Consider the following 112,677-nt stretch of genomic DNA (forward strand, 5'->3'; position numbering starts at 1 on the left):
ATGATCCGCGACCTCGGCCACGACTACTGGACCGGCACCGTCTACACCACCAACCGCCGGGTCTGGGAGCACGACGAGGCCTTCAAGGAGCGGCTGCGGGCGATGCGCTGCATGGCCATCGACATGGAAACCGCCACCGTGTTCGCAGCCGGTTTCGCCAACCACATTCCCAGTGGCGCGCTGCTGCTGGTCTCGGACCAGCCGATGATCCCCGACGGGGTCAAGACCGAGGCCTCCGATGCCAAGGTCAGCTCCCAGTTCGTGGAAAACCATATCCAGATCGGTATCGAGGCGCTTAAGCTTATCCGGCGCAACGGCAAGTCGGTCCGCCACCTGCGCTTCGACGAATGATGATGATGGCCTGGCGCGGCGCGCCGGCCCTGGGGAGTAGGTGATGGACGTTGCCGCGCAAGTGGTGGATTTCTGGAAAGAAGCGGGCCCTGCGAAGTGGTTCGCCCGCGACGATGCGTTCGACGCGCAGTTCCGCCAGTTGTTCCTGGATGAGCATTTCGCCGCCGCTTCGCGTGGGCGTGAACACTGGCTGGGCAGTGCCGAGGGCGCACTGGCGCTGATGCTGCTGCTGGACCAGTTCCCGCGCAACTGCTTCCGCGGTACTGCCCATTCCTATGCTACCGATGGCCTGGCCCGGCACTACGCCATGCGCGCCATCGAGGAAGGCCTGGACCTGCAGCTGGTGCCGAAGCTGCGCGCCTTCATCTACCTGCCGTTCGAGCACTCCGAGGACCCGTTGGACCAGGACCGTTCGGTGGCGATGTTCGATGTGCTGGGCGACAAGGAATACCTGCAGTACGCCGAGCTGCACCGCGACATCATCCGCCGCTTCGGCCGTTTCCCGCACCGCAACGCCGTGCTGGGGCGCATTCCCTCGCCGGAGGAACTGGACTACCTGGCCGAAGGCGGATTCGCCGGCTGAAAAAAGGGGACGGAGGGGATTAAGTCGTTTATGCCACAAACGACTTAATCCCCTCCGTCCCCTTTTTTCCCGGGGGCCAGATCCGCTTCCCGCAGGAAAGGGCGCTGACCCCGCGCCGTCAATCAGTACTTCGGCACGCCGTTGTCGACGTCTTCCGACCAGGCGTTGATGCCGCCGGTCACGTTGAACACCTTGGTGAAGCCCAGGGCGCGGAACTGCTCGGCAGCCTGCGCGCTGCGGCCACCGTGGTGGCACATGAAGGCCAGTGCGGTGTCCTTCGGCAGGGCTTCCAGCGCGGCGCGGCCGTTGCCGTCGAAGGTCTTGAACGGCACGCCCACGGCGGCGATCTCACGTTCGTCGGCCGGGCGCACGTCCACCAGGGTGATGTTGCCGGCACGCACCAGGTCGTCGGCATCGCGCACGCTGATTTCCTGCACCGGCTTGGGCGCGTTCGGATTGTCGATGGCCAGGCCCTTGCCGCGGATGTCGTCCACCCAGTCGATGGTGATGCCGTTGGCGCGACGGGCGCTGGCCAGGTCGAACTGCACGCGCAGGCCATTGGACTCGGCAGCGATGGCGCCTTCGTCGTGCGGGGCCAGCTGGAAGTTCGGCTGGAAGCCGGCGTCGATGGTCAGCTGCAGGGCCGCGCCCGGGGCGTCGGCCAGCGCGCCCTTGAGCATTTCCACGGCCGCCGGGGTGACGGTGATGCTCGGTGGGGTACGGTCCGGTGCCGGCAGCCCCAGCACGCTGCTCAGCTCGCCGCTGGCGGCCATCTGCAGCACGATGTCGCTGCCGCCGACCAGTTCGCCGTCGATGTACAGCTGCGGGATGGTCGGCCAGTCGCCATAGGCCTTGATGCCTTCACGGATTTCCTGGTCGGCCAGCACGTTGACGTGGGCGAACTCGACGCCCAGGTCCTGCAGGGCGCCCACGGCCTTGGCCGAGAAACCGCACTGCGGCATCGACGGCTGGCCCTTCATGAACAGCACGACGCGGTTGGCGTTGAGGATGGATTCGATGCGCGAACGCAGGGCAGGATCGAGGGACATGGACGTCGGGGTTCCGGGAATTCGAACCATCAATTCTACCCCTCATGGCATCATGGGGGATGAGCAACGCAGGAACATTGCATCGCATCCCGACCCGGCCCTGGCGCTGGCTGCCCTGGCTGGTGGCGTCGCAGCTGCTGGTGATCCTGGTCTGGGCCCTGGCGGGCTGGCACTTGGGGCTGCCGCTGATGGTGGCCAGCCACGCACTGTTCATGGTGCCGGTGTTCCTGCCCAACAGTCGCTTCTATGCGCCGGTGCTGAGCCGGTTGCCGGATGTCGGCAACAGCGTCTGGTTGACCATTGATGACGGTCCTGGCCCGGAAACCCGTGCCGTGCTCGACCTGCTGGACCGCCACCAGGCCCATGCCACCTTTTTCCTGGTGGGCGAGCGCGCGCTGGCGCAGCCGGAGCTGGTGCAGGAGATCCTGCACCGCGGCCACGACCTGGGCAACCACAGCCACAGCCACCCGCAGGCGCGCTTCTGGCGGCTGGGCCCGGCGGCGATGCGCGCCGAGATCGAGGGTTGCCAGCACGCGCTGCAGGCGGTAAGCGGTCGCCCGGTGCGCTGGTACCGCTCGGTGGTGGGCATGACCAATCCGTTCGTGGCGCCGGTACTGCAGCGGCTGGGCCTGGTCCGGGTCGGCTGGAGCGCGCGCGGCTTCGACGGCATCGGTTGCACGACGCAGGGGGTGCTCGACCGCCTGCTGCCGGATCTGCGCCCGGGGGCCATCGTGCTGCTGCATGAGGGGGCCGCCCACGGCCACAACCTGGCGATCATCGAGGGCGTGCTGCAGGCACTGGACGAGCGCGGGCTGAAAGCGCGGCTGCCCGTCCCGTAACGCCGGCCCTGGTGATGTAGAGCAGCCGGGCATGGGCTCGGCTCTACAAGGGGGCGCTGCTGTAGCGCCCGAGCCGATGCTCGGGCGGCGGTGTGAAGCACCGGAAAAACGTCGCAGCGCAGCTCTACAGCGCGGGGCGTTCGGCCACCAGCAACCAGCTGTTGAATGGCGTGCGCCCATGCAGGGGACGCGGCGCCGTCACCTGCAATCCGGCCTCGGCCAGTGTCGCTTGCAGCACGTGCGGGTCGGGGTAGTGGCGCGGCCGCGTGCCCATCCAGCCGACCAGCCAGGCCAACCGGTCCGCCACCCGCGTGGTGCGGTCGCGACCATCGCCGGTGGCCAGCGGCGTGCGCAGCAGCAGACGGCCGCCGGCGGCCACCCGCGCGCTGGCCGCACGCAGCAATGCCAGTTGTGGGCCCGCGTCCAGGTACTGCAGCACATCCAGCAACAGGACGTGTCCAGGCTGCGCCGGCAGTGGCGCCTGCACGTCCAGGCAGTCGAAGCGCACAGCGTGCAGCCCGGCGGCGGCACGCTGGGCACGGATGATCTTGCCGGCATCCACGTCCACGCCGAGGTAGGGGTGGGTGCCGCTGCGCTGGCGCAGCACGTGGGCGAACAGGCCCAGCCCGCACCCCAGGTCCAGCAGGGGTTGCCCGTCGTCGGGCAGATGCTGCAGCACGCCGTCATACAGCGGGTCGCTGCCGAGCTTGCCGCGGGTGTAGTAGTAGTCGCGGCGGCTGCCCCAGGCCCGAGCCGGGCGGAACGCTTCGGCGATCGCGCGGGCCTGCGGGGCGGTCAGCGGTGTGCAGGGCAGGGGCGGGCCGTTCCGTGGCGTACCATCCATCGTGTCAGTCCGTGCCACCGAGCAGGTGTGCGGCGACCGGCAGCGCGCGCGCGCTCCACAGTGCGTACATCCGCGCCGACGGGTGCAGGCCGTCTTCGGCGATCATTGCCGGGTTGTCACCCTGGTCACGGCTGATGTCGGTGATGTCGACGAAGGCCACGTCCTGCTGGGTGCTGATCACCTCGGCCGCTGCGTTGAACTCGTCGGTCTCGATCTCGATGGTGGCCAGGTCGCGGCCGCTGCCTGCACCGAACGGCGTCGCGCCCCAGTCGGGGAAGGACAGCACCAGCACACGCCCGGGGCGGCCCCCGGCAAAGCCGATCGCCCGCTGAAGCAGGGCCTGGAACTGTACGCGGTACTCGTCCAGCGGACGGCCGCGGTACTGGTTGTTGACGCCGATCAGCAGGCTGACGAAATCGAACGGACCCTGGGGTGCGGCCGCATCGATGCCGGCGTCCAGCTCGTCGGTGGTCCAGCCGGTGGTGGCGATGGTCTGAGGGTCGGCCAGCGCCACATCCTGCGCACGCAGGGCGGCGGCCAGCTGGTGCGGCCAGCGGCCTTCGACGGCAACGGCTTCTCCGACGGTGTACGAGTCGCCCAGCGCCAGGTAGGAAAGCACCACCGCTCAGGCCACCGAACGGCGCGGCTTCAGCGGCACGACCTTGGTCGCGTCCTCGGCACGCCGGGCCAGCACGCGGTCGATGCGGGCGAACACATCGCGCATCACCGAGGCTTCCGGCAACAGGGTCACGCGGAAATGATGGCGGTAGGGCACGTTGAAGCTGGAACCCGGTACCACCAGCACGCCTTCGGTGTTCATCAGGTCCAGCGCGAAGTTGTGGTCGTCAAAGCCCTTGGCAGCGGCACCGACCACGGCCGGGAACGCATACAGCGCACCGGCCGGCGCGACCAGCGACAGGTGCTCGCTGGCTTCGCAGGCGTCGATCACCGCACGGCGGGTTTCATACAGGCGGCCACCCGGGGTGCACAGTTCGGAGATGGTGTCCGGGCCGTTCACTGCGGCCTCGATGGCGTACTGGCCCGGTACATTGGCGCACAGGCGCAGCGCGCCCAGCAGGTCCAGCGCGGCGCGGAAGTCGCCCAAGCGCGCGTCGTCGCCGCTGAGGTGGGCCCAGCCCACGCGCCAGCCGCAGGCACGGTGCACCTTGCTCAGGCCGCTGAAGGTCAGGCACGGATGGTCGCCGGCCAGCGGCGCGACCGGCTGGAACACCGCATCGTCGTACAGGATCTGGTCGTAGATCTCATCGACCAGCAACAGCAGGTTGTGGCGTCGTGCGATCTCGACCACGCGCTCCAGCAGTTCACGCGGGTAGCTGGCGCCGCTGGGGTTGTTCGGGTTGATCAGCACGATGGCGCGGGTGCGTGACGACACCAGTGTCTCGATCTCGCTCGGGTCCGGCTGGAAGCCGTTTTCGGCGGCGCAGCGGTAGTACACCGGTCGGCCATCGTTGAGGATGGTGGAGGCCGACCACAGCGGGTAGTCCGGCGACGGCACCAGCACCTCATCGCCCGGATTGAGCAGTGCGCGCAGCGACAGGTCGATCAGCTCGCTGACACCGTTGCCGACGAACACGCGGTCCGGGTGTGCATCCGGTGCGCCGCGGCGGGCGTAGTAATCGGCGATGGCTTCACGCGCCACCGGCAGGCCCTGCTGGTGGGTGTACGGGTCGGTGCGGCCCATGTCGTCGGCGATCGCGCGCTGCAGGTGCTCGGGTGCGCGGAAACCGAAGTTGCCCGGGTTGCCGATGTTGAGCTTGATCAGCTTGCGGCCCTGCGCCTCCAGCTCCCGCGCTCGCCGGGCCAGTTCTCCGCGGATCTCGTAGCGCACTTCGGAAAGGCGCTCGCGGATGGCCAGGGGCTTGGGCGAAAGGGTGGACATGGGGGCTGGGCCGTCAAAAGGCATGGGGATTCCATCCTACCGGAATTGCTGCAGTGCATGGCAACGGCTCCGCGCCTGCCATTGCTGGGCTGGCCGGGGGCCGTCACAGGTAGAATGGCGGCGATGACCCAGACCCCCGATTTCATCGCCCTGCAGACCATCGGCTGGCCCTGGCCGGGCCCGGCGCAGCAGGCCGACTGGCAGGCCATGATGGCCGCGCACCCGCAGGCCCGCCCGGCGCGGGTGATCGAGCAGCACCGGACCCATTACGTGGTGGCCGATGGCCCGGATGCGGCGATCAAAGCGGAGTCACTGCCGGAATGGCAGCGCCCGCGCTTCCCCAGCCACGAGCGGCCTGCAGTGGGCGACTGGGTGCTGCTGGACGGCATCCGCATCGTTGCGCTGCTGCCGCGTCGCACCGCGATCAAGCGTGGCGCGGCGGGCGAGCACTACCACCAGCAGGTGATCGCAGCGAACATCGATACGGTGTTCATCGTTTGTGGCCTGGATGCCGACTTCAATCCGCGCCGCATCGAGCGCTACCTGCTGCTGGTCGGCGGTGGCGGCGCCGAACCGGTGGTGGTGCTGACCAAGGCCGACCAGACCGAGTACAGCGAGGATGCGCTGGCGGTGCTGGAAGAACTGGAGATGCAGGGCATCGCGTTGCATGCGATCAACGGCCTGGATGCCGACAGTGTGGCGGTGCTGCAACCGTGGCTGGGCCCGGGCCGCACGGTGGTGCTGGTGGGCTCCTCCGGTGCCGGCAAATCCACGCTGACCAACACCCTGCTCGGCGAGCAGCGGATGAAGACCAACGCGGTGCGTGCCAACGATTCGCGCGGTCGCCACACCACCACCCATCGCGCGTTGATGCCGCTTCCGACCGGCGCCTGCCTGATCGACACCCCCGGCATGCGCGAGCTGAAACCGACCGGCGAAGAAACGCTGTCCGAAGGTGGCTTCGCCGACATCGAAGCGCTGGCCACGCAGTGCCGTTTCAACGACTGCAAGCACCAGCAGGAACCGGGCTGTGCTGTCCGCGCAGCGATCGACGCTGGCGAGATCGAAGAGAGCCGGCTGCTGAACTACTTCAAGCTGAAGGAAGAAGTGGCTGCCGCTGCCGCCAAGCTGGCGGTGCGCCAGGCCGAGACCGCGCAGGAACGTGGCGGCAGGAAGGGCAAGGGCCAGCAGTTCCGCCCGGCCGGAAAGCCGCGTAGGCGCTGACAGTGCGGCCGAGCGTGGGCTCGGCTCTACAAGAGATGCATCCCGGGACACCCTGTAGCGCCCGAGCCAACGCTCGGGCGGCGGCGCGCAGCGCCGGACATGGCAGGGCGCTATAGTCCGCGCATGGAACCGACCGCGACGCTGGACCGTGAGGTGGCCCACCATGCAGCGCTCGATGCGCGCCTGGTCGAGGCCGTGGGAGGCATCCGCCTGCTGGGGCTGACCAGCTGGCCTGCCACGCTGCAGGCCCCGTTCCTGGACAGCGTGGCACGTGGCCAGCCGGTGCTGCCGAAGGTGGATTACCCACGGCTGGACTTCAGCGAAGAACGTCGCGCGCTGGCTGCGATCGCCGCTGACTGCGACGACAGCCATCCGCTGGGCCACTACGTGCGCCAGTCGGCACAGAGCTGGGACCTGGCCGCGCAGCTGCTTGAGGGGCTGGGCACTGCCGCCGTCGATACCTGTTCGGTGCAGTTGTTCGGCGCGCCCGAGCAGCCGTTGCCAGGCAATGGCCCGAGCACGCGCGAAGCGGCGCGTCACTTCATCCAGATTGCTGCCGAACTCGATCACGAACTGCTGGCGCCGGAAGAGCAGGTGCCGGTCTCGGCCATTGCCCTGCAGCTGCAGCTGCAGAATGACCTGGATGCATTCTTCGAATCGCGCATCATCCAGGTGCAGCTCGATCCAGAGCTGGTGTCCAAGGCCGCTGCCGGACCGACCCGCATCCGCCTGCGCACCAGTGCGCGCTTCAGTGCCTACGACCGCGCGCAGCTGTTCCACCACGAAGCGCTGGTGCATTCGCTGACCGCCTTGAATGGCCGCGAACAACCGGTGCTGCCCAGCCTGGCGTTGTCCTCGCCGCGGGTGACGGCCACCCAGGAAGGGCTGGCGACGTTTGCCGAGCAGATCACCGGCAGTATCGACATCGAGCGCCTCAAGCGCATCAGCCTGCGCACTGAAGCGATTGCGATGGCACGCGAAGGCGCCGACTTCATCGAGGTATTCCGCTACTTCTGCGACGCGGGGCAGAACGCCGAAGAGAGTTTCGCCTCGGCGCAGCGCGTATTCCGCGGCGTACCGCCCCGTGGTGGCCTGGCCTTCACCAAGGACACGGTGTACCTGCGCGGCCTGGTGTCGGTGCATACCTTCTTCCGCCACATGCTGGCCGAGGACCGCCTGCAGGTCTGCCGCTGGTTGTTCGCGGGCAAGATGAGCCTGGCCGATGCGATCGCGTTCGCGCCGCTGTTCGAGGCGGGGGTGCTGAAGCCACCGCGCTGGCTGCCGCACTGGGTGAGCCGGGCGAACGGCCTGGCCGGCATGCTGGCGTTCTCGCTGTTCGCCAACCGGATACGGATGGACCAGCTGGCGCCGGAATGAAAGGCGTTGGCGGGATGAAGCGCTGGCGCCTTGATTGATATCGCTGGGCGGCGGTGGGACACCCTGTCCAGGACACGCCGTAAACCCCGCTTCGCGGTCCGGCCCAGCCGCTGGCGGCTGGGCGTTCGGGCGCTTGCGAAGCAGTGCTTCGCAAGCAAAGCGCCCTCACCCATGGGGGCTCGATCGGCGCATCCATGCGCCTCACGGTCCTGGCCAGGGGGTCCCACCGCCGCCAGACAGATTCCCGCGCGGGCGGCAGCACATCACCGCACCGAAGGGATTGCGCTTGAAAATCTTGAAAAGCAAAGAGCCGGGCAATGCCCGGCCCTTTGCTTTTGCTCTTCTTTGTCCTCCGCACCGTGGCGCGGGAAACCGTCGAGCAGGGTCGGATGGGCCGGCGCAGGACCGTTGGCGCCATGGATGGCGCCATCGAGCCCCCATGGATGGGTTTACGGCGTGTCCTGCGCCGGCCCATCCGGCCCTGCCCCGCAGCGGTAATCAAGACGCCGCGGGGCAACGCTTTCGATTTAGAACTCCGCCGCCACCGTCATGAACAGCTGCCGCGGTGCGCTCGCATGGATCGCATAGCGCGTGCCCTTCGGATCGGTCGGTGCGAACGAGCTCAGCTGGCCGGCGTAGCGCTTGTTGGTCAGGTTGGTCGCATTCAACGACACCCGAACGTTGCGCAGGCCCAGGCCCGGGCCGAAGTCGTAGCCTGCACCGGCGTCGAAGGTGGTCACGCCCGGCACCGACTGGTCGTTGGTGTAGGTGTAGTAGCGCTTGCCGGTGTACTTGGCACGCAGGCTGGCGAAGAAGCCATCGCGGTTCCAGCTGATCTCGCTGGAGGCCATGCGCTGCGGCGTATCCACCGTGATCTTGCCGGCCACCGGCACGATCGCGCCGCCCGAGGTGTAGTCATCCTCGTAGGTGGTCTTGTTCCAGGACAGCGCGTTGTACCACTGCAGGCCGTCGATCGGCTTGAGGATGAAGGTCAGTTCCGCGCCGTGGCTCTTCACCGAACCGACATTGATGAAGCGCGTTACGCACTCCGGACGCGTGCCGACTTCGATGCTGGAACACGGGTTCAGCGACAGCAGGCGGTTGTCGAACTTCACGTTGTAGGCCGCGATCGAGGCCTGGTACTTCTCGCCGAAGGTACGGAAGCCGGCTTCCAGGCTCTTGGACTTCTCCGGCTCCAGGCCGGCGCTGGCCGCGAACGATTCCGGCGACACCTGCAACGGGCCACCGCTGCCGCCACCGACGAAGGCGGCGATGTTCTCGGCGTACGAGGCGAACAGTTCATTGTTGGCGTTGAGCTTGAAGCCCAGGCCCACCTGCGGCAGCACCGACTTCTTGGCGGTCAGCGTGCCCGAAGCGATGCTGGTTTCCACGCCCGGCTGGGCGGTGGCGCGCATGCGGGTGTTCGGGCTCTTGATGCCCACGTCCACGGTCAGGCGCTGGTCGAGGAAGCGCATGCGGTCCTGCACGTAGAACTGGCGCGTGCGGATGTCGAAATCCTGGTTGAACAGCAGGCGGTCCGGGTTCTTCAGGTACAGGTCGTCCAGGAACGGGCCGCTGATGTAGTAGAAGTTGCGCGACACGTTATGGTCGTTCTGCTCGTACCACAGGCCGGCCTCCAGTTCGTGGATGCCCACCGTCCACGACAGCGCGGCGGTCACACCATCGCGGTTGATCGTGTAGTTGGTGCTGCGGATCGAAATCGGCAGCATCCTGTCGGTGCCCGGGTAGGACGGCTGGCCCGGTGCCCACCAGTGGCCCTGGCCACGGTTGTCGTGGTGGTAGGCCAGCAGCTTCAGGCGACCCTGCTCGCCCAGGCGCAGGTCGGCATCGACCGAATAGAGGTTGTCGTCGCGAAGTGCACGGCTCTGGTAGTACGCATCGTCGATGCTGTTGACGCCGCCGCTGAACCTGCAGCGCGCCTTGTTGTAGGTGCCCGGCGCGCAGTACGCAGCAGCGACGGCGCGGTCCCAGTCCGGTGCGTAGATGTTCCAGTCATAGCCCAGGCCGCGGGCCAGCATGTCCTTGGACAGGTAGGCGTAGTTGGCCTGGCTGGCGCGCGAGGTCGCCACGAACGCACCGAAACGGTGGTCGCCGATATTCCACACGGCCTTGGCGTTGAACTGGCGGGTGGTCTGGTTCTGGTACGGCGCGGCCCACATGTCCTGGTCCTGGTGCACGCCGGACACATAGGCCGAGAAGCCGTTGAGGTCGCCGGTGTCCACGCGCAGGTAGCCACGGCGCTGGTTGTTGTCGCCGACGGTGACGCTGGCGCGGCCACCGAATTCAGTGGACGGGTCCATCGAGAAATACTGGATGGTGCCGCCCAGGTTGCTGGTCGAAGCCACGCCCAGCGAACCGATGCCCTGCGACAGCTCGGCACCGGCCAGGTTCTCGGCAATGATCGCGCGGGCAATGCTCAGGCCGTTGTAGTTGCCGTAGCTGTTGTCACCCAGCGGGATGCCGTCCAGCGTATAGCCGAGGCGGCTCTTGTCGAAGCCGCGCAGGCTGATGGTCTGCGATTCTTCGTTCGCGCCGAAGGCATCGTTGGACTGCACCGACACGCCCGGGAGGCGGTCGAGGATTTTCTGGCCACTGGTGCCCGGCGGCAGCACCTGCTTGTCGACGGTGGTGATGCGCTGCACCTGGCGGGTCTCGCCCTGGCCGATCACGGAGACGGTATCCAGCGTCTGCGCGCTCAGCGCGGCATCGGTGCTGGCGCCGGTATCGGCGGTGGTGGCAGCATGGGCGCTGGCGGCGGCGGAGAGCGCGATCGCCACGGCGATCGTCAGGTGTCGGGTCTGCATGGTGGTCCGTTGCATGGGGGGTGGTCACCGGCACGCGTGCGCGGTGCATGGCCACTATGCGAACGGAACATGAAACCTTCTTTACGAAAAACCAACGAACGACGCAGGGCACCCGCACATGTCCCGCAGCCGAATGAAAAAGGGGCCGGATTCCCCTCGCGAACGAAGGTTCACCGGCCCCGCGCACTCCGTGGGGGAGGGCTCAACCCATGTACAGGCCACCGTTGACCGGATAGTCGGCGCCGGTCACGTACGAGGCTTCATCCGAGGCCAGCCACGCGCACAGGCCGGCCACTTCCTCGGGGCGGCCGAGGCGGCGCACCGGCACCGATGCGGCCAGCCGATCCAGGACGTCCGGCGGGAAGCTGCTGATCGCCTGGCTGGCGATGTAACCCGGCGACAGCGTGTTGACGGTAACGCCGCGCGAGGCCACTTCGGCGGCCAGTGCACGGCTGAAACCGTGCATCGCGGCCTTGGCGGTGGCGTAGTTCACCTGGCCGATCTGGCCCTTGTGGGCGCTGACCGAACCGATGTTGATGATGCGGCCCCAGCCACGCGTGGCCATCCCATCGACCACCTGCTTGGTCAGGTTGAACAGCGCATTGAGGTTGGAGGCGATCACCGCATTCCAGTCTTCCACCGTCATCTGCCGGAACAGCAGGTCGCGGCTGCCGCCGGAGTTGTTGACCAGCACGTCCACTTCACCGACTTCTGCGCGGACCTTGGCGAACGCGGCGCTGGTCGAGGCCCAGTCGGTGGCGTTGCCTTCGGAGGCGATGAAGTCGAAGCCCTGTTCGCGCTGCTCGCGCAGCCAGTTGGCCTTGCGCGGCGAGTTCGGCGCGCAGCCGGCAACCACGGTGTGGCCGCTGCGGGCCAGGCTCTGGCAGATGGCAGTGCCGACACTGCCCATTCCACTGGTGACGTAAGCGATTCGAAGCGTCATTGCAGAAGGCTCCTTGGCAAAGGGTCAGGCGGCGAGGGGGTAAAGGCCGAACAGCAGGCTGCCGATCATCAGCAGCATCGAGATGGCGATGGCCCACTTCAGGGTGAACTTCTGGTGGTCGGCGAATTCGACCTTGGCCAGGCCCACCAGCAGGTAGGTGGAGGGCACCAGCGGGCTGAGCAGGTGCACCGGCTGGCCGGCCAGCGAGGCGCGCGCCATTTCCACCGGGGTGATGCCGTAGTTGCCGGCGGCCTCGGACAGGATCGGCAGCACGCCGAAGTAGAACGCGTCGTTGGACATGAAGAAGGTGAACGGCATCGACGCCACGGCGGTGATCACCGCCAGGTACGGGCCCCACGACTCCGGAATCACCGCCAGGAAGCTGTGTGACATCGCCTCGACCATGCCGGTGTTGTTGAGGATGCCGGTGAAGATGCCCGCAGCGAAGATCAGCGACACCACCGACAGCACGTTGCCGGCATGGTTGACCACGCGGCGGCGCTGCTCGGCCAGGTTCGGGTAGTTGATCACCAGGGCGATGGCGAAGCCGACCATGAACAGCACCGGCATCGGCAGCACGCCGATGATCAGCGCGGTCATCAGCGCCACGGTCAGGGCCAGGTTGACCCACAGCAGCTTCGGACGCTTGATGTCCTCGGCGTCTTCCACGGTCGGCAGCGGATTGCTGTCATCGGACACGCTGTTGTCCATCCAGCTGCCGCCCTTGGGCAGGGTCACCACGCCAAGGCGACGGCGTTCCTTCAGGCCCAGGTACCAGGCCAGCAGCAGCACGCCGGCACAGGCGATCACCATCGACGGGATCAGCGGCACGAACACATCGGCCGGGTCCACGTGCAGCGCGGTGGCCGCGCGTGCGGTCGGGCCGCCCCACGGGGTCAGGTTCATCACGCCGCCGGCCAGGATGGTCACGCAGGTCATGTTCAGCGCGTTCATGCCGAGGCGCTGGTACAGCGGCAGCATCGCCGAGACGGTGATCATGTAGGTGGTCGAACCGTCGCCATCGAGCGAGATCAGCATCGCCAGCACCGCAGTGCCAAGCACGATCTTCATCGGGTCGCCCTTGACGAAGCGCAGGATCACCCTTACCAGCGGATCGAACAGGCCGGCGTCGATCATCACCCCGAAGTAGAGGATGGCGAACATCAGCATCACGCCGGTCGGCGCGATCTTCTTGATGCCCTCCAGCATCATCTCGTCGATGCCGGCACCGAAGCCGCCGATCAGCGCGAACAGGATGGGAATGGTGATCAGGGCCACCAGCGGCGACAACCGCTTGCTCATGATCAAGTACATGAATGTAATGACCATGCCAAAGCCGAGGATGCTCAGCATCATCTGCGGACTCCTTGCGAAAACAGGATGTGGGGGAGTGGAAGGGGGCCGGGTGGTTTGCCCGGCACAGCTGGCTTAGAAGTCGTACTGCAGGCGGCCAGTGACCGCGCGCGTGCGGTCCACCGTGACCCCGGCCAGGCGGTCGCGGTTGCGGCTTTCGATCACGTTGAGCATGAAGCGCAGGTTGTCGCGCAGGTACCAGTTGCCACCCAGCGTCCAGGCTTCGGTGCTGCCACGGCGCAGGTCCGGCGCGCCATCGAGGTGCTGCGCGCCCCACATCTGGTCGTAACGCAGCGCTACTTCGAAGGCCCCAGCCTTGTGGCGGATGTCCTTGACCCGTGCGAAGCGGCCGGTCTTGCGGTCGTAGGCACGGCTTTCGCCGGTGACGAACCAGCTGAGCATGCCGTAGGCCGCCATCACGTCGCCGCGCTGGGCGCCGTCATCGAAGGTGGCGCCACTGAACTCGCCCTGCCACGACAGCGGGCCGCGCACCTGCGCGTATTCCAGCGACCACTTGTTGACGTCGGTATCGCGGCCGGCGGAGAAGTCGACCAGGGTCAGGCGGCTGTTGTCGGACAGGTGGCCGGCCGGGCGCGGACGGATGCGCAGGCCGGGCACGCCGTTGGCACCCGGGTTGTCGTAGGCCTCGCGGGCCAGCGACAGGCCCAGGTGCAGCACGTCACCGTCGCTGGGCGTGGGCGCCCAGGTGACGCGACCACCCGCCGCGCGGCCCTTCACCTGCCAGGCGTCGATGCTCTCCAGGCTGTAGAGGCTGGCCGCCCAGGTGAAATCCCCCGGATTGGCCTGCCAGGACGCACCCAGGCGGTACAGCGGCGCCAGCGTGGTGCCGGCGTTGCCGCGCTCCAGGAAGCTGCCGTAGTTGGAGCTGGTACGGTCATCCAGCGAGAAGTACTGCTTGAACTGGCCGACGGTCAGCTTGCCGGCCTCGCCGAAGCTGCGTGCCAGGTAGACATCCTTGGCCTCGACGCGGTCGCCGGAGAAGTCGGCTTCCAGCTTGTAGTCGACCACGAAGAACTTGCCGGACACGTCCAGCCAGGCGCGACGGATCTCGGTGTCGTCCTTGTTCGGGGTGCCGCGGTTGTCGTTGTCGAAGGTGGCGAAGTCCAGGTGCAGGCGGCCACCGAGGGTGGCGGTGACCGGGCGGTCGTCTTCGGCAGCGAAGGCCGGCGCCGACAGGGCAGCCAGCGCCATCATGGCGGCAGGACGCCGCCAGGCAAACGTGAATTCCACAAACCCTCCCAGGTGCGCGCCAGGCGCGCGGCAATCGTGGGCACCGGACGGTGCGCGGCCGCAGTCTGGGTCGGGCAAGCTGTCATCGTCCTGTCAGTGGTTTGTGCGGTGCAGCGTAAACGACCGCCGGGCACCGCCCTGTGCTACCCATGCGATGTATCCCGGTAGCGCCGGTCCATGACCGGCGGGCGGACCCGGCGGCATGCGGTAGCATTCGGTTCCCCTCCCACCCGTGTGCCCATGCGCCTGCTGCTGGTCGAAGACAACCCGGATCTGGCCGATGCGATCATCCGCCGGATGCGCCGCAGCGGGCACGCCGTGGACTGGCAGGCCGATGGCCTGGCCGCCGCCAGCGTGCTGCGTTACCAGAGCTTCGACCTGGTGGTGCTGGACATCGGCCTGCCCAAGCTCGATGGCCTGCGCGTGCTGGCCGGCATGCGCGAGCGCGGTGACAGCACGCCGGTGCTGATGCTGACCGCGCGCGATGGCATCGAGGATCGCGTGCAGGCGCTGGATGTCGGTGCCGACGATTACCTGGGCAAGCCGTTCGATTTCCGCGAGTTCGAAGCGCGCTGCCGCGTGCTGCTGCGGCGTGCGCGTGGCCAGGCCAGCGAAGTGGTGCAGATCGGCGGCTTCCAGTTCGACAACGCTGCGCACCGGGTCAGCCTCGACGGCGAACCGATCGAACTGCCCAACCGCGAGTACCGCCTGCTGGAGATCCTGGTCGGGCGCCTCGGCCAAGTGGTCGGCAAGGATGAGATCGGCAACGGCCTGTTCGGTTTCGATGACGAAGCGGGCCCGAATGCCATCGAGTTGTATGTTGGTCGCCTGAGAAAGAAGCTGGCGGGCGCACCGCTGCGCATCACCACGGTGCGCGGTGTCGGCTATCTGCTGGAGGCCAGCGATACCCATGCCGACGCCGATGGCTGACGCGCGCGCTGCGACTGCGGCGCCGGGTTCGCTGCGGCGCACGCTGCTGCTCTATCTCGGCGTGCTGCTGGCGGTGTTCGCGGTGGCCCTGCTGTTCGCCGCACGCGATTACGGCCAGCGTGCCGCCAACCGTTCCTACGATCACCTGCTGGTGGCCTCGGCACTGTCCATCGCCGATTCGGTGGCGCTGGTCGATGGGCAGTGGCAGGTCGATCTGCCGTATGCGGCGCTGGACCTGCTGGCGATGGCGCCGGAGGACCGCGTGTTCTATCGCGTGGCTGACAGCCGCGGCACGCTGATCACCGGCTACGGTGACCTGCCGGCACCGCCGCGCCGGCCCGGTACCCAGCCGCAGCTGTTCGATGCCACCTACAGCGGCGAGACCGTGCGCTTCGTGGTGGTCGGCCGCAGCTTCGCCGCTGCCTCGGCGCAGGGCGAGGTGCAGGTCCAGGTCGGCCAGACCCGGCGTGCGCGTGAAGCGGTCGCGCAGGACATGGTCAATCGCGCGTTGCTGGCGATCGGCGTGCTGTCCGGGCTGCTGCTGGCACTGGTGGCGTTCGGCGTGCATCGCGCATTCCGGCCGCTGGTGCGGGTAGAGCGCGAGCTGTCGCGACGGGAGCCGTCCGACCTGAAGCCGCTGGATGCCCGCGTTCCGCGCGAGATGGACCAGATGGTGGCGGCGCTGAACCGCTTCATGGAACGCCTGTCCAGCAGCAACGAGACACTGCGCGCGTTCATGGCCGAGGCTGCGCACCAGATGCGCACGCCGCTGGCGGCATTGCGCGCACAGGCACAGCTGGCGCTGGATGATGACGATCCGGAGGACATGCGGCGCAGCCTGCAGGCGATCGAGCGCAACGCCACCCATATGAGCCGGCTGCTGAACCAGCTGCTCAGCGATGCCAGCGTGATCCATCGTTCGCATCTGCAGCGCTTTGCAGCGGTGGACCTGGCCGAGACCGTGCACCAGGCCCTGCATGAAGCGCTGCCGCAGGCCGGTCCGGCGCCGCGCGTGCAGTTGGCGATGACCGCCGAACCGGCATTGGTGCACGGCGATGCGCTGCTGCTGCGCGAGGCGATCAAGAACCTGGTCGACAACGCACTGAAGTACGGCGGTGACGGCGACTTGCAGATTGCCCTTACCGTGGAAGGCGAGCAGGCCGTGCTGACCATCGCCGACCACGGCGCGGGCATCGCCCCGGCCGATGCCGAGCGCGTATTCGAGCGTTTCGCCCGTGGCGAAGGCGCGCCCTCAGGTGGTGCCGGGCTGGGCCTGGCCATCGTCAAGCGCGTGGTCGACAGCCATGGCGGCCGCATTGACCTGAGCAACCGCCCGCAGGGCGGGCTGGTCGCCACCATCCGCCTGCCCCGGAGCAGTCCATGATCCGCTTGTTCGCCACGACTGTTGCGCTGCTGCTGGCCCTGCCGGTGTTGGCCGCGCCCGGCGATGTGCGCCGTTTTCCCGCACAGGGAGCGGCCACCGCTCAGCTGCGCATCCACGGCACCACCGACATCGAAGTGTTCGCGGTGGTCATCGCCGACTACCAGCGCCTGCACCCCGGCACCGAGGTGGTGTACGAGGACATCATCACCCAGGACCTGTACGCGCGCTACCTGCACGACCGTGCCGGGCCGGCATCGCCGGACCTGCTGATCTCCAGCGGCATGGACCTGCAGACCAAGCTGGTCAACGATGGCCATGCGCTGCCGCATCGCTCGGCGCAGACCGCGGCGCTGCCGGCGTGGGCGCAATGGCGCAGCGAGGCGTTCGGCATCAGCTACGAGCCGGTGGTGATGGTCTACAACACCCGCGCACTGCCGGCGGCTAATGTGCCGCACACGCGCCGCCAGCTGCTGGACCGGCTGCGTGCTGAAGGTGCACCCCTGCGCGGCAGGGTCGGCACCTATGACATCGAGCGCAGCAGCGTCGGCTACCTGTTGGCGACCCAGGACGCGCAGCGCGGCAGCATTGCCGGCGCGCTGCTGGGCGCGCTCGGCGACAACGACGTGGTGCGCGAGGAGCGCACCGGCGTGCTGCTGGACCAGGTGGCCAGTGGCCAGCTGTCGCTGGTCTACAACGTGCTTGGCTCCTACGCGCAGGCGCGCGTTGATGCCGGCGCGCCGCTGGGCATTGTGGAGCCCGAGGACTACACGCTGGTGGTGCTGCGTACCGCAGTGATCCCGCGTACCGGCCCACACCCGGAAGAAGCCCGGCGCTTCCTTGACTACCTGCTGTCGCCACGCGGCCAGCAGGTGCTGTCGCGCGAGGCACGGCTGATGCCGATCGTGACCGGCAACGCGCGCGGCGATGATGCGCCGGGCCGCAGCCGCCGCCCGATCCAGCTGGGTCCGGGCCTGCTGGTGTATCTGGACGCGCTCAAGCGTCGCCAGTTTCTCGATGCCTGGCGCAGCAGCGTCGAGCCGGCCGGGCGCTGAGGCGGCGACCTGCCCGTACAATGGCGGTATGAGCGAATACACCATCCTGATCGCCGATGACCACCCGCTGCTGCGTTCGGCGGTGGTGCAGTCCTTGCGGCAGAGCCTGCCGTTGGCACAGGTGCGCGAGGTTGCGAGCGCCGAGGCATTGGCCGAGACGCTCGACGCGCAGCCGGACGTGGACCTGGTGCTGCTCGACCTGACCATGCCTGGCGCGCACGGCTTTTCCGCGCTGCTGCACGTGCGTGGCTCGCATCCCGACATTCCGGTGGTGATCCTATCGTCCAACGACCATCCGCGGGTGATCCGCCGTGCCCAGCAGTTCGGCGCGGCCGGCTTCATCCCGAAGTCGGCCCCGGCCGAGACCATCGGCGAGGCCGTGCAGGCGGTGCTCGATGGTGGCCTGTGGTTCCCGGCGATGGCCGCCGAGCGTTCTGAGGCCGATGCACTGCTGGCCAGCCGCCTGGCGCAGCTGACCCCGCAGCAGTTCCGCGTGCTGCTGTGCCTGGCCGATGGCCTGCTCAACAAGCAGATCGCCTACGAGCTGGGCCTGGCCGAGAACACGGTGAAGGTGCACGTCACTGCCATCCTGAAGAAGCTCGAATGCCATAGCCGCACGCAGGCGGCGGTGCTGGTGAAGGCGCTGGAACCGGAAGGCGACCCGCGGGCAGGGATGGATGGATGACCAACGCAGGGCGTTCAGACGGGGATCTTCTGTCTGGCGCTGTCGTCAGACAAGGACCTCTTCAACGAAGATCGAAAGCTGATCGTCCGTCAGCGCATCGCCGCTGCGCACGTGTACCGAATAGCGGACCGGCAGTTGGTCCAGCGGTACCCTGAGTGTGTCGACATACTGGACGTGGCCTTCTCTTGAAAGAAATTTCAGTTCGGACTTGGACAACTCGCGGGTTGACTGCCTCGCGCCATCCGACGAGTAGGAAGAGACAAGCACCGAGGCCGGAAATGAAGTGCAGCGAGTGGTGCAGGAAATGTGGACTCGCATTGAGCGGAAGTAGACGAAACTCCGCTTCCATTCATTCTCTTCAAAGGTTTCTGACAAGAGGACTGGTTCTTGCACAGTAAGTGACTGCTTGTGAACTGCTCGGAGTCGAAAGTTGATCCCGGTGTGTCGCTCGTATTGACGCAGTGTGCGCTGTGAGCCCAGTCCATAAACTCCAAAATTTTCCATCTCAGATCCCGTAGGAAGGCCGACCAGAGCGAGTGTCTTTCGTAGCGCCGCGCTGGAACGATCTTCGAGTGGTTGAAGGATTAATTGCCGCTGATCGAATTCATCGCTGGGTCTGTGGAGAATATGAATCTGTTCTCGTACCCTGCGCCGAGATTCTCAGATGTTTCGGCATAGCTGTAGGTGGGAGAGGATGTGTCTGATGCAAGTCTTTGACCCCAGGCCTCATGGTCTGCATTGCTTCTGGCTTGAGCGATGCCGATGCAGATGCTAAGGCCGCATGACAGGCGCTCAAGTAGAGCGTCATCACCCATTGCGCGGGTTATTGAGGATCGATAGTGCTTGGCTAGATCCTGTGCTTCGGTGCTGGAAGCAGCGTCCGCGGTCAAGCGGTCGATCGCGTCTGAAGTGCTTCTGCCGGAGCGTAGGAGCTCCTCGGACACTTGGCTTGAGATTCCGCCCTCGAATATGAGTGCGGATTCTGACTGAAGATGCTCGATTGATGATGCTGCGCGATGTAAGGTCGTTGCCGAGTTGTCTGTTTCTGGTCGCGTAGCCAGTGGCTGTGTGTTGAGATTGCTCGATCTCGCTTGATCGATTTTTGCGTCTGCCTCGGTTCTGTCAAGGTTGGTGTTGGTATTTGACGCTCTGTGCTCGGTACATCCTGTGCAGCACATACATAGCAGTATTGCGGTGATCAGACATGAGAGTTGCATGATGGAGCTGGGTGCATGATTGGAGCTCACGGTGAATCCTCGGTCTCGGGCGGTCGCTGTCAATCAATAGGACAATCAAAAGGACCATTGCAGTCCGGTGGTCGGGTTGTCTGGAACACTGTCCTTACGCGTCCGCCACAGCAGTCGGTGACTTTCCAGGCTCCAGCAGTGTCAACATTGACGACACAGCTGTTTGTGCAGCGATATCTGACACCATTGAAGGTCGTTTCACTCTCCGCATTTGCTTCGCCGGTTGCCAGTGTCAGGCCAGCTGCAAGAAAAACGCTACCAAGAGAACGCTTGTCCATTCTTCGCCTACGATGTGGTCGGCCGATCGGCCGGGAACTAGATATTCCCCACTTCGGCAGCGCCGGTCTGTCAGGGGACTGCTTGTCTTTACTCGGAGTTTGTCCCTGCCTTACGCATCTACGCCGGCATCTCGCTCTTTTCACTCTGCGGATCTCACGTGAAGGAACGAGGGGGGCGGTATGGGATCAGCCGGGCGCGAACCCGCCCGTGCACTAACACGGCGACGCCCGCGTGGCCGAGCCGTCCTAGCCCCGATGCCGCAACAGCATCTGCGTCATCAATGCCCGCAACGCGGGCGGTCGCACCGGCTTGAGCAGGAAGCCCCAGCCGTTCTCGGCAGCATGCGCTTTCAGTGCCTCATCACGCTCGGCGGTCACCAGGATCACCGGCGGCCGCGCCTTCCACAGCGTGCACAGCGCTTCATACAGGTCCGGTCCGTGCCATTGCCCCATGCGCACGTCCAGCAGCAGCAACTGCGGCACGTTCAATGCACTGGCGATTTCCAGAGCACCCTGCGGACCGTCGGCAAGTTCCACCTGGCAACCCCAGCGCTCCAGCAGCGCACGGGTCGCCGCACAGACGTGGGGATCATCGTCGATGCTCCACACCCGGCACTTTCGCAGTGGGCTGTCGTCGGAGGGTTCGCTCGCGATGACCGGCGCTGCGGCAGGTGCGATCACATCGTCGGCGCGCCCGAGTGCTACGCTCACGGCGAAGACGCTGCCCTTGCCCAGTGTAGAGCGCAGGCTGATGCGGTGGCCGAGCAGGCGGCCGATGCGTTCGACGATGGCCAGGCCCAGGCCGGCGCCACGTTCCTGTTCCACGCCGTCGTTCAGCCGGCGGAACTCCTCGAAAATCTCACCCTGCAGGCTTTCCGGAATGCCCGGGCCCTGGTCATGCACTTCAATGCGCAGTTGATCGCCTGCACGCCGGCAGCCGATCAGCACACGCCCACGTGGGGTGTAGCGCAACGCGTTGGACAGAAAATTCTGCAGGATCCGCCGCAGCAGGGCTTCGTCGCTGACCACCACTGCGCGGGTATCCACCCAGTCAAGCTGCAGACCACGGCTCTGGGCGGCGATGCCGAACTCGCGCGCCAGGGTCTCCAGCAGCGGAGAAAGTGCAAACGTGCGCACGCGGACCTGCAGCGATCCTGATTCCAGGCGCGAGATATCCAGCAGGCTGTTGAGGATCGCGTCCTGCGCCGCCAGCGCGGCATCGATATGATCGGCAGTCTGCTGCTGCGCCGGGTCGCCCAGCTTGCCGCGCAGCACCGAGACGAACATGCGCGCAGCGTTGAGCGGCTGCAGCAGGTCGTGCACCGCCGAGGCGACGAAGCGGGTCTTGTAGCGGTTGGCCTGCTCGGCCTCGCGCCGCGCCTCGTCCAGGTCACGGGTGCGCTCGGCGATGCGGTGTTCCAGCGCATCGGCCAGCGAGCGCAGTTCGCGCGCCGCATTCTTGTAGCTGGTGATGTCCGCATAGCTGGTGACGAAGCCGCCATCAGGCAGGGGATTGCCGCGGATCTCCAGCACCGTGCCGTCGTCCTTTTCGCTCTCGCGCATGTGCGGGCGGCCACTGCGCAGGTGGTTCAGGCGGCGCTCGATGGCCTCGTCCACCGGGCCGGGACCGAGCAGGCCACGACGGGCATTGAAACGGAATAGTTCCTCGATCGGCCGGCCCACGCGCACCAGGTCTGCCGGGAACCGGAACAGTTCCAGATAGCGCGAATTCCACGCGACCAGGCGCAGGTCGCGGTCGATCACCACCACACCCTGCGGCAGGTGTTCGAGGCTGCGGCTGAGACCACTGTCGGCGTCGGTGGCGGCCTGCAGCAGGCCATCCTGTGCGGTGCGCAGCTCCTGTGCGTGCTGCTTGAGCAGGGTTTCCAGTTCGCGGCGGCTGCGCAGGCGATGCTTGGCCAGGCGCCTGCGCTGCTGCACGAACAGCACCAGGAAGCCCAAGGCCAGCCACGCGGCACCGCCGGTCAGGGCGGCCGCGCGACCGGCAGCAGTAGCGGCGCCGGCGTCGTGCAGCAGGTGCAGGTTCCAGCCCTCGGCGGGCAGCGCCAGGCTTTGCCACAGCATCGGCTGCGGCAGCGCAGGATCCAGCAGCCGCACCATGCGGCCGCCATCGGACAGCACGTCTTCGGTACGTGCACGCAAGGGCTGCAGGGCACGGTCGGCGTACTGACGTGCATCGAGCATTTCGCGGCGCTCACCGGCACGCAGCGGACGCAGCAGCCGGTAGCGCCAGCTGTCCCGGTTGGACAGGAACACGACGTCATGGTCGTCGCTGGCCAGCACCACGTCCGGGCTGCTCAACCATTCCTGTTCCAGCGCGGACAGCTCGACCTTGATCACCACCACGCCGAGCCGCTTGCCGTCATCCTCGATGGCCTGCGAAAGGTAATAGCCGGGCACGCCGGTAGTCATGCCGATGCCGTAGAAGCGGCCACGGCCCTGCGCCAGCGCCTGGCGGTAGTAGGGGCGGTAGCTGTAGTTCTCGCCGACGTTGCTGGTCGGTTGGTCCCAGTTGCTGGCCGCCACCGCCACACCATCGTGGCCGACCAGGGTCAGGGTCGAGGCCCGGGTGACTTCATTGGCACGTTGCAGCTTCAGGTTCAGTCGCTGCCGTTCGCCGGGCGAGGGCGGCACACGCAGTGCGTGCAGCAGATCCGGATCCAGCGCCATGACCTGCGGCAAGGTGCCGAAGCGGTCGATGCGCTGTTGCAGGCCCTGGCCATACAGCTGCAGCTGGCGTTGCACCTGGCTGCTTTCGTCGCCGAGCGCGCGCCGCCAGGCGTAATGGCCAGCGGCGACCGCGCACAGCACGGTGCCACCGACCATCACCAGGATCGTCAGCAACAGCATCCGGTGGCGGCTGAGCCAGTACATGGCGGCAGTCTACGCAGGGCCGGCGGGCGTGGCGTGCACGCCCGCCGGGGTCTGACGTGGAAGGGGTCAGAAGTGCATCTGCGCGCGCAGTTCGAAGATCTCCGGCGTGCTGTGCACGCCACGACGGCTGGCGTCGACCTTCACGTAGTTGGCCTGGAACTTGAAGTGGCTGGTCAGGTACCAGTTCGCACCCAACGTCAGGTCGTGCTGGCGGCCACCCAGGATGTCACCATCGTCGAGGTCCAGGCGGCTGTAACGCGCCACCAGTTCGACCGCACCGTAGTTGTGCGCCGGCTTGATGTTGGCCACCGCGCCGGCGTTGTACGGCCGTGATTCGCCGGTCAGCACCCAGCTGGCCATCGCGTACTGGCCGCTGCCGGTGAAGTCGGGCTTGCCGTCATGGCGGGTGACCGTGGCGCGCAGCGCTTCGGCCTGCAGCGAGAACGGGCCGCGGATCCAGATGCCTTCCAGGCCGGTGCGGCGGATCTGGTCGGCGGTGACCAGCGCGCCGGAATCGACGTAGCGGATGTCGGTCAGGCCGGCTTCCGGGCGCGCGCGCAGGCGGGCGCTGGCCTCGTGGTGCACGTCGCGGCCATCGCTGTAGCCGCGTGGGTTCTCCTGCGAGTAGGCCAGGCCCAGGTGGATAACGTCACCTGGTGCCTTCACCGGCGTCCACACCGCACGCACCGCCTGGGTGGTGCCGGGGTTGTCGCCCTGCAGGTCCTTGCCGCCATAGGCGCCGGCCTGCAGCAGGTACTGCGGGCGCTCCAGCACCCATTCCACACCGGTACGGCGGCCTTCGTAGAAGGCCTGCACCGGCAGCGAGGTTTCCAGGAAGCTGCCGGCACGCGAAGAGGTGTTCGCATCCAGGCCGACCGGGGTCTTCATGTAGCCGAAGCGGAAGCGGCCGACGTCACGGCCGAAGAAGGCCTTGCTCTCGAAGCGCACGAACACGTCCAGCCAGGTATCGGCCTGGAAGTCGTAGTAGACCATCGCGTCGTACACGCCCTTCTTCTTCAGCGTCGCACCGAATTCCTTGCGGCGCACGGCGTCGTCGTCCTCGAGGCCACTGGCCGAGGAAAAGTCGTTGTAGTCGTAGGCGATGTTGGCGGTAGCGGCCAACTCGGTGCCGTCGCCGAAGGTGTACTTGGTCGGCCAGTTGTCGAAATCCGCAGCCGAAGCGAGGGCGGGTAGGGCGGCCAGCGACAGGGCCAGCAAGGTGGGATTCGGGCGCATGTTGGGTGCGGCTCTCTCAGATTGCGTGTGGACAGGACATCAACGGCCGCAGGGGCCGAAACTTTCGCAGGGACATGCCCAGCCGTTCAGCCCGGGCCACCGGCCTTCCCGTTTCTGGGCGGTGCGGCGCCAGTGTAGGCACCTGTGCCACCTGAACCGGGGGGCTAGTACCAATAGGTTATCTGCGCCGGCGTGCCTGGCGCGTACAAAGGCGTCCATTGGTCGCACCCCCTGTGCGTGCAGTACAGGGCCTGCGGTCAGTTTCCACGGTAACGGCTCCCGTGCAGTCCCGGGGCCGTACGTGCCTGAAAACGCCCCTTCCGGAGTCCGCCATGCACATCCCGACCGCAGCACCGGTGCCTGCAAAGCCGTTGCCGATCTATCGCCAGCTGTACTTCCAGGTGATCGTGGCGATCGTGCTGGGTGCCATCCTCGGCCACTACGAACCGCTGGTCGGCGAGAAGATGAAGCCGCTCGGCGATGCCTTCATCAACCTGGTGAAGATGATCATCGCGCCGGTGATCTTCCTCACCATCGTCACCGGCATCGCCAGCATGACCCACCTGCGCACGGTGGGCCGGGTGTTCGCCAAGGCAATGGCGTACTTCCTGTTCTTCTCCACGCTGGCGCTGATTGTCGGCATGATCGTGGCGCACGTGGTGCAGCCCGGCGCCGGCATGAACATCAATCCGGCCGAGCTGGACCAGACCGCAGTGCACAGCTACGTCGAGAAGTCGCATGACCTGACCCTGGTCGGCTTCCTGATGGACATCATCCCGAAGACGCTGCTCAGCGCTTTTGTCGATGGCAACATCCTGCAGGTGCTGTTCGTGGCCGTGCTGTTCGGCATCGCGCTGGCGATGGTGGGCGACAAGGGCAAGCCGGTGCTGAACTTCCTGGAGGCGCTGGTCGCCCCGGTGTTCAAGCTGGTGCACATCCTGATGAAGGCTGCCCCGATCGGTGCCTTCGGTGCGATCGCCTTCACCATCGGCAAGTACGGCGTCGGCTCGCTGATCAACCTGGCCTGGCTGGTGGGCTCGTTCTACCTCACCGCGTTCCTGTTCGTCGCGGTGATCCTGGGCCTGGTCTGCCGCCTGTGCGGCTTCTCGGTGTTCAAGCTGGCGCGCTACCTGAAGGCCGAACTGCTGCTGGTGCTCGGCACCTCCTCGTCGGAGTCGGCGCTGCCGTCGCTGATGGAGAAGATGGAACGCGCCGGCTGCAGCAAGTCGGTGGTGGGCCTGGTGGTCCCGACCGGCTACTCGTTCAACCTGGACGGCACCAACATCTACATGACCCTGGCGGCACTGTTCATCGCCCAGGCCACCAACACCGAACTGACCCTGGGCCACCAGATCGCCCTGCTGCTGGTCGCCATGCTCAGCTCCAAGGGCGCGGCCGGTGTCACCGGCGCCGGTTTCATCACCCTGGCCGCCACCCTGGCCGTGGTGCCGGAGGTGCCGGTGGCTGGCATGGCGCTGATCTTGGGCGTGGACCGGTTCATGAGCGAATGCCGCTCGCTGACCAATTTCATCGGCAATGCGGTGGCCACCGTGGTGGTCTCGCGCTGGGAAGGCGCGCTGGACCGCAACCGCCTGCAGCTGGCGCTGGATGGCCGCGAGAGCGAACTGCCGCCGCCGGTCGATGCGCTGCCCGAGGCGCTGCCGGCCAAGGGCTGATCCAGGTGTGTGGTACCGCGGGGCCGATCACGTCAGTGGTACGGCCCCGCGGCGTTTCAGGGCGTCCCATGGCTGTCATGGGCAGCGCCGAAGCTGGTATCGCGGTACCGTCGCATACGGCACGGAATTGTGCGGTCGCAGCATGCTTGCGACAGGATAGCGACAGGTCCGGACGCTCCAACGGGGGTATCATCCCCTGTCCCTTCTGCCCATTCATGTAACCCACATCGATGTCCAACGAAGATTTCAAACAGGCCGCCCTCGATTACCACCGGATGTCCCCGCCGGGAAAGATCAAGGTTTCCGCTACCAAGCCCATGCTGACCCAGCGCGACCTGTCGCTGGCGTATTCGCCGGGCGTGGCGTACGCCTGTGAAGCGATCAAGGCCGACCCGCAGCAGGCCAGCGAGCTGACCGCCCGCGGCAACCTGGTGGCGGTGATCTCCAACGGCACCGCGGTGCTGGGCCTGGGCAACATCGGCGCGCTGGCCGGCAAGCCGGTGATGGAAGGCAAGGGCGTGCTGTTCCAGAAGTTCGCCGGCATCGATGTGTTCGACATCGAAGTGGATGAGACCGACCCGGACAAGCTGGTCGACATCATCGCCTCGCTGGAACCGACCTTCGGCGGCATCAACCTGGAGGACATCAAGGCGCCGGAATGCTTCGTGGTCGAGCGCAAGCTGCGCGAGCGCATGAAGATCCCGGTGTTCCATGACGACCAGCACGGCACGGCGATCATCGTCGGCGCGGCCGTGCTCAACGCGATGGCGATCACCGGCAAGAAGATCGAGGAAGTGAAGCTGGCGACCACGGGCATGGGCGCGGCCGGCATTTCCTGCGTGAACATGCTGGTGCAGCTGGGCCTGAAGCCGGAGAACATCCTGGCCTTCGATCGCGAGGGCGTGATCCACACCGGTCGTACCGACCTGGACCCGGAAAAGCAGCGCTATGCGCGTGACACCGACAAGCGCACCCTGGCCGAGATCGTCGACGGCGCGGACATTTTCCTGGGCCTGTCGGCACCGGGCATCCTGACCGCCGACATGGTCAAGACCATGGCGCCGGATCCGGTGATCTTCGCGCTGGCCAACCCGACCCCGGAAATCATGCCGGAGGTGGCGCGCGCTGCGCGTCCGGACGCGATCATCGGCACCGGCCGTTCGGACTACCCGAACCAGGTCAACAACGTGCTGTGCTTCCCGTACCTGTTCCGTGGTGCGCTGGACGTGGGCGCCACCGCGATCAACGAGGAAATGAAGATCGCCTGCGTGCGTGCCATTGCTGCACTGGCACGCCGTGCAGCCACCGACATGGGTTCGGCCTACGGCGGCGAGACCCCGAGCTTCGGCCGTGAATACCTGATCCCGCGCCCGTTCGACCGCCGCCTGCTGGTGGAACTGTCGGCCGCCGTGGCCCAGGCCGCGATGGATTCGGGCGTGGCCTCGCGCCCGATCGAGGACATGGGCGCCTACCGCGACAAGCTGGCCCAGTTCGTCTACCGCACCAGCCTGATGATGAAGCCGGTGTACGACCGCGCGCGCAGCGACAAGCAGCGCGTGGTGTACGCCGAGGGCGAAGAGGAAGTGGTGCTGCAGGCGGTGCAGAACGTGGTCGATGACGGCCTGGCGCATCCGATCCTGATCGGCCGCCCGGAAGTGATCGAGTCGCGCATCGAGCGCCTCGGCCTGCGCCTGAAGATCGGCGAGAACGTTGAAGTCACCAACATCAACGATGACCCGCGCTTCAACGAATACTGGCAGTACTACCACGGCCTGACCGGCCGTCGTGGCGTGACCGTGGCCGCGGCGAAGAACCTGATGCGTTCGCGCCCGACCCTGATCGCAGCGGTGATGGTGGCCCGTGGCGAGGCCGATGCGATGCTGACCGGCATCGTCGGCCGCTTCCACAAGAAGCTGGGCTACGTGCGCAGCGTGCTGCCGCTGGAGCCGAAGGTCACCTCGACCTCGGCGATGACCGGCGTGATCAACCAGCAGGGCGTGTTCTTCTTCGTCGATACCCACGTGCAGGAAGACCCGACCGCCGAGCAGCTGTGCGAGGCGACCCTGCAGGCGGCCTATCGCATGAAGCTGTTCGGCATCGAGCCGAAGGTGGCGCTGCTGTCGCACTCCAACTTTGGCAGCCATGATTCGAAGGATGCGCTGAAGATGCGCCAGGTGCGCGAGCTGCTGCTCAAGCGCAACCCGCGCCTGAACGTGGATGGCGAAATGCAGGGCGACACCGCATGGGATGAAGCGCTGCGCCAGAAGCTGCTGCCGGGCTCGACCCTGCAGGGCCGCGCCAACCTGTTCGTGCTGCCGAACCTGGAAGCGGCCAACATCGCTTACAACCTGGTGCGGGTGTTCACCGACGGCGTGGCGATCGGCCCGATCCTGATGGGCGTGAACAAGCCGGTGCACATCCTGACCACCAGCGCGACCTCGCGCCGGATCCTGAACATGACCGCCATTGCGGCGGTCGATGCGCAGATCCGCAAGCAGATCGAAGCGGAAAAGAAGGCGTAAGCCTTCGTTCCGCTGCGATCTGCAGAAACGCGCCCTTCGGGGCGCGTTTCGTTTCCGCCCAGCGGAAACCGGATCGGGTAGCGCCGGGCCATGCCCGGCGAGCGCGCAGCGCGGCGCTTCTCGCATTCCGCCGGGCATGGCCCGGCGCTACCCGATGAATTGCAGTCCGGCGGTCATTTCCCTGCAACGCCGCTGCGGCCCAATACGCCCACGCGGCCCGGCCGTGGGAAGGGACCGGACCGGCCTTCCCACCCTGGGCCCGACCAACTTCCCATCGGCGAGGGTGTCATGCGCAATCGAGTGACGCGGCGGTACTTCCAGCAGCTGTTCGCGCTGTACGCCGGTTTCGTGCAGTCGCGCTGAGGCGCCGGCGACAGCGTGGGTGTCAGCGCCGCTTGCCGCGGCGTGCAGGGGCCGGCGGCGGAGCGTCGGAACGCGGCTTGGCGTACTGCGCCCACAGCGCCGGCAGTGCCTTGCCGGTGTGCTTCTGCCACAGCGCCGGTGCATAGCGGCCGTCGCGCAGGGCCTTGTCCAGTGCCAGCACCAGGCCCGGATGTTCGGCGTCGGCCCATTTCAGGAACGCACCGGTGACCCGGTAGCCGCTGTCGAAGTTCTGCCCCTTCTCGACCTTGCCCGGCAGTGCCCAGCCCGCGGCGGCATTGTCCATGCCGTAGCGGTCGCGTGCGTAGTCGGCGATGCCTTCCACCAGCCAACCCGGCACCCGTGCGTCGCCATAGCCCGGATAGCCCTGCACGATGTGCATGGCCTCATGGGTGACCAGGTCGATGTCGTTGGGGTGCTGCGCCAGCCAACCCGGGTTGATGGTGATCGTTGCGGCCTGGTCCTTGTCACCGACGAAGGCGATCCCGGTGTAGGCCGGGTCGATCACGATGCGCACCATCGACGGCGCGGCCGGGTGGAAGTCCGCACGTTCGCGCAGGTAGGCGAAGTAGAACGTATCGATCACCCGCTTGCGCTGCGGCGCGGCCAGGGCGCCACGGGCGTCCTGGTAGTTCAGCGTCACGCCATCGCGGGTCAGCTGCGCATCAAAGGCCTGGGTCTGGCCGAAGCTGGAGAAGGAAAGGGCAACAAGGGCCAGAGGCAGCAGACGGTAGCGCATGGGGCTCATTGTACGGCGCTGGGCGCCAACAGTTCGATCTCCGCCAGCGGCAGCCGGCCCGGTGCGGCCAGGCGCAGCCGATACTCGCTGTAACGGCCGGGTTTGGCGATGCGGAACGGTCGGGTCTGGCGGGCAGACTCGAAGGCTTCGCCGCTGCGCTGGTCGAGCACGATCCAGCGGCCGTTGCCACTGCGCGCTTCCAGCGTCCATTCGCCGCCCTGGATGCGGCCGTCACCGCTGGTGAGCGTGTACATGGTCGGCGCGCCGTCACCCAGGCCGGTCAGTGCGATGGTTGCGCCGCCGCCCAGGCCGACGGTGGTGGCTGCATCGTCATCGACCAGCGCCGGCAGGGCGCGGCCATCGGCCAGCGTCGCCTTGGCGCCACTGCCGAGCAGGTCGTGCAGCAGCTGCGGGCGCTGGCCCCGCGCGGTCAGCGAGCGCGGCACGTCATCCACGCCGCTGCCCCAGCGCGACGGCTGCGGCCCCATCACGAAGTCCAGCGTCGCGCCCTTGGCGATCAGCTCGTGCGGCACCCAGGTCTTCGTCCACGGCTTGCCATTGATCTTCAGCGACTGCACGTAGACGTTCTCGCGTGAGTTGTTGGCCGCGTTCACGGTCAGCACCGCACCGCCCTGCAGTTCCACCCTCGCATGTTCGAATGCCGGTGAACCGATCACGTACTCCGGGGCGCCCATGCGCAGCGGATACAGGCCCAGCGAGGCCAGCACGTACCACGCGGAGGTCTCGCCGTTGTCCTCGTCGCCCGGATAGCCCTGGCCGATCTCGCTGCCCACATACAGCCGCGACAGGATCTCGCGCACGTGCTGCTGGGTCTTCCACGGCTGCCCGGCGTACAGGTACATCCATGGGATGTGGTGCGCCGGCTGGTTGCTGTGTGCGTACATGCCCATGCGCACATCGCGCGCTTCGGTCATTTCGTGGATGGTGCCGCCATAGGATCCGGCAAACGCGGGGTCGGCGGTTTCCGGCGTGGAGAAGAAGGCATCCAGCTTCGCTGCCAGCTTGTCACGGCCACCATAGAGCGCGGCGAGTCCTTCGCCATCGTGGGCGGCGGTGAAGGCGAAGGTCCAGCCATTGGATTCGGTGTAGTCGTGGCCCCACACGCGCGGGTCGTAGGACTTGGCGTCCACGCGCCACTGGCCATCGGCGTTGCGGCCCTGGAAGAAGCCGGCGGCCGGATCGAACATCGTCGCGTAGCTGGCGGCGCGATGGCGGAAGTAGTCGGCCTCGGTGCTGTAGCGCTCGCGTGCGGCCGGCGTGGTTGCGCGCTTGGCCAGAGCGTCGGCCATGTTGGCGATGCCGAAGTCATTCAGTGCGCCTTCCATCGTCCACGACATGCCTTCGTGCACGTCCGCGCTGGCGTAGCCACGGAAGGTCGAACGGTCCATGCCCTTGCGGCCGACATGGCGGTCGGGGGGGACCACGGTCGCGTTCTTCAGCGCGGCGGCGTAGGCCTCGGCCGGATCGAAGCCGCCGATGCCCTTCAGCCACGCATCGGCGAAGGCAACGTCCGAACTGGTGCCGACCATCAGGTCGGCGTAGCCCGGCGACGACCAGCGTGCGATCCAGCCACCGGCACGGTACTGCTCGATGAAGCCCTGCACCATCTGCCCGGCATCGTCGGGCGTGAACAGCGCATAGGCTGGCCAGGTGGTGCGGAAGGTGTCCCAGAAGCCGTTGTTGACGAACACCTTGCCATCGCGCACGCCGGTGAAGCTGCGGTTCGCGCTGCCTTCGGTGTTGTCGTCGCTGGCGCTGGCCTGGTTGGCGTAGCGCCAGTCAGGCGCGGCCGCGCTGCCGGCATTCTCGTGGCCGGAGTTGGGATACAGGTACAGCCGGTACAGGCTGGAATACAAGGTGGTCTTCTGGTCGTCAGTGGCATCGCCGATGTCGAAGCGGGCCAGGCGCGCGTCCCATGCATCCTGCGCACGGCCGGCCACGCTTTCCAGCGTGTCGGCGGCGGAGATTTCCAGCGCCAGGTTGTGACGCGCCTGTTCCACCGAGATCAGCGAGGTCGCGATGCGCATCGTCACCTGCCGGTCGCTGCCAGCATCGAACTTGATGTAACCGGTCGGGCGGCCGGTGTCGAGGCGGCCGCTGCTGCGCCACGGCTTGTCGAAGCTGGCCACCACGTACATGCGGCTGGCGCCGTTGGACAGGCCACTGCGCGTATCGGTGTAGCCGCTGAGGGTCTGCGTGGCCGTGTCCAGGGTCAGGCCACCACGCGCATCGACATTGTCGAACAGCAGGTTGGCGTCGCCGCCCTCGGGGAACTCGAAGCGGAACAGCGCGGCATGGTCGGTCGGTGCGATGGCAGCAGCGATGCCATTGTCGAAGCGCACGTCGTAGCGGTAGGGGCGCGCGCTTTCATGACGGCGGTCGAACGACAGCGCGCGCTTGCGGCGGTCGGCGTCCGGCACGCCACGGCTGGCCGAGGGCATCACCTGGAAGGTCTGGCGGTCGCCCATCCACGGGCTGGGCTGGTGGCTCAGTGCCAGTGCCTGCAGCTGCGGGCGGTTCTGCGCATCGTTCTGTTCGTTCCAGCGGTACAGCCAGTTCAGTGCGCCGGCGTCGGTCACCGGGGTCCAGAAGTTGAACCCGTGCGGCACCGCCGTGGCCGGGAAATTGTTGCCGCGCGAGAAGGTGCCGTTGGCCTGGGTGCCGCGGGTGGTCAGCACCCAGTCGGAGACGCGCTGCGGCCGCTGCCGCGGTTGGGCATCCAGGCGCACGTCATCAATCCAGCCAGAGACCGGCGCGCCCTCGGCACTGGCTACCTCCAGCTCGATCGCCACCACGCGGCGGCCCTTCAGCGTGGGCACGTCGCCCAGCCGCACTGCCTTGCGGGCCCATTGTTGCGGGTACAGCGTCTTCGATTCGCCCTGCGCGCGTGCGCCGATCGCCACGCCATGCTGGTCGCGTGCCGCACCGGCCGAAACGCGGCTGCCATCGTCCAGCAGCAGGTCCAGCGATACATAGGTCGAGGCGACGGTGTCCTTGCCGACGATTTCCGGCAGCACCAGCCACGACAGCGTGGTATCGGCCTCGATGGGCAGGTCGGCCTTGAACAGTTCGCGCCGCGCGCTGCCGCCTTCGCTGCTGTAGCGCAGCGCATGCAGGCCGCTGTAGCCGGCGTTGCGCTTGGCGGCGTAGGGCGCGGCCGGTCCATTGCCGATCGTGACCTGAAGCGCACCGGTGGCCTGCGCCGGTACAGGTTCGCCCGGTTCGAACGAGGTCTGCAACCCCTGCGCCCGCGCCGGCATCGCAGTGGTCGCACAGGCCAGGGCCAGGGCGAGCGGAAGCAGGGCGCGGCGCGGATCGGACAGGGTCATGCAAGGGTCTCCCGGAAGGGCTGGCGGCGGGCGAACCCGCATCGGCGGACACCACGGACAGCATCGCTCCGCCCGCCAGGCTGGCAGTGGAAGAGGCGATGCCGGTCCGGTGGGGGCGGGCCATGCGATCGGGTTGGATTGGGTGGGTCGGGGTGCGACCTGGCCCGATCCTGCAACAGCCGCCGCGCGCTGGCAAGTGCCATTTAGTTCGATCCAAATGCGGGAAATATCGCTGGAGTCGATTCTGGCGAGCGAACCTGCCGGAACGACCGCGAAATCCCCGGAATCGCCGCCGCCCGGCGTGCGGTGGGGAGATGCGAGGCATCGGCGGCGGCGTGCAAAGGCCCGTTGCGGGGCAATGTCGTTGCGGCCCAGATGCTAGAATCATGGGCCTCGCAACCCGTTCACCGAATCCGCCATGAGCCATACCGCCACCGCGCCCGCCAACGCCGAGAAGCGCTATACCGTGCACCGCAGCGATCTGCCGTTGAGCTGCCCGACCCCGGAAATGGCGCTGTGGAACTCGCATCCGCGCGTGTACCTGCCGATCGAAGACGAGCCCAACGGCGAAGCGCAGTGCCCGTACTGCGGTTCCGTGTTCGTGCTGGCCGACTAAACGGCGGCCCCTTCGATGCGCCGATTGACCGTGGTGCAGTTGCTGCCGGCGCTGCACTCCGGTGGTGTCGAGCGCTCGACCCTGGAAATCGCTGCGGCCCTGGTTGCCGCCGGCCATCGCGCGCTGGTGGTGTCTGCCGGTGGCCGCCTGGTGCAGCCGCTGCTGGACAGTGGTGCCGAGCACCTCACCCTGGATATCGGCCGCAAGTCGCTGCTGACCCTGCGCCATCTGCCGACCCTGCGCCGGCTGTTTGCCGAAGTTGGTGCGGACATCGTGCATGCCCGTTCGCGGCTGCCGGCCTGGTTGGGCCTGTACGCGATCCGCGCCATGCCCGCCGCACAGCGCCCGCATTGGGTGACCACCGTGCACGGGTTGAACTCGCCCAGCCGCTACAGCGCGGTGATGACCAGTGGCGAACGCGTGATCTGCGTGTCCAACACCGTGCGCGCCTACGTGCAACGCCATTACCCGACGGTGCCGGAAGAAAAACTGCGGGTCATACCGAGAGGTGTCGACGTCAACCAGTTCCCGCGCGTGGCGCGCGCCGACCGCCGCCCGCGGCTGGCGCTGGCGGCCGACTACCCGTGGCTGGCCCAGGTCGAAGGCCCGCTGCTGCTGCTGCCGGGGCGCGGCACCCGGCTGAAGGGCCACACCCACGCGCTGCAGCTGCTGGCCGACGTGCGTGCCGCCGGCGTGCCTGCCCAGCTGTGGATGCTGGGCACCGACGAACCCGGGCGCGAGGCCTACGTGGCTGACCTGCGCCGCCAGGCCGCGGCACTGGGCGTGGCCGAGGCCGTACAGATCAGCACGCCTACCGTCCGCATCGCCCAGGCCTACGCCGCCAGCGATCTGGTGCTGCAGCTGTCGGACAAGCCGGAAGCCTTTGGCCGCACCGTGGTTGAGGCGCTGTCGGTCGGTCGCCCGGTGCTGGGCTGGGACCACGGTGGCGTCGGCGAACTGCTGCTGCAGCTGCAGCCCAGCGGTGCGGTGCCGCTCGGCGACGCGCGCGCGCTGGGTGAACGTGCGCTGGCCCTGCTGGCGCAGCCGCCGTCCCTGCCGACCCGCATCCCGTTTACCCTGCAGGCCATGCAGCGCGATACCCTCCGCCTCTATGCCGATCTCGCCGGCTGACCCCGCTGCCATCGTGCGCGACGACCGTGCCGGGCGCTGGGCGCCCTGGTGGGTGCTGGCGTACGTGGCGATGTGGCCGCTGCCGGGCATTGCCGAAACCGTGCTGGGCCTTGGCGCGGTCTATGCTGCCGCGCGCATGGTGATGCGCCGGCTGCAGCGCCGCCCGCACCTGTTGAGCACGGCGGCGTGGGCGCTGACCTCGATCCTGTTCCTCGGCTACTGGCTGCCGCAGGCGTTTTCGGCCATCGATGCGATCGACCCTTCGGCCTCGTGGACCAAGGCGGCCGCCGGACTGCGCTACCTGCCCTTCATGTGGCTGGTGGCGATCGCGGTGGCCACGCCGGAACGGCGGCGCTTGACCTTCGGTGGCCTGGCGCTGATCACCGGCGTGTGGACGCTGGACGCGCTGGTGCAGGCGCTGGCTGGCACCAGCCCGTGGTTCTGGTCGCTGGAACACCTGAAGCTGGCCGTGAGTGGCCACGCGTTGTGCCCGGCCGACGAAGCCGCACTGGCCGACCGCCTCAGTGGCGCGCTTGGACCCTGCAATCTGAAATTCGGCCAGGTGCTGGCCAGCCTGTCACCGTTCCTGCTGCTGCCGATGGCGCGGCGTTTCGGCAATGCAGGGTGGCTGCTGGCCGCTGCAACACTGGGGTGCGTGCTGCTGCTGGCAGGTTCGCGCGCCTCGTGGATCACCTTTGTGCTGGTGCTGGCCTACAGCGGCGTGCGCCAGTTCGGCTGGAAGCGGCGGCTGCTGCTGGCCCTGGTGGCAGCGCTGGGTACGGCCGCACTGACAGCGGGCGTGCCGCAGCTGCGCGAGCGTGTCGCGCGCACGGCGCAGGCATGGAACGAAGACGGGCAGGGCGTTGACGAGGCGCTTTCGGGGCGCGCGCGCATCTGGACCGCAGCGGTGTGCATGATCGAGGAGCATCCGGTCAACGGTGTCGGTGCGCGCGGCTTCCGCGATGCGTATCCGGCCTGCGTGTCAGATGAGGGTCCCGCCGTGTGGGGCAGCCAACCGGCGTTGCACGCCCACCAGATCGTGCTGGAAATCCTTGCCGAGACCGGCGTTCTGGGCCTGCTGCTGTGGTTGGCGGCGGTGGCGCAGGCCTGGCGGGCCTGGCGCTATGCCCCGGCGGCTGCGCGTGATCGCGCCCGACCGGCGATGCTGGCGCTGGCGGTTACGGTGTTCCCGCTCAATACGCACCTGGCGTTCTATTCCGCGTTCTGGGGTGGCCTGACGGTGCTGCTGGCAGCCCTGTTCGCCGGCAGCCTGCTGGCCCGCGACGCAGATGATTCCCCGCCGGTGAAGTGACCGCGCATCCGCGCATGGTAGGGATCAACCATGGAGTCGATCAGTAGATCCATGCCATGCGTGGATGAGGCTTTCCCGACCTGAACACGGTGACATCTCCACTATCGGTGCCCCGGCAGTTCGCGCACGCTGGAGTCATGGCCAGCCCCAGACTTCGCTACGGTCGGTATTCCCGATCCGGCACCGTGTATTCATTGACCACAGCAACCCTCGGCCGCGAACCGTTGTTCGCCGATGCGGCAAACGTGGCGATCCTTATCGACACCCTGCGCTTCGTAGAGCGCAAGGGCTTCAGCCACAGCCTCGCCTGGGTGGTCATGCCCGACCATCTGCACTGGCTGATGGAGCTGCGCGGAGTAACCCTGGCCGAGTGTATGGCCCTGCTCAAATCACGCAGCAGCCGACTGCTGAACCGGCGATTGGAGCGACGAGGGGCGCTGTGGCAGCACGGTTACCACGATCATGCCGTACGCAGCGATGAATCCCTTCATGAGAAGGCGATGTACATCCTGGCCAATCCGGTCCGTGCGGGCCTGGCCGGCACGTTGGGTGAGTACCCGCACGCATGGTGCCGTTGGCCGTTGTAGGTGCCGGCACCCGGATGTAGAGCATCCACGCATGGCGTGGATCTACTTCAGAATGCTCCGCGTCATCAAATCCACGCCATGCGTGGACGAAACCCTCCCGCCCCACCGTTATTTGTAGAAATCACTCCGGCCACCGGGCTGGCGCTTGAAGCGGCGGTGGATCCACAGGTACTGGTCGGGAGCCTCGCGCACCATCGCTTCGATGGCCTGGTTGACCCGCGTGGTATCGGCTTCCACATCCTCGCTGGGGAAGTTCTCCAGCGGCGCGCCGATCTTCAGGAAGTACTTTCCGCCTTCGCGCCGGTGGAAGTACGGAATCACCGCACAGCCGGTCATGCGCGCCAGCTGATGGGTGGCGGTGATGGTCGAAGCGGTGTGGCCGAAGAACGGCACGAACACGGTGTCCTTGCCCCGCATGTCCTGGTCTGGCGCGTACCAGAGGAAGCCGCCCTTCTTCAGGTGGCGCACGGTCGCGCGGATGTCCTCGTTGGCGAACATCGCCTTGGCATAGCGCAGGCGGCCGAACTTCACCGCCCACTCGTACACCGGGTTCTTGTGCTTGCGGTACATGCCGGAAAGATCGACGTAGTCGCACAGCAGGCGGCCGCACATTTCCAGGGTCATGAAGTGGCCGGAGACCAGCAGGACGCCGCGGCCTTCGGCCTGCATCTGCCGCAGGTGTTCCAGGCCTTCGATCCGTACCTGCGGGCGGATGCTGTCGATGCTGCCCCACCAGGCGCGGATGCACTCGAACACGCCGACGCCCAGCGCATCGAAACTGTCGCGCACCAGGCGCTGCCGCCACGCCTCGTCCTTCTCCGGGAAGCACAGCTGCAGATTGACCTCGGCGGCGCGGCGGCGGCTGCCGAGCAGGCGCCAGGTGATCCAGCCGACGCCCCGGCCCAGCGCGCGCTGCAGCATCCACGGCAGGCGGGCGATGGCGAAGGCGCCGAACATGGCGGCGAACATCGGCCAGTTGCGCGGATCGCGCAGCGACGGGCGGACGGCGGTGGAGGCATCTGACATGGGGCCATTCTACCAAGGCGGCCGCGTGTCTTTCCCGGGGGGCTCCCGTATCCTTGCCGCATGCGTAAAGACCCTGTCGAATGGATCCTGCGCGGCCTGTACTCGGTCGTGCTCTACATCCTGCTGCCGATCACCGTGTACCACCTGGTCTGGCGCGGCTTCCGGGTCCGTGAATACTTCCGGCGCTGGGACGAGCGCTACGCCTCCTATCCGCAGCCCACCGGCCAGCCACGGGTGTGGCTGCACGCGGTCTCGGTGGGCGAGGTCAATGCCGCCGCGCCGCTGGTCAACGCCCTGCGCCAGCAGCGCCCGGACATCCGCTGGGTCATCACCACCATCACTCCGACCGGCTCCGAGCGCGTGCGTGCGCTCTGGGGCGACGCGCTGGACCATGTCTACCTGCCGTACGACGTGCCGGGCAGCGTCAACCGCTTCCTCGGCCATTTCCAGCCCAGCCTGGCGCTGATTCTGGAAACCGAGTTGTGGCCGAACATGCTGTTCGGCTGCCGTGACCGTGGCGTTCCGGTCTACATCCTCAATGCCCGGTTGTCGGCGCGTTCGCTGCGCGGCTACCGGCTGCTGGCCGCATTGATCCGCCGCGCCCTGCGCACCGTCACCTGCGTGGCCGCGCAGTCGCAGGACGATGCCGAGCGCTTCGTGCAGCTGGGGGCGGAGCCCGGCCAGGTGCAGGCACTGGGCAACCTGAAGTTCGACATCACCACGCCGGACGTGCAGGGCTTCGTCGAACAGTTCCATGCACGGGTGCCGGGCGCGCGCCCGGTATGGATCGCCGCCAGTACCCATGATGGCGAAGAGCAGGCGGTGATCGACCTGCACCGGCGCCTGCGCCAGCAGCATCCGGATCTGCTGCTGCTGTGGGCACCGCGCCATCCCGAACGTTTCCCGAAGGTGGAAGCGCTGGCGCGCGAACAGGGCTGGAGCGTGGCGACCCGCCGCGTGGACCAGTGGCCGCACGCCGCCACAGACGTGTTCGTCATCGACACCCTCGGCGAGCTGATGCCGTTCTACGCCTGCGCCCAGGTCGCCTTCGTCGGCGGCAGCCTGCAGGCCATCGGTGGCCACAACCTGCTGGAGCCCGCTGCGATGGGAACCGCGGCGGTGACCGGCCCGCACCTGCACAACTTCGCGGAAATCTCCCGGCGCATGCGCGAGGCCGGTGCGCTGCTGATCGGCGAAGATGTGCAGGCAGTGGGCGACCTGCTGCAGCATCTGCTTGAAGATGCGCAGGCCCGCGAAGACATGGCGCGTGCGGGCTGCACGTTGGTCAGCAATGGCCGTGGCGCGCTGCAGCGCACGCTTGCGCTGGTCGCACCGCACCTGCCACCACCGCGCGAGTGATCCCGGCAGCGCGGCGTCGGCGGCGCTGTGCAGCGTTGTCGTGATCAACTTCATCAATTCTGCTTAGCAACGATTTTTCTGTCGTTGCTGGACCGACCCTGCCGATGGCAGCGTGCCTGCCATCACATCGTGGCGCACGCAGCACCGATTCTGATTCCGCAGGACGACGCAGGCTGCCAGCCTGCTGTCGACCGCGCTTGGGCGGATATCAAGGGAACTTGCGATGGACGGCGACAGGGGCAGGGACGGCACCGGTGGGGCGCGCTTGGGGATGGACCACCTGGCTGTGGTGGCACTGACGCTGCTGGTGGGCGGCAGCGTGATCGCGCTGGTGGGCCAGCACACGGCGGCACAGGCTGGCCCGGCCATCGTACTGAGCCTGTTGCTGGCCGCACTGGGGGCTGGCCTGGTGCTGTGCTGCCTGCAGGATCTGGTGCTGCGACTGCCGGCGGCCGATGGCCTGTACGGGCTGTTGGCCGCCAGCTGGGGGCCACGGGTGGCCATCGTTCTGGGCGCGATCCTGTTGCTTGAGCTGACGGCGACCACGGCGGGCGCGGCACAGTCCATGGCCCGCCATGTACATGCCGTGCTGGCTACCGGAGGCCTCCATGCCAACGACTGGCTGCCCGTGCAGGTAGCGGCGGCCATGGGTCTGCTGATGTTGAGCGCGCTCGCGTTGCTGCCGCCGCGGGGTGTGGCTCTGGCGGCCTGTGCGCTGCTGACGGTGAAGATCGGTGTGGGGGTGTTGCTGCTGGCGCTGGCGGCGCGTCACGTGCACTACGGGCATTGGATTCCCTGGCTGCCTCCGGCGACCGCACCGTATCGCTTCGGGCTGGGGGGCGTGCTGGCGGCTGCGGTGCCGCTGCTGGGCATATTTGCCAGCGTGGGCCTGGCACTGGGCTTTCCTGCGCTGCGCCGCCAGGACGCGATGTGGCAGCCGGCGGTGCTGGCGCTGGTCTCGTTGCTGGCGATGCTGCTGCTGATCGTGCTGGCAGCATTGCAGGCCGGGCTGGTCGAGTTTTCCGCGCTCGCCAGTACCCGGCCACTGGCGGTTGCGCTGCAGGTGCACCCCCAGCTGCAGTGGATGCTGCCATTGTTGCCCCTGGCCGGGGCAGCGGGCCTGGCCGCCCTGCAGTTGGTGCTGCTGATGCTGGCCGTCCGGTTGGCCACATCGTTGTGGCCCCGCGCAGCTGACGCGGCGGGACGATCCCGCACGCGCCTGAGCGCAATGGTGGTTGCGCTGCCGGCGGTGATGCTGGTGCTGGGGCTGCCGCAGGGCACCTTGCCGGCGCTGCCGGGTCCGGCAACGCTGGTGGTGATGGCGGCGCTGTGCCTGGCGGTGCTGCGGCGTCGGGATGACACCCGGCAAGGCGCAGCCGGCTGCGGGCTGATGATGTCGATGCTCGCCCCCTTGGCAGCCGTGCTGTGCGCGCTCGCGGCGTTGGAACGCCTGCGCGCATGGCCGGGCTGACGGTTCGTGGGGCCACGCCGGGGCGCGCGCGTGTGGATGCAGCATCTGCAAAAAAGCCACCCTCGCGGGTGGCTTTTTTGTTGCAGGGGCGACGACTCAGTGCGTGGTCGTGGCCGGGTTGCCCGCGTCCTGGGTCAGCAGCCGATTGACGTCCTGCAGTTCGGCCACGTCCAGCGCACCCAGCGACTGGCTCAGCAGCAGGCGGTTCTGCAGGAAGGTGTAGCGGGCCTGGGCATAGTCCAGCTGCGCCGAGAACAGGATGCGCTGGTTCTGGATCACATCCAGCACGGTGCGGGTACCGACTTCCAGGCCGACCTGCGAAGCGTCGTACGCGCTCTGCGCCGAGACCACCGCCAGGCGGCGGGCTTCCACTTCGCTGATGCCCTGCACCAGGGTCTGGTAGGCATTGCGGGTATTGCGATCCAGGGCACGCTTCTGCTGCTCGTAGCCGTCCTGGGCGATGTCACGCTGCGCCAGCGCCTGGCGCACGCCGGACTGGGTGGCACCACCGGAGAAGATCGGCACGCTCAGGGTCAGGCCGATGCTGTTGGTGCGCGCATCCGGCGACAGCGAGCCGGCACCGGTGCTGTCGCCCCAGGTGGCGCTCTTGCCCCAGCTGCCGCCCAGCGACAGGGTCGGGTAATGACCACCACGGGCAGCCTGCACGCTGGCTTCAGCGGCACTGACCTTCAGCTCCTGCGCCTTCAGCGCCGGATTCTGGGTCGTAGCCTGCTGCACCAGCTCGTCGATGTTGCCGCGGTTGGCCGGCACTTCCGGGCGGAAGTCCGCCGGCAGGCCACGCAGGTTGGTCACCGGCTGGCCGGTCAGTTCGGTCAGGGCCTGGTAGTTATCGGCCAGGGTGTTCTGCGCGATGATGGTGTTGGCGCGCGCCTGGTCGTACTGGGCGCGTGCTTCGTGCACGTCGGTGATCGGCGCCAGGCCCACTTCCAGGCGCTTGTCGGCGAAGTCGAACTGCTTCTTCGCGGCCGCTTCATTGGTCTGTGCAGCGTTCAGCGATTCGATCGCCACCAGCACGTTGAAGTAGGCCGCCGAGGTGCGCACGATCAGGCTGTCGTTGGCCGAATCGAGGGTGAAGTCCGCCGCCTTGCTCAGCTCGCGCTGCGAACGCAGGTTGTTGATCTGGGTCCAGTTGAACAGCGTCTGGCTGCCGTCGATCGTGTAGGTGCGGCGCTTGTTGGTGAACGAGCCGGAGTTGGCGTCGGCGTTCGGCTCGCTGCGCGTGCGGTTCAGCGCGGCCTGGCCGTTGATCTGCGGCAGCAGGGCGGCACGCGCCTGCACGGCGCCTTCCTTGTCGTACAGCCGGGTCGATTCGGCGGCCGACAGCTGCGGATCGCCGTTGCGGGCCATTTCGTAGACCTGCAGCAGGTCGGCGGCATGGGCGGACAACGGCAGCAGGGCAGTGGCCAGCGCAACAGCGAGGGATCGGCGGATCATTGCGGCTTCCTTGGACTCAGAGGTGGAACTGGGGGGCCGGGGCGGCACCACGCAGGTAATCGATATCGGTCTCGAACAGGGACTCGGAGCTGCCGTCGGCCTTGACCAGCAGGGCCTCCATCGCCGGCGAGCGGCCGTGGATCACGAACAGGCGGCCACCCGGACGCAGCCACGAGGCGAACTGTGACGGCACCACGTCGACCGCACCAGTGACACAGATCACGTCAAAGCGGCGTTCGGTCTGCCAGGACAGGGCATCGGCCACTTCCACGCGGACGTTGGTGCCCAGGCCGGAGGCGTCCAGGCGGGCACGCGCAGCGGAGGCCAGCTCAGGGTCGATTTCCAAGCTCAGCACATCGCGCGCCAGCGCGCCGATGCAGGCCGACAGGAAGCCGCTGCCCGTGCCGATTTCCAGCACTTCGTCACCCGGCTGCAGGTCCAGTGCCTGCAGGGTACGGCCCTCGATGACCGGCTTCATCATCTTCTGGCCGTGGCCGATCGGCAGTTCGACATCGGCGTAGGCCAGTGCCCGGTGCGCGTCGGCGACAAAGGCCTCGCGCGGCAGGCGGGCCAGGACGTCGAGCACCTTGATGTCCAGCACGTCCCAGGGACGGATCTGCTGTTCCACCATCAGTTCGCGGGCGTGGGCGTAATCAATCGTCATGAGGTTCAAATCCAGCGCAGTGGGCCGGCCATTTTACCGGTGCCGGAGGCCGGCGGCGCGCCCAGAGCATCAGCTGCCGGGGGCCGGGGTCGCAGTGCCGGAAGTCATCGCGACCTCCGGTTCGTTCAGTTTTGGTTATTCAGCCGTTCCGGCCCCTCGCGGCGCGTAGGCGCGCAGGAAGAAGTCGATGCTGGCGGTCACGTGGGCAACAGGGTCGCATTCCACGGGCGACAGTGGCATGCCGCACATCATATGCATGTGCACTTCGCCCTTGACCAGGGTCAGGAACTGCTCGCCGGCCAGAGCACAGTCGGGGATATCCAGTTCGCCACGTTCGGCGCGGGCACGCAGGAAATCGGCCAGGGCCTCGCAGGTACGCTCGGGGCCGGCTTTCCAGAACAGCGCGCGCAGGCGTTCGTCGGTCTCCGGCGCCATCATCATGCGCTGGATCGAGATCGCCGCGTCGGAGGTGATCAGCTCGAAGAAGGCCAGGCCGATACCGATCAGCTGGTCGCGCAGCGGGCCGTCCGCGTCGGCTACGAACAGCGCGTCGGGCAGCATTTCAATGCACTTTGACTGCACCGCCTCGGAGAACAGCGTCTCCTTGTCGCCGAAGTGGCTGTACACAGTCAGCTTCGAGACGCCGGCCTGAGCGGCGATGGTGTCCATGCTCACGCCGGTATAGCCCTGTTCGATGAACAGTGCCTTGGCTGCTTCAAGGATCGCCGCGCGCTTGCCGAGGTCCTTGGGGCGCCCGGGTCCGGCGGCCTTGGCAGCGGGCTTGGCCGACGGCTTGCGGGAAATGTGGGAACTCATCGCGACAATACTAGACCAAGCGGTTCGATATTTATACTATACCGGCCGGTTTATTAAATTGGGCCGGCAGTCGCGGCTCCTCCCTTAGTTGCAACCCTGCGTTTTCAGGACGTTGACCGATGAAGATCGTGCGCTGGATGGGCGGTATGGTGTGGATGGCTGCGCTGGCAGCCTGTTCGGGGCAGGAACAGGCGCCACCGGCGGCCGTACCGGTGCTGGTGGTTCACCCCGGCGAGCAGGCCGGGCAGGCGCCGGCGGCGTTCCCGGGCACGGTGCGTGCGCGACAGGAAAGCCCGCTGTCGTTCCGAGTTGGCGGCAACCTGGTCAAGCGCCACGTCGATGCCGGGCAACGGGTGAAGAAGGGCGACGTGCTGGCCGAGCTGGACGTGGCCGACTTCGCGCTGCAGGCCCGTGCCTCGCAGGCGCAGCTGGCGGCAGCCGAAGCCGATCTGGTGCGCGCCCGCGATGACCTCAAGCGTTACCAGGTGCTGGCCGACCAGCAGCTGGTCAGCCGCTCGCAGCTGGACCAGCAGTCCGCCGCGTTCAAGGCCGCGCAGGGCCAGGCCAACGCCGCCCGCGCCAACCTCGATGTGCTCCGCAACCAGGCCGGCTACGCACAGCTGCGTGCGCCGGCCGACGGTGTGATCGCCAGCCGCGAGGCCGAGGCCGGGCAGGTAGTGTCCGCCGGGCAGACCATCTTCAACCTGGCCGCCGACGGTGGCCGCGAAGTGCTGATCGACCTGCCCGAGGCCACCATCCGCGACTATGCTGTGGGCCAACCGGTCGAGGTGGAGTTGTGGAACCGCCCCGGCCAGCGCCTGCCGGGCACGATCCGGGAGATCGCCGCCGCTGCCGATCCGCAGGCACGTACCTATGCCACCCGGGTCAGCCTGCCCGCCGATGCGCTGGCCGACGTCGAACTGGGCCAGAGTGCACGCGTCTACAGCAGCGCCGGTCGCCACGGCACCCTGCAGCTGCCGCTGGGCGCGCTGCAGCGTGGTGCCAACGGTGCCGCCAGCGTATGGGTGGTCGATCCGGGCAACAGCACGCTGAAGGCCGCAACGGTTACCACCGGCGCGTTTGGCAGCGAGACGGTACCGGTACTGTCGGGCGTGAGCGGGGGCGACTGGGTAGTTGCTGCGGGTGGCCACCTGCTGCGGGCCGGCCAGCCGGTGATCGCCGTGGACCGGCAGAACCGTCCCGTTCTGAAGCCGGCTACGCCGGCCGCTGCCGCCAAGGCCAGGGAGTAAGCCGGTGCGCCGCTTCAATCTTTCCGAGTGGGCGTTGTCCAACCGCCCGCTGGTGCTGTTTGCGATGCTGGCTTTCGCGCTGATCGGCGCATGGTCGTACAAGCATCTGGGCCAGTCCGAGGACCCGCCGTTCACCTTCAAGGCGATGGTGGTGCGCACATTGTGGCCGGGGGCGACCGCCGAGCAGGTCTCGCGGCAGGTGACCGAGCCGCTTGAGAAGGCGCTGATGAATACCGGCGAGTACGAGTTCATCCGCTCGTACTCGCGCCCGGGCGAATCGCAGATCATCTTCATGGCGCGCGACAGCCTGCGTTCCAGGCAGATCCCGGACCTGTGGTACCAGGTGCGCAAGCGCGTGGGCGACATCCGCCCGACGCTGCCGCGCGAGATCGTCGGTCCGTTCTTCAACGATGAGTTCGGCGACACCTACGGCAACATCTACGCGTTGACCGGCAAGGGCTTCGACTACGCGGTGATGCGCGACTACGCCGACCGCATCCAGCTGGAACTGCAGCGGGTGCCCGACGTCGGCAAGATCGACCTGGTCGGCCTGCAGGACGAGAAGGTGTGGATCGAACTGTCCAACACCCGGCTGGCCACGCTGGGCGTGTCGATGCAGCAGGTGCAGCAGGCGCTGGCCGACCAGAACGCAGTGACCGGCACCAGCTTCTTCGAGACCGCCACCGATCGCGTGCAGCTGCGGGTGACCGGCCAGTTCAACGACATCGAAGCGATCCGCCAGTTCCCGATCCGCGCCGGCGACCGCACCGTGCACCTGGGCGACATCGCCGAGGTCAAGCGCGGCTTCGCCGATCCGGCGTCGCCGAAGATGCGCTTCATGGGCGAAGAGGCGATCGGCCTGGCGGTGGCGATGAAGGATGGCGGTGACATCCTCAAGCTCGGCGCCAACCTCGATGCCGAGTTCGAACGCCTGCAGAAGACCCTGCCGGCCGGCATGCAGCTGCGCAAGGTGTCCGACCAGCCGCAATCGGTGGAAGAGTCGGTCGGCGAGTTCGTGCAGGTGCTGACCGAGGCGGTGGTGATCGTGCTGCTGGTCAGCTTCTTCTCGCTGGGCCTGCGCACCGGCCTGGTGGTGGGCGTGACCATCCCGCTGGTGCTGGCGATGACCTTCTTTGTCATGCACTACTTCGACATCGGCCTGCACAAGATCTCGCTGGGTGCATTGGTGCTGGCGCTGGGACTGCTGGTGGACGATGCGATCATCGCGGTGGAGATGATGGCCACCAAGATGGAGCAGGGCTACGACCGCCTGCGCGCCGCCAGTTTCGCCTGGGAGTCGACCGCGTTCCCGATGCTGACCGGCACCCTGATCACCGCGGCCGGCTTCCTGCCCATTGCCACTGCGGCATCGAGTACCGGTGAATACACCCGCTCGCTGTTCCAGGTGGTGACCATCGCGCTGGTGGTGTCGTGGATCGCAGCGGTGCTGTTCATCCCTTACCTGGGCGACAAGATGCTGCCGGACCTGTTCAATCCGCAGCCGCCGAAGCCGGGCAGCCTGTCAGCGCGCTGGCACGCCAAGCGCCAGCAGTGGGCCGACCGCTATCCGGCGCTGGCCAATCTGATCGCGCCGCCGCAGCACGGGCACGATCACGATCCGTACCAGCGCCCGTTCTATCGTAGTTTCCGTCGCTTCCTCGATACCTGCCTGCGGCATCGCTGGTGGGTGATCGCGGCGACCATCGGCCTGTTCGTGTTCTCGCTGATGATGTTCCGCTTCGTGCCGCAGCAGTTCTTCCCGGATTCGACCCGGCCGGAACTGATGGTGGACATCGAGCTGGCCGAGGGCGCCTCGCTGCGCTCGACCCAGGCCCAGGCCGAGAAGCTTGAGAAGCTGCTGTCCAGCCGCGAGGGCATTGCCAACTACGTGTCCTATGTGGGCACCGGTTCGCCGCGCTTCTACCTGCCGCTGGACCAGCAGCTGCCGGCGACCAACTTCGCCCAGTTCGTGGTGCTGGCCAAGGACATCACTTCACGCGAAAGCACCCGCGACTGGCTGCTGCACGAGGTGATCCCGAAGTTCCCGGACGTGCAGATGCGCGTGACCCGCCTGGAGAACGGCCCGCCGGTCGGCTATCCGGTGCAGATGCGCATCTCCGGCGAGCACATCGAGAAGGTGCAGGCGATCGCGCGCCAGGTCGAGGCCAAGGTGCGGGAGAACCCGCACGTGATGAACGTCAACCTGGACTGGAGCGAGCCGAGCAAGGTGGTGCGCCTGGTGGTCGACCAGGAGCGCGCCCGCGCGCTGGGCGTGAGCAGCGCCCAGGTCAGCCAGTTCCTGTCCAGTTCGTTGGCCGGGCAATCGGTAAGCGTGTACCGCGAGGGCAATCGCCAGATCGAGATGCTGCTGCGCGGGCCGGCCGATGAGCGCAATCAACTGGAGCTGCTGTCCAGCCTGTCGATGCCCACCGCCAACGGTGGCAGCATCACGCTGTCGCAGGTGGCGACGATGGAGTACGGCTTCGAGGACGGCATCATCTGGCACCGCAACCGATTGCCGACGGTGACCGTGCGCGCCGACATCAGTGATGGCATGCAGGCGCTGGACGTGGTGCATCAGATCCTGCCCACACTGGACGGCATCCGTGCCGAGCTGCCCAGTGGTTACCTGCTGGAAACCGGCGGTACCGTGGAGGATTCGGCGCGTGGCCAGAACTCGATCAAGGCTGGCATGCCGCTGTTCCTGGTGGTGGTGGCCACGCTGCTGATGCTGCAGCTGCGCAGCTTCTCGCGTGCAGCGATGGTGCTGGTGACCGCGCCGCTGGGCATCATCGGCGCGACCCTGTTCCTGCTGCTGTTCCGGGCGCCGTTCGGCTTCGTGGCGCTGCTGGGCACGATCGCGCTGGCCGGCATGATCATGCGCAACTCGGTGATCCTGATCGACCAGATCCAGCAGGACATCGATGCCGGGCATGACCGTTGGCATTCGATCATCGACGCCACGGTGCGCCGCTTCCGCCCGATCGTGCTGACCGCACTGGCAGCCGTGCTGGCGATGATTCCGCTGTCGCGCAGCGCGTTCTACGGCTCGATGGCGATCTCGATCATGGGCGGCCTGATCGTCGGTACGGTGCTGACCCTGGTGTTCCTGCCGGCGTTGTACGCGGCGTGGTTCCGGGTGAAGCCCGATGAATCCGGGGCGTGATGCCGACCGGGGTCGGATCCCTTTTCCTCCGGGAAAGGGCTCTGACCCCACCCATGCCGGTTGGTCTTTGCCCTGGTAGGTGCCAACCTTGGTTGGCACGGATGCATGCATTCACGCATGGCGTGGATCTACTGCAGCTGCAGGCCGCTCCGCAGCACCGGCAGCAGCCATTCGATGAACACCTGCACGCGCAGCGCACGGTGCTGCCGATGCGGCTGCAGCAGGGTGACCGGCAATGGCTGTGCGACGTGCTGTGGCATCACTTCCACCAGCGCGCCGGATTGCAGCTCGGCCTGTACGTCGTAGCGCGGAATCTGCAAAAGACCCAACCCCGCCACACAGCACGCAATCGATGCCTCGGCGCTGTTCACACGCACCCAGCCAGGCATCGGCAGCGTGCGCAGTTGGCCGCCGTCCTGCCACTCCCAAGGTTCCACCCGTGCCGTGGTCGGCGACGCGTAGTTCACCGCGCGATGCTGCGGCAGGTCGGCAGGATGCTGCGGCACGCCGTGTTCGCGCAGGTAAGCCGGCGCCGCAACGTTGGCAAAATCCAGTTGGCCCAGCGTGCGCGCCACCAGGCTGGAGTCGCCCAGCTGGCCGACCCGCAACACTGCATCGCAACCGTCCTCGATCAGGTTCACCGCGCGGTCGCTCATGCCCAGGTCCACTTCCACCTGCGGGTAGCGGGCGAAGAAGTCGGGCAGCGCCGGTGCGATGATGCGGCGGCCGATGCGGCTGGGTACGTCGATCTTCAGCAGCCCCGACGGCTGGGCGTCGACCTGGAGGAACAGCGATTCGGCGTCCTCGACCTCGGCGATCAGGCGCAGGCAGCGGGCATGGAACACGTCGCCGTCGTGGGTGGTGGACACCCGCCGGGTCGAGCGCTGCAGCAGGCGGGTGCCGAGCCGCTGCTCCAGCTCCGCAATGGCTGCCGAGACAGTGGAGCGGGGCAGGCCGAGCTGGTCGGCGGCGCGGGTGAAGCTCGCGCACTCCACGACCCGGGTGAAGATGCGGAAGCGATCGATCCGGTCCATTGTTCGCTGACTCTGGAAAGTTAAGTCAATGTGGCGGGCTTTATCCGCTTTTTCTGCACGATATCGTCGTCAGGGCAGGGTTGCCACCCCGGGCAGCCCCCTCCCGAGACCGACGCCATGACCGAGCATTCCCTCAAGGGCAAGACCGTGCTGATCGCCGGTGGCGCCAAGAACCTGGGCGGCCTGATCGCCCGCGACTTCGCCGCACAGGGCGCCAAAGCCATCGTCATCCATTACAACAGTGCCGCTACCCAGGCCGATGCAGAAGCGACTGTAGCCGCGGTGCAGGCCGCCGGCAGCAAGGCGGTGGCCCTGCAGGGCGACCTGACGTCGGCGGCAGCGATGGAGCGCTTGTTCGTCGATGCCGTGGCCGCAGTCGGCCGTCCTGACATCGCCGTCAATACGGTGGGAAAGGTACTCAAGAAGCCGCTGCTGGACATCAGCGAGGCGGAGTACGACGAGATGAGCGCGGTCAATGCCAAGGCCGCGTTCTTCTTCCTGAAGGAGGCAGGTCGCCACGTCAATGACGGTGGCCGCATCTGCACCCTGGTCACCTCGCTGCTGGGTGCGTTCACGCCGTTCTATTCCAGCTATGCCGGCACCAAGGCGCCGGTCGAGCATTTCACCCGTGCGGCGTCGAAGGAGTTCGGCGAGCGCGGCATCTCGGTGACCGCGATCGGTCCCGGTCCGATGGACACGCCGTTCTTCTATCCGGCCGAGAGCGCCGATGCGCAGGCGTATCACAAGACTGCGGCGGCGTTGTCGGCGTTCACCCGCACCGGGCTGACCGACATCGCCGATATCGTGCCGTGGATCCGCTTCCTGGTGACCGATGGCTGGTGGATGACCGGGCAGACGATTCTGGTCAATGGCGGGTACACCACCAAGTAAGCAAAGCCATGCATGGCGTGGCCCTACTGCACGGGAACCGAATCATCCACGCATGGCGTGGATCTACCGCTGTGGTAGGTGCCAACCTTGGTTGGCACGAAGTCGGGCAGTGGCCACGGGCCACCTGTAGAGCCGTGCCATGCTCGACTCTACAGGTGTTGCCCGATGGATCAGCCCAGCTTCGCCAGCACCGCATCGGTGGCGGCGGCGGTGCTCACTGCGTGGCCCTTGGCCGCAAGGTCGGCGGTGAACACGCCGTCATCCAGCACCGCATGCACGGCGGCTTCCACCGCGGCCGCTTCGGCTTCCAGCCCCAGCGAATGGCGCAGCAGCATCGCGGCGCTGAAGATTGTCGCGTACGGATTGGCGATGCCCTTGCCGGCGATGTCCGGGGCCGAACCGTGGATGGGCTCGTAAATGCCCACCGCACCGGGCTCGCCCAGCGAGGCCGACGGCAGCAGGCCCAGCGAACCGGCCAGCATCGAGGCCTCATCGGTGAGGATGTCGCCGAACATGTTCTCGGTGACGATCACGTCGTACTCGCGGGGCTTGGCCAGCAGGTGCATGGCCATCGAGTCGACCAGCTGGTGCTCCAGCGCCACGTCCGGGAACTCCTCGCGGCCGATGCGTGCGGCCACGTCGCGCCACAGGCGCGAGGTTTCCAGCACATTGGCCTTGTCCACCGAAGTGACCTTGCCGCGACGCTGCTGGGCCAGGCGGAAGGCGCTGCGCAGCACGCGCTCGATCTCGGCCACGGTGTAGCGGCACAGGTCGCTGGCGCTGTCGGCGTCGCGGGTCTTGTCGCCGAAGTAGATGCCGCCGGTCAGTTCACGCACCACCACGAAGTCCACGCCCTGCAGCAGCTCTGCCTTGATCGGCGAGGCGTGCAGCGCGGCCTCGTGGGTACGCACCGGGCGCAGGTTGGCATACAGGCCCAGCGCCTTGCGGATCGCCAGCAGGCCCTGTTCCGGGCGCACCTTGGCGTTCGGGTCGGACCACTTCGGGCCGCCGACCGCGCCCAGCAGCACCGCATTGGCGGCCTGGCAGGCGGCCAGCGTCGACGCCGGTAGCGGTTCACCGTGGCGGTCGATGGCGATGCCACCGATGTCGTGCTCGCTGAAGGTGAAGGTGTGGTTGAAGCGTCCGGCGACCGCCTTCAGGACGGCAACTGCCGCGGCGGCCACTTCCGGGCCGATGCCATCACCGGGCAGGACAACAATTTCAGCGTGCATGCTCACTCTCGTAACGTTCGATTTCAGGGACACGGCCCAACAGATACCCCAACTGGTCGACGCCTTCCAGCAGGCAGGTCTGCGAGAAGCCATCCAGCGGGAAGGAATAGACCTGGCCATCGGGGGTGCGCAGTTCGCGCGCAGCCACGTCGATGGTCAGCGCATCGTCCGGGCGCTGCATCAGCGCCTGTACGTCGGCCTCGTCCAGCACGATCGGCAGCAGGCCGTTCTTCAGCGCGTTGCCGCGGAAGATATCAGCGATCTCGCTGCTGACGATGGCACGCAGGCCCAGGTCGGTCAGCGCCCATGGTGCGTGTTCGCGCGACGAGCCGCAGCCGAAGTTGCGGCCCGCCAGCAGGATGCTGCGGCCGGCGTTGTGCGGCTGGTTGAAGGCGAAGTCGGCCACCGGCGAACCATCAGCTTGCCAGCGCCAGTCGTTGAACGCGTTGCGACCCAGCCCGGCACGCTCGGTGGTGGACAGGAACCGCGCCGGGATGATCTGGTCGGTGTCGATGTTGGTCTGGCGCAGCACCACGCTGGCCGAGGTCAGGGTACGGAAGCCGGCCATCACGCCACCTCCTGTGCGAACAGTTCGCGGGTATCGGCAACGTGCCCGTTCACCGCGGCCCACGCCGCGCTCATCGGCGAGGCCAGCAGCGTGCGCGAACCGGGGCCCTGGCGGCCCTCGAAGTTGCGGTTGCTGGTACTCACGGCCAGCTGGCCGGGGGCGACCAGATCGCCGTTCATCGCGATGCACATCGAGCAGCCCGGCTCGCGCCATTCGGCACCGGCCGCGCGCACGATCTCGTGGATGCCCTCGGCCTCGGCCTCGCGCTTGACGATCTCCGAGCCCGGTACCACCAGCATGCGTACGCGCTCGGCAACACGACGGCCGCGCAGCACCTGTGCGACTTCGCGCATGTCGCTCAGGCGGCCGTTGGTGCACGAACCAACGAACACTACGTCCACCGGTGTGCCCGCCAGCGCCTTGCCGGCCTGGAAGTGCATGTAGTCCAGGCCCTTCTGTGCGGCGGCATCGTTGGCGGCGGGAATCGGCGCATCCACGGCGATCGCGGTACCCGGATGCGTACCCCAGGTCAGGGTCGGGCGGATGTCGGCGGCGTCGATGTGCACTTCGCTGTCGAAGCGCGCGCCGTCATCGCTGCGCAGCTGTTGCCAGCGCGCCACGGCAGCGTCGAAGTCGGCGCCCTTGGGGCCGCGCGGCGTAGCGGCGACGAAGTCGAAGGTGACCTGGTCGGGCGCGACCATGCCGGCGCGTGCACCGGCCTCGATCGACATGTTGCACAGGGTCATGCGCTGTTCCATGTCCATCGCTTCGATGGTGCTGCCACGGAACTCGATCACGTGGCCGGTGCCGCCGTTGACGCCGATCACGCCGATGATGTGCAGGACCACATCCTTGGCGCCGACGCCGGGTGCCAGCGCACCGTCAACGGTGATCGCGAAGGTCTTGGCCTTGCGCTGCAGCAGGCACTGCGTGGCCAGCACGTGGCCGACCTCGCTGGTGCCGATGCCGAAGGCCAGCGAGCCGAATGCACCGTGGGTGGAGGTGTGGCTGTCGCCGCAGACGATGGTCATGCCCGGCTGGGTGAAGCCCTGTTCCGGCGCAATGACATGGACGATGCCGCGGTTGTCCGAGGCCATGTCGAACAGTTCGATGCCGTGCTCGGCGCAGTTTCGCGCCAGGGTGGCGACCTGTGCTTCGGAGGCGGCACTGGCATAGGGCAGCGTGCCGTCGGCCGCAGCCGGCAAGGTCGGCGTGGAGTGGTCCATCGTCGCCTTGGTGCGGTCCGGCCGGCGCGGCGCCAGGCCGCGCTCGCGCAGTTCGGTGAATGCCTGCGGCGAGGTGACCTCATGGATCAGGTGCAGGTCGATGTACAGCACGGCGGGCGCGCTGTCGGATTCGGGAACCACCACGTGGGCGTCCCACAGTTTGTCGTACAGGGTGCGGGGTGCGGAAGTCATGCGTATGCCTGGCAGAAGTACGAGATAGCGAACATCAGTAAAGAAAGCGGAACGGTCAAGTCAGCGACGGCGGGCGAGCACACGCAGGCGCACGTAGTCGGCCAGCGCCTGGCCGGCGGCATTGCGTGGCAGGTCGGCCAGCAACGCGGTGGCAGCCTCGCGCACGGTGGCGCGGGCCTCAGCGGGCAGGTCATCCAGCAGCGGCGCGGCGAATACCCGCAGCCAGCCGGCCACGCCGGTCGGCAGTGGGGTCGGGCGCGGCGTGCATTCGATCAGTTGCACCTGGAAGCCATGCTGGCGCAGGCGGTCGGCATAGGCATCGGCGGTCGGGAAGTACCACTGGAAGGTGCTGGCGCCATGGCCGTGGGCCACGCGTGCGGCCTGTACCGCCGCGACGATCGTGGCCACGTTGCCATGGCCGCCGAACTCGGCGACGAAGCGGCCAGCGGGGCGCAGCGCGCGACGCACGCCTTCCAGCACGCGGTCCGGGTTGCCCATCCAATGCAATGCGGCATTGCTGAAGACCGCATCGAACTCGCTGTCGAACGACAGCGCGTGGCCGTCCATCACCTGCGCGTCGACGCCACGTGCACGGGCGGCGATCACCAGTTCCGGCGACGCGTCCACGCCGTGGATGCACGCGCCGCTCAGGGCCAGCTCGGTGCTGAGCACGCCATCGCCACAGCCCAGGTCGAGGATGCGCTCACCGGCGCGCGGATCGAGCAGGCGCGCGACCGCGCCACCGAGCAACGGTACGAAGCCGGCATCGATCGCATAGTCCTGGGCGTTCCACTGCTGGCCAGCGGCTGCGGTAGGAGTGTCGAAGGCGCTCATCTCGGTTTCCTCAGGCGGTGGCAGGGGTGGGAACGTCGGTGCTGCTGTGGGCGGTGGCCTGGCGCTGGCGCAGCAGGCGGTTGGCCACATCCAGCCAGGCCAGCGCGGAGGCTTCGATGATGTCCTTGCTGGTGCCGGTGCCGTCGTACTCCACGCCGTCGTGGCGCACGCTCAGATTGGCTTCACCGCGCGCATCGGCGCCGATGCCGACGCTGTGCACCTGGTAGCTGTCCAGCATCAGCTGCACGCCGGTGGCAGCCGACAGCGCGCCGAACAGCGCATCGACCGGGCCGTCGCCCTGCGCGGTCTCGGCCACGCGGTTGCCGTCCGGGTCGGACAGTTCGACCAGTGCATTGGCGCGGCTGCCGACGTCGCTGATGGTCATCGACGCCAGGCGATAGCCCTGCGCGTTGGAGCCGCCCTGCATCAAGGTTTGCAGGTCGGCATCGGTGACCACGCGCTGCTGTTCGCACAGGCCCTTGAACTGCTCGAACACCAGCTTCAGTTCGTCTTCGTCCAGCCAGAAGCCCAGTGCACGCAGGCGTGCTTCGACGGCGGCGCGGCCACTGTGGCGGCCCAGCACCATCTGCGAATCTTCCCAGCCCACGTCTTCCGGGCGCATGATTTCGTAGGTGCCGCGATGGCGCAGCATGCCGTGCTGGTGGATACCCGATTCGTGGGCGAAGGCATTGGCACCGACGATGGCCTTGTTGCGCTGTACCGGCATGCCGACCAGGCGCTGCAGCAGCTGCGAGGTGCCGACGATGCGCGGGGTGTTGATCGAACTGTCCTGTTCGTAGAAGGCCTGGCGCACCTTCAGCACCATCGCGATCTCTTCCAGCGAACAGTTGCCGGCGCGCTCGCCGATGCCGTTGACGGTGCACTCGACCTGGCGTGCACCGCCTTCGATGGCGGCCAGCGAGTTGGCCACCGCCAGGCCCAGGTCGTTGTGGCAGTGCGCGCTGAAGATCACATTGGCGGCATTCGGCACGTCGGCGACGCCGGCGATGACCTGCTGGAACATCGCGCGGATCTCTTCCGGCGTGGTGAAGCCGACGGTGTCGGGCAGGTTGATGGTGGTGGCGCCGGCGGCAATGGCCACGCGCGAGACTTCGATCAGGTAGTCCAGCTCGGTACGGGTGGCATCCTCGGCGGAGAACTCGACATCGTCGATGTACGATCGAGCCAGCGAGACGTGCTTGCGTACCGATTCCAGTACCTGCTCGCGGGTCATCCGCAGCTTGTGCTCGCGGTGCAGCGGGCTGGTCGACAGGAACACGTGCAGGCGCGGGTTGGCGGCCGCTTCCAGTGCGCGTGCCGAGGTCTCGATGTCGGCCTGCAGGCAGCGCGACAGCACGGCCAGGCTCAGGCTCGGGCGGCGCAGTTCGCGGCCGATCAGCGCCATCGCCTCGCGGTCGGACTGCGAGCTGGCCGGGAAGCCGGTCTCGATGATGTCCACGCCCAGTTCGTCCAGCGCACGCGCCATCACCAGCTTCTGCGGCGGGCTCATGCTGCAGCCGGGGGACTGCTCGCCGTCACGCAGGGTGGTGTCGAAGATGCGGATGCGCGGGGTGGTAATTCGTTCGATGGTGGTCACAGGGAAATCTCCTCGACAGCGGGTGCGGCGGCTTGCAGGGGGGAAGGGGAAGAGGTGGGGGACGCGAGGGCGCTGGCCTTGCCGGGCGAGCGCGGGGTTTCACTACGCCGTCGCCGTGGTTTGCGCGGCGGGCGCGGCCGGATGTCGGTGAGCAGGCCGGCCAGGACACCCGCATCGATATTCCCGCCGGACACCACCGCGCACTTGCGGCGGCCGGCCACGCGGCGGCCTGCGGCCAGCGCCAGCGCACCGGCGCCCTCGGCGATGATGTGTTCTTCCAGTGCCAGCCGTACCAGGGTTTCGCGCAGCTCGGCTTCGCGCACGATCACCACGTCGTCCAGCAGCGAGGTGCACAGGCGTCGGGTCAGGAATCCAGGGATCTTCACCCGCACGCCGTCGGCCAGCGAGGTGACGGGGGCGATCTCGCGTACGTCGCCGCGGATGGCGCGCGCCATTGAGTCAACGCCTTCCACCTGGGCACCGATCACGCGCACGCCCTGTGATTTCAGCGCCAGTGCAACGCCGGAGGCCAGGCCACCGCCGCCGATCGGCACGATCACCACGTCCGGTGCGTGCGCGGCCAGCTCGATGCCGACCGTACCCTGGCCGGCAATCACATCGGCGTCGTCGAACGCGGAAAGGAAGCGGTAGCCGTGGCGTTGTGCCAGTTCAACCGCGAAGGCGTAGGCCTCGTCATAGCTGGTGCCATGCTGGCGCACGGTGGCGCCCCAGTGAGCGACGCCGGCGATCTTGGTGGCCGGCGCGCCATCTGGCATCACGGTGATGGCCGGAACGTCCAGGCGGTAGGCCGCCCACGCCACGCCCTGGGCATGGTTGCCGGCCGAGGCGCAGATCACCGGCCGGGTATCGCCGCGCTCGCGGCCGGCCAGCAGCGCGTTCAACGCGCCGCGCACTTTGTAGGACCCGGTGCGCTGCAGGTTCTCCAGCTTCAGCCAGGTGCCGAAGCGCTCGGCATGGTGCAGCGGGGTAGGCGGCAGGAAGCGGCGCAGCCGGGCCTGCGCCGCCAGTACGTCGGCGACGCTTACGTCGCCGACATCGCTTTCCTGGCTGGCATCAGCGGCCGGCATGGGCCACCAGCGGGGTGCAGGCGACCGCCGCATGCGGGCACGGGCGGCGAAGAAGACGCCTCCGTACCGGCACCGTGGTCACTACGGTACGGGTGTTCATACGGATGCTCCTTCCACGGCGGTGACCTGCACGGACACGCAGTCGTAGATCTTTTCGATCTGCCGGCACAGCGTTTCCGCCGGGCGCTGGCCATCCACCACCAGTTGCAGGTGCCAGCGGCCATCGTCGGCGGCCACCGGCGCACCGCTGATCGCACGCGGCGCGAAGCCACGGCGCTCGGCCATGCCGATCACGCGCAACAGCGCGCCTTCGGCCGGGTGCAGCACCAGGTCAAGCCGGTAGTGCATTGGGGATCTCCTGGCGGGCATGGGCGGGGTTGCTTTCCAGCATCGTGCTGTTGGCGGTGTTCGGTGGCACCAGCGGCCATACGTTGGCGCGTGCATCGATGGCCACGTGCAGCAGTGCCGGGCCGGGTTCGGCCAGCAGCGCGGCCAGGCCACCCTCGACGTCATCCCGCGCGTCGATGCGGGTGGCGGAAATGCCGAACACCTGCGCCAGCGCCACGAAGTCCGGGTTGTCGGACAGGTCGATCTCGCTGTAGCGCTCGGCGAAGAACAGCTCCTGCCACTGCCGCACCATGCCCAGCGAACTGTTGTCCAGCAGCACGATCTTCACCGGCAGGCGGCAGCGCGCGATGGTCGCCAGCTCCTGTACGTTCATCATGAAGCTGCCGTCGCCGGACACCAGCACCACGGTGCGATCGGGGCAGGCGAACTGCGCGCCCATCGCTGCCGGCAGGCCGAAGCCCATGGTGCCCAGCGCGCCACTGGTCAGGTGGTTGCGCGGGTGGTTGAAGCGGCAGTGCTGCGCCACCCACATCTGGTGCTGGCCAACGTCGCAGGCGATCACCGCATCGGCCGGGGCCAGCTCGCTCAGGCGCTTCAGCAGCGCCGGGGCGTAGATGTGCTGGCCCGGTGCGTCGTAGCGCGCAGCGAAACGATCGCGATGCTGTGCACAGCGCTTGCGCCATGCGTCCTGGTGGGCCTTGGGGGAGGGGAAGGCCGCACGCAGGGCGCGGATGGCGTGACCGACGTTGCCGGGCACGGCGACATCGGCGCTGCGCAGCTTGGAGATCTCATATGCGTCCGCATCGATGTGAACGACGCGGGCGAACGGTGCGAACTCCGCCAGCTTGCCGGTGGCACGGTCGTCGAAGCGTGCGCCCAGCACCAGCAGCAGGTCGCTTTCCTGCACCGCCATGTTGGCCGCGCGGGTCCCGTGCATGCCCAGCATGCCCAGCGACTGCGGATGGCTGGCCGGCAGTGCGCCCAGGCCGCGCAGCGTCATCACGGTGGGGATGGCACTGGCCTCGACGAAATCGCGCAGGTCCTGCACCGCATCACCCAGCGCGATGCCACCGCCGGCGTAGACCACCGGCTTCTCGGCCGCGGCCAGCGCGGCAATGGCTTCGGCAATGGCGGCCTCGGCCGGCGCCGGCGGTGGTTCGACGCTGCTGGGCGCATGGGCCGGCAGATGGCTGGCGTCGGCCAGCTGCACGTCCTTGGGCAGGTCGATCAGCACCGGGCCGGGGCGACCTTCGCGGGCGATCCGGAACGCATCGGCCACCACGCGCGGCAGGTCATCGACGCTGCGCACCAGCCAGCTGTGCTTGACGATCGGCATCGTCAGGCCGAACACATCCAGTTCCTGGAAGGCGTCGGTGCCCAGCAGCGGCGTGCCGACCTGGCCGGTGATGCAGACCATCGGTACCGAGTCCAGCATCGCATCGGCGATGCCGGTGACCAGGTTCGACGCGCCCGGCCCGGAGGTGGCCACGCAGACGCCCACCTGGTTGCTGGCGCGGGCGAAACCATTGGCGGCCAGGGCGGCACCCTGCTCGTGGCGCACCAGGATGTGCTTCAGCGACGAGTCCACCAGCGCGTCGTAGAACGGCATGATGGTGCCACCGGGATAGCCGAACAGCGTGCGGACGCCTTCGGCCTCCAGCGCCTGGGTCAGCCAGCGCGCGCCGTTGGGCGGCGCGCTGCGGTGTGTGGAAGAGTTCATGGGGGAACCTTGCAAAGCGGGTGGGGGAGGGCCGCGCGGTTACGCGGCCTGTCCTTGCAACCAGACCATCTTGGCGCGCAGTTCCTTGCCCACCTTTTCGATCGGGTGCTCCAGGTCGGCCTGCTTGAACCTGTTGTAGTTCGGCAGGCCCGCTTCGTACTCGGCCACCCAGTTCTTGGTGAAGGTGCCGTCCTGGATGTCCTTCAGTACTTCCTTCATGCGTGCCTTGGTGCCGGCGTCGATCACGCGCGGGCCGCTGACGTAGTCGCCGTACTGCGCGGTCTCGGAGATGAATTCCAGCATGCGCGAGATGCCGCCTTCGTAGAACAGGTCGACGATCAGCTTCAGCTCGTGCAGTACTTCGTAGTAGGCGATCTCCGGCTGGTAGCCGGCTTCCACCAGGGTCTCGAAACCGGCCTGCACCAGCGCCGACGCACCACCACACAGCACCGCCTGCTCGCCGAACAGATCGGTCTCGGTCTCTTCCTTGAAGGTGGTCTGGATCAGGTTGGCACGGGCACCGCCGAGGCCGGCCGCATAGGCCTGGGCATGCTGCGCGGCCTTGCCGCTGACGTCCTGGTAGACCGCCCAGATGCACGGCACGCCACGGCCGATCTCGTACTCACGGCGCACCAGCGCACCCGGGCCCTTCGGCGCGACCAGCACCACGTCCAGATCGGCGCGCGGCTCGATCATGCCGTAGTGCACGTTCAGTCCGTGGGCGAACAGCAGGCACGCCCCCTGCTTCATGTTCGGCGCCAGCACATCGTTGTAGAGCTTCTTCTGCACCATGTCGGGGGTCAGCACGGCGACCAGATCGGCGTCCTTCACCGCATCGGCGGGCGCGACCACGGTGAATCCATCGGCCTGGGCCTTGGCTTCGGTCGGACCGCCCGGACGCAGGCCTACCACCACGTCGAAGCCGGATTCGCGCAGGTTCAGTGCGTGGGCGCGGCCCTGGCTGCCGTAGCCGATGACGGCGATCTTGGTCTGGGGCAGGTCGTTGGTGCTCATGGGGGAGGTTCCTTGCGGTGGGAAGAAAAAAGAACGGCCGGTCGTCGAGGTGACGTGCCGGCCGGTCAGGGGAAAGCGGTGGAGGGGGCGCCGCGCATCGCACAGGCACAGCCACCACGAGGCGTGGTGCTGCAGGTCCGGGTTGTGCGATGAGCGTTGGTCATGGTGGTTGCGTCTGAAACCAGGTTCTGAAATGAAAAAACCCGCACCGGGGCGGGTGCGGGTTTTTGAAGAGTTCCGGTGTGTCTGTTGCTTACACGCTGGCTCGTCCCGCACCTGTGGGTTGGGTAATAAGTACGAGCACAAGAATCGAACGCAGCGAGGCGGCGCCGATGGCGGCGGCTTCGATGTGGGTTCGCGGTGGCGTGTTGTGATGCAACATGCGATCGAGAGAAACACAGGCGTTTTGGCGGTGTCAACCCTCACGACAGTTTTTTTATCGGTTTCCAGTGAGTCCAGCGAAATCGCTTGCGCCGCAAGGATGGTTGCCACTGAAAGTGTTTCAGTGAACCCGAATTCACTCCTTTCAACACGCTTTTTGCGCGGATTCCGGGTCGCTGTTCGCCATGCTGGGGCGGACCCTGGTCGGCACCTACCGAAAGGCCATCGCCCATGACCTCTGCCCGATACCGCATGAAGGCCGCAGCGGCGAAGATCGCGGAACCACCTTCCACCGGAACCCGACCGTGTCCCGACGCCTTGCCCGCTCCCTGCTCGCCGCCGCCGTGCTGGCTGCCGTGCCTGCACTGTCCATCGCCGCCGACCGCATCACCGGCCACACCTTCGCCACCCGTTCGGAGGTGATCGCCCCGCATGCGATGGCGGCTACCTCGCAGCCGCTGGCCACCCAGATCGCGCTGGACGTGATGAAGGGCGGTGGCTCGGCGGTCGACGCGGCGATCGCGGCCAATGCCGCGCTCGGATTGATGGAGCCGACCGGCAACGGTATCGGTGGCGACCTGTTCGCCATCGTCTGGGACCCAAAGACGCAGAAGCTCTACGGCTACAACGGCTCGGGCCGCTCGCCGAAGTCGCTCACCCTGGCCGAGTTCCAGCGTCGTGGCCTGAAGGACATCCCGGCCACCGGCCCGCTGCCGGTGTCGGTACCTGGCGCGGTCGACGGCTGGTTCGCCCTGCACGACCGTTTCGGTCGCAAGCCGATGGCCGACAACCTGGCGCCGGCCATCCGCTACGCCCGCGAGGGCCACCCGGTGGCCGAGGTGATCGCCTACTACTGGGACCGTTCGGTGCCCAAGCTGTCGCAGTACCCGGGCTTCAAGGAGCAGTTCACGATCAACGGCCACGCCCCGCGCAAGGGCGAGATGTGGAAGAACCCGAACCTGGCCAGCACCCTGCAGAAGATCGCCGACGGCGGGCGCGACGCCTTCTACAAGGGCGAGATCGCGCGCACCATCGGTGACTACTTCAAGGCCAACGGTGGCTACCTGAGCTACCAGGACATGGCCGACCACCACGGTGAATGGGTCGAGCCGGTCAGCAGCAACTACCGTGGCTACGATGTCTGGGAGCTGCCACCCAACAGCCAGGGCATCGCTGCGCTTCAGATCCTCAACGTGCTGGAAGGCTACGATTTCTCGAAGATCCCGTTCGGCTCACCCGAGCATGTGCACCTGTTCGTTGAGGCGAAGAAGCTGGCCTTCGCCGACCGTGCGCGCTTCTACGCCGACATGGCATTCCAGCCGGCGCCGGTGCAGAAGCTGATCTCCAAGGAGTACGCCGCGCAGCGCCGCGCGCTGATCTCGATGGACAAGGCCTTGAAGGAAGTGCAGCCGGGCACACCGAAGCAGCTGGAGGAAGGCGACACGATCTACATGACGGTGGCCGACGCCGACGGCATGATGGTCTCGTTGATCCAGTCCAATTACCGCGGCATGGGCAGCGGCATGGCGCCGCCGGGGTTGGGCTTCATCCTGCAGGACCGCGGCGAGATGTTCGTGCTGCAGAAGAACCATCCCAACGGATACGCACCGGGCAAGCGCCCCTTCCAGACGATCATTCCGGCGTTCATCACCAAGGGGGGCAAGCCGTATGCCAGCTTCGGCGTGATGGGCGGCGCGATGCAACCGCAGGGCCATGCGCAGATCGTGATGAACCTGGTGGACTTTGGCATGAACCTGCAGGAAGCTGGTGACGCACCGCGCATCCAGCATGAGGGTTCCACCGAGCCGACCGGCCAGGCCACGGCGATGACCGACGGTGGTGAAGTGAACCTGGAAACCGGCTTCCCGTATGAAACCGTGCGCGCGCTGATGCGCAAGGGGCATCGCATCGTGTTCGCCGACGGCCCGTATGGTGGCTATCAGGCGATCATGCGCGATCCCGAGACCGGGGTGTACTACGGGGCTTCGGAGAGCCGCAAGGACGGGCAGGCGGCGGGGTATTGAGGTTTGCCGGCCACCGGGCTGAGCCCCCTCTGCGGTGATGGCAGCGATACGGGGCTTAGCCGGGCGGGTGGATCGTCTGGGGGCCGCTGCAAGTACGTCCATGTAAGCTCGGTCGCCGCATCCATGCGGCTCACGCCCCCAGCCAACCCACCCGCCCGGCCACGGACAGTTTCCGTGTCCGTCACCGCAGGAAAAGAAAAAAGAAGAGCAAGAGCAAAGGCAAAGGCAAAGGCAACAGCCGCGCGCTGTGTGTTGGGGTCAGATCCGTTTTCCGAAGGAAAACGGATCTGACCCCTTCTTGTTTTCCGATACACATCTTCCACGCAAAGCGTGGAAAACCAACAGTTACCGGGAAACTGTCGGGGGTGGGGCGGTGTGGGTGGGCAGGACCGTTGGCGCCATGGATGGCGCCATCGAGCCCCCATGGATGGGTTCACGGCGTGTCCTGCCCACCCACACCGCCCCACCCAACCCGCAGCAACCCAGAACCGCCTTTGAATTTGACCTTGGCCCTTGCCTGAAAAAGCGGTGCAGCCGCAGGCTGCAAAACACCCTCAATCCTGATCGTGCGCGCGTGCGGCCTCGGCCTGCGTCTCTTCCTGCGCCGCCATCTCGCGTGCGATCCACGCATCGATCATGTGCCGCTGGCGCTGCGCCTGCCGTCGCTCACGCGTGTACTCCTGGTCGAGCACGCGGTACAGCGACACCATCACCAGCACCATCAGCAGCGCGAATGGCAACGCCGCAATCGTGATCATGCCCTGCAGTGCATCCAGGCCACCGGCCAGCAGCAACGCCGCTGCGATCAACGCCACCGCGATGCCCCAGGCCAGCTTGCGCTTCAACGGAGGATCGCCTGCTTCGTCAGTGGACATGCTGGCCAGAACCAGTACCGCCGAGTCGGCCGAAGTTACGAAGAAGATCATCAGCAGTACCAGTGCGATGCACGACAGCAGCAACGGCAGCGGCATGCTGTCGAACAGCGTGAACAGCACCGTCTCGTAGCCATTGCCCAGCGCCTGCACCAGGTCGGCATGGCCGAAGATCTGCGCCCACAGCGCGGTGCCGCCGAACACCGCGAACCAGAAGAAGCCCAGCAGCGTCGGCGCGAGCACTACGCCGATCACGAACTCGCGCACGCTGCGGCCGCGCGAGATGCGTGCGATGAATGAGCCCACGAACGGTGCCCACGAGATCCACCAGGCCCAGTAGAAGATTGTCCAGTCCGCCACCCAGGTGCTGCCGGAGAACGGTGACATGCGCAGGCTCATTGTCACCAGCTGGTTGAGGTAGGAGCCCAGCGTGGTGGTGAACGTATCGAAGATGAAGCCGGTCGGCCCCAGCACGAGCAGGATGGCTGCCAGCAGGGCAGCCAACGCCAGGTTGAAATTGGACAGCCACTTCACACCCCGCTCCACGCCACTGGCGGTGGACGCCATATACAGCACGAAGGCGACGGCAATGATGGTCATCTGCACCGGGACGGTAGCCTGCACGCCGAACACGCGCTCGATGCCGGCGGCGATCTGGATGGTGCCGAAGCCCAGCGTCGTCGCGACACCGATCGCGGTGGCGACCACTGCAGCGATGTTGACCACGCGACCGATCCAGCCGCGATGATGGCGGCCGATGATCGGCTGCAGCATGTCGCTGACCAGGCCACGGCCGTTGCGGTTGAACTGGAACCAGGCCATTGCCAGCCCGATCAGCGCGTAGATGGCCCACGGGTGCAGGCCCCAGTGGAAGAATGCATAGCGCATCGAGGCGCGTGCCGCATCCAGGCTCTGCGGAGCAAGCCCTTCCGGTGGCTTGCTGAAGTGCGAAATGGGCTCGGCGGCGCCCCAGAACACCAGGCCGATGCCCATGCCGGCGGCGAACAGCATCGACATCCAGCTGGCCCGCGAGAACTCCGGCTCGGCGTCTTCGCCACCGATGCGCAGGTTGCCGAAGCGTCCGAAGGCCAGGTACATCAGGAACACCAGGGCCAGGAACACCACCAGCAGGTACAGCCAGCCGATACCGCGGATGAGTTCGCCGAGGATGCTCTGCACCACGGTATTGAAGGGGCCAGGTGCAATACCGGCAAGCAGCACCAGCAGCAGAACCAGTGCGATGGAAACGCGAAACACCATGAAGGAGCTTCTCCGATCAAGGGATTGAGGGGAGCGAGCAGAGCTTGCAGCGAAGGGCCGGCGGCATGCAGCGCGAACCGGGCAGGGGCCGCGTCGGCGGCGAAGGACGCGTCGGTCGCGGGAGCGCGACCGACGTGCACGTTACTGAACGCGACGTCATGGTTCCGTTAACGAATAGCGATTGGGGTCAGATCCGGAAGCGGGCGGTCTATGCTCTAATGCACGCCAAGAAGCGGGGGTACCGAGGCCACGTGGCCACGGTTGAGACAGTCCCTTGGAACCTGATCCGGCTCATACCGGCGTAGGGAAGCTTTGCAATGCAGCCGTGCCCGGACTCCGCCCAAGGACCGTCCGGGCGCGGTCGCAGTGCGCCGCCGCTTCGTCCCTGACCTTTCTGGACGATGCCCGATGAACGCACAGCTCTCCGCCCTGCAGCAACAGGCCCAGCAACTCTCCGAATCCGTGACCCGGCCCATTCCCGGCTCGCGCAAGATCCACGTGCCCGGTTCGCGCCCGGATCTGCAGGTGCCGATGCGGGAGATCGCGTTGACCCGCACCCCGACGCTGTTCGGCGGCGAAGAGAATGCACCGGTCACGGTCTACGACACGTCCGGCCCCTACACCGATCCGGACGCGCGTATCGATCTGTGCGCCGGGCTGCCGGCACTGCGTCGCGGCTGGGTGGAGGAACGTGGCGATACCGAGCAGCTCGAAGGCCTGAGTTCGTCGTTCGGGCGTGATCGCGAGCACGACCCGAAGCTCGCTGCCGTGCGCTTCCCCGCCCGCAGCCTGCCGCGCCGTGCACGGGCAGGCGCGAACGTCACCCAGATGCACTATGCGCGGCGCGGCATCATCACGCCGGAAATGGAATTCGTTGCCATCCGCGAGAACCAGCGGCTGGAGACGATCCGCGATGCGGGCCTGCTGCAGCAGCACCCGGGCGAGGCGTTCGGCGCCTCGATCCAGAAGATCATCACTCCGGAGTTCGTGCGGGATGAAATCGCGCGCGGCCGCGCCGTGCTGCCCAACAACATCAACCATCCGGAAAGCGAGCCGATGATCATCGGCCGCAACTTCCTGACCAAGATCAATGCCAACATCGGCAACAGCGCCGTTTCCTCGGGAATCGCCGAGGAGGTAGAGAAACTGGTGTGGGCGATCCGCTGGGGCGGTGACACCGTGATGGACCTGTCCACCGGCAAGCACATCCATGAAACCCGCGAGTGGATCATCCGCAACTCGCCGGTGGCGATCGGTACGGTGCCGATCTACCAGGCGCTGGAGAAGGTCGACGGCCGCGCCGAAGCACTGACCTGGGAGATCTTCCGCGACACACTGATCGAGCAGGCCGAGCAGGGCGTGGACTACTTCACCATCCACGCCGGCGTGCTGCTGCGCTACGTGCCACTCACCGCCAAGCGGGTGACCGGCATCGTCAGCCGCGGGGGCTCGATCATGGCCAAGTGGTGCCTGGCGCACCACAAGGAGAATTTCCTGTACACGCATTTCGAAGAGATCTGCGAAATCATGAAGGCCTATGACGTGACCTTCTCGCTGGGTGACGGCCTGCGCCCGGGCTGCATCGCCGATGCCAATGACGCCGCGCAGTTCGGTGAGCTGGAAACGCTGGGCGAGCTGACGAAGACTGCCTGGAAGCATGATGTGCAGACCATGATCGAGGGCCCCGGCCACGTGCCGATGCAGCTGATCAAGGAGAACATGGACAAGCAACTGCGTGAGTGCGGCGAGGCGCCGTTCTATACGCTGGGGCCGTTGACCACCGATATCGCACCGGGCTACGACCACATCACCAGCGCGATCGGCGCGGCGATGATCGGATGGTTCGGCACGGCCATGCTCTGTTACGTGACGCCGAAGGAGCATCTCGGCCTGCCCAATCGCCAGGACGTGCGCGACGGCATCATGGCCTATCGCATTGCCGCGCATGCAGCCGACCTGGCCAAGGGCCATCCGGGTGCGCAGGTTCGCGACAACGCATTGAGCAAGGCGCGCTTCGAGTTCCGCTGGGAAGACCAGTTCCACCTCGGCCTGGATCCGGAGAAGGCCAAGGAGTTCCATGACGAGACGCTGCCGAAGGATGCGCACAAGCTGGCCCACTTCTGCTCGATGTGCGGCCCGCACTTCTGTTCGATGAAGATCACCCAGGATTTGCGTGACTACGCCGAAGCCGGCATGAAGGAGAAGTCGGAGGAGTTCCGCGCGGCTGGCGCAGAGGTCTACCACCAGGGATGACGAGTAGCCGGGTGCCGGCTGCCGGCCGGCGGCCGGTTGTGCAGGGGCCGGGAGGAGCGCTGGCCAGCGGCCGGCACCACCGCTCATCACGCCGCTCCCCGCTATGCTCCGCGCATCACCCTGGGGGAAGGACACCATGCCCGTTGCCATGACCACCCGTTGGCTGGCCATTGCCCGCCGTCATCCTTCGGCCTGGCTGCTGGGTGCCCAGTTGATCGCGGTGCTGCTGTACCCCGCGCTGGATGACACCGCTGCCGGCCGCGCGGCGCTGGGCATGTTCGGCATGGCGGTACTGGGCCTGGCGCTGTGGGTGGTCCAGCGCAGCCCACTGGGCACCTGGCTGGCACTGCTGCTGGCCATCCCGTCGGTGGTGTTCTCGCTGGCTGGCGCATTGCTCGACCGCAGCGCACTGCTGACCACCGCACAGTTGCTGGAGAGCCTGCTGTACTTCTATACGGCCGGCGCCCTGATTGCCTACATGCTCCAGGACCACAAGGTCACCCGCGACGAACTGTTCGCCGCAGGCGCGACATTCACCTTGCTTGCATGGGCATTTGCGTTCGCATTCGCGGTATGCCAGCAGTGGTACCCGGGCAGCTTCCAGGGCACCGGCGGAGGCTCGCAGCGCAGTTGGATGGAGCTGCTTTATCTCAGCTTCAGCTTGCTGTCTGGAGTCGGCTTGAGTGACGTCGTGCCGTTGCATCCACAGGCACGCGCGCTGGTCATGCTGGAGCAGTTTTCCGGCGTGATGTACGTGGCTTTGGTGGTTTCGCGGCTGGTCGGATTGACCATGTTGCGGCGCATGTGAAAATGAACGCCAGATAAAAATTTCGCGCCCGAAAGGGCGCGAATGATGTCGCAAATTATGTGAATTCGTCGGCGAGAGAGAGCCTGATGTCGACCACGCGATAGGCGAGGTAACTTGCATAGGCTAGTATTCGCGCGCTCGATTGTTTTTGCGGTATGCGCCGATGCTTTGTGCGGAGTCTGGCTTTTCGCTGTTCCCAGGACGGGGCGGTATCGAAGGCAAACACTGCCCGGGACCTGTCTCTACTGTGTAGCAGAAAATGAACAGCAGCGAAATCCAGTTCCCGGTATCCGATCGGATCCGGATAGGAGAGTGCACCGTCACTCTGTCCTCGCGCGAAGTCGAGGTCGTCGGCGCGCGTCGCCCGCGCCGGCTGACGCCGAAGGCGCTGGGCGTGCTGCGCGTGCTGCTGCGGCAGCCGGGTCGCGTTGTCACCCGCGACGAGTTGTTCGCCGAGGTATGGCCGGACACGCTGCCGACCAACGATGTGCTGACCCAGGCCGTCACCCAGCTGCGCAAGGCGTTCAGCAACGACGACGACAACGGCCAGGCCTACATCGAAACCATCGCCAAGACAGGCTATCGGCTTCTGGTCCCGGTGCAGGTGCTGGACGATGCCGAGCCCGTGGCCGCAGGCGTCCCCGACGACGAAGGCATGGCCGCGCAGCCGGTGACCACTGCTGCGTTGCCTGCGCATCCACAGGCAGCGCGCCGCCGCTGGCGCCATATCCGTCGGCGCGTGCTGCTGGTGCTGGGCGTGTTGATGCTGGCCACGCTGCTGGTGTTGACCACGCTGCTGCTGCGTCGTGCACCGGCCGGCAGCTCGCCGGTGGAGGCTGCCGTGGAGAACGGTACGCGGGTGATCGGCAGCCCGCAGCGACCGTATCGGTTGATCACCGCAACCAGCGGCTTCGAAACCTATCCCACGCTGTCACCGGACGGTTCGCTGGTGGCCTATGAGGGCGCCAACGAGGATGGCAACGGCGGTGGCGCGATCAAGCTGCAGACCTCCGGCAACGCGCCGGCGCGCCAGTTGCTGGCGCCACCGGCCGGTGCCGTCGATCGCTTCCCGAACTGGTCGCCGGATGGTCGCGAAATCGCCTTCGCGCGGTTCTCCGCCGACGGCGGCTGCCAGGTACTGATCGCCAGCGCCACCGGTGGCGCACTGCGCCAGGCTACACGCTGCGATGGGACGGAGCTGCTCAGTTTCGACTGGACGCCAGATGGGCGTGGCCTGGTGTTCGGCAGCATGGTCGGTCGCTACGCGCACCGTGGCATCCGCGTGCTGGACCTGGCCAGTGGCCAGTGGCGCGCGCTGGCCTACAGCGTCGACCAGGATGACTTCGACTACGCACCGCGTTATTCGCCTGATGGGCAATGGCTGGTGTTCGTGCGCAACCCGCAGCTGGGTGATCTGTGGCGGGTGCCAGCCGCGGGCGGTACGCCCGAGCAGTTGACCGATGAAGCGGCAGAGCTGCGCGGCTGGGCCTGGCTGGACGATGGCCGAACCATCGTCTTCGGTCGCCGTGTCGATAGCGAGGCGCGGCTCTATTACCTGGACGTCGAGCGGCACACGTTGCGCGATGCCGGCCTGGATGATGCGCAGTGGCCAGCGGTGTCGCGACGCGGTGGCATGCTGGCGTTCGTCCACCGGCGCGCGCAGTTCGGCGTGTTCAAGGTGCCGATGCAGGGCAGCGGCACGCCCGAGCGCCTGTTCGCCTCCAGTGGCCGCGATGGGCAGCCGATGGCAGCGCCTGATGGCCGCCAGCTGGTCTTCACCTCCGATCGTTCCGGCAGCTTCGCCCTGTGGTGGGCGGACATGCAGCGACCGGATTCGCTGCGTCCCATCGAAGGGCTGCGGCCGGAAGCGCGGCAGGCGCCTGACTGGTCGGCCGACAGCCGGCAGTTGCTCGTGGTTGGCCGCGATGCGCATGGGCGCACGGTGCTCTATGAAATCGCGCCACGCGATGAACGCCTGCAACCCTTGCCGGTTCCGGCCGAACAGCCGTTGCAGGCACTGTATGGCGCCTCGCCGCAGCAGCTGTTTGTGGTCGAGCGCGATGCCGACCAGCGCACGCGGTTGAGCCTGTTCGATCGCAGCGTCCAGCCCTGGCGCCGATTGGCCAGCATCGATGGGGTGTCGCAGGCGCGCTTTGACCGGAGCAGTGGCCGCGTGTTGTTCACCCGCTTGGCCGCCGGTGGCCTGTGGTCGGCGGATGCCGCGTTGTCCCCGGCCAGCGTGCAGCAGATCAGCGATGACCGGCCCAGCCGCTGGCGATACCGGGCCTGGACCGTGACCGGCAACAGCGGCATCGGCTACCTCGGTACCTCGACCACGTGTGGCACCACCTTTGTGCGCATCCAGCCCGGCCGGGAGGAGGCGGAACGTTGCCTGGACGCAGAACGGCTCAGCGCCGGCAACGGGCTCAGTGCCAGCGCCGACGGAAAGGACCTGTTCGTGGCGATGGCGGTCAGCGATGGCGCTGACATCGGCGTGATGCGGTTGCCCGAACGCCCGCCTGCACTGTTCCCCGCATTCTCCAAGTTGTTGTTGTTCAAGGGAAATGGGCCTTCGTAATTTCTTCGTCGGGATCTCGTCGCGAATTCGTGGCGATCTCGTCGGACCTTCCTGACGCAGTGCCGCCTGATTTGGCAAAACGGAGTCCTGTACTAGGCAAATCCGTGGTGCCCCCATGCGTCAACTCTCGCTGGCCGATCGCGGCCAAACTGTTTCCCTGGACCGGTCGCTCGACGACGTCGCACCGACCTGCCTGGGCGTGGCCCGGCTGGGCAGCCTGCAGACCGCCGGCTCCAGCTTCACTGTCTGGATGCAGGTGCGTGGCAGCTCGTGGGTCGAGGCCAAGGAAGGGCGCTTCCGCCTGCGCCAAGGCGAGTGGATCGCGTTCGAGAAGGAATCGCGGCCGCTGGTGCAGGCCGGTCGCAACGGGTTGTGCGTTGGCCTGAACCTGAACATCGAAGCGCTTCGCGTGCTGACCGAGATGGCCGACTGCGGCCTGTATGCAGGTCGTGGCCGGATGAACCGCACTGATGCGCGCGTGGCGCTGCGCCTGTGGCGCGATGCGCTGGCCAGCGGCCAGCCGGCGCAGGCCCTGCGCCCGCTGCTGCTGCACCTCGCGGGCCTGCAGCGCGGCCTGGCCGACAACGTGCAGCGCTGCCCGGGCCGCTCGCGCAGCCGCAAGCGCCAGGTGTTCGGCCGCATGCAGCGCGCGCGCCTCTATCTGGAAGGCAACAGCCACCGGGTGGTGCGCATCGGCGAACTGGCCGAGCTGACCAACTTCTCCAGCTGGTACCTGTCCAAGACCTTCCAGAGCCTGTACGAGGAAAGCCCGCAGTCGCTTTCGGCACGGCTGCGCCTCGAACGCGCCGCTGATCTGCTGCGTGACACCGACATGATGGTGGGCGAGGTCGCTGCCGCCAGCGGTTTCGACAACTGCTGCAGCTTCGCGCGTGCGTTCCGCGCCCGCTACGGCCAGTCCGCATCGCGCTTCAGGGAGAACGGCGGCTTGCTCCCGCCACAATCCGCAAAGTCTCCGGTTGGTTCGCGCAAATACAGCGCTGCAACGCAATCGTAACGTGCTGGGGTGTTTTAACACGCTGCTAACACGTACCTTGGAGAGATAGATGAACGTTCGTAATCCCGCAGTGCGGTTCGGCTTGCTGCCGGCCGGCATTGCGCTGGCGCTGGCGCCGGCCTTTGCTTCGGCGCAGGAAGCAAAGGGCACCACCGACCTGGACCGCATTTCGGTCACCGGCTCGCGCATCCGCGGCGCCTCGGTGGAAACCCAGCAGCCGATCCTGACGATGACCCGCGAATCCCTGGAAAAGCAGGGCTTCTCGAGCGTCGCCGACGTGCTGAACAACCTGACCTCGGCCGGCTCCCCGGCCATCTCGCGTTCGGAGTCGCTGGCTTCGGGCGAGAACGTGGGCGGCTATTACGTCGACATCCGCAACCTGGGCGCCGAGCGCACCCTGGTGCTGATGAACGGCAAGCGCCTGGGCGCTTCGACCTCGGGCCTGCAGGACCTGAGCCAGATCCCGATGTCGGCCGTTGAGCGCATCGAGATCCTGAAGGATGGCGCCTCGTCGATCTACGGTTCCGACGCCATTGCCGGCGTGGTCAACGTGATCACCCGCAAGAACTTCGATGGCGGCGAAGCCAACGTCTACGTCGGCCAGTACGGCAAGGGCGACGGCGACACCGAAACCTATTCGATGACCCTCGGTGCCCGCGGCGAACGCGGCAGCCTGACCCTGTCGGCCGAGTACTCGAAGCAGGATCCGGTGTGGGCCAAGGACCGCTGGTACAGCCGTGACGGCTCGCTGGGTCCGAACTCGACCTCGGCTGACTGGAGCCCGATCAGCCAGAACGGCAGCTGGTGCAACCCGGCGCTGTACGACTGCACCAAGTCGAGCGCTGTGTGGCAGACCCTGAACCCGGGTGGCAACCCGAAGAACCCGAACGACTACCACACGATCACCGAAGACGAGTTCGCCAACTCGAACGAGCAGATGACCCTGCTCACCGGTGTGAAGCGCAAGTCGGTCTACATCAACGGCACCTACGACTTCACCGATTCGATCAGCCTGAACACCGACGTGCTCTACAACGAGCGCCAGACGTTCCAGCAGATTGCCGGTTACCCGTACCAGTCCGCTTCCAACTCGATCAAGACCCCGTTGTCGGCTGCCAGCGCCTTCAATCCGGTCGGCCAGGACGTCAGCTTCCGTCGCCGCCTGTGGGAAGTGCCGCGTACCACTGACAGCCAGCTGAAGACCCTGCGCTTCGCTCCGACCCTGACCGGCTTCTTCGAGCTCGGCGGCAAGACCTTCGATTGGGATGTCGGCGCGCTGTGGAACCGCAACGAGTCGATCAAGAGCAACCGTGGCGACATGAGCCTGATCGGCGCGCGTCAGGCCCTGGGCCCGTCGTTCATCGATGCCGGCGGCGTTGCCCGCTGCGGCACCGCGGCCAACCCGATCCTGGGCGACTGCCGCCCGTGGAACCCGCTGCTGCCGTACGGCGTTGATGGCCAGGGCTCGCTGGCGAACCAGGAGCTGCAGGACTTCCTGTTCCCGACCTTCACCACCCGTGGCGTCACCAAGACCACCAGCTTCACCGCCAACCTGTCGGGTGCCATCGTGACCCTGCCGGCCGGCGACCTGGGCTTCGCCCTGGGTGTCGAGCACCGCAAGGAAGAAGGCAGCTACGTGCCGGACGCCTTCGCACAGTCGGGCCAGTCCACCGGCCTGGGCCAGAAGCCGACCCGCGGCCAGTACGATCTGAACGAGGTCTACCTCGAACTGAACGTGCCGCTGCTGGCCGACATGGCCTTCGCCAAGGAACTGACCCTGAACGTTGCCAGCCGTTACTCGGACTACAGCAACTTCGGTGGCACCACCAACAGCAAGTTCGGCCTGACCTGGCGTCCGCTGGATGAACTGCTGGTCCGCGGCACCTACGCCGAGGGCTTCCGCGCTCCGACCATCAGTGACCTGTACGGTGGCCTGAGCTCGAGCTTCGAGTCGTACATCGATCCGTGCGGCGTGAAGGCTCCGGGCAGCGTTGCCGGCAATGCCGCGTGCTCCGGCGCGGGCGTGCCGGCCAACTACGTGCAGCTGGGCCAGGCAGGCAAGGAATGTTCGACCCTGCCGTGCCAGTCGGGTGACCAGTTCATCTCGGGTGCCAACCCGAACCTGAAGCCGGAAACCTCCAAGAGCACCACCTTCGGCCTGGTGTGGAGCCCGCGTTGGGTGCAGGGCCTGGACGTCTCGCTGGATTGGTACAAGTACGAAATCAGCGACATGATCATCGCTGACAGCGTCGACCGCATCCTGCGTGACTGCTACGTGCTGGGCAACTCCGAGCGTTGCTCGAGCGTGACCCGTGCGGCTGACGGCCACGTCAGTGCGATCACCTACGGCACCGCCAACCTCGGCAAGATGGAAACCGAAGGTTACGACCTGGGCATCAAGTACCGCCTGCCGGAACTGGCCATCGGTCAGTTCAGCATCGACTGGACCACCAGCTACACCGCCAAGTACGACGAGCAGCGCCAGAACAGCGACGGCGACAACATCATGGTTGGCCGCGTCAGCGAGCCGGGCCTGTTCCGCGTGCGTTCGAACCTGGGCGTCAACTGGCAGTACGGCGATTTCGGTGTGAACTACACCGCGCGCTACTACTCCGGCATGAAGGAAAGCTGCATCTCGCTGGCTGACGGCTGGTGCGATGCGCCGAACCACATGGCCAACGGCGAGACCGATCCGCTGCGTCACACCGGCTCCAACACCTTCCACGACCTGCAGGTCAGCTGGAAGGCACCGTGGGATGCGACGATCGCCCTGGGCGCGAACAATGTGTTCGACCACAAGGGTTCGCTGCAGTACTCGGCTCCGAACTCGGCGTTCGCCTACTACGGCGGCTTCGATGTGGGTCGCTTCCTGTACATGAAGTACACCCAGCGCTTCTGATCCATCGAAGTGCGGTAGCAACACGAGGAGGGCGGGCCGCTAGGTCCGCCCTCTTTTTTGTAGGGGAATTCCGGAAACTGTTGGAAGGTGAGCGCAGTCACGGTCCCGTCGTGTCGCAATCGACACAGTCAGGAGGTCCAATACCGGACGCTTGCATGTGGAGAGGGGTATGAAGAACACGTTGCTGCGCCAGGCATCGGCGGCTGCATTGATCTATGCAACGCTGGTGGGCGCGGTGTTCGCGCAGGGCCTCGGTGTCTGTGGTGGCGGGCTCTATTGCGAAGAGTTCCGCCAGCAGTGCCTGGCCAGTGGCAAGTCACCGGTCATCTGCGAGTCGCAGTACCGGCGTTGCGTGCAGGATGCCTGCGGTATCCGCTGACAAGGAAAGGGCGCACCGTGTGGGTGCGCCCTCTGTCGTCCGGACATCATCCAGCACGCTCAGGCGTCGCTGGGCACCAGTCCCATCAGTGCATTGGCGTGCTCGCGCCATTGCGGCAGTTTGTTCAGCACGCCTGCACGCTGCAGGTAGTCCTCGTCCACCGGGTCGCCATTGACCAGTGCCAGGGCCACGTGCACCGCGCCGGTCACCCAGAAGCTGCGGGTGTTGGCGCGCTGCGGCTGCAGGTGGAAGGCCACCGCTTCGATGATCGGCATCGGCAGGCCCCACAGGCCCAGCAGGTAGGCGCCGGCCTCGGCATGGCCTGGGCGGGCATCGCTGGCCAGCGCGGGCTCGCTGCGCTCGTTGCGCACGCCGGGCAGCAGCAGGCCGATGTCGGCCAGCAGTGCGGCGGTCGCCCCCAGTTCGGCGCTGGACTCGGGCAGCAGGCGTGCGGCCAGCCGGGAGGCGAGCAGTGCGCGCTGCTGCAGTGAGTTGCGCTCGGCAGCCGACAGCGTCGGCGCGGAGAACACTTCGCTGGCCAGCACCAGGTCACGCAGCGTGGCCAGGCCCAGCCGGGTGACCGCGGTGCGCAGGTCGGCAATGGTGCGGCCCTGGCTGAAGAAAGCCGAGTTCGACAGTTGCAGGACCTTGGCCGCGATGGCCGGATCGGCGGCGACCAGCTTGGCCACATCGGCACTGTCGGTATCGTCATCATGTTCCAGGGCCTGGGTCAGGCTCAGGTACAGGTGCGGTGGCGATGGCAGTTTCTCGATACGGCCGATGGCATCGCGCAGGCGCGGGCTGTCCAGCACTTCGCGCAGTTCTTCCAGGCTGGTCAATGCCTCCAGCAGCACTTCCGGCGCCAGCGGCAGCGGCAGGAAGCGGTGGGCGACACCGATCAGGCGCGCCGGCGGCGGGCGGTTGCCATGGTGTGCATCGACCAGCGCGATGCGGATGGTTTCCGGGCGCAGTGTCCGGATCTGGCCCAGCAGCGTGGTGGCATTGAGATCGGGCAACTGCGGGCAGACGATCACCGCGTCCACGCCCTGCGTGGCCACCGCGGTCATCGCGGTCTGGCCATCGGCGGCGGTCAGCGGCTGCCAGTCTTCCCCAAGATCGGCAATGAATTCGGTCAGCTCAGCCGGCAGGCTGGCTGCATCCCCAACAAGCAGAATACGCACGACACGTTCCCCTGGCTGTCTCGACGATGGATGTCGATGACGTGTGAAGTGACGCAATTTACCTAATACGGCAGCAAGAGTGATGTGCCGTCATCATGAAACGTGACCCGCATCGCTCCGGCGGGGTATCGCCGGAGCGATCCGGTTCAGGCTCAGGCCTTGCTGTCGAGATGGCGCTGGTGCGCCTCGATCAGGATCTGCTTGGCCTCAGCGGCGCCACCCCAACCGTCCAGCTTGACCCACTTGCCCTTCTCCAGGTCCTTGTAATGCTCGAAGAAGTGGCCAATGCGCTCCAGCCAGTGGCTCGAGACCTGGGCGATGTCTTCGACGTGGGCGTAGCCGCTGAAGATCTTCGAGACCGGCACGGCCAGGATCTTCTCGTCGCTGCCTGCCTCATCGCTCATCTTCAGCACGCCGACCGGACGGCAGCGCACGACCGAGCCCGGCACCAGCGGCAGCGGCAGCACCACCAGCACGTCGGCCGGATCGCCGTCGCCACACAGGGTGCTCGGCACGTAGCCGTAGTTGCACGGATAGCGCATCGGGGTGGACAGGATGCGGTCGACGAAGATCGCGCCGGTTTCCTTGTCCACTTCGTACTTCACCGGCTCCGAGTCCTTCGGGATCTCGATGATGACGTTGATTTCTTCCGGCGGGTTCTTGCCGGGCGAGACGAGTTCCAGGCCCATGGTGTGCTCCAGGTGGGGGTATAGACGGATAGCTCACCATTTTATGCCTTTGCCGGGCGCTGTGCAGGGTAGGGCTGGGCCGACCTGCGCGCCCGCCTCCGGCGGAGCGGGTGGGGCGGGGTTTCCCGATGGGTTCGACCCGGTCCCCGCGGCAGGCTGGACGTCCTTGCCAAGGAGACTTGCCATGAACTGGAACCGTTTGGGCTGTTGTGCCTTGCTGCTGCTGCTGGCGCCGTTGCCCGCGCTTGCGCGCGGGGTGCATGTCAATCTGATCGACTATCCCTCCGACGAGGCCGGATGGGACCGGGCCTTTGCCCTGGAGGACGCGGTCGCCGGTGAATTCGCCGCATGGTGCGCCGACACCTTGTGTGAAGGTGATTACAGCAACTACCGGGTGATGGAGTTCCGCTGCGCCGTGCTCGCCCACCGCGGCACCGTGCAGCGCTGTGTCTGGGTGGTGGCCGCCAGCGAGCTGGAGGTTGAGCCCGACACGGGACACGTGCGGATCGACAACGGGAGCTGGGTCTGTCCGGTCGAAATGCAGCCCGGGGTGCCCGTCGACGCGTTCTACGCCTCCCTGGAAGCGCCGGGTGGCCTGATCGCCCCTCTGCCCGGGCTTGGCCATGGTCTCTTCGATGGGCTGCCTGAATGCCTGCGCACGCAGGGGAGGGTGGGCTGATGGGGAGCTTCTGCAAATGCTGGCTGTTGTGCTGCGTGCTGTCTGTCAGCCTGCCGTTCACCGGCGTCGCGCAGGCTGCGCCTGCGTTCGTCGATGCGCGGGATTACTCCGGCCCGGGGGGCGGCCACGAGCGTTTCCTTGCTGCCGAGCGGCAACTGGTGCGTGGCTTCGATGAGGTGTGTGGCGATACCTTCTGCGAGGGGCAGTACATCAATCTGTGGGCCATGCGCCTGCGCTGTTCCGTGGAACAGGCCACGGGAGTGGTTATCCAGTGTGTGTGGACCTTCGCCGGTAGCGACACGCGGGTACAAGCCAGCGGCCGCATCAACGTCAACCGTGGCCGCTACGCCTGCGTGCTGCCACTGGCTGCCGGAACACGCCTGGAAACCCTGCTGCAGGTGTGGGAAGCGGGAGACGGGTTCGATGCGTTGCACGCGCCGCTGCCCGGCACGACAGCCAATACCTACGACGCACTGGTTGATTGCCTGTAGTCCCGGCATCAATAAGAATGTGACTTATTTGCATTAACGGAGTAGCATGCGCGGCGCCCCGTCTGTCGTCCCGGCTCCGCGCATGTCCTCCAATGCCGCCACGCTCACCGAACTGCTGATCCGCGAGCGGCCAGCGCTGCTGCGTCGTGTGCAACGGATACTGGGGGGCGACAGCGGCGCCGAGGACGTGATCCAGGCGGTCTGGTTCAAGGCCCGTGGGGTCGATGACAGCCAGGCCATCGACAATCCGCGGGCCTATCTGTATCGGCTGGCCGCCAATCTGGCCACTGACCACGGCCGCGAATCGAGCCGCCGCAACCGGCTGCTGGTCGACCACTACCTGTGGGGGGCCGACGAGGTGATCTCCACCGAGGAGCAGGCCATGGCACAGGATGAGCTGCAGCGGGTGCTCGATGCGGCGGGTCACCTGCCGGAGCCGACCCGCACCATCTTCCGGCTGAACCGCCTGCAGGGCCTCACGCAGGCCGAGATCGCACGCCGCCTGGGAGTGTCGGTGACCACCGTCGAGAATCATGTGCGCTCCGCGCTGCAGCGCCTGGCCTGGGCGCGCAGCGGTCGATGAGCGCGCCGGCTTGGGGCTGGCCTTCGCGCAGACGTCTTGATCACTGGACCGTGGATGCGGTCTAGTTCCCCGCCCGCGCTTGAATGCGCCTGTCCGCCAGCCGATGAGCCCGCCGAACATGCTGCCCGCCGCCAATGATGACGCCCTGGCCGAACAGGCCCGGGACTGGATCGCGTGGCTGGCCTCGGGTGACATCAGCGATACACGCATCCAGGCGTTCGAGCACTGGCTGCAACAGCCGGGGCACCGCAGGGCCTTCGAACACGAGCGCGCGTTGTGGCGCAGTGTCGGGCCGCGCCCGCAGGCCGGGTCCAGCGGACGACGACGGCCACATCGACTGCGCTGGGCGATGGTTGTGGCGGCGATGCTGGCGATGCTGGTGGCATGGCCGGAGGCGTGGCTGCGCCTGCAGTCCGATCATCGCAGCATGCATCAGGTGCAGCACGTGCGGCTGCCCGATGGCAGTCGCGCGGTGCTGGATGCGGACAGTGCGATTGCCGTGCGCTTCAATGCGAACGCCCGTGAGGTCGAGCTGCTGCGCGGGCGCGCCTGGTTCGAGGTCAGCCCGGATGCACAGCGGCGTTTCAGCGTGCGCGCCGGCAATGGCCTGGTCGAGGATATCTCGACCGCGTTCACCGTTGCGCGTGGCGACGACGGGGTGGAAACCCAGGTCGGGCAGGGCAGGGTGCGCGTGGCCAGCCCGGCCGACGGTGGCTGGACGTACCTGCAGCAGGGGCAGCGTGCCGTCTACACTGAACATGGCGGAGTCATGCGACGGGCTGACGTGACCGCCGACAGCGTCGGCGCCTGGCGCCAGGGCGAGCTGCTGCTGGAGCAGGTCCCCGTTGCCGATGCGGTGCAGTGGGTGGGGCGCTATCGCGCGGGGCCGGCCTTCGTGCGCGGTGATCTGTCACGTCTGCCTACAGTGAGTGCTGCGTTGCGCATCGACCGCCCGGAGCAGGCATTGGATGCACTGGCGGCAACGGCAGGTCTTCAGGTTATTCGTCTTCCATTCGGCGTCGCCATCGTGCAGTAGATCCACGCCACGCGTGGATGAGCGTTCCTGTGCCGACCAACGGTCGGCAACCACGGCGCCCCGTCGGCATCCCCCGTGACCGCAAATCGCTCTTGGGGTTGTCGCGCGCCCAGCCGTCTTACCCGGCGAACGTACCCGCCGTCGCCACGTACGTCGCCGTGTCCGCCCGTGTTGCGGATGACGCCGCGTTCGCGGCACCGATTACCTGACAGGTTCTTCCATGTTCGACTCCCACCGTTCGGGCCGCGTACTGCGCCCGTCCCGTCTGTGCATTGCGTTGCTTGCCGCCGGGCTGGCCAGTACGACGCTACCCGCACTGGCGCAGAGCGCCCGCAGCGAGCACGCGGCCGTACTGCGCTTTGATATTCCTGCACAACCGCTGGATGAGGCCCTGCGCAGCTACATGCGCCAATCCGGCGTGCAGGTGGTGTACCCCGCATCGCTGGCACACGGCGTAACCTCCCACGCGGTCAGCGGCAGCCTGTCGGCCGGCCAGGCGTTGCAGCGCCTGCTGCAGGGCAGTGGCGTGGCGGTGCGCCGGGTCAGCGCCGATGCGGCCACTCTGGGGGCAGCAACGCCGGTGCGGGCCGATAGCGGTGTGATCGTCACCGACACGCTGAGTGTGGCCGGCGACCGCGTCGACAGCGGTGCGAACAACGATGAAGCGCGCCTGCTCGACAGCTATCGCAGCGTGGGTTCGACCACCACGCTCGACCGCACGCATCTGGAGCGTTTCCGCGGCACCTCCAACGGTGACATCGTCAAGGGGGTGGCCGGTGTCACCGCCGGTGATCCGCGCGTGGGCAACGGCTTCGACGTCAACATCCGTGGCATCCAGGGCCAGGGCCGCGTACCGGTGATCATCGACGGTGGCCAGTCCAGCATGGACACCTACCGCGGCTATGCGGGCCAGTCACAGCGCACCTACCTCGACCCCGACCTGATCTCCAGCCTGACCATCACCAAGGGCCCGAGCCTGCAGGCCAACGCGTCCGGTGGCATCGGCGGCGTGGTCGAGATGGAGACGTTGAAGATCGGTGACGTGCTGCGCGAGGGCCGCGACTTCGGCGTGCGCGTGCGCGGTGGCCTGGCCAATGGCAGTGCCAACAACCTGCCGTCATACAGTGCGGCGCCGCGCAGCGATCGCAGCGCTACCGGCAGCCAGTTCTTCAACGTGGCCGGTGCCGGTCACTGGGACCGCTTCGACCTGGTTGCGGCCTACGCGTACCGGGACAACGGCAACTACTTCTCCGGCAAGCATGGCTACGATGATTTCCCGCAGACGCGGCGCACGCTGGCGCCGCTGAATCCGCCGGGCACCGAAGTGTTCAACACTTCCTCGCGCTCCAAGTCGGCGCTGCTCAAGGGCACCTGGCGCATCGATGACACGCAGAGCCTGGAAGCCGGCTACCGCCGCTATGAAGGCACGGCCGGCGAGATCATGGCCTCGCAGATCATCCGCGTCGACCGTGACCGCATCCCGCAGTGGGACCCGGGCCACGTCGACATGGACAGCTACACCCTGCGCTATCGCTTCAACCCGGACAGCGGGCTGATCGACCTGCGCGTCAACGCTGCGTATACCGACACCGACAGCGTGATGTACAACAGCCTGACCGGCATCACCCCGTGGTACTTCGACCGCCGCACAGAGTGGTATGACGCGCCCAGCTTCAGTGGCGATCCCGGTTACAAGGATGCCTACCGCAATCCGTTGCGGCAGAAGCGCTTCGGCCTGGATGCCAGCAATACCTCCAGGTTCGACACCCGCGCCGGTGCGTTCACGCTCGACTACGGCCTGTCCTACAGCGACGAAGACATCGCCCCGGGCAGCTCGGGCCCGATCATGCACGATGACCTGGTCAACAACCGCTTCCTGCGTAATGCCGAGCGCAAGGAATACAGCGCCGTGGCCGCGCTGAAGTGGCAGCCCGACGAACACTGGGAGCTGCTGGCCGGTGGCCGCTGGAACCGGGTGGACGTGCACGACCGCAACCGGCTGGCCACGCCCTATGCCTACGAGGTGCAGGGCCAGTACCGCTACACCGAGCTGCTCAACGGCAACCCGGCACTGCCCTCGTGGCGCGCCAAGCGCATCGCGTTGCTGAACTGGTATCCGGATGCCAACGGCAACTTCACCCAGGCCTCGCTGCTGGCCTCGCCGTACAAGAAGGGTACGGTGGGCGACATCGCCGGCTGGAACTTCTACGACGCCGGCAAGCCGCAGGATCTGGAAGTGCCGGTCAGCTGGAGCTGGTCGCAGCCGATCCGCCGTCGCGACACCGCGTTCTCGCCTACCGCCAGCGTGGCCTACCGTTTCAGCGAAGACACCCTGGTCTACGTGAAGTACGCCGAAGGCACCAAGCTGCCGAGCCTGTTCGAGACCACGCTGGGCCTGTTCACCGCTGCCAAGCCGGTCGGTGAGCTGAAGCCGGAGCGCGCGCGCAGCTGGGAAATCGGTGCCAGCACCCTCCGCTACGACCTGTTCACCGCTGGCGACCGCCTGGCGCTGAAGCTGGCGTACTTCGATACCCGCATCGACGACCTGATCACCCGTGACTACCGCACGCTTTCGGCCGGCCTGATCCGCAACGTCGATCAGTTCAAGGTCTCGGGCATGGAATTCCAGTCCAGCTATGACAGCGGCAAGGTCTTCGCCGACCTGTCCGCGCATTACTATTTCAAGGCCAAGACCTGCGCGCCGGACATCGCCGCCGAGCGTCGTGCCTATGGTGCGCAGCGCAGGAACGACGAGCTGGCCAATACACCCAACTGCGTGGACGGTGGCTTCGAGGGCTCGTACACCAACACCCAGAACCCGCCGCGCTACACAGTCAACCTGATCCTGGGCTCGCGCCTGTTCGACGAGCGCCTGACCTTCGGCGCCCGCATGGTCCACAACGCTGGCCCGATCAGCAAGTTGGACAAGGACTGGAACGTGGGCCTGTCGGCGATCCAGCAGCTGTACCGGCCGAACACCTTGGTCGACCTGTTCGCCAGCTGGAGCTTCAACGACCAGCTGTCGGTGGAAGCCGGCGTCGACAACCTGACCGACCGTTACTACCTGGACCCGCTGGCCCTGGGCGTGATGCCGGCACCGGGCCGCACCGCGCGGTTGGCGTTGACCTGGACGTACTGACCGCCAGCGCAGAGCGCCTTTGGTGGGTGCGGACCTCGGTCCGCACCGCTTCTGCCGTGCAATCGCCAGCGTCTGGTCACGCCCGGCGTCTGCTTACAGCCCGGTCGCCGCCTTCACCGCATCTTCGTGCAGCGACTCGTTCAGCTCATCCACCACGGTGGTCCATGCCGCATCGGCCTGCAGCGACTCGGCCAGGAACTGGCGCTGGGCATCGTTCCAGTAGGGCGCCTCGACGACTTCGACGTCGGTGGCCAGCTGGTGCTCGCGGATGAAGCGGGCGATGCCTTCGGCGCTGGCGTCCAGGCCCAGCTGCAGGAACAGGTTGGTCATGCGCGGTTCGGTGGTGATCATCATCGGTTCCGGGTGGAAGAAGGGGATGGCCCCATTATCGGCACACATGGGCTTGGGGAAACCCCCGCGGCGGACGTCTACAGCAGGACGACCCTCCTGGCATTCCCCCATGAACGCACACATCGCTCCCGAAGACAGCCGCAGCCTGCGGCTCAAGGCCGCCACCCGCGACAGCCACGGTGCGCTGGACAAGCGCATCATGGCCGGTGACATCTTCGCCGACCGCAGCAACTTCGCCCGTTTCCTGCGCGTGCAGTATCGCTTCCACCGCAGCATCGATGCGCTGTATGCCAACCCTGCCCTGGACGCATTGCTGCCCGATCTCGGAGAGCGCCGGCGCCTGACACAGGTCGCACGCGACCTGCAGGACCTGGAGCAGGCCCTGCCTGGCGCGGACATTGACGCGCTGCCCTCGGACCTCGCGCTGCCGACTGCGTTGGGTTGGCTGTACGTGGCCGAAGGCTCCAATCTCGGTGGCACCCTTCTGTACAAGATGGCGGCCAGGCTCGGCCTGCACCGTGATTTCGGCGCCCGCCACCTGGCCGCCCATCCCGATGGCACAGCGCGCCACTGGCGCGAGTTCACCGCTGTGCTGGACGCGGTGCCGCTGAGTGCCGAGCAGGACCAGCAGGTGATCGATGCAGCCGACGCTGCGTTCCGCAGCGTGTACCGCCACGTCGAAGTGGAATTCGCCTGATGCGCGGCGCGCGCCCGCAGGTGCAGCGCTGATGCGCTGGCTCTGGTTCGCGCTGGGCTGGCTGATGGTCGGCCTCGGGGTGATCGGCGCATTGCTGCCAGTCATGCCGACCACCATCTTCCTGATCCTCGCGGTGGGCTGCTTCGCGCGCAGCTCGCCGAAGTTCGAGCAGCGCCTGCTGGCGCATCCACGCTACGGCCCGTCGCTGCGGCTGTGGCGCGAGCAGGGTGCCGTGTCGGGCAAGGGCAAGGCGTTTGCCAGCGCAGGCATGGCGGCGGGCTTTGCCCTGTTCTGCTGGGGCGCGCATCCGTCGTGGCGCCTGTTGCTCGGCGTGGGCCTGTTCTTTGCCGCCAGCGCCGGTTACGTGCTCAGCCGGCCGGCACCGCGACCGGAGCCCAATCCGGTCGTGGAAGTGGACGACGCCAACGATCCTCGCGCGGCCCGCCGCCGCCCGAGGTGGCCGGCGACCCGGTGAACGTGATGGTGCCCGTGTGGTTCTTCCTGCGCGGGCGGTGACCGCCATCGGGGTCAGAACCCTTTCCGCAGGAAAGGGTTCTGGCCCCGTCGAGCCTGCCATCCACGCGTCGCGTGGATCTACAGCAGCGGCACCAGCAGCAGCGCCACGATGTTGATGATCTTGATCAGCGGATTGATTGCCGGGCCGGCGGTGTCCTTGTACGGGTCACCGACGGTATCGCCGGTCACCGCAGCCTTGTGCGCTTCGCTGCCCTTGCCACCGAAGTGGCCATCCTCGATGTATTTCTTGGCGTTGTCCCAGGCGCCGCCGCCGGTGGTCATCGAGATGGCCACGAACAGGCCGGTGACGATCGTGCCGATCAGCAGGCCGCCCAGTGCGCGCGGCCCCAGCAGCAGGCCGACCACCACCGGCACGGCGACCGGCAACAGCGAGGGCACGATCATTTCGCGGATCGCCGAGCGGGTCAGCATGTCCACCGCCTTGTCGTACTGCGGCTTGCCGGTGCCCTGCATGATGCCGGGAATCTCGCGGAACTGGCGGCGCACTTCTTCCACCACTGCGCCCGCCGCGCGGCCGACCGCTTCCATCGCCATCGCACCGAACAGGTAGGGAATCAGGCCGCCGATCAACAGGCCGATGATCACCGTGTGGTCGCTGAGATCGAAGCGGAACTCCTGGCCGGGATTGGCTGCCTGCAGGTTGTGGGTGTAGTCGGCGAACAGCACCAGTGCCGCCAGCGCCGCCGAGCCGATCGCATAGCCCTTGGTCACGGCCTTGGTGGTGTTGCCCACCGCATCCAGCGGGTCGGTGATGTCGCGGATCTCCGAAGGCAGCTCGGCCATTTCGGCGATGCCACCGGCGTTGTCGGTGATCGGGCCGTAGGCATCGAGGGCGACGATCATCCCTGCCATCGACAGCATCGCGGTGGCGGCAATGGCGATGCCGTACAGGCCGCCCAGTGCGAACGCACCCCAGATCGCCGCACACACCGCCACCACCGGCAGCGCGGTGGATTTCATCGAGATGCCGAGTCCGGCGATGATGTTGGTGCCGTGGCCGGTGGTCGACGCCTGCGCCACGTGCTGCACCGGCTTGTACTGGGTGCCGGTGTAGTACTCGGTGATCCACACGATCAGGCCGGTCAGGACCAGGCCGATCAGCGCGCAGCCATACAGCGCCATTGGTCCATGCACGTTGTCGGACATCAGTCCGGTGGTGATCGGGTAGAAGGCGATGGCGGCCAGCACGCCGGAAACGATCACGCCCTTGTACAGCGCGCCCATGATCGAGCCGCCTGGCTTCACCTTGACGAACAGCGCGCCGATGATCGAAGCAATGATCGACACGCCGCCCAGTACCAGCGGATACAGCACCGCGTTGGCACCGGCTTCGGCCAGCATCAGGCTGCCCAGCAGCATGGTGGCGATCACGGTCACCGCGTAGGTCTCGAACAGGTCGGCCGCCATGCCGGCGCAGTCGCCGACGTTGTCACCGACGTTGTCGGCGATCACCGCCGGGTTGCGCGGATCGTCCTCGGGAATGCCGGCTTCGACCTTGCCGACCAGGTCGGCACCCACGTCGGCGCCCTTGGTGAAGATGCCGCCGCCCAGGCGCGCGAAGATCGAGATCAGCGAGGAGCCGAAGGCCAGGCCGACCAGCGCGTGCAGCGCCTGTTCCATCGGCAGGCCCATGCGCAGCAGCAGTGCGTAGTAGCCGGCCACGCCCAGCAGGCCCAGCCCGACCACCAGCATGCCGGTGATCGCGCCGCCGCGGAAGGCGACGTCCATCGCCGCGCTGATGCCGTTGCGCGCCGCCTCTGCGGTACGCACGTTGGCGCGTACCGACACGTTCATGCCGATGTAGCCGGCGGCGCCGGACAGCACCGCGCCGACTGCAAAACCAATCGCGGTGTACCAGCTGAGGAAGATGCCGACCAGCACGAACAGCACCACGCCGGCGATGCCGATGGTCAGGTACTGGCGGTTGAGATAGGCACGCGCACCTTCCTGGATCGCGGTAGCGATCGCGATCATGCGTGCATTGCCGGTGGGTTGGCGCAGGATCCAGCGCGCCGAGACGATTCCGAACAGGATCGCGAGAATGGCGCAGCCCAGCGCCAGTGACAGCCCGTGACGTTCCAGCATTAGACCCCTCCGCAGAATGGATGTAGGCATCCAGTGGCGATGAACGGCACCACGAGGGGGACGACGGGCTGCAGCCTGGAACCAACCCGTACCGACCTTGGTGGTCGTCCGACGTATGGCGGTGTTCAGCATTCCCTGGTGCCCGCAGTATGCGGGCCGTCAGTTGTAGAGTCGAGCCATGCTCGACCGGCTCCTGGGAGCCGCGGCGCATGCCGTCGGGCCCTGGGCATGATCCGCGAGCCAACGGCCTTTGCACCCCGTTAAGGCAGCCTCTGCAAGCCTGCGCACAGCCCCGTAGGAGATCCCCCATGCGCCTGTCCCTGTTGATGCTTGCCGCCCTGGTCCCGGCCGCACCGGCCTTCGCTGCGGAAACGCCGGAACTGCAGCGTGCGGTCGGGGCGCCGCAGGCGGTGGGCGCCGTGCATACGCTGCGGCAGATCCCCGAGGCCTGCGCGCGGCTGGAAGGTGCGTTCACCGGTGATGCCGCCGCGCCATATCGCTTCTCCGCCGTCCGGACCAGCGAGCAATGCCAGCCACGCGCGCGCTTCGTCGATTACACCAAGGCGCAGCCAAGTGCCGACAAGGGCTGGAAACTCAACGATGTGATCCGCGTGCCCAACGCCGCGTGCCCGGCGCAGCAGGCGGTGGTGCGGGTGTGGCGCCTGCCGTCGAGCCACAAGGTCGAGCTGGACGGGCAGGGCCAATCGCGCATTTACCTGGAGGAGGCGAAGAAACAGGCCGCCGCCGGCCAGATTCCGCAGGTGACGATGTTCGCCGCGCAGCTGCAGATGGAAGGCAAGGCCTGCAATTGAAGTCGCGTGGGTGGTGCACCCGTGCCGTCATCCACGGCCGACATCCGGCTGATCAATCCGCCAGCATTGCCCCGCGCGCCACCAGCAGCTCGCGCAATGCCCTGCGGTGGCAGTGCGCTTCATCCTCGCAGTAGCAGCCCACGCTGATGTCGCTGTGTTGCGACATCGCGGCCAGAAGGTCCAGCGCGTGGGCGGCATCGGGCGCCTTTATCTCGGCCTTGTAATGGCGGAAGAAGGCGGTCCAATCGGCCGCCGTCGTTGCCTCATGTGCCCGCTTCACCAGCTCCGCGCTGGGTGACAGCGTAGGAAACCAGACGTCGTACCAGTCCTGTCGGGCGAACTCGCTGCGCGGCACGCCGCGCGGTGGGCGCCGAACGGTGCCAATGCGCAGTCCCTCGCCGGGTTGGCGCGGCGTACCGAGTCGGACAACACGCAGTGCCATGATGATCTCCATGAAAAGGGGACGGAGGGGATTAAGTCGTATCCGACCCACTGCTGATGCTGTTGGAGATGACAGAGGGGCGTATGCGACTTAATCCCCTCCGTCCCCTTTTTCAGGTCAGCCTTCGAAGGCCGGCAGTTTCTGCTTCACCGCTACGTTCTTCAGGGTGACGTACTTCGGCAGGCCATCGGTGCCATAGGGAAGCGGTGCTTCGCCCTTGATCAATGGTGACAGGTAGGCGCGCGCCCTGGCCGTGATGCCGAAGCCATCGCGGCGGATGAAACCAGCCGGCATCTTCTTCTCGTGGTTGGCGATCTTCGACAGCGGCGCCGCTTCGATCTTCCAGCGATAGGGCGCATCGCTGCTGCGCACGATCACCGGCATCACGCCATTCTGGCCCTTCAGTGCCAGCTGCACCGCGGCCTTGCCCACCGCCTGCGCCTGCTCCCAGTCGGTCCTGCTGGCCAGGTGGCGGGCCGAGCGCTGCAGGTAATCGGGCAGTGCCCAGTGCACCTTCAGGCCCAGCTGATCCTTGACCCGGCCGGCCAGGTGCGCCGCCACGCCGCCGAGCTGCGAATGACCGAACGAGTCCTTGCCACCGCCGGCATCGGCAACGAAGCGGCCATCGGCGGTTGCAATGCCTTCCGACGCCACCACCACGCAGTAGCCGACGCGCTCGACCACGGCTTTCACCTTGGCCAGGAACGTGGCCTCGTCGTAGGCGCGCTCGGGCAGCAGGATGATGTGCGGCGCTTCGTCATCACCGTTGCCGGCCAGGCCGGCGGCGGCGGCCAGCCAGCCGGCGTGGCGGCCCATCGCTTCGTAGATGAAGACACGGGTGGACGTTTCGGCCATCGCCGCCACGTCCAGTGCTGCTTCGCGCACCGAGACCGCGGTGTACTTGGCCGCTGACCCGAAGCCGGGGCAGGTATCGGTAACGGCAAGGTCGTTGTCGATGGTCTTGGGCACGCCGATACAGGTCAGGTCGTAGCCGGAGGCCTTGGCCAGCTGCGAGACCTTCAGTGCGGTGTCGGCCGAGTCGTTGCCGCCGTTGTAGAGGAACCAGCGCACGTCGTGGGCCTGCAGCACCTCCAGCAGGCGGTCATAGCGGGCGCGGTCGGCATCCAGCGATTTCAGCTTGACCCGGCACGAGCCGAAGGCGCCGCCCGGGGTATGGGCGAGGGCGCGGATCGCGGCGGCACTCTCCCTGCTGGTGTCGATCAGCTCCTCGCGCAGCGCGCCGAGGATGCCGTTGCGGGCCGCCAGGACCTTGATGCCATTGGCCCGGGCCTGCTCGATCACCGCTGCCGCCGTGGCATTGATGACGGCGGTGACACCGCCGGACTGGGCATAAAGGAGAGTACCGTTGCGCATGCTTCTACCTGCTCGGGGGAGGGGACATTGCAGGGACATTACCCGGATGCGGTAAAGTGGCGCTATTGCGGTGCAGCGATACCGGACCGTCCGGGACGCGAACCTTCTTTGTTTTCAACACGTTGGAGTCAGGTCAATGCGATTGGTTCTGTTGGGACCGCCCGGTTCGGGCAAGGGGACACAGGCGACGCGCCTGAAGGAAAAGCTGGGGATCGCCCACATTTCGACCGGTGACATGCTGCGCGCGGAAATCGCCGCCGGCACGGAGCTGGGCAAGCAGGCCAAGACGGTGATGGATGCCGGCAACCTGGTGTCGGACGACATCCTGCTGGGCATGCTGGAGTCGCGCCTGACCCAGGCTGATGTCGCCAAGGGCTTCATCCTCGATGGCTACCCGCGCAATGTGGCCCAGGCCAATGCGATGGATGGCCTGCTGGCCAAGATCGGCCAGCCGCTGGACGCGGTGGTGCAGCTGGATGTGCCCACCGAGCTGTTGGTGGACCGCATCGCCGGCCGCGCCAAGGAGCAGGGCCGCGCCGATGACAACCCGGAAGCGGTGCGCCAGCGCCTGCAGGTCTACAACGACCAGACCGCCCCGGTGGTCGATTTCTACGCCGGCCGTGGCACCCTGGCCCGCGTCGATGGCGTCGGTGAGCTGGACGAGATCGAAGCCCGCATCCTGGCAGCGATCAAGGCCTGATCCGGCGGGGCCGGCATGCGTCCGGTCCTTCAGGCGCAAAAAACACAGGCCTGGTCCGCGAGGATCAGGCCTGTGTCGTTTGATAGGCGCCAGCGAAGGGCTTGCTCAGGGCCCCGCAGCATGAGCTCCCTTGGGGATGGCCTCTTGGGGAGTAGGACCGGTTCGGGTACTGCGGCTGGCAGTTCGAATTGTGTCCGGGTTCACAGAACATCGCTATCGGGAATTCCCTGACAGCTGATTGGAGTTTTCTCACATCCCGTGTAGGGGTTGTCTTACCCGATAGCGGACATTGGCCCTATACAGCCGTCATCGGTCACAATCCTCGGTCATGAGCAGCGTACATATCCTTGCAATTGCCGGCACCTTCATGGGCGGCGTGGCCGCCCTGGCGCGGGAACTTGGGCATTCCGTCAGCGGCAGCGACCAGGCCATCTACCCGCCGATGTCGACCCAGCTCGAACAGCTGGGCATCACGCTGGACCAGGGCTACCGTGCCGACAGCGTGCCGGCCGGTACCGACGAGGTGGTGATCGGCAACGCGCTGTCGCGCGGCAATGCCGCCGTGGAAGCCGTGCTCGATGCCGGCCAGCGCTATATCTCCGGCGCGCAGTGGCTGTCCGAGCAGGTGCTGCCGGGCCGCGACACGCTGGCCGTGGCCGGTACCCACGGCAAGACCACCACCACCACCATCCTCACCTGGCTGCTGGAAAGTGCAGGGCGCTCGCCGGGCTTCCTGATCGGCGGTGTCGCCGAGGATTTCGGTGTCTCCGCCCGCCTGGGCCAGGGGCGCGAGTTCGTGGTCGAAGCCGATGAGTACGACACGGCCTTCTTCGACAAGCGCAGCAAGTTCGTGCACTACCGGCCGCTGGTGGCCATCCTCAACAACCTTGAGTACGACCACGCCGACATCTTCCCGGACGTGGCCGCGATCCAGCGCCAGTTCCACCATCTGGTGCGTACCGTACCCGCACGTGGGCGGCTGATCGTCAACGGCGAGGATCAGTACCTTGCCGAAGTGCTGGCGATGGGCTGCTGGACCCCGGTCGAGCGCTTCGGATTCGATCCGTCGCTGGAATGGCATGCCGAGCTGCTGGCCGCTGATGGCAGCGCCTTCCGCGTGCACCATCGTGGGCAGGCGCTGGGTGATGTGCAGTGGTCGCTGCTGGGCCGCCACAACGTGCTCAATGGATTGGCCGCGCTGGCCGCCGCGCATGCAGTGGGCGTGGCACCCGCCCAGGTTATTCCGGCGCTGGCACGCTTCCGCAGCGTCAAGCGCCGCATGGAAGTGATCGGCAGCCATGACGGCATCACCGTCTACGACGATTTCGCCCACCATCCGACTGCGATCGCCACCACGCTGGAGGGCCTGCGTTCCAAGGTGGGTGATGCGCGCATCGTGGTCGCGATGGAGCCGCGCAGCAACTCGATGCGGCTGGGCGCACATGCGCAGGCGCTGGCTCCCTCGTTGGCGCTGGCCGATGAAGTGGTGTTCCTGCATCGCCCGGAACTGGCCTGGGATGCTGCGGCGGTGATCGCCGCGGTGCGTGGCGAAGCCCACGCGGTGCCCGATACCGACGCATTGCTGGCGCAGCTGCAGGCCAGCGCGCGCAGCGGCGACCACGTAATATTCATGTCCAACGGTGGCTTCGACGGTGCCCCGCGCCGCTTCCTCGCCGCGCTGCAGGCCCGATGAGCGGCGACGGCTCGCTGCCGCTGTTCCCGCTGCACACCGCGCTGGTACCGGGTGCAGCGGTAGGCCTGCGCGTGTTCGAGCGGCGCTATCTGGACCTGGTCCGCGACAGCGGCCGCAGTGGTGAGGGATTTGGTGTCTGCCTGATCCTCGAGGGTGAGGAGGTCGGCGCACCGGCGACACCGGCGGCCTTTGGCGTGCAGGTACGCATCGAAGACTTCGATGTCGGCGCCGACGGCGTGCTGCAGCTGCGCCTGCGCGGCACCCGTCGCTTCCATGTCGAGCGCACCCGCGTGCGCGACAACGGCCTGGTGGTGGCTGATGTGCGCTGGTGCGAGGAAGACCCCGATGACGAACTGCGGCCGCAGCATGCACTGCTGGCCACGGTGCTGGGGCACATCATCGAGCAGGCCGGCGAGGCCTATGCGCCGGCCAATCCGGCGCTGCTGGACCAGGCCAGCTGGGTCGGCTGGCGGCTGGCCGAGCTGCTGCCGCTGAGCGAGCAGCAGCGCCTTCAGCTGCTGCAGATGGACGATCCGCACCAGCGATTGCAGCAGCTGCTGGGCTGGATGCCGTAGAAGCCATCCACGCATGGCGTGGATCTGCTGTAGAGCCGAGCCTATGCTCGGCTTGATGGATCCCGCGAAGAGCAGCCGAGCATGGGCTCGGCTCTACACTGGGTGATCGCGACCGGTACCGGTCAGGGCGTGGTGGTCTTCAACCGCAGCACCGGCAACCCGGTTTCGCTGTGCACGTCCTCGCGCTGCGGCAGGTCCTGCACGGCGTCCTTTACGGCATTCAATGCCGGGTCGACGCCACGCAGCGGGTGCCACATGCCGATCCACTCGAAATGGCGTTCGTAGCGCAGGGTCTGTGCACTGCCCAGCCACAGCGGCGTGTTGCCCGGCTGCAACTGCGCAGGGGCCGGCCACAGGCGCAGTACGTAGCGCTCATCACGGTGTGTACCCGGGCGTACCATCAACAGCGCTTCCACGCGGGTTTCCAGCGTCGCCGGCAGCACCGGCAGTTCATCGGCGCCGGTGTTCTTGTCCAGCATCAGCAGCGCCTGCTGCCAGCCGGCCTGCTCCTGCCGCTTCCAGCCGCGCGCTTCCAGTTGCGCCTGCAGCGGTGCCAGCGGACCGGCCACCTGCACGTCCAGCGGCCAGCGCTGGTCGTCATCGAACTCGTTGCGGCGCGCCGGCAGTGTCGCCCAGTCGTGCTGCCACCAGGCCTGCGTGTCCATTGCCTGCGGGGCCGGCAAGGTCGGCTCGAAGCGTTCCAGCTTCACCGGGATGTTGCGCGGTGCGTACCACATCGCGGCGACGGCGAAGACGCCGTAGAACAGCCATGCCACCGGCTTCACCCAGAACGAGCGGTTGAAGCGGCGGCGGTAGGCGATGCCCAGCACCAGCAGCCAGAACGTGCCGAACAGCATGCCGCCGATCACATCGCTCAGCCAATGCGCGCCCAGGTACAGGCGCGAGAAGCCGATCAGGCTGACCACGATGCCCGACACCAGGTACGGCCAGACGCGGGTACGGCCGGGCATCTCGCGGGCGATCAGCACCGCGAAGAAGCCGAAGGTGATGGTGGCCATCGTCACCGACACCGACGGGAAGCCGAAGCCGCTGCTGGCGTCGACCGGGCGCACAACATCGACGGTAGCGCCGAGCAGCATGGTCAGCGCCAGGCCGAAAGCCAGCGCGGCCAGCCAGTGCGCGGCCGCCATCCAGCGCCGGCGCCAGACCAGGTAGCCCATCGCCGCCGCAGTGGCCGGCAGCAGCACCTGCCAGGCGCCCAGCGACGCCAGCGCGGCCATCGGGTAATCGGCCAGCGGGTTGCGCAGGGCCAGCATTGCCTGGTGTACCAGCAGGTCGATCGCCAGTGGCTCGCCATGCGCGACCACCACGGTCAGCAGCGCGAACCAGCCCCAGCCCAGCACCAGCAGCATCAGCGCCAGCATCGCCAGCGGCACCGACTCGCGCCGCTTCGGGTCCAGCACGCCGACGGTGTAGCGGCCCAGCGTCGGATGGCGGTTGGACCAGTCGAGCAGGCGTGCCAGCCAGTTGTCCATGCGCGCGGCCGACCAGCGGTAGCCGTACAGCACGATGGCCCAGACCAGGCCAAGGATCACCGCCAGCAGGCCGACCACCACCACCAGCCGACCGGCTACTGCGGCCACCGCGTCATAGGCCTCGCCAAGAATCCAGCCGGGGGCCAGGAACAGCACCGCCCATGAAATGCTGGCGATACCACTGGCCTGTACATAGCGGCTGGCTGGCATCTTCATCATGCCCGCGATGGCCGGCACGAACGGCCGGATCGCGCCGACGTAGCGTGCCACCAGAATGCTCTTGAACGCGTTGCGGCGGAACAGGTTCTCGCCGCGGTCGAGCAGCTGCGGGTAACGGCTGAACGGCCACACGCCACGCAGGCGGTCGCCCCAGCGGCGCCCGATCCAGTAACTGATGCCATCGCCGGCGAATGCGCCCAGTGCGGCCGCCGCCACCGCGTACGGTCCGGAGATCTGGCCCAGGCCGATGAACACGCCCACCGCAAACAGCAGCGGCAGCGCCGGCACGATGGCGCCGAGAATGATCACCGCATCGCAGAAGGCGATGAGGAAGATAACGGCACCCGCCAGCACGGGGTGAGCGGCAATCCACGCAAGCGTGGCGTCGATCCATGAAGAGTCCATTGCCCGATTATAGGGGCGTGAAGGTGACTGGTTCCCAGCCGCTTGGTGACCGTTTGCAACCGGCGCCATCGCCTAGAATGGGCCCATGCCGCATACGCCAGACACGCCACCACATGCTTTGAAGGCCGACAGCTTCGGTCGCATCCTCCGTGTGGAAGGGCCTGCCGGCCCCTTCGTACGCCGTGACCTGGGCGCCACGCCGCTGTGGTTGCGCCTGCCGGCCTGGTGGCTGGCCCGCCGCGAAGCGCGCGCGCTGCGCCATATCCATGGCATGGCCGACGTGCCGCAGCTGCTGGCGTGGAATGGGCATCATCTCGACCGCAGTTTCATGGCCGGCGACGCCATGTACCAGCGCCCACCGCGTGGCGACCTGGCCTGGTTCCGCGCCGCGCGTCGGCTGCTGCAGCAGCTGCATCGGCGCGGCGTGGCCCACAACGACCTGGCCAAGGAAGCCAACTGGCTGGTGACCGAAGACGGCCGCCCTGCATTGATCGACTTCCAGCTGGCAGTGATCGGCAACCCGCGCTCGCGCTGGATGCGCCTGCTGGCCCGCGAGGACCTGCGCCACCTGCTCAAGCACAAGCGCATGTACTGCCGTGAGTCGCTCACCCCAGTGGAAAAGCGCGTGCTCAAGCGCACCTCGTGGGTGCGCGAACTGTGGTTCGCCACGGGCAAGCCGGTCTACCGCTTCGTTACCCGTCGCATCCTGCATTGGGAAGACAACGAGGGGCAGGGGCCCAAGCCGTGAGTCCACTGCAGGTAGTGACCGGCCCACCGAGTGCGGGCAGCGTCCTGCGCCCACAGCTGGCCGGTGCCGACTTCGTGCACGCCTGCCAGGCAACAACCCATCGTGATGGGCGCTCGGCCTTGCAGGCCTATCGCGATATGGCCGCGACCATTCCCGGCTGGTTCGATGGGCTGATGGCGCTGCGCAATCGCGGCATGCGCCTGCTCGGCATGAAGCACCTGGGCTCGTTGCGCGCGGTGCAGGATGTTGCGGATCCTCAACCCGGGCAGCGACTGGGCATCTTCACCCTGCAGTCGCTCAGTGACGATGCCATCGTGCTGGAAGACGACGACCGCCACCTGCGTGTGCAGCTGGCCCTGCAGTGGAAGGGCGACGTGCTGGAAGTGGCGACCGTGGTGCATACGCACAACGCGTTCGGGCGCATGTACATGCTGCCGGTTGCGCCGGTGCATCAGCTGATCGTGCCGCATCTGCTGAGGAAGCAGGCGCAGGCGTACCGGTAGATCCACGCGATGCGTGGATGCGCCGGGCAGAACCGTATTGTAGAGCCGAGCCATGCTCGGCTGCATTCAATCAGCCGAGCATGGCTCGGCTCTACAGAGGCCGGCGACCTTACGGCGTTGCCGGCACTACCTGCTGGCCGATGAAGTTGCGCTTGGCATCGAAGTCGTAGGCGATCTGCAGCTGGCCTACATCCGGGCAGGCGTGGCAGTCACGCAGCGGCGTGCGGTACAGCAGGCGGATGCCGCCGTTCTCCAGCGGCGTGGCCCCGGCCGACTGCGCCGGTGCGAACGGCGTGGCCTGCGGGTGGTCCTTCAGCAGGGCCTGCACGGCGGGGTCGGCACGCAGGGTGTCGTCCAGCTGCACGGCATCCACATCGATGCGCTTGCCGGTGGCGTCGACCAGGCGGGTGCCCTCGTTGGTGTTGGCGCGGAACGGATACTCGACCGTGGCAATGCCCAGGCCTTCGTTCTCGTGCCAGGCCGTCACGTAGGCCAGCTCGCCGCCAGTGGACAACTGTTCGGCGGCAGCAATGGCATCGGCGCTTGCGCCACCAGCGCGCATCGCATCGCGCAGGCACTCCCGCGTGGCTGCATTCCCGCCCTGGCGGCAGGCGTTGAGGTCGCCATCCCACACCACTGCCTCGCTCCAGCGCAGTTTGCCGTCTGCGGCGGCTTTCTCCGCGCTGGGCGTGTCACCGGCCGACGGTTCCTTGCCGGGTTCCGGCGAACGGCCCTGGCAGGCGGTCAGCAGGGCAAGCCCCAGGGCAGGCAGCAACAGGCGGGAACGGCGCATGGCGTGGACCTCGTGCGTTGACTGGAGGCGCCAGTATCGTCAAGGCCGGGTGAACTCCACGTCGGCGCGGCATACTAGCGGCTCATTGCATACGCTGGAGTGTGGAACGTGGGCAGTCTGCAGGGCAAAACGCTTTTCATCACGGGTGCCTCGCGTGGCATCGGCCTGGCCATCGCACTGCGCGCTGCGCGTGACGGGGCGAACGTGGCCATTGCGGCCAAGTCGGCGGTGCCGAACCCGAAGCTGCCAGGTACCATCCACAGCGCGGCCGAGGCCGTTACCGCCGCCGGTGGCCAAGGGCTGGCGCTGAAGTGCGATATCCGCGAGGAAGAGCAGGTGCAGGCCGCGGTTGCGGCCACGGTCGACACCTTTGGGGGCATCGACATCCTGATCAACAACGCCAGCGCGATCTGGCTGCGTGGCACGCTGGATACGCCGATGAAACGCTTCGACCTGATGCAGCAGGTCAATTCGCGTGGCAGCTTCCTGTGTGCGCAGGCCTGCCTGCCGTACCTGCTGCAGGCGCCGAACCCGCACATCCTGACCCTGGCACCGCCGCCGAGCCTGGAACCGAAGTGGTGGGGCGCGCATACCGGCTACACGCTGGCGAAGATGGGCATGAGCTTCGTCACGCTCGGCCTGGCCGCGGAATTCGGCCCGCAGGGTGTGGCGGTGAACGCGCTGTGGCCGCGCACGGTGATCGCCACCGATGCGATCAACATGATTCCGGGCGTCGATGCGGCCGGCTGCCGTACGCCGCAGATCATGGCCGACGCCGCGCATGCGGTGCTGGTGCGCGAAGCGGCGGGCTTCAATGGCCAGTTCCTGATCGACGATGAAGTGCTGGCACAGGCCGGCGTCAGCGATCTGTCCGGCTATGCCGTGGACCCGTCGCGGTCGTTGTTGCCGGATCTGTTCCTGGACTGAGTGCTACGTTGTGCAAGGGCCGAGGGCTGCGGCCCTCGGCCTGCTGCGCTAGAATACAGGGCTGTAACCGTTTTCAACAGGGATGTGAACACATGTCACGTACGCTTTCCGTCGCGGCGCTGGCCGCTTCGCTGTCGCTTGTACTGGCCGCCTGCGGTGGCAAGGCTCCTGCAACCGCTGGCGACGCCGGCGCCTCGGGCAAGCCGGAGGCCAACACGGTGCCGTCCGACGCACAGCAGCAGTTGACTGCGAAGCTCAACGCCTACATCGGCTGCTTCAACGCGCTTGATTCGAAGACGCACGACAGCCTCCAGTCCTATACGCGCTGGATCAAGGACGTCGAGGCCGGCCCGACCGGGCGCGAGACACAGGTGTACGGCCCGTTCGAGATCAGCGATTACGACATGAAGCAGTGCGATGGCCCGGTGACCGAGGCGATGGCTGCCAAGCCGGCGCTGGCCGAACTCGATGCTGCTGCCAGCCATTATCAGCAGGCGCTGAAGGCGCTGGTGCCGATCAGCAAGGAGGCGCACGACTACTACGATCGCCAGGACTACGAAGACGACCAGTTTGCCAAGGGCAAGCAACTGCACGCGCCCTTGATGGCCGCATTCAAGGACTTCCTGGCTGCCAGCGCAACGTTCAACGCCGAGCTGGAGCGCCAGAAAGACGCTGCCCAGCGCGAGCAGCTCAAGGTATTGGAACAGGCCGAGGGGCGAACGCGCGAGTACTACCGTCTGGCGATGATGCTGGAAGCCAAAGCGATCGTGGAGCTGATGAGCGAGGACGACTTTGATCCGGCCAAAGCGCGTGAACGACTCGACGCCTTCAACCGTATTTCCGACGAGGCGCATGCCAAGGTGGCCGATCAGGAGCCGGGCAAGCTGGACTGGAACAGCTTCGAGCGCGAAGCCGAGAACTTCCGTCGGGAAGGCAAGGAGCGGCTGCAGCGGGTCAGCAGCAAGACGCCCTACAGCGATTTCGAACGGCGCATGCTGGATTCGCCCTCGATGGCGCCACGCGGCTCGGCCAGCAAGCTGATGCAGGAATACAACTCGCTGGTTTTCCAGAGCAACCGCCAGTAAGCGGGAAGCTCAACGCTTCATTTTTGTCGCGATTGAGCAGGTAGATTGCGGCATGACACACCCTGCAGCCCCGAATACCAGCACCTTGCCGAGGTGCTGGAGCACGCGCTCGCGCCATGCATGACGATGCCTGCAGTTTTCAATTGTGCAAGGAACTGATTTGAACGCATCCACACGCCTGATTCCTGTTCTCCTGCTCTGCGCGCTGGCCGGCTGCAACAACCCGGCCGGGCTGGCTGTCGCCGATCCCGGGTTGGAAAAGGTGAACGCCTATATCGAGTGCTACAACGGCGTCGAACAGCCCATCCACGAGGGTTTCCAGACCTACACCGGTTGGATGAAGGATCCCGAAGCCGGTCCAACCGGCAAGGAAGCGCAGCCGCGCTCACCTGGCAAGGTGTTGTCGCACCGGGTCGAGTACTGCGGCCAGCCGTTGAGCGAGGCGCTGGCAAAGACCCCGGCGACGTCGCTGGATGCGCCCGCGCGGCAGTACCAGCAGGCGTTCCTGGCGCTGAACACCCTGATCGAGCGCGCCGATGGCTATTTCACCCGCGAGGACTATCGTCGCGATGGTGGTGAAGGGATGCGCAGCCAGCATGCCCCGCTGATGCAGGCCTATGCTGATTTCTTCAAGGCCAGCGAGGCGATGGATGCGGCGCTGGAAAAGAACGAGAACGATCGCCGCGCCGCCCAGCTGAAGCAGATCGAGGAAAGCGAAGGCCGCTCGCTGGCGTACTACCACCTGCGCCTTGTCGGCGATGGCAAGCAGCTGGCGATGGCGTTCCAGGGCGAGGCACCGGACGTTGCGGTGTTGCGCGGCCAACTGGCCGACTATCAGGCGCTGGTGACGGAAATCCAGAACGGTGGTGTCGGCAAGGACGACCCGATGTGGGGCCATGTGCAGCGCTCGGCCGACAAGCTGGTGCGTACCGCCGGGCGCGGACTCGAGCGCCTGGAACAGGGCAAGCCGATCACCGCCGATGCGCTGGCCGCCGAGCGCAAGGCGTCGGGCAGCTGGCTCACAACCGACCCTGAAGGCGCACAGTCGACGATTCTGGATGCCTACAACGACCTGGTAACCACCAGCAACCGGATGCGTTGAGGGCGATCCACCAGGGCGTGGATCTGCCCACGGTAGCGCCGGCCCATGCCCGGCGCGCACCCTGTTGGTCCGGTAGTGCCGGGCGTTGGCCGGCATGTGCCTCAATGGCTGAACGCATCCGGCAGCGGGCCGCCACACTTGCGGCAGTGCCGCGCATCGGGTTCATGCCCCTCCAGCCCGCAATGCGGGCAGCCGCGGGCATCGCGGCGCGCGGCCAGTTCGGCTTCGCGCATGGTGCTGGCCAGTTCGGCGGTGTAGATGCCGGTCGGCACGGCGATGATGCTGTAGCCGATCAGGATCAGCACCGAGGTGACGAAGCGGCCAAGCACGGTCTGCGGCACGATGTCGCCGAAGCCGACCGTGGCCATGGTCACCACCGCCCAGTACATGCTGGCCGGGATATTGGTGAAGCCGTGTTCGGGGCCCTCGATCACGTACATCAGCGCCCCGGCGATGATGGTGATGGTGATCACCGTGAACAGGAACACCAGCACCTTGCGCCGGCTGCGCCACAGCGACGTCATCAGGACGCCGCTTTCCTCGATGTAGCGGGTCAGCTTGAGGATGCGGAACACGCGCAGGATGCGCAGCGCACGCACCACCAGCAGGCTCTGCGCGCCGGGGATGAACATCGAGAGGTAGGCGGGCAGGATCGACAGCAGGTCGATGATGCCCCAGATGCTTACCGCGTAGCGCAGCGGGCGCTTGACCACCGCCAGCCGCAGCAGGTACTCGGCGGTGAAGATGATGGTGAAGCCCCATTCCAGGATGTACAGGCCGGTGGACCACTCGGCATGCAGGTGCTGCACGCTGTCGATCATCACCACCAGGATGCTGGCGACGATCGCCACCACCAGGATCAGGTCGAAGTTGCGCGAGGGCCGCGAGTCATGGCGGTAGATGATGTCGAACCACCGACGGCGCCAGCCGGTCTCGGTGGCGGGGTTCAGCTGGGGGGCGGAAAACGGTCGCATGGGCGCATTGTGCCGCAGGGGTTCCGGCGCGAGAATGGGCATTCCTGAATCCTGCCGACTGCCATGACCGCCGCGACCGATCCGCTGATCTCCCTTTCGCACTATTACCTGCCGGTCTACAAGCCCCGCCAGGTGGTACTGGAGCGAGGCCAGGGCGCCCGCGTGTGGGACAGCCAGGGGCGTGAGTTCATCGACCTGGCTGCGGGTATCGCGGTGTGTGGCCTGGGCCACAACGATCCGGACCTGGTGGCGGCGCTGGTCGAGCAGGCCGGCAAGCTCTGGCACACCAGCAATGTGTTCTACAGCGCGCCGCCGCTGCACCTGGCCGAGGAACTGGTGAAGGCCAGCCGCTTTGCCGAGCGCGTGTTCCTGTGCAACTCCGGCGCCGAAGCCAACGAAGTGGCGATCAAGATGGTCCGCAAGTGGGCCTCCAGCCAGGGCCGTCCCGCCGACAAGCGGGTGATCATCACTTTCCGTGGCAGCTTCCACGGCCGCACGATGGGCGCGGTGACCGCTACCGCCCAGCCGAAGTACCAGGAAGGCTACGAGCCGCTGCCTGGCGGCTTCCGCTACATCGATTTCAACGATGAGGTGCAGCTGGAAACCGCGATGGCCGCCGGCGACGTGGCGGCGGTGATGCTGGAGCCGATCCAGGGCGAGGGCGGCGTGATGCCGGCCAAGTCCGGTTTCCTCAAGCGCGTGCGCGAGCTGTGCGACCAGCACAACGCACTGCTGGTGCTGGACGAGATCCAGGCCGGCATGGGCCGTACCGGCACGCTGTTCGCGCACTGGCAGGATGATGTGGTGCCGGACATGGTCACCCTGGCCAAGGCACTCGGTGGCGGCTTCCCGATCGGCGCGATGCTGGCCGGCCCGAAGGTGGCCGAGACCATGCAGTTCGGCGCGCACGGCACCACCTTCGGCGGCAACCCGCTGGCCGCTGCGGTGGCCCGCGTGGCACTGCGCAAGCTGGCCTCGGCGGAGATCGCCGCCAATGTCAGCCGCCAGTCGAAGGCGCTGCGCGATGGCTTTGCCCGCATCAACGACGAGTTCGGTGTGTTCAGCGACGTGCGTGGCCGCGGCCTGATGCTGGGCGCGGTGCTGGGCAAGGACTTTGCCGGCCAGGCCGGGGCGATCCTCGACCATGCCGCCGAGCACGGCCTGCTGACCCTGCAGGCCGGTCCGGACGTGTTGCGCTTCGTGCCGTCGCTGAACATCACCGACGAAGAAGTGGCCGAAGGGCTCAAGCGCCTGCGCGCAGCGATTGCTGCGTTCATTGCCGCGCGCTGAAGCCCCGGCGCTGGGGTCGGAGCCCTCTCTGCGGAGAGGGCTCTGACCCCGATCAGCCCACCGCGTAACGCTTCAACACCTTGCCCAGCCCTCGGCCATCGCGCACGGTTTCCGCGTGCAGGCCGGCGGCGCGTGCGCCGCGCACATTGGCGAACAGGTCATCGACGAACAGCGTGCGCGAAGGCGCCACGCCGAGGGCCTCAAGCGTGCGCAGGAAGACCTCCGGTGCGGGTTTGCGCAGGCCGAAATCGGCGCTGCAGAACACGCGTCCCTGCAGCGCAGGGAACAGTTCCGGCAGCAGGATGGGCAGCGCCTGCACCATCAGCGCGCCATTGTTGGTCAGTACCGCCAGTGGCAGCTGCAGGACCTGCAGCCGCTGCAGCACCGCGTGCTGCGGATGGCTGGCCGCCTGGCGTGCGGCGATCCAGCTGGGTACATCGACGGTCCTGCCCAGGCACTCCCCCAGCCGCGCCAGATAGGCCGGACCCTGCAGCGTGCCGTTGTCATGCGCCGCTTCCAGTCCGCTGTCGAACAGCGCCGCCTGCACTGCGGCAGGGGTAACGTCCAGTACCTGCGCCAGGTGCAGCACGCGCTGCGCGCGCTGGTACTGCACCAGCACGCCATCCACATCCAGCAGCAACAGATCGATCCGCATCGGCCGAGCATGCCATTGCAGTGAACACTCGGGAAACCCTGGAGCAGCCATGCGACAGACGGTCGCAGACGCGGCCGCAGTGGCCTGCCTAGAATGGCGCTTGAATCCGCAGGAGAGGCAACGATGAAGGCTTGGTGGGTGGCAGTGGGACTGGGCGCGCTGATGCTGGCGCCGTCGGCGATGGCGCGGGTGTGTGCAGTGAGCATCGACAGCACCGACCAGATGAGCTTCAGCACTCGCGAGATCAAGCTTGCCGCCGACTGCACTGCCGTGGACCTGACCCTGCGCCACACCGGCAAGCTGGCCGCTACCGCGATGGGCCATAACTGGGTGCTGACCCGCACTGCCGATTACCAGCCGGTGGCACTGGCAGGCATGCGCATGACCCTGGCCGACAGCTACCTGCCGAAGGCTGACAAGCGCGTGCTGGCGCACACCAAAGTAATTGGTGGTGGCGAGACCACGCGCGTGCGCTTTTCCACCCAGGGCCTGCAGAAGGGCGGTGACTACACCTTCTTCTGCTCGTTCCCCGGTCACTTCGCGATGATGAAGGGCAAGTTCGTCTTCGGTTGAAAAAAGGGGACGGAGGGGATCAAGTCGTTTGTGCATAAACGACTTAATCCCCTCCGTCCCCTTTTTGTGCCAACCAAGGTTGGCACCTACCAGAGGGTGTCTCAGCCCTTGGCGGCCTTGAATGCTACGCGTGCGGCGGCGAGGGTGGCCTCGATCACGGCATCGTCGTGCGCGCTGGACAGGAAACCGGCCTCGTACGCCGACGGCGCCAGGAACACGCCCTGGTCCAGCATCGCGTGGAAGAAGCGGTTGAACGCCGGGATGTCACAGGCAGTGGCCTGCACATAGGTCTCCACCTGCTCGCTGGTGAAGAACAGGCCGAACATCGCGCCCACGTGCGTGGTGGTCACGGCCACGCCGGCTTCGGCGGCGGCCGCTTCCAGGCCGGCGCACAGGCGTGCGGTGCGCTCGGCCAGGTCGGCGTGGAAGCCCGGCTGCTGGATCAGCTCCAGCATCGCCAGGCCAGCGGCCATCGCCACCGGGTTGCCGCTCAGCGTGCCGGCCTGGTAGATCGGGCCGGCCGGGGCGATCTGCTGCATGAGCTCGCGGCGACCGCCGTAGGCGCCCACCGGCATGCCGCCGCCGATGATCTTGCCGAAGGTGGTCAGGTCCGGGGTGATGCCGTAGTGCCCCTGCGCACCGCCGAGGGCAACGCGGAAGCCGGTCATCACTTCGTCGAAGATCAGCAGCGCGCCGTGTTTCGTGCACAGTTCGCGCAGGTGCTGCAGGTAGCCCTCGCGCGGCGGGATGCAGTTGGCGTTGCCGACCACCGGTTCGATGATCAGGCCGGCGATGTCATCGCCCTGCTGCTCGAACAGCGCAGTGGCCGCTTCGAAGTCGTTGTAGGGCAGGGTCAGGGTCAGTTCGCTCAGCCCGGCAGGGACGCCCGGCGAGGTCGGCACGCCCAGGGTCAACATGCCGCTGCCGGCCTTGACCAGGAACGAGTCGCCGTGGCCGTGGTAGCAGCCTTCGAACTTGACGATGCGGTTGCGGCCGGTGGCGCCACGCGCCAGCCGGATCGCCGACAGGGTGGCCTCGGTGCCGGAGTTGACCATGCGCACCATCTCGCACGACGGCACCAGGCGGGTGATGGTCTCGGCCATGGTGACTTCGGCCGCGCATGGCGCGCCGAACGACAGGCCGTTGTCGATTGCCTTCTTCACCGCCTGGCGTACCGCCGGATGGTTGTGGCCGACGATCATCGGGCCCCAGGAGCCGACGTAGTCGATGTAGCGGTTGCCATCGACGTCGTACAGGTAGGCACCGTCGGCGCGTTCAACGAAGAACGGCTCGCCGCCGACCGACTTGAACGCGCGCACCGGCGAATTGACGCCGCCCGGCAACAGCTGCTGGGCGCGGGAGAACAGGGCGTGGGACTGGTCGTGGTTCATGGGGCTTTCCTGGGCATTACGCGAACTGGGCGAGGTAGGCGCGCTGGGTCGCGACCGGGTCTTCGGCGGCGAACACGCTGCTGACCACGGCGACCAGATCGGCGCCGGCGTCGATGATGGGACCGACATTGTCCGGCGTCAGGCCACCGATCGCCACCCGCGGCACGCCCAGTGCGGCGCTTTGCCGCAGCAGGTCGGTATGGGCGCGGCTGGTGGTGATCTTGGTGGTGGTCGGGAAGAACGCGCCGAAGGCCACGTAGCTGGCGCCGGCGGCCACGGCCCTCTCGGCATTGGCCAGCTGGTCATAGCAGGAGGCGCCGATGATGGCCTCGGGGCCGAGCAGGGCGCGCGCGCTGGGGATGTCGCCGTCGGTGCCGCCCAGGTGCACGCCCGCTGCGCCCACGGCCTTGGCCAGCGCCGGGTCGTCGTTGACGATCAGCGGTACGCCGTGGTCTGCGCACAGTGCCTGCAGCGCGGTGGCCTGCTCCCGCCGCAGCGCGTCGCTTGCGGTCTTGTTGCGGTACTGCAGCCAGGTGGCGCCCGCGGCCAGCAGCGGCGCGGTACGGGCCAGCAGGCGTGCGGTATCGGGCTCGTCCGGGGTGATCAGGTAGACGCCGCGGGGCGCCGGGGAAGCAGAAGTCATCGATGGCTACCGGTGAGTGGACCGCGATGGGACAATGGCGGCCCGTGAATCCAGTCCTGATTATCCGATGAGCGATGCCACCCCCACCACCTTGCGCACCTGGATGTGCGTGGTCTGCGGCTTCCTGTACAGCGAAGCAGAAGGCTTGCCGGAGGAAGGCATCGCGCCAGGGACGCGCTGGGAGGACATTCCCGAGACCTGGACCTGCCCGGATTGCGGGGTGACCAAGGCCGATTTCGAGATGGTCGAGGTCGATGGATGAAGGTAGGCGTGGACTGTCGGTCCACACACCGACTCCCTCAATGCAGCCGCGGCATCGGCCCGCCGAGGTCGATCAGCTTCTCGCGCAGCCACTGCGCGTCGCTGGCTTCCGGGTTGCGCTTCAGGTACTGGCCCAGATCGTGGCGGGCACCGGCCAGGTACTCCAGCTGCAGGTAGGCCAGGCCGCGGTCGCGCAGCGCATCGTCCTGCTCCGGGGCCAGCTTCAGCAGGCGGTCGGCACTGCGCGCGGCGCGGTCCCACTCGCCGGCTTCGGCATACACGCCGTGCAGGTTGCGCAGCATGCGCATCAGGATCGCGCGCGCGGGTGCCGGGTCGAGGATCTGCGCCAGCACCTGGTCGTCGGGCATCTGCCCGCCCAGGTGTGACTTGGCCCGCTCGCGCAGTTCGTCCACGTCCAGCGGCCGGCCGCCGTTGAACGGGTCCATCACCAGCACGCCGTCGTCCACCGGCAGGCGCACCAGGAAGTGGCCGGGGAAGGACACGCCATCGAGCGGAATACCCAGCCGGCGCGCGACTTCCATCTGCACCAGCGCCAGCGAGATCGGGTTGCCCAGGCGGCGCTCGAATACCTGGTTGAGGTAGCTGTTGCGCGGGTCGTAGTACTCGTCGTGGTCGCCGCTGTAGCCCAGCTCGTCGAACAGGTGGCGGTTGATCGCCGCCATCTTCAGCGGGCTGTTGTCGATGCTCTCCACTTCCGAGCGGAGGTGCTCGACATGGCTCTGGATCAGCGCGTCGTAGGTGGACGGCTGCAGATCGGGGTATTCATCGCGCGCGATCAGCAGCGCGGTCGGCAACAGTGGCAGCGCCTCGTCTTCGAGGTCGGCCAAGGCATCCCAGTCGGGGAGTGTGATCCGGTCCTGCATGGCCACAGACTGGCGTCATTCGCAGGCGGTTTCAAGCGGTGTCGCGTGAAAAGTTTCGGGGTCAGATCCCTTTCGCTTGCGAAAGGGATCTGACCCCGGTCGGGTTGGATTGCCGGCCAGCGGCCGGCACCACCGTTATTTTTCGATGCCCGGACCGAATTTCAGCTCCGTGCCGTCCTTGAGCTGCAGCTTCTCGGCCTGGCCGGCGTTGAGTTCCAGCACATAACGCGCCGGGCCGCCGCTGGGATAGGGCGGGCACATGTCGCCGGCCGAGCACGGCGGTACGTCGCGCTGCTGGCTGACCAGCTTGCGCTGGCTGTCGAAGTAAAGGATGTCCAGCGCGATCTTGGTGTTCTTCATCCAGTACGCCTGCATTTCCTCGCGGTCGTGGATGAACAGCATGCCGTGGTCGGCCGCCATCTGGTCGCGGAACATCAGCCCGCGCGCGCGGGCTTCATCGTTGGTGGCCAGCTCGACCTGGTAGCGGGCGCCGTCCAGCTCGACCCAATGGCGGGCCGCGTCGGTGGCGCAGCCGGCCAGGGCCAGCAGCGGAAGCATCAGCAGCGAACGCAACAGCGACATCGTCAGGATCCTTGGGAAGGGTCAGAGCACGACCGGCGGCTCGCCACCGACGATCACCACATCGGCGCGACGGCGCGCGAACAGGCCGACGCAGACCACGCCCGGCAACTGGTTGAGCTCGCGCTCCAGCTTTTCCGGATCGGTGATCTGCAGGTTGTGGATGTCCAGGATCTGGTTGCCGTTGTCGGTGACCACGCCCTCGCGCCAGGTCGGCTGGCCGCCGGTCATGTCGCGGATCTGGCGGGCGACCAGGCTGCGCGCCATCGGGATCACTTCCACCGGCAGCGGGAACTTGCCCAGCACCGGCACCTGCTTGCTCGGGTCGACGATGCAGATGAAGCGCTCGCTGGCCTCGGCAATGATCTTCTCGCGGGTCAGTGCGGCGCCGCCGCCCTTGATCAGGCACTTGTTCGGGTCGCACTCGTCGGCGCCATCGACGTACAGCGACAGGTTGCCACTGTGGTTCAGCTCGATCACCTCGATGCCGTGCTGCTTCAGGCGTGCGGTGCTCTGCTCGGAGCTGGACACGGCTCCCTTGATGCGGTGCTGGATGCGGGCCAGGGCATCGATGAAATAGGCCACGGTGGAACCGGTGCCGACACCGACGATCATGCCGTCTTCGACGTACTCGATGGCTTTCTCGGCGGCCAGGCGCTTGGCTTCGGACATGGGAAGAACTCTCAGGCGGGGAATCAGGATTTCTTTTCCAGCGACAGCAGCAGCTTCCACTGCGCGGCGGTCACCGGGAACACCGACAGGCGATTGCCCTTGGCAACCAGCGGGAAGCCCTCGCCGAGCTCGTCAGCGTGCAGCTTGATCTCGTCCAGCGCGATCACCTGCTTGAGCTTGCGGTCGAAGGCCACGTCCACCAGCATCCAGCGCGGGTTTTCGCGCGTGCTCTTGGGGTCGTGGTAATCGGATTTCGGGTCGAACTGGGTGTCGTCCGGGTAGGCTGGGCTGGCGACGGTGGCCAGGCCGACGATGCCGGGCACCTTGGTGTTGGAGTGGTAGAACAGGATGCCGTCGCCCACCTGCATGCCATCGCGCATGAAATTGCGCGCCTGGTAGTTGCGCACCCCGTTCCAGGGTTCGACCTTGACCTTTGCCAGGTCATCGATGGAGAAGGCGTCCGGTTCGGACTTCATCAGCCAGTAGCGCTTGCGGGCGGTCATGCGTTCACGGGGGCAGCGGAGGGGAACAGGGTGCCGTCTTCGGTGCAGATCGCATCCACCGGCACGTCCCACGACGCCACCGGCAAGGACTCGACCTGCTGCACCGCGAACGCAGCACCGACCAGCCAGGGCGGCGCCGGCCGGTCGTGGCGGAAGGCGAAGCTGCGATCATACCAGCCGCCCCCCATGCCCAGCCGGCGGCACTGTGCGTCGAAACCCACCAATGGGGTCACGACCAGCGCCATCCGTTCCGGTTCCAGGGTGTCTTCCACGGCCACGTCCGGCTCGGGGATGCCATAGCGGTTGCTGGTCAGCGGCTGCCCGGGCCGCCATGGTGCGAAGCGCAGCACGTCGCCGGCCAGCACCGGCAGGCAGTAGGTGAGTCCTTCGGGCAGCTGCAGCTGCCAGCGGTGCAGGGCGATTTCGCCATCCAGCGCCCAGTAGCCGGCCACGGCGCCTTCGCGCGGGGCGAACGGCAGGGCGAGCAGGGCATCGGCAAGCGATTCGGCGGCGGCGATGCGCTCACCAGCGTTAAGGTCACGGCGGCGTTGCCGCAGGTCGTGGCGCAGGGCCTGGCGCGGGTCGGTCATGGCAGCGAGCGGCAAGGATCAGCCGTCATTGTGCCGGAAAGAACAAGGGCGACGCCCGAAGACGCCGCCCTTGCTGGAATATTGCATTCTCCGCAATGTCGATGCATGCGAAACGACCTTGAACCCGGGGGCTCAAGTGGGAACGCTGGAGAACCATCGGGCTTCCCGCTACAAGGCGGACCTGCACTCCCGGCGCTGTCGCGCTCCCGGTGTCGTTCTTAAGGGACAAGGCGAATGTTTGCACATGCCGTCGAGTACCGCAGAGAACGCGTGGCCATTATAGCCAGCACGCAGGATCTGGATAGGCCGTTCGTCGGCAACAGTCCGTGCCAATTCAGACAAGCGAAAAGGGGACGGAGGGAATTAAGGCGTTTCCAGCACGGAAGGGGCGAATGCGCCTTAATTCCCTCCGTCCCCTTTTCTATGGGGTGCCGTCGATGGCGCGGTCCAGGCGCCGGTTCAGGTCGGCCAGCGTCTGCTGCAGGGCCACGGCCTGGCGGGCGTTCTCGTCGCGCAGCAGCTGCAGCTCGTGGGCTAGGTTCAGCGCGGCCAGCACGGCGACGCGGTCGACGGCGGCCATGCGGTTGCTGCCGCGGATCTCGCGCATGCGCGCATCGAGCAGGCGCGCAGCAGCCATCAGGCTGTCGCGTTCGTCGCCGCCGACGCCCACGGTGTATTCACGATCGAGGATGCGGACACTGACCGGTTCGGCGCTCATGTGTGCTGCTCCAGGGATTTGAGCCGGCTGATCATCGCTTCCACCCGCGAGCGCGCCTGTTCGTTCTTTGCCAGCAGCGTCGAGCGCTCGGCCACCAGCTGTTCCTGCTGGTGGCGCAGGCTGCGGTTCTCCTCGGCCAGGCGCTGGTTACGCTCAAGCAACGCGTCCACGCGGGCGGCAAAGTCCTGCAGCTGGGCAAGGGGATCGGCGGGTTCCATGCGGGCACGATAGGCAAGCCGGGTGAGGGCGGTCAAGCGCTGTCGCAGCAAGGCCGGACGGCCACGAGAGGATGCCGCAGGGTTGCTACACTACGGGGTCTCACGGGCGCGCGCGTGCGCACCCCGGGTTTCCTTATTCCGAACGAGCCGCACGATGACCGAACTTCCCTCCGTCGACGACGTTACCCGCGCCAGCCAGGCGCTGGGCCTGGGCGCTACCGCTGCCGAGCTGCACGGAGCGCTGTGCGGCTGGCTGGCCGCCGGCGGCGCCCCCGGCAACGATTGGCCGGCGCGCGTGCTGGCCGACGACACCCTGCCACCGGTGGCCGCCGACAGCGTGCTGGGGCAGCTGCTGCAGGCCACCATCAAGCAGCTGGAAGACCGCGACTTCGCCTTCGAACTGCTGCTCGCCGACAGCGACGACGTGTCCGCGCAGGCCGATGCCATGTTCAGCTGGACCCGCTCGTTCCTGGGCGGCTTCGGCCTGGGCAGCGGCGGCCGCCGCCCGGCCCTGTCCGAAGAGGGCGAAGAAGCGCTGACCGACATGGCCAGCCTGGCGCGTGCGTCCAGTGAGGATTTCGAGGCCGGCGGCGATGACGACGACGAAGCCCTGTCGGAGATCGAGGAATTCATCCGCGTGGCGGTGCTGCTGCTGCACGGCGACGTGGTGCTGGCCGCGCGCCATCGGCAGCGCCTGAACTGATGGATATCAAGCAGCGCACCGGCATCGCGGCCGGCGAATACAAGCGTCGCCGCCGCCAGCTGATGGACATGGCTGGCGAGGATGCGATCCTGGTACTGCCGGCCGCAGCCGAGAAGGTGCGCAGCCTCGATACCCATTATCCGTTCCGCCAGGATTCGGATTTCCAGTACCTGACCGGCTTCCCGGAACCGGAAGCGGTGCTGGTGCTGATTCCGGGCCGCCGCCACGGTGAGGCCATCCTGTTCTGCCGCGAGCGCGATGCCGAGCGCGAGGCATGGGACGGCAGCCGCGCCGGCCAGGAAGGCGCGGTAGCGCAGTACGGCATGGACGATGCCTACCCGATCGATGATCTGGACGACATCCTGCCGGGCCTGTTGGAAGGGCGCTCGCGCGTCTACTACCACTTCGGCCGCGACGCCGACTTCGATCTGAAGCTGATCGGCTGGGTCAACCGCGTGCGTTCGCAGGTACGCCACGGTGCGCAGCCGCCACATGAGTTCCTGGAGCTGGGCCACCTGCTGCACGAGCAGCGCCTGTTCAAATCCGGCGCCGAAGTGGCACTGATGCACCACGCCGCACAGATCAGCGTGCGTGCGCATCTGGCGGCGATGAAGGCCGCCAGGGCCGGCATCCACGAGTACGAGCTGCAGGCCGAGCTGGAACGCGTGTTCCGCGCCAGCGATGCGGTGCCTGCGTATTGCAGCATCGTCGGTGCCGGCCGCAACGGCTGCATCCTGCATTACCGAGACAACAACGCGCGGTCGCGCGATGGCGAGTTGGTGCTGATCGATGCAGGTGCCGAGTACCGCGGCTACGCCAGCGACATCACCCGCACCTTCCCGGTAAACGGCCGCTTCAGCGCTGAGCAGCGTGCACTGCACGACCTGGTCGGCGATGCGCAGGCCGCAGCGCTGGCCCAGGCCAAGCCGGGCGTGCCCTACGAGGCTGGCCACCTGGCCGCAGTGCAGACCTTGACCGAGGGCCTGCTGCGGCTGGGCCTGCTGAAGGGCACGCTGGAAAAAAATCTGTCCGAAGGCCTGTACCAGCGCTTCTACCGCCACAAGACCGGCCACTGGATCGGATTGGACGTGCACGATGTAGGCGATTACCGCCTCGCCGGTGATTCACGCCTTCTGGAGCCTGGCATGGCGTTCACCATCGAGCCGGGGCTGTACATCGGCGTGGATGACACGACGGTGGAACCGCGTTGGCGCGGTATCGGCATCCGCACTGAAGACGATGTGCTGATCACCGATGACGGTCATCGCGTGCTGACCGAAGGCCTGGCGCGCAGCGCCGATGAGATCGAAGCGGTGATGGCGGGGTAGGGGGTTTCGGCAGGGCTTGCAGCCCTGCACCTGCAGAGGCCACAGCAACAGCAACCGCAACAGCGGCATTCCGTGGGATGGCGGGGTACTGTGGGTTTGCGGGGCCGCCGCAAGTACGTCCTTGTAGGCTTGGTCGCCGCATCCATGCCGCTCACACCCCGCAAACCCGCAGTGCCCCGCCTTCGACAGGTTCACGCGGCTGTTGGTAGGTGTCGACCTTGGTCGACACAGAGCGAGCGCAGCGAGCGACCCGCTTCTGCTTTTCTTTTTTCTTTTCCGTGGTTGGACGCGCGCAGGAAACTGTCAAAGGTGGGGCGGGTAGGCGATGCAGGGGCGTTGGCGCCATGGATGGCGCCATCGAGCTTACAGGGACGTACTTGCAGCGTCCCCTGCATGGCCTACCCGCCCCGCCAAGCGCAGCTTTTGCTTTGAGCGTCACACCACGAGGGGCTCAGCCGTTCGCCGCCGCAAACGCCGGCCGCGTCAGGTTGTCCGCCTCGCCATCAGTGCACAGCACTTCGTCTTCGATGCGGATGCCGCCATACGGACGGAAGAAGTCCACGCGGTCCCAGTTGATCGCATCGCCGTGGCCGGCGTCCTTCACTTCGTTCAACAGCATGTCGATGAAGTACAGACCCGGTTCGATGGTCACCACCATGCCCGGTTCCAGCACGCGGGTCAGGCGCAGGTACGGGTGGCCCGCCGGGCGCTCGATGCGGCCGCCTTCGTCGCTGGCCGCGAATCCGGCCACGTCGTGCACCTGCAGGCCGATCAGGTGGCCGATACCATGCGGGAAGAACGCGGCGCTGACGCCGGTCTCAAGCGCGGTCTGCGGCGCGACCTTGATCACGCCGAAGTCCTTCAGTACGCCCATCAGCGAAAGATGTGCGTCCACGTGCAGCTGCTTGTAGTCGAAGCCCGGGCGCACCGCTGCGCACATCCGCTGCTGGGCAGCGTCGACGGCGGCGATCATCGCCGCAAACTCGTCGTGGCCCTGCGCGGCGTAGGTACGGGTGATGTCGCTGGCGTAGCCGTGGGCACTGGCGCCGGCATCGATCAGGAAGCTGCGCAGCGGCTGCGGTGCCTTGCGGCCCAGCTCGGTGTAATGCAACACAGCGGCATGTTCATTCAGCGCCACGATGTTGCCGTACGGCAGCTCATTGGCATCCTGGCCGACTGCCTGGCAGTACGCCATGTGGATGCTGAACTCGTCGGCGCCATTGCGGAATGCGGCTTCCGCAGCGCGGTGGCCGCGCACGCCCAGCACCTGGGCCTGGCGCATCAGTGCGATCTCATACGGTGTCTTGCTGCCGCGGTGCCATTCCAGGTAATTCACCACCGGCGCCGGGTTGTTCGGTACGTAGTTGCCCAGCGCGCTCTGCGGCTCGCCGAGGATCGCGCAGCGCGATGGATCGGCCGGCAGCAGCGCCAGCGCGTCTTCCGGCTTGCGGATGATGTGGATGTCGAAGTGATCCACCCACCAGCCGCTGGGGGCATCCGGCACCACGTGCCAGTAGTCGAAGGGCTGGTGGAAGATCACCGCCGGGCGCTTGCCGGGGCTGAACACGATCCAGCTGTTGGGCACGCGGGTCAGCGGCAGCCAGGCCTTGAACTGCGGATTGACCGCGTACGGGTAGTCGCGATCATCGAACACCTGGTAGTGCAGAGTGCCGCTGGGCACCACCAGGTGGTCGAAGCCGCCGCGGGCCAGCGCCTGTTCGGCACGTCGGCACAGCACGGCCAGGTGGTCGGGATACAGGGCGCCGGGGTCTTGCTGGATCATTGCGGTGGCTCGACACGGAAAACGGCCCTAGATTCTGCCGCATAGCGGGAAAAACCGCTGTGCTGGAACCGGCACTCAGGCCGTCGAAACCGGCCCCTCGTCGCTGTCTTCGCCCACCCACTGGCGCAGCAGCTGCCGATGCTCGCGCGACAGGGTGAGGAAGCGGAAGCCGGTCCAGCTCTGTCCGGGGGCGTGTGCGGGTTCGCTCCACAGCAGGTGCACGCCCACGTCGATGTCCTGGTGGCGGCCATCGCCCAGCGGCAAGGGGAAGCGCAACTGGTACAGCGCATCCTCGCGCAACGGTGCGCTGGCCAGCATCAGCATGCCGGTTTCGGAGATATTGCCGAGCCGGCCCACCACGCTTTCGCGCATCTGGTCGGTGACCGGTACCAGGTCCGAGACCTGGCGGCGCGGCGCGCGGCGGGTATCCTGCGGCGGTTGGGTGATCATGCGGAAGTCTCCTGCGTATGGCCGGCCGCCAGTGCACGCAATGCGCCAAGGCTGGCCTCCCAGGCACGGTCAACCAGCCGGGCCTTGTCCTCAGTGACCAGCTGCGCCTGGCCGGCACTGATCTGCCGGGCCAGCGTATC

At 67.0% G+C, this 112,677-nt stretch carries 98 protein-coding genes, 1 other RNA gene and 1 riboswitch (2 of these 100 cut by a window edge); of the genes, 48 read left to right on the forward strand and 51 right to left on the reverse strand.

What is annotated here, in order from left to right:
* Positions 1–351 carry the 3' end of an AMP nucleosidase gene (locus AC5P7X_RS01805; protein ID WP_005419211.1) on the forward strand. It extends 426 nt beyond the left edge of the window, so only the last 351 of its 777 coding nucleotides appear in the window; the start codon falls outside the window, past its left edge; it ends in the stop codon at positions 349–351.
* A 43-nt stretch (positions 352–394) separates the two neighbouring features.
* A complete protein-coding gene (locus AC5P7X_RS01810) occupies positions 395–934 on the forward strand; it encodes a DUF924 family protein (RefSeq protein ID WP_005419210.1) in 540 nt (179 codons plus the stop codon).
* A 122-nt stretch (positions 935–1,056) separates the two neighbouring features.
* On the opposite strand, the gene grxD is transcribed toward AC5P7X_RS01810, so the two are convergent.
* Complete coding sequence (grxD, locus tag AC5P7X_RS01815; RefSeq protein WP_065185372.1) at positions 1,057–1,983, reverse strand: Grx4 family monothiol glutaredoxin; 927 nt, start codon at positions 1,981–1,983, stop codon at positions 1,057–1,059.
* Between the two features lie 59 nt (positions 1,984–2,042).
* Here grxD and AC5P7X_RS01820 point away from each other — a divergent pair, with 59 nt between their 5' ends.
* Positions 2,043–2,822 carry a polysaccharide deacetylase family protein gene (locus AC5P7X_RS01820; protein ID WP_070489840.1) on the forward strand — a complete coding sequence of 260 codons (780 nt, stop codon included), beginning with the start codon at positions 2,043–2,045 and terminating at the stop codon, positions 2,820–2,822.
* Positions 2,823–2,946: 124 nt separating this feature from the next.
* On the opposite strand, the gene AC5P7X_RS01825 is transcribed toward AC5P7X_RS01820, so the two are convergent.
* The 3 genes from AC5P7X_RS01825 to AC5P7X_RS01835 are packed head-to-tail and all read right to left on the reverse strand — an operon-like array spanning position 2,947 to position 5,566.
* Entirely contained in the window at positions 2,947–3,666 is a 720-nt protein-coding gene (locus tag AC5P7X_RS01825; RefSeq protein ID WP_053501002.1) for a methyltransferase domain-containing protein, read from the reverse strand.
* Positions 3,667–3,670: 4 nt separating this feature from the next.
* Entirely contained in the window at positions 3,671–4,288 is a 618-nt protein-coding gene (locus AC5P7X_RS01830; RefSeq protein WP_329843325.1) for an SGNH/GDSL hydrolase family protein, read from the reverse strand.
* A gap of 3 nt (positions 4,289–4,291) precedes the next feature.
* Positions 4,292–5,566: a pyridoxal phosphate-dependent aminotransferase gene (locus tag AC5P7X_RS01835; protein WP_053501004.1), complete on the reverse strand. Its 1,275-nt coding sequence runs from the start codon at positions 5,564–5,566 to the stop codon at positions 4,292–4,294.
* 114 nt (positions 5,567–5,680) lie between these two features.
* Between AC5P7X_RS01835 and rsgA the strand changes: the two genes are divergently transcribed.
* The gene (gene rsgA / locus AC5P7X_RS01840; RefSeq protein ID WP_053501006.1) at positions 5,681–6,790 is read left to right on the forward strand and encodes a ribosome small subunit-dependent GTPase A; all 1,110 of its coding nucleotides are present in this window, start codon (positions 5,681–5,683) and stop codon (positions 6,788–6,790) included.
* Positions 6,791–6,913: 123 nt separating this feature from the next.
* A complete protein-coding gene (locus AC5P7X_RS01845) occupies positions 6,914–8,167 on the forward strand; it encodes a flavohemoglobin expression-modulating QEGLA motif protein (RefSeq protein ID WP_053501008.1) in 1,254 nt (417 codons plus the stop codon).
* A 527-nt stretch (positions 8,168–8,694) separates the two neighbouring features.
* Here the strand turns inward: AC5P7X_RS01845 and AC5P7X_RS01850 are convergent.
* The 4 genes from AC5P7X_RS01850 to AC5P7X_RS01865 all read right to left on the reverse strand — a co-directional run bounded on the left by AC5P7X_RS01850 (position 8,695) and on the right by AC5P7X_RS01865 (position 14,503).
* Positions 8,695–10,992 carry a TonB-dependent receptor gene (locus tag AC5P7X_RS01850; protein WP_346608100.1) on the reverse strand — a complete coding sequence of 766 codons (2,298 nt, stop codon included), beginning with the start codon at positions 10,990–10,992 and terminating at the stop codon, positions 8,695–8,697.
* A gap of 202 nt (positions 10,993–11,194) precedes the next feature.
* The gene (gene phbB, locus AC5P7X_RS01855) at positions 11,195–11,935 is read right to left on the reverse strand and encodes an acetoacetyl-CoA reductase (protein ID WP_005419193.1); all 741 of its coding nucleotides are present in this window, start codon (positions 11,933–11,935) and stop codon (positions 11,195–11,197) included.
* Positions 11,936–11,959: 24 nt separating this feature from the next.
* On the reverse strand, positions 11,960–13,288 hold the full coding sequence (locus AC5P7X_RS01860) for a CitMHS family transporter (RefSeq protein WP_005419191.1): 1,329 nt from the start codon (positions 13,286–13,288) through the stop codon (positions 11,960–11,962).
* A 75-nt stretch (positions 13,289–13,363) separates the two neighbouring features.
* Positions 13,364–14,503, reverse strand: a complete 1,140-nt coding sequence (locus AC5P7X_RS01865; RefSeq protein WP_070489913.1) for an OprO/OprP family phosphate-selective porin — start codon at positions 14,501–14,503, stop codon at positions 13,364–13,366.
* 276 nt (positions 14,504–14,779) lie between these two features.
* On the opposite strand from AC5P7X_RS01865, the gene AC5P7X_RS01870 reads away from it, so the two are divergent.
* Genes AC5P7X_RS01870 through AC5P7X_RS01885 form a run of 4 tightly spaced genes read left to right on the forward strand, consistent with a single transcriptional unit; the run spans position 14,780 to position 18,590 of the window.
* On the forward strand, positions 14,780–15,469 hold the full coding sequence (locus AC5P7X_RS01870) for a response regulator transcription factor (RefSeq protein WP_005419188.1): 690 nt from the start codon (positions 14,780–14,782) through the stop codon (positions 15,467–15,469).
* Positions 15,462–16,853, forward strand: a complete 1,392-nt coding sequence (locus AC5P7X_RS01875) for a sensor histidine kinase N-terminal domain-containing protein (RefSeq protein WP_495214390.1) — start codon at positions 15,462–15,464, stop codon at positions 16,851–16,853. Before AC5P7X_RS01870 ends, AC5P7X_RS01875 begins: the two co-directional genes overlap by 8 nt.
* Complete coding sequence (locus tag AC5P7X_RS01880) at positions 16,850–17,905, forward strand: ABC transporter substrate-binding protein (RefSeq protein ID WP_253136558.1); 1,056 nt, start codon at positions 16,850–16,852, stop codon at positions 17,903–17,905. The genes AC5P7X_RS01875 and AC5P7X_RS01880 overlap by 4 nt, the downstream gene beginning before the upstream one ends.
* Before the next feature lie 28 nt (positions 17,906–17,933).
* A complete protein-coding gene (locus tag AC5P7X_RS01885) occupies positions 17,934–18,590 on the forward strand; it encodes a response regulator (protein WP_069139222.1) in 657 nt (218 codons plus the stop codon).
* 45 nt (positions 18,591–18,635) lie between these two features.
* Here AC5P7X_RS01885 and AC5P7X_RS01890 read toward each other — a convergent pair whose 3' ends face one another.
* From AC5P7X_RS01890 to AC5P7X_RS01900, 3 genes are all read right to left on the reverse strand, one after another.
* Positions 18,636–18,965, reverse strand: coding sequence for a hypothetical protein (locus AC5P7X_RS01890; protein ID WP_495214359.1), 330 nt, complete (start codon positions 18,963–18,965; stop codon positions 18,636–18,638).
* Between the two features lie 1,396 nt (positions 18,966–20,361).
* Positions 20,362–23,010, reverse strand: coding sequence for a hybrid sensor histidine kinase/response regulator (locus tag AC5P7X_RS01895; RefSeq protein WP_053500414.1), 2,649 nt, complete (start codon positions 23,008–23,010; stop codon positions 20,362–20,364).
* 66 nt (positions 23,011–23,076) lie between these two features.
* A complete protein-coding gene (locus tag AC5P7X_RS01900) occupies positions 23,077–24,246 on the reverse strand; it encodes an OprO/OprP family phosphate-selective porin (protein ID WP_005419152.1) in 1,170 nt (389 codons plus the stop codon).
* Between the two features lie 332 nt (positions 24,247–24,578).
* Here AC5P7X_RS01900 and AC5P7X_RS01905 point away from each other — a divergent pair, with 332 nt between their 5' ends.
* Both AC5P7X_RS01905 and AC5P7X_RS01910 read left to right on the forward strand, forming a co-directional pair.
* Positions 24,579–25,922 (forward strand): dicarboxylate/amino acid:cation symporter, encoded by a 1,344-nt coding sequence (locus AC5P7X_RS01905; RefSeq protein ID WP_005419151.1) that lies wholly within the window; start codon positions 24,579–24,581, stop codon positions 25,920–25,922.
* Positions 25,923–26,152: 230 nt separating this feature from the next.
* On the forward strand, positions 26,153–28,444 hold the full coding sequence (locus AC5P7X_RS01910) for an NADP-dependent malic enzyme (RefSeq protein ID WP_061479574.1): 2,292 nt from the start codon (positions 26,153–26,155) through the stop codon (positions 28,442–28,444).
* A 385-nt stretch (positions 28,445–28,829) separates the two neighbouring features.
* Here AC5P7X_RS01910 and AC5P7X_RS01915 read toward each other — a convergent pair whose 3' ends face one another.
* Together AC5P7X_RS01915 and AC5P7X_RS01920 are read right to left on the reverse strand one after the other, a co-directional pair.
* Positions 28,830–29,573 carry a basic secretory protein-like protein gene (locus AC5P7X_RS01915; RefSeq protein ID WP_032954509.1) on the reverse strand — a complete coding sequence of 248 codons (744 nt, stop codon included), beginning with the start codon at positions 29,571–29,573 and terminating at the stop codon, positions 28,830–28,832.
* Positions 29,570–32,914 (reverse strand): GH92 family glycosyl hydrolase, encoded by a 3,345-nt coding sequence (locus AC5P7X_RS01920; protein ID WP_053499094.1) that lies wholly within the window; start codon positions 32,912–32,914, stop codon positions 29,570–29,572. Before AC5P7X_RS01920 ends, AC5P7X_RS01915 begins: the two co-directional genes overlap by 4 nt.
* Positions 32,915–33,332: 418 nt before the next feature.
* Between AC5P7X_RS01920 and AC5P7X_RS01925 the strand changes: the two genes are divergently transcribed.
* From AC5P7X_RS01925 to AC5P7X_RS01940, 4 genes are all read left to right on the forward strand, one after another.
* Positions 33,333–33,530 carry a zinc-finger domain-containing protein gene (locus tag AC5P7X_RS01925; protein ID WP_005410967.1) on the forward strand — a complete coding sequence of 66 codons (198 nt, stop codon included), beginning with the start codon at positions 33,333–33,335 and terminating at the stop codon, positions 33,528–33,530.
* Positions 33,531–33,545: 15 nt separating this feature from the next.
* Complete coding sequence (locus AC5P7X_RS01930) at positions 33,546–34,661, forward strand: glycosyltransferase (protein WP_069139227.1); 1,116 nt, start codon at positions 33,546–33,548, stop codon at positions 34,659–34,661.
* The gene (locus tag AC5P7X_RS01935) at positions 34,642–35,973 is read left to right on the forward strand and encodes an O-antigen ligase family protein (RefSeq protein WP_495214361.1); all 1,332 of its coding nucleotides are present in this window, start codon (positions 34,642–34,644) and stop codon (positions 35,971–35,973) included. The genes AC5P7X_RS01930 and AC5P7X_RS01935 overlap by 20 nt, the downstream gene beginning before the upstream one ends.
* A gap of 137 nt (positions 35,974–36,110) precedes the next feature.
* The gene (locus tag AC5P7X_RS01940) at positions 36,111–36,560 is read left to right on the forward strand and encodes an REP-associated tyrosine transposase (protein WP_346607909.1); all 450 of its coding nucleotides are present in this window, start codon (positions 36,111–36,113) and stop codon (positions 36,558–36,560) included.
* 108 nt (positions 36,561–36,668) lie between these two features.
* Here AC5P7X_RS01940 and AC5P7X_RS01945 read toward each other — a convergent pair whose 3' ends face one another.
* Positions 36,669–37,586, reverse strand: coding sequence for an LpxL/LpxP family Kdo(2)-lipid IV(A) lauroyl/palmitoleoyl acyltransferase (locus AC5P7X_RS01945; protein WP_005419134.1), 918 nt, complete (start codon positions 37,584–37,586; stop codon positions 36,669–36,671).
* Positions 37,587–37,646: 60 nt separating this feature from the next.
* Between AC5P7X_RS01945 and waaA the strand changes: the two genes are divergently transcribed.
* Both waaA and AC5P7X_RS01955 read left to right on the forward strand, forming a co-directional pair.
* A complete protein-coding gene (gene waaA, locus AC5P7X_RS01950) occupies positions 37,647–38,945 on the forward strand; it encodes a lipid IV(A) 3-deoxy-D-manno-octulosonic acid transferase (protein WP_053499087.1) in 1,299 nt (432 codons plus the stop codon).
* 271 nt (positions 38,946–39,216) lie between these two features.
* A complete protein-coding gene (locus AC5P7X_RS01955; RefSeq protein ID WP_372484517.1) occupies positions 39,217–40,416 on the forward strand; it encodes an APC family permease in 1,200 nt (399 codons plus the stop codon).
* A 96-nt stretch (positions 40,417–40,512) separates the two neighbouring features.
* Here AC5P7X_RS01955 and AC5P7X_RS01960 read toward each other — a convergent pair whose 3' ends face one another.
* The 3 genes from AC5P7X_RS01960 to AC5P7X_RS01970 all read right to left on the reverse strand — a co-directional run bounded on the left by AC5P7X_RS01960 (position 40,513) and on the right by AC5P7X_RS01970 (position 43,351).
* Positions 40,513–41,871, reverse strand: a complete 1,359-nt coding sequence (locus tag AC5P7X_RS01960; RefSeq protein WP_346607907.1) for a TolC family outer membrane protein — start codon at positions 41,869–41,871, stop codon at positions 40,513–40,515.
* Positions 41,872–41,887: 16 nt separating this feature from the next.
* Positions 41,888–42,535, reverse strand: a complete 648-nt coding sequence (locus AC5P7X_RS01965; RefSeq protein WP_111129272.1) for a protein-L-isoaspartate O-methyltransferase family protein — start codon at positions 42,533–42,535, stop codon at positions 41,888–41,890.
* Between the two features lie 135 nt (positions 42,536–42,670).
* Positions 42,671–43,351 carry a TetR/AcrR family transcriptional regulator gene (locus tag AC5P7X_RS01970; protein WP_329842693.1) on the reverse strand — a complete coding sequence of 227 codons (681 nt, stop codon included), beginning with the start codon at positions 43,349–43,351 and terminating at the stop codon, positions 42,671–42,673.
* A 119-nt stretch (positions 43,352–43,470) separates the two neighbouring features.
* Between AC5P7X_RS01970 and AC5P7X_RS01975 the strand changes: the two genes are divergently transcribed.
* Entirely contained in the window at positions 43,471–44,601 is a 1,131-nt protein-coding gene (locus AC5P7X_RS01975; RefSeq protein ID WP_065185352.1) for an efflux RND transporter periplasmic adaptor subunit, read from the forward strand.
* Between the two features lie 4 nt (positions 44,602–44,605).
* The gene (locus tag AC5P7X_RS01980; protein WP_049416701.1) at positions 44,606–47,767 is read left to right on the forward strand and encodes an efflux RND transporter permease subunit; all 3,162 of its coding nucleotides are present in this window, start codon (positions 44,606–44,608) and stop codon (positions 47,765–47,767) included.
* Positions 47,768–47,895: 128 nt separating this feature from the next.
* Here AC5P7X_RS01980 and AC5P7X_RS01985 read toward each other — a convergent pair whose 3' ends face one another.
* Entirely contained in the window at positions 47,896–48,801 is a 906-nt protein-coding gene (locus AC5P7X_RS01985) for a LysR family transcriptional regulator (RefSeq protein WP_053499076.1), read from the reverse strand.
* 117 nt (positions 48,802–48,918) lie between these two features.
* On the opposite strand from AC5P7X_RS01985, the gene AC5P7X_RS01990 reads away from it, so the two are divergent.
* Positions 48,919–49,692 carry an SDR family oxidoreductase gene (locus AC5P7X_RS01990; protein ID WP_171957453.1) on the forward strand — a complete coding sequence of 258 codons (774 nt, stop codon included), beginning with the start codon at positions 48,919–48,921 and terminating at the stop codon, positions 49,690–49,692.
* A gap of 170 nt (positions 49,693–49,862) precedes the next feature.
* On the opposite strand, the gene leuB is transcribed toward AC5P7X_RS01990, so the two are convergent.
* From leuB to ilvC, 9 genes are all read right to left on the reverse strand, one after another.
* On the reverse strand, positions 49,863–50,924 hold the full coding sequence (gene leuB, locus AC5P7X_RS01995; protein WP_171957454.1) for a 3-isopropylmalate dehydrogenase: 1,062 nt from the start codon (positions 50,922–50,924) through the stop codon (positions 49,863–49,865).
* A complete protein-coding gene (leuD, locus tag AC5P7X_RS02000; protein WP_005419117.1) occupies positions 50,914–51,492 on the reverse strand; it encodes a 3-isopropylmalate dehydratase small subunit in 579 nt (192 codons plus the stop codon). Before leuD ends, leuB begins: the two co-directional genes overlap by 11 nt.
* Positions 51,492–52,910, reverse strand: coding sequence for a 3-isopropylmalate dehydratase large subunit (gene leuC, locus AC5P7X_RS02005; RefSeq protein WP_069139238.1), 1,419 nt, complete (start codon positions 52,908–52,910; stop codon positions 51,492–51,494). The genes leuD and leuC overlap by 1 nt, the downstream gene beginning before the upstream one ends.
* 60 nt (positions 52,911–52,970) lie before the next feature.
* Positions 52,971–53,744, reverse strand: a complete 774-nt coding sequence (locus AC5P7X_RS02010; RefSeq protein ID WP_171957456.1) for a class I SAM-dependent methyltransferase — start codon at positions 53,742–53,744, stop codon at positions 52,971–52,973.
* Positions 53,745–53,754: 10 nt separating this feature from the next.
* Entirely contained in the window at positions 53,755–55,341 is a 1,587-nt protein-coding gene (locus AC5P7X_RS02015; protein WP_053499065.1) for a 2-isopropylmalate synthase, read from the reverse strand.
* Positions 55,338–56,429: a threonine dehydratase gene (locus AC5P7X_RS02020; RefSeq protein ID WP_495214362.1), complete on the reverse strand. Its 1,092-nt coding sequence runs from the start codon at positions 56,427–56,429 to the stop codon at positions 55,338–55,340. Before AC5P7X_RS02020 ends, AC5P7X_RS02015 begins: the two co-directional genes overlap by 4 nt.
* Before the next feature lie 96 nt (positions 56,430–56,525).
* Entirely contained in the window at positions 56,526–56,777 is a 252-nt protein-coding gene (locus tag AC5P7X_RS02025) for an ACT domain-containing protein (protein ID WP_005419108.1), read from the reverse strand.
* The gene (gene ilvG, locus AC5P7X_RS02030; protein ID WP_005419106.1) at positions 56,761–58,497 is read right to left on the reverse strand and encodes an acetolactate synthase 2 catalytic subunit; all 1,737 of its coding nucleotides are present in this window, start codon (positions 58,495–58,497) and stop codon (positions 56,761–56,763) included. Before ilvG ends, AC5P7X_RS02025 begins: the two co-directional genes overlap by 17 nt.
* A 39-nt stretch (positions 58,498–58,536) precedes the next feature.
* The gene (gene ilvC / locus AC5P7X_RS02035; protein WP_053499062.1) at positions 58,537–59,511 is read right to left on the reverse strand and encodes a ketol-acid reductoisomerase; all 975 of its coding nucleotides are present in this window, start codon (positions 59,509–59,511) and stop codon (positions 58,537–58,539) included.
* Between the two features lie 686 nt (positions 59,512–60,197).
* Here ilvC and ggt point away from each other — a divergent pair.
* Positions 60,198–61,916, forward strand: a complete 1,719-nt coding sequence (gene ggt / locus AC5P7X_RS02040; RefSeq protein WP_065196510.1) for a gamma-glutamyltransferase — start codon at positions 60,198–60,200, stop codon at positions 61,914–61,916.
* Positions 61,917–62,470: 554 nt separating this feature from the next.
* On the opposite strand, the gene AC5P7X_RS02045 is transcribed toward ggt, so the two are convergent.
* Positions 62,471–64,048: a BCCT family transporter gene (locus AC5P7X_RS02045; protein ID WP_049413309.1), complete on the reverse strand. Its 1,578-nt coding sequence runs from the start codon at positions 64,046–64,048 to the stop codon at positions 62,471–62,473.
* Positions 64,049–64,272: 224 nt separating this feature from the next.
* Positions 64,273–64,374: riboswitch (TPP riboswitch) on the forward strand.
* Positions 64,375–64,456: 82 nt separating this feature from the next.
* On the opposite strand from AC5P7X_RS02045, the gene thiC reads away from it, so the two are divergent.
* From thiC to AC5P7X_RS02075, 6 genes are all read left to right on the forward strand, one after another.
* Entirely contained in the window at positions 64,457–66,301 is a 1,845-nt protein-coding gene (thiC, locus tag AC5P7X_RS02050; RefSeq protein ID WP_495214363.1) for a phosphomethylpyrimidine synthase ThiC, read from the forward strand.
* A gap of 136 nt (positions 66,302–66,437) precedes the next feature.
* Positions 66,438–67,109 carry an ion channel gene (locus AC5P7X_RS02055; protein WP_050562719.1) on the forward strand — a complete coding sequence of 224 codons (672 nt, stop codon included), beginning with the start codon at positions 66,438–66,440 and terminating at the stop codon, positions 67,107–67,109.
* A gap of 259 nt (positions 67,110–67,368) precedes the next feature.
* Positions 67,369–69,687, forward strand: a complete 2,319-nt coding sequence (locus AC5P7X_RS02060; protein WP_372484500.1) for a winged helix-turn-helix domain-containing protein — start codon at positions 67,369–67,371, stop codon at positions 69,685–69,687.
* 115 nt (positions 69,688–69,802) lie between these two features.
* The gene (locus AC5P7X_RS02065; RefSeq protein ID WP_053497516.1) at positions 69,803–70,702 is read left to right on the forward strand and encodes a helix-turn-helix transcriptional regulator; all 900 of its coding nucleotides are present in this window, start codon (positions 69,803–69,805) and stop codon (positions 70,700–70,702) included.
* Between the two features lie 49 nt (positions 70,703–70,751).
* Positions 70,752–73,601, forward strand: coding sequence for a TonB-dependent receptor plug domain-containing protein (locus AC5P7X_RS02070; RefSeq protein ID WP_495214364.1), 2,850 nt, complete (start codon positions 70,752–70,754; stop codon positions 73,599–73,601).
* A 169-nt stretch (positions 73,602–73,770) separates the two neighbouring features.
* Complete coding sequence (locus AC5P7X_RS02075) at positions 73,771–73,980, forward strand: hypothetical protein (RefSeq protein ID WP_032955995.1); 210 nt, start codon at positions 73,771–73,773, stop codon at positions 73,978–73,980.
* A gap of 59 nt (positions 73,981–74,039) precedes the next feature.
* Here the strand turns inward: AC5P7X_RS02075 and AC5P7X_RS02080 are convergent, their stop codons facing one another.
* Positions 74,040–75,161, reverse strand: a complete 1,122-nt coding sequence (locus AC5P7X_RS02080; protein ID WP_171957461.1) for an HDOD domain-containing protein — start codon at positions 75,159–75,161, stop codon at positions 74,040–74,042.
* 152 nt (positions 75,162–75,313) lie between these two features.
* Positions 75,314–75,850: an inorganic diphosphatase gene (gene ppa, locus AC5P7X_RS02085; protein ID WP_005410935.1), complete on the reverse strand. Its 537-nt coding sequence runs from the start codon at positions 75,848–75,850 to the stop codon at positions 75,314–75,316.
* Positions 75,851–76,034: 184 nt separating this feature from the next.
* On the opposite strand from ppa, the gene AC5P7X_RS02090 reads away from it, so the two are divergent.
* From AC5P7X_RS02090 to AC5P7X_RS02110, 5 genes are all read left to right on the forward strand, one after another.
* Positions 76,035–76,529 carry a hypothetical protein gene (locus tag AC5P7X_RS02090; protein ID WP_070489729.1) on the forward strand — a complete coding sequence of 165 codons (495 nt, stop codon included), beginning with the start codon at positions 76,035–76,037 and terminating at the stop codon, positions 76,527–76,529.
* 35 nt (positions 76,530–76,564) lie between these two features.
* On the forward strand, positions 76,565–77,020 hold the full coding sequence (locus AC5P7X_RS02095; protein WP_171957463.1) for a hypothetical protein: 456 nt from the start codon (positions 76,565–76,567) through the stop codon (positions 77,018–77,020).
* 82 nt (positions 77,021–77,102) lie between these two features.
* Positions 77,103–77,603: an RNA polymerase sigma factor gene (locus AC5P7X_RS02100; RefSeq protein WP_053497507.1), complete on the forward strand. Its 501-nt coding sequence runs from the start codon at positions 77,103–77,105 to the stop codon at positions 77,601–77,603.
* 103 nt (positions 77,604–77,706) lie between these two features.
* Positions 77,707–78,639, forward strand: a complete 933-nt coding sequence (locus AC5P7X_RS02105) for a FecR family protein (protein WP_495214365.1) — start codon at positions 77,707–77,709, stop codon at positions 78,637–78,639.
* A 220-nt stretch (positions 78,640–78,859) separates the two neighbouring features.
* Complete coding sequence (locus AC5P7X_RS02110) at positions 78,860–81,778, forward strand: TonB-dependent receptor (RefSeq protein ID WP_495214366.1); 2,919 nt, start codon at positions 78,860–78,862, stop codon at positions 81,776–81,778.
* Positions 81,779–81,871: 93 nt separating this feature from the next.
* Here AC5P7X_RS02110 and AC5P7X_RS02115 read toward each other — a convergent pair whose 3' ends face one another.
* On the reverse strand, positions 81,872–82,129 hold the full coding sequence (locus AC5P7X_RS02115) for a DUF2789 domain-containing protein (RefSeq protein WP_032954498.1): 258 nt from the start codon (positions 82,127–82,129) through the stop codon (positions 81,872–81,874).
* Between the two features lie 109 nt (positions 82,130–82,238).
* Between AC5P7X_RS02115 and AC5P7X_RS02120 the strand changes: the two genes are divergently transcribed.
* Positions 82,239–82,826, forward strand: coding sequence for a biliverdin-producing heme oxygenase (locus AC5P7X_RS02120; RefSeq protein WP_053497501.1), 588 nt, complete (start codon positions 82,239–82,241; stop codon positions 82,824–82,826).
* 31 nt (positions 82,827–82,857) lie between these two features.
* Positions 82,858–83,301, forward strand: coding sequence for a YbaN family protein (locus AC5P7X_RS02125; protein ID WP_206620350.1), 444 nt, complete (start codon positions 82,858–82,860; stop codon positions 83,299–83,301).
* Between the two features lie 119 nt (positions 83,302–83,420).
* On the opposite strand, the gene AC5P7X_RS02130 is transcribed toward AC5P7X_RS02125, so the two are convergent.
* Positions 83,421–85,448 (reverse strand): sodium-translocating pyrophosphatase, encoded by a 2,028-nt coding sequence (locus AC5P7X_RS02130; RefSeq protein WP_065185342.1) that lies wholly within the window; start codon positions 85,446–85,448, stop codon positions 83,421–83,423.
* A 308-nt stretch (positions 85,449–85,756) separates the two neighbouring features.
* Here AC5P7X_RS02130 and AC5P7X_RS02135 point away from each other — a divergent pair, with 308 nt between their 5' ends.
* Positions 85,757–86,260, forward strand: coding sequence for a hypothetical protein (locus AC5P7X_RS02135; RefSeq protein ID WP_061480501.1), 504 nt, complete (start codon positions 85,757–85,759; stop codon positions 86,258–86,260).
* Between the two features lie 52 nt (positions 86,261–86,312).
* Here AC5P7X_RS02135 and AC5P7X_RS02140 read toward each other — a convergent pair whose 3' ends face one another.
* Entirely contained in the window at positions 86,313–86,702 is a 390-nt protein-coding gene (locus AC5P7X_RS02140; RefSeq protein ID WP_329842671.1) for a DUF488 domain-containing protein, read from the reverse strand.
* Positions 86,703–86,819: 117 nt separating this feature from the next.
* Positions 86,820–88,076 carry a 6-phosphofructokinase gene (locus AC5P7X_RS02145; protein WP_053497492.1) on the reverse strand — a complete coding sequence of 419 codons (1,257 nt, stop codon included), beginning with the start codon at positions 88,074–88,076 and terminating at the stop codon, positions 86,820–86,822.
* Between the two features lie 136 nt (positions 88,077–88,212).
* Here AC5P7X_RS02145 and AC5P7X_RS02150 point away from each other — a divergent pair, with 136 nt between their 5' ends.
* The 3 genes from AC5P7X_RS02150 (at position 88,213) to AC5P7X_RS02160 (ending at position 91,044) form a co-directional block, all read left to right on the forward strand.
* Positions 88,213–88,776, forward strand: a complete 564-nt coding sequence (locus AC5P7X_RS02150; protein ID WP_005419045.1) for an adenylate kinase — start codon at positions 88,213–88,215, stop codon at positions 88,774–88,776.
* 328 nt (positions 88,777–89,104) lie between these two features.
* Complete coding sequence (gene mpl / locus AC5P7X_RS02155; protein ID WP_069139256.1) at positions 89,105–90,469, forward strand: UDP-N-acetylmuramate:L-alanyl-gamma-D-glutamyl-meso-diaminopimelate ligase; 1,365 nt, start codon at positions 89,105–89,107, stop codon at positions 90,467–90,469.
* Positions 90,466–91,044 (forward strand): LON peptidase substrate-binding domain-containing protein, encoded by a 579-nt coding sequence (locus AC5P7X_RS02160; protein ID WP_005419042.1) that lies wholly within the window; start codon positions 90,466–90,468, stop codon positions 91,042–91,044. The genes mpl and AC5P7X_RS02160 overlap by 4 nt, the downstream gene beginning before the upstream one ends.
* A gap of 122 nt (positions 91,045–91,166) precedes the next feature.
* On the opposite strand, the gene AC5P7X_RS02165 is transcribed toward AC5P7X_RS02160, so the two are convergent.
* Positions 91,167–93,164: a bifunctional DedA family/phosphatase PAP2 family protein gene (locus tag AC5P7X_RS02165; protein WP_032954490.1), complete on the reverse strand. Its 1,998-nt coding sequence runs from the start codon at positions 93,162–93,164 to the stop codon at positions 91,167–91,169.
* Positions 93,165–93,249: 85 nt separating this feature from the next.
* Between AC5P7X_RS02165 and AC5P7X_RS02170 the strand changes: the two genes are divergently transcribed.
* Both AC5P7X_RS02170 and AC5P7X_RS02175 read left to right on the forward strand, forming a co-directional pair.
* Positions 93,250–93,912, forward strand: coding sequence for a serine/threonine-protein kinase (locus AC5P7X_RS02170; protein ID WP_049413709.1), 663 nt, complete (start codon positions 93,250–93,252; stop codon positions 93,910–93,912).
* Positions 93,909–94,415 carry a DUF2867 domain-containing protein gene (locus tag AC5P7X_RS02175; protein WP_053497486.1) on the forward strand — a complete coding sequence of 169 codons (507 nt, stop codon included), beginning with the start codon at positions 93,909–93,911 and terminating at the stop codon, positions 94,413–94,415. The genes AC5P7X_RS02170 and AC5P7X_RS02175 overlap by 4 nt, the downstream gene beginning before the upstream one ends.
* A gap of 109 nt (positions 94,416–94,524) precedes the next feature.
* Here AC5P7X_RS02175 and AC5P7X_RS02180 read toward each other — a convergent pair whose 3' ends face one another.
* Entirely contained in the window at positions 94,525–95,208 is a 684-nt protein-coding gene (locus AC5P7X_RS02180; RefSeq protein WP_005419028.1) for a hypothetical protein, read from the reverse strand.
* A gap of 108 nt (positions 95,209–95,316) precedes the next feature.
* Between AC5P7X_RS02180 and AC5P7X_RS02185 the strand changes: the two genes are divergently transcribed.
* From AC5P7X_RS02185 to AC5P7X_RS02195, 3 genes are all read left to right on the forward strand, one after another.
* Positions 95,317–96,135 carry an SDR family oxidoreductase gene (locus AC5P7X_RS02185; RefSeq protein WP_053497484.1) on the forward strand — a complete coding sequence of 273 codons (819 nt, stop codon included), beginning with the start codon at positions 95,317–95,319 and terminating at the stop codon, positions 96,133–96,135.
* A gap of 92 nt (positions 96,136–96,227) precedes the next feature.
* Entirely contained in the window at positions 96,228–97,220 is a 993-nt protein-coding gene (locus AC5P7X_RS02190; RefSeq protein ID WP_495214367.1) for a YiiG family protein, read from the forward strand.
* Between the two features lie 160 nt (positions 97,221–97,380).
* Positions 97,381–98,322 carry a YiiG family protein gene (locus AC5P7X_RS02195; RefSeq protein WP_346607707.1) on the forward strand — a complete coding sequence of 314 codons (942 nt, stop codon included), beginning with the start codon at positions 97,381–97,383 and terminating at the stop codon, positions 98,320–98,322.
* A gap of 101 nt (positions 98,323–98,423) precedes the next feature.
* Here AC5P7X_RS02195 and AC5P7X_RS02200 read toward each other — a convergent pair whose 3' ends face one another.
* Positions 98,424–99,296 (reverse strand): ion transporter, encoded by an 873-nt coding sequence (locus tag AC5P7X_RS02200; RefSeq protein WP_053497527.1) that lies wholly within the window; start codon positions 99,294–99,296, stop codon positions 98,424–98,426.
* A 63-nt stretch (positions 99,297–99,359) separates the two neighbouring features.
* Between AC5P7X_RS02200 and AC5P7X_RS02205 the strand changes: the two genes are divergently transcribed.
* Positions 99,360–100,586 (forward strand): acetylornithine transaminase, encoded by a 1,227-nt coding sequence (locus AC5P7X_RS02205; RefSeq protein WP_053497478.1) that lies wholly within the window; start codon positions 99,360–99,362, stop codon positions 100,584–100,586.
* 52 nt (positions 100,587–100,638) lie between these two features.
* On the opposite strand, the gene AC5P7X_RS02210 is transcribed toward AC5P7X_RS02205, so the two are convergent.
* Entirely contained in the window at positions 100,639–101,241 is a 603-nt protein-coding gene (locus tag AC5P7X_RS02210; RefSeq protein ID WP_005419017.1) for an HAD-IA family hydrolase, read from the reverse strand.
* A 123-nt stretch (positions 101,242–101,364) separates the two neighbouring features.
* On the opposite strand from AC5P7X_RS02210, the gene azu reads away from it, so the two are divergent.
* Complete coding sequence (gene azu, locus AC5P7X_RS02215; RefSeq protein WP_005419015.1) at positions 101,365–101,814, forward strand: azurin; 450 nt, start codon at positions 101,365–101,367, stop codon at positions 101,812–101,814.
* A 101-nt stretch (positions 101,815–101,915) separates the two neighbouring features.
* Here azu and hemL read toward each other — a convergent pair whose 3' ends face one another.
* Together hemL and thiE are read right to left on the reverse strand one after the other, a co-directional pair.
* A complete protein-coding gene (gene hemL, locus AC5P7X_RS02220; protein WP_346607709.1) occupies positions 101,916–103,205 on the reverse strand; it encodes a glutamate-1-semialdehyde 2,1-aminomutase in 1,290 nt (429 codons plus the stop codon).
* 16 nt (positions 103,206–103,221) lie between these two features.
* Complete coding sequence (gene thiE, locus AC5P7X_RS02225) at positions 103,222–103,848, reverse strand: thiamine phosphate synthase (protein ID WP_053497472.1); 627 nt, start codon at positions 103,846–103,848, stop codon at positions 103,222–103,224.
* 34 nt (positions 103,849–103,882) lie between these two features.
* Between thiE and AC5P7X_RS02230 the strand changes: the two genes are divergently transcribed.
* Positions 103,883–104,110, forward strand: a complete 228-nt coding sequence (locus AC5P7X_RS02230; protein ID WP_080375060.1) for a rubredoxin — start codon at positions 103,883–103,885, stop codon at positions 104,108–104,110.
* A 37-nt stretch (positions 104,111–104,147) separates the two neighbouring features.
* On the opposite strand, the gene AC5P7X_RS02235 is transcribed toward AC5P7X_RS02230, so the two are convergent.
* From AC5P7X_RS02235 to AC5P7X_RS02270, 8 genes are all read right to left on the reverse strand, one after another.
* Complete coding sequence (locus tag AC5P7X_RS02235; RefSeq protein WP_005419007.1) at positions 104,148–104,993, reverse strand: SirB1 family protein; 846 nt, start codon at positions 104,991–104,993, stop codon at positions 104,148–104,150.
* 135 nt (positions 104,994–105,128) lie between these two features.
* Positions 105,129–105,575: a DUF192 domain-containing protein gene (locus AC5P7X_RS02240; protein ID WP_495214368.1), complete on the reverse strand. Its 447-nt coding sequence runs from the start codon at positions 105,573–105,575 to the stop codon at positions 105,129–105,131.
* 21 nt (positions 105,576–105,596) lie between these two features.
* Entirely contained in the window at positions 105,597–106,244 is a 648-nt protein-coding gene (gene rpiA / locus AC5P7X_RS02245) for a ribose-5-phosphate isomerase RpiA (RefSeq protein WP_005419003.1), read from the reverse strand.
* A 23-nt stretch (positions 106,245–106,267) separates the two neighbouring features.
* Positions 106,268–106,747 carry an EVE domain-containing protein gene (locus tag AC5P7X_RS02250; protein ID WP_005419001.1) on the reverse strand — a complete coding sequence of 160 codons (480 nt, stop codon included), beginning with the start codon at positions 106,745–106,747 and terminating at the stop codon, positions 106,268–106,270.
* Entirely contained in the window at positions 106,744–107,337 is a 594-nt protein-coding gene (locus AC5P7X_RS02255) for a 5-formyltetrahydrofolate cyclo-ligase (protein ID WP_032954483.1), read from the reverse strand. Before AC5P7X_RS02255 ends, AC5P7X_RS02250 begins: the two co-directional genes overlap by 4 nt.
* Before the next feature lie 83 nt (positions 107,338–107,420).
* Positions 107,421–107,606, reverse strand: a non-coding RNA gene (ssrS, locus tag AC5P7X_RS02260) — 6S RNA.
* A gap of 152 nt (positions 107,607–107,758) precedes the next feature.
* Complete coding sequence (locus tag AC5P7X_RS02265; RefSeq protein ID WP_005410899.1) at positions 107,759–108,055, reverse strand: cell division protein ZapA; 297 nt, start codon at positions 108,053–108,055, stop codon at positions 107,759–107,761.
* On the reverse strand, positions 108,052–108,273 hold the full coding sequence (locus tag AC5P7X_RS02270; RefSeq protein ID WP_005418996.1) for a TIGR02449 family protein: 222 nt from the start codon (positions 108,271–108,273) through the stop codon (positions 108,052–108,054). Before AC5P7X_RS02270 ends, AC5P7X_RS02265 begins: the two co-directional genes overlap by 4 nt.
* Positions 108,274–108,427: 154 nt before the next feature.
* Here AC5P7X_RS02270 and AC5P7X_RS02275 point away from each other — a divergent pair, with 154 nt between their 5' ends.
* Both AC5P7X_RS02275 and AC5P7X_RS02280 read left to right on the forward strand, forming a co-directional pair.
* Positions 108,428–108,976, forward strand: a complete 549-nt coding sequence (locus AC5P7X_RS02275) for a UPF0149 family protein (protein WP_005418994.1) — start codon at positions 108,428–108,430, stop codon at positions 108,974–108,976.
* Positions 108,977–108,981: 5 nt separating this feature from the next.
* Entirely contained in the window at positions 108,982–110,304 is a 1,323-nt protein-coding gene (locus tag AC5P7X_RS02280; protein ID WP_154582234.1) for an aminopeptidase P N-terminal domain-containing protein, read from the forward strand.
* Positions 110,305–110,755: 451 nt separating this feature from the next.
* On the opposite strand, the gene pepQ is transcribed toward AC5P7X_RS02280, so the two are convergent.
* The 3 genes from pepQ to AC5P7X_RS02295 all read right to left on the reverse strand — a co-directional run.
* Positions 110,756–112,087, reverse strand: a complete 1,332-nt coding sequence (gene pepQ, locus AC5P7X_RS02285; protein WP_053497464.1) for a Xaa-Pro dipeptidase — start codon at positions 112,085–112,087, stop codon at positions 110,756–110,758.
* Between the two features lie 75 nt (positions 112,088–112,162).
* Positions 112,163–112,537 carry a PilZ domain-containing protein gene (locus AC5P7X_RS02290; protein WP_005418979.1) on the reverse strand — a complete coding sequence of 125 codons (375 nt, stop codon included), beginning with the start codon at positions 112,535–112,537 and terminating at the stop codon, positions 112,163–112,165.
* Positions 112,534–112,677, reverse strand: the final stretch of a protein-coding gene (locus AC5P7X_RS02295; protein WP_206620357.1) for a DUF1631 family protein. Its footprint extends 2,136 nt past the window's final position; 144 of the gene's 2,280 nt are visible here — the last part of the coding sequence; its start codon lies beyond the right edge, outside the window — the gene reads right to left on this strand; its stop codon occupies positions 112,534–112,536. Before AC5P7X_RS02295 ends, AC5P7X_RS02290 begins: the two co-directional genes overlap by 4 nt.

The organism is Stenotrophomonas sp. YJH_SMC_53 (genome assembly GCF_059369995.1).

What these genes read in the sequence shown, in the direction of transcription:
- AC5P7X_RS01940 (WP_346607909.1), top strand. Translation starts at nt 36,111, where the DNA reads ATGGCCAGCCCCAGACTTCGCTACGGTCGGTATTCCCGATCCGGCACC.
- ilvG (WP_005419106.1), bottom strand. Translation starts at nt 58,497, where the DNA reads ATGAACTCTTCCACACACCGCAGCGCGCCGCCCAACGGCGCGCGCTGG.
- AC5P7X_RS02075 (WP_032955995.1), top strand. Translation starts at nt 73,771, where the DNA reads ATGAAGAACACGTTGCTGCGCCAGGCATCGGCGGCTGCATTGATCTAT.
- AC5P7X_RS01975 (WP_065185352.1), top strand. Translation starts at nt 43,471, where the DNA reads ATGAAGATCGTGCGCTGGATGGGCGGTATGGTGTGGATGGCTGCGCTG.
- AC5P7X_RS01905 (WP_005419151.1), top strand. Translation starts at nt 24,579, where the DNA reads ATGCACATCCCGACCGCAGCACCGGTGCCTGCAAAGCCGTTGCCGATC.
- AC5P7X_RS02190 (WP_495214367.1), top strand. Translation starts at nt 96,228, where the DNA reads ATGTCACGTACGCTTTCCGTCGCGGCGCTGGCCGCTTCGCTGTCGCTT.
- AC5P7X_RS02020 (WP_495214362.1), bottom strand. Translation starts at nt 56,429, where the DNA reads ATGCCGGCCGCTGATGCCAGCCAGGAAAGCGATGTCGGCGACGTAAGC.
- AC5P7X_RS02090 (WP_070489729.1), top strand. Translation starts at nt 76,035, where the DNA reads ATGAACTGGAACCGTTTGGGCTGTTGTGCCTTGCTGCTGCTGCTGGCG.
- rpiA (WP_005419003.1), bottom strand. Translation starts at nt 106,244, where the DNA reads ATGTCCGAAGCCAAGCGCCTGGCCGCCGAGAAAGCCATCGAGTACGTC.
- AC5P7X_RS01945 (WP_005419134.1), bottom strand. Translation starts at nt 37,586, where the DNA reads ATGTCAGATGCCTCCACCGCCGTCCGCCCGTCGCTGCGCGATCCGCGC.
- AC5P7X_RS02180 (WP_005419028.1), bottom strand. Translation starts at nt 95,208, where the DNA reads ATGCGCCGTTCCCGCCTGTTGCTGCCTGCCCTGGGGCTTGCCCTGCTG.
- hemL (WP_346607709.1), bottom strand. Translation starts at nt 103,205, where the DNA reads ATGAACCACGACCAGTCCCACGCCCTGTTCTCCCGCGCCCAGCAGCTG.
- AC5P7X_RS01930 (WP_069139227.1), top strand. Translation starts at nt 33,546, where the DNA reads ATGCGCCGATTGACCGTGGTGCAGTTGCTGCCGGCGCTGCACTCCGGT.
- AC5P7X_RS01825 (WP_053501002.1), bottom strand. Translation starts at nt 3,666, where the DNA reads ATGGATGGTACGCCACGGAACGGCCCGCCCCTGCCCTGCACACCGCTG.
- AC5P7X_RS01810 (WP_005419210.1), top strand. Translation starts at nt 395, where the DNA reads ATGGACGTTGCCGCGCAAGTGGTGGATTTCTGGAAAGAAGCGGGCCCT.
- AC5P7X_RS01870 (WP_005419188.1), top strand. Translation starts at nt 14,780, where the DNA reads ATGCGCCTGCTGCTGGTCGAAGACAACCCGGATCTGGCCGATGCGATC.
- leuD (WP_005419117.1), bottom strand. Translation starts at nt 51,492, where the DNA reads ATGGCCGGCTTCCGTACCCTGACCTCGGCCAGCGTGGTGCTGCGCCAG.
- AC5P7X_RS02125 (WP_206620350.1), top strand. Translation starts at nt 82,858, where the DNA reads ATGCGCTGGCTCTGGTTCGCGCTGGGCTGGCTGATGGTCGGCCTCGGG.
- AC5P7X_RS01965 (WP_111129272.1), bottom strand. Translation starts at nt 42,535, where the DNA reads ATGACGATTGATTACGCCCACGCCCGCGAACTGATGGTGGAACAGCAG.
- AC5P7X_RS02170 (WP_049413709.1), top strand. Translation starts at nt 93,250, where the DNA reads ATGCCGCATACGCCAGACACGCCACCACATGCTTTGAAGGCCGACAGC.
- pepQ (WP_053497464.1), bottom strand. Translation starts at nt 112,087, where the DNA reads ATGATCCAGCAAGACCCCGGCGCCCTGTATCCCGACCACCTGGCCGTG.
- AC5P7X_RS02115 (WP_032954498.1), bottom strand. Translation starts at nt 82,129, where the DNA reads ATGATCACCACCGAACCGCGCATGACCAACCTGTTCCTGCAGCTGGGC.
- AC5P7X_RS02235 (WP_005419007.1), bottom strand. Translation starts at nt 104,993, where the DNA reads ATGCAGGACCGGATCACACTCCCCGACTGGGATGCCTTGGCCGACCTC.
- AC5P7X_RS02110 (WP_495214366.1), top strand. Translation starts at nt 78,860, where the DNA reads ATGTTCGACTCCCACCGTTCGGGCCGCGTACTGCGCCCGTCCCGTCTG.
- AC5P7X_RS02290 (WP_005418979.1), bottom strand. Translation starts at nt 112,537, where the DNA reads ATGATCACCCAACCGCCGCAGGATACCCGCCGCGCGCCGCGCCGCCAG.
- waaA (WP_053499087.1), top strand. Translation starts at nt 37,647, where the DNA reads ATGCGTAAAGACCCTGTCGAATGGATCCTGCGCGGCCTGTACTCGGTC.
- rsgA (WP_053501006.1), top strand. Translation starts at nt 5,681, where the DNA reads ATGGCGGCGATGACCCAGACCCCCGATTTCATCGCCCTGCAGACCATC.
- AC5P7X_RS02045 (WP_049413309.1), bottom strand. Translation starts at nt 64,048, where the DNA reads ATGGTGTTTCGCGTTTCCATCGCACTGGTTCTGCTGCTGGTGCTGCTT.
- AC5P7X_RS02205 (WP_053497478.1), top strand. Translation starts at nt 99,360, where the DNA reads ATGACCGCCGCGACCGATCCGCTGATCTCCCTTTCGCACTATTACCTG.
- AC5P7X_RS01880 (WP_253136558.1), top strand. Translation starts at nt 16,850, where the DNA reads ATGATCCGCTTGTTCGCCACGACTGTTGCGCTGCTGCTGGCCCTGCCG.
- leuB (WP_171957454.1), bottom strand. Translation starts at nt 50,924, where the DNA reads ATGCACGCTGAAATTGTTGTCCTGCCCGGTGATGGCATCGGCCCGGAA.
- AC5P7X_RS01960 (WP_346607907.1), bottom strand. Translation starts at nt 41,871, where the DNA reads ATGATCCGCCGATCCCTCGCTGTTGCGCTGGCCACTGCCCTGCTGCCG.
- leuC (WP_069139238.1), bottom strand. Translation starts at nt 52,910, where the DNA reads ATGACTTCCGCACCCCGCACCCTGTACGACAAACTGTGGGACGCCCAC.
- AC5P7X_RS01845 (WP_053501008.1), top strand. Translation starts at nt 6,914, where the DNA reads ATGGAACCGACCGCGACGCTGGACCGTGAGGTGGCCCACCATGCAGCG.
- AC5P7X_RS02105 (WP_495214365.1), top strand. Translation starts at nt 77,707, where the DNA reads ATGAGCCCGCCGAACATGCTGCCCGCCGCCAATGATGACGCCCTGGCC.
- AC5P7X_RS01875 (WP_495214390.1), top strand. Translation starts at nt 15,462, where the DNA reads ATGGCTGACGCGCGCGCTGCGACTGCGGCGCCGGGTTCGCTGCGGCGC.
- AC5P7X_RS02100 (WP_053497507.1), top strand. Translation starts at nt 77,103, where the DNA reads ATGTCCTCCAATGCCGCCACGCTCACCGAACTGCTGATCCGCGAGCGG.
- AC5P7X_RS01990 (WP_171957453.1), top strand. Translation starts at nt 48,919, where the DNA reads ATGACCGAGCATTCCCTCAAGGGCAAGACCGTGCTGATCGCCGGTGGC.
- AC5P7X_RS01835 (WP_053501004.1), bottom strand. Translation starts at nt 5,566, where the DNA reads ATGTCCACCCTTTCGCCCAAGCCCCTGGCCATCCGCGAGCGCCTTTCC.
- grxD (WP_065185372.1), bottom strand. Translation starts at nt 1,983, where the DNA reads ATGTCCCTCGATCCTGCCCTGCGTTCGCGCATCGAATCCATCCTCAAC.
- thiE (WP_053497472.1), bottom strand. Translation starts at nt 103,848, where the DNA reads ATGACTTCTGCTTCCCCGGCGCCCCGCGGCGTCTACCTGATCACCCCG.
- AC5P7X_RS02070 (WP_495214364.1), top strand. Translation starts at nt 70,752, where the DNA reads ATGAACGTTCGTAATCCCGCAGTGCGGTTCGGCTTGCTGCCGGCCGGC.
- AC5P7X_RS01820 (WP_070489840.1), top strand. Translation starts at nt 2,043, where the DNA reads ATGAGCAACGCAGGAACATTGCATCGCATCCCGACCCGGCCCTGGCGC.
- AC5P7X_RS02025 (WP_005419108.1), bottom strand. Translation starts at nt 56,777, where the DNA reads ATGCACTACCGGCTTGACCTGGTGCTGCACCCGGCCGAAGGCGCGCTG.
- AC5P7X_RS02265 (WP_005410899.1), bottom strand. Translation starts at nt 108,055, where the DNA reads ATGAGCGCCGAACCGGTCAGTGTCCGCATCCTCGATCGTGAATACACC.
- AC5P7X_RS02140 (WP_329842671.1), bottom strand. Translation starts at nt 86,702, where the DNA reads ATGGCACTGCGTGTTGTCCGACTCGGTACGCCGCGCCAACCCGGCGAG.
- AC5P7X_RS01925 (WP_005410967.1), top strand. Translation starts at nt 33,333, where the DNA reads ATGAGCCATACCGCCACCGCGCCCGCCAACGCCGAGAAGCGCTATACC.
- AC5P7X_RS02200 (WP_053497527.1), bottom strand. Translation starts at nt 99,296, where the DNA reads ATGCGACCGTTTTCCGCCCCCCAGCTGAACCCCGCCACCGAGACCGGC.
- AC5P7X_RS02230 (WP_080375060.1), top strand. Translation starts at nt 103,883, where the DNA reads ATGGCGGCCCGTGAATCCAGTCCTGATTATCCGATGAGCGATGCCACC.
- AC5P7X_RS01885 (WP_069139222.1), top strand. Translation starts at nt 17,934, where the DNA reads ATGAGCGAATACACCATCCTGATCGCCGATGACCACCCGCTGCTGCGT.
- AC5P7X_RS01915 (WP_032954509.1), bottom strand. Translation starts at nt 29,573, where the DNA reads ATGAGCCCCATGCGCTACCGTCTGCTGCCTCTGGCCCTTGTTGCCCTT.
- AC5P7X_RS02165 (WP_032954490.1), bottom strand. Translation starts at nt 93,164, where the DNA reads ATGGACTCTTCATGGATCGACGCCACGCTTGCGTGGATTGCCGCTCAC.
- AC5P7X_RS02065 (WP_053497516.1), top strand. Translation starts at nt 69,803, where the DNA reads ATGCGTCAACTCTCGCTGGCCGATCGCGGCCAAACTGTTTCCCTGGAC.
- AC5P7X_RS02010 (WP_171957456.1), bottom strand. Translation starts at nt 53,744, where the DNA reads ATGAGCGCCTTCGACACTCCTACCGCAGCCGCTGGCCAGCAGTGGAAC.
- AC5P7X_RS01860 (WP_005419191.1), bottom strand. Translation starts at nt 13,288, where the DNA reads ATGCTGAGCATCCTCGGCTTTGGCATGGTCATTACATTCATGTACTTG.
- phbB (WP_005419193.1), bottom strand. Translation starts at nt 11,935, where the DNA reads ATGACGCTTCGAATCGCTTACGTCACCAGTGGAATGGGCAGTGTCGGC.
- AC5P7X_RS02120 (WP_053497501.1), top strand. Translation starts at nt 82,239, where the DNA reads ATGAACGCACACATCGCTCCCGAAGACAGCCGCAGCCTGCGGCTCAAG.
- ppa (WP_005410935.1), bottom strand. Translation starts at nt 75,850, where the DNA reads ATGGGCCTGGAACTCGTCTCGCCCGGCAAGAACCCGCCGGAAGAAATC.
- AC5P7X_RS02130 (WP_065185342.1), bottom strand. Translation starts at nt 85,448, where the DNA reads ATGCTGGAACGTCACGGGCTGTCACTGGCGCTGGGCTGCGCCATTCTC.
- AC5P7X_RS02135 (WP_061480501.1), top strand. Translation starts at nt 85,757, where the DNA reads ATGCGCCTGTCCCTGTTGATGCTTGCCGCCCTGGTCCCGGCCGCACCG.
- AC5P7X_RS02055 (WP_050562719.1), top strand. Translation starts at nt 66,438, where the DNA reads ATGCCCGTTGCCATGACCACCCGTTGGCTGGCCATTGCCCGCCGTCAT.
- AC5P7X_RS01910 (WP_061479574.1), top strand. Translation starts at nt 26,153, where the DNA reads ATGTCCAACGAAGATTTCAAACAGGCCGCCCTCGATTACCACCGGATG.
- AC5P7X_RS02255 (WP_032954483.1), bottom strand. Translation starts at nt 107,337, where the DNA reads ATGACCGACCCGCGCCAGGCCCTGCGCCACGACCTGCGGCAACGCCGC.
- AC5P7X_RS02060 (WP_372484500.1), top strand. Translation starts at nt 67,369, where the DNA reads ATGAACAGCAGCGAAATCCAGTTCCCGGTATCCGATCGGATCCGGATA.
- AC5P7X_RS01920 (WP_053499094.1), bottom strand. Translation starts at nt 32,914, where the DNA reads ATGACCCTGTCCGATCCGCGCCGCGCCCTGCTTCCGCTCGCCCTGGCC.
- ilvC (WP_053499062.1), bottom strand. Translation starts at nt 59,511, where the DNA reads ATGAGCACCAACGACCTGCCCCAGACCAAGATCGCCGTCATCGGCTAC.
- AC5P7X_RS02145 (WP_053497492.1), bottom strand. Translation starts at nt 88,076, where the DNA reads ATGCGCAACGGTACTCTCCTTTATGCCCAGTCCGGCGGTGTCACCGCC.
- AC5P7X_RS01935 (WP_495214361.1), top strand. Translation starts at nt 34,642, where the DNA reads ATGCCGATCTCGCCGGCTGACCCCGCTGCCATCGTGCGCGACGACCGT.
- AC5P7X_RS01850 (WP_346608100.1), bottom strand. Translation starts at nt 10,992, where the DNA reads ATGCAGACCCGACACCTGACGATCGCCGTGGCGATCGCGCTCTCCGCC.
- AC5P7X_RS02150 (WP_005419045.1), top strand. Translation starts at nt 88,213, where the DNA reads ATGCGATTGGTTCTGTTGGGACCGCCCGGTTCGGGCAAGGGGACACAG.
- AC5P7X_RS01955 (WP_372484517.1), top strand. Translation starts at nt 39,217, where the DNA reads ATGGACCACCTGGCTGTGGTGGCACTGACGCTGCTGGTGGGCGGCAGC.
- AC5P7X_RS02270 (WP_005418996.1), bottom strand. Translation starts at nt 108,273, where the DNA reads ATGGAACCCGCCGATCCCCTTGCCCAGCTGCAGGACTTTGCCGCCCGC.
- AC5P7X_RS02210 (WP_005419017.1), bottom strand. Translation starts at nt 101,241, where the DNA reads ATGCGGATCGATCTGTTGCTGCTGGATGTGGATGGCGTGCTGGTGCAG.
- AC5P7X_RS02250 (WP_005419001.1), bottom strand. Translation starts at nt 106,747, where the DNA reads ATGACCGCCCGCAAGCGCTACTGGCTGATGAAGTCCGAACCGGACGCC.
- azu (WP_005419015.1), top strand. Translation starts at nt 101,365, where the DNA reads ATGAAGGCTTGGTGGGTGGCAGTGGGACTGGGCGCGCTGATGCTGGCG.
- mpl (WP_069139256.1), top strand. Translation starts at nt 89,105, where the DNA reads ATGAGCAGCGTACATATCCTTGCAATTGCCGGCACCTTCATGGGCGGC.
- AC5P7X_RS02160 (WP_005419042.1), top strand. Translation starts at nt 90,466, where the DNA reads ATGAGCGGCGACGGCTCGCTGCCGCTGTTCCCGCTGCACACCGCGCTG.
- AC5P7X_RS01900 (WP_005419152.1), bottom strand. Translation starts at nt 24,246, where the DNA reads ATGCGCCCGAATCCCACCTTGCTGGCCCTGTCGCTGGCCGCCCTACCC.
- thiC (WP_495214363.1), top strand. Translation starts at nt 64,457, where the DNA reads ATGAACGCACAGCTCTCCGCCCTGCAGCAACAGGCCCAGCAACTCTCC.
- AC5P7X_RS01970 (WP_329842693.1), bottom strand. Translation starts at nt 43,351, where the DNA reads ATGAGTTCCCACATTTCCCGCAAGCCGTCGGCCAAGCCCGCTGCCAAG.
- AC5P7X_RS01895 (WP_053500414.1), bottom strand. Translation starts at nt 23,010, where the DNA reads ATGTACTGGCTCAGCCGCCACCGGATGCTGTTGCTGACGATCCTGGTG.
- AC5P7X_RS02275 (WP_005418994.1), top strand. Translation starts at nt 108,428, where the DNA reads ATGACCGAACTTCCCTCCGTCGACGACGTTACCCGCGCCAGCCAGGCG.
- AC5P7X_RS02240 (WP_495214368.1), bottom strand. Translation starts at nt 105,575, where the DNA reads ATGTCGCTGTTGCGTTCGCTGCTGATGCTTCCGCTGCTGGCCCTGGCC.
- AC5P7X_RS01865 (WP_070489913.1), bottom strand. Translation starts at nt 14,503, where the DNA reads ATGATGGCGCTGGCTGCCCTGTCGGCGCCGGCCTTCGCTGCCGAAGAC.
- AC5P7X_RS01985 (WP_053499076.1), bottom strand. Translation starts at nt 48,801, where the DNA reads ATGGACCGGATCGATCGCTTCCGCATCTTCACCCGGGTCGTGGAGTGC.